Source organism: Nonomuraea sp. NPDC048826 (assembly GCF_043198225.1).
GTDB lineage: Bacteria > Actinomycetota > Actinomycetes > Streptosporangiales > Streptosporangiaceae > Nonomuraea.
The window spans coordinates 804,349-917,021 of record NZ_JBICUQ010000002.1 but is presented as its reverse complement, the minus strand read 5'-3'; the positions used below and the strand labels follow the sequence as shown (position 1 = coordinate 917,021).

Sequence of the window (112,673 nt, the reverse complement as noted above, 5' to 3'; positions counted from 1 at the left end):
GGGCAGCGTCCCGCCGCCGACACCGAGTCGCGCTTCGCCGGGATGCTGGGCTACCTTGCGGCGCCGGGCGGCCCGCACGCCGCCCGTGACGTCCTGGCCGACCTGCGCGCGGCGATCGCCGCGGCGCTCACCGCCCGCTACGGCGAGGCCGGCGCCCCACCGGCCGTCTTCGCGATCCGCGACCGCGACGTCCGCGAACGCACCCCCGACACGGCCCTCTACGTCGACACCCGCGACGCCCCGGCGGAGCTGGTGACGGTCACCCGCCCTTACCTCTGAAGCACGCCCCCGAGCGCCCGCGCGGTGGGGCCGGGCTGATGACGATCACGAGACACCTGCCCAGCGCCGGCGGGGCCGCGGCGGGCGGTGGGTCAGGCGGCGAGGCCTATCAGGGCGTAGGGGGCCCACAGGTCGGGGCGTGATGCTCCGTACAGGTCGCGGGATTCCAGGATCGCCGCTCTGAGTGCCTTGCCGGGGCCGTCGCCCGTCACCCGGGCGTGGAAGGGCGGCAGGAGTGCCCGCGTCGCCTCCGGGTTCACCGGCCACTGCGGGAGCACCGCCGCGGCCGCGCCGGCGCGCAGCAGGGCGTGCCCGAGCGCCGCCATCCCCGCGCCCGAGGGTGACGGCTCGCAGCCGCTCACCGAGACGAGCCCGGCCTCGATCCGCAGGTCCATGATCGCGCGGGCGTTCAGCAGCCCGCCGGGGAGCCGGATGCCCGAGCCGTACGGGTCGGCGCCGTCGTAGCAGGCCGGGCAGGCCAGGTGCACGGTGTCCCAGGCGCCTTCCAGGTCGCGGGCGGCGGCGGTGACCGGCGCGACCCCCAGTGCCGCGGCGACCGCCTCGGCCTCTTCCCCCTGGCCGGCCACCAGCGACCGGCCGCCGTGCCGGGTGCGGCGCGCCGCCAGCCGGGCCAGCGTGGCGGCGGACGGCGCGTACGCCACCGTGTAGCGGTCGAGCAGCAGCCGCCCGCCGGGGGCGAGCGCGTGCAGCGGCAGCCCGTGCAGGTCGCCGTGCGGCAGCAGGTACAGCGTGTCGAGGTCGTCGCCGAGCGCCTCGGTCGCCGCGCCGAGCAGCAGGTCGGCGACCACCCGCCACAGCTCGGCCCGCCGCTGCCCGCCGTCGGCGGCCCCGGCCGTGGCCGCGAACTCGGCGAGCAGTTCCGGGCCGACGGAGGTGCCGAACGCCCTCGGCCGCGCCCAGCCGGAGCGGTGCGCCACCACGCTGACGAACTCGCCCACGTGGAAGGCCAGCACGCCCGTCCCTTCCGGGAGCAGGCTCACGAGCCGCTGGGCGTCACCGCCGACAGCCCGCGCGACCTCTTCCTCGGGGCCGAGAAGGGTCTCCTTGGCCCGTTCCGCGTGCGCCCAGGCGGTGTCGCCGCGGCCCAGCCGGACGGCCAGCCCCACCGCCCTGGCTCGAAGCCCTTCGACGGCCGCCGAACGCGGATCGTCCAGGTCACCGGCCCGCTCGGCGTCGGCCAGCGCCGTGTCCAGCTCCCCCAGCTCCTCCCGCGCCGCCGCCCTGATCGTGTACGCCCCGGCCAGCGCGTCCCGCGCCGCCCCGGCGACGCCGGTACCGGCTGACTCCGCGGGAATGCCTTCGCCGGCCCCTTCCTCAGGATCCGCCCCGATGACAGCCGCGTCGGCCGGTTCCTCGCGCACCGCCCCGAGGACGCCCGGCTCGCGCGGTTCCTCCGGGTCCGTGGGGCCGGGGGCCGAGCGTTCGAGGAGCTCGATGGCGGCCGAGGCGCGGTCGCGGGCCGCCGTGACCCGGCCGGCGCGCAGGTCGGAGGCGGCCAGTTCGGTCAGTGCCACGGCCTGGCCTTCGGCGAACGCGATCCGCCGCGCCAGCGACAGCGCCTCCGCCAGCCGGTCGGCGTCGCCCAGCCGTCCCAGCGCGATCAGGTCGCGCACCACGGCCCGCTGCCGCCCGCGCGCCCGGTCGAGGTCCAGGGCCCGTCCGGCGAACCGCGTCGCGCTGTCCCGCTCGCCCTTGGCCGCGTGCGCCAGCGCCAGTTCCCCGCACACGACGGCCACCGTCGCGTCGTCGCCGACGGCCTCCGCCAGCGCCAGCGCCTCCTGGTAGAGCGTCGCGGCCTCGTCCACGTCCCCCTGACGGAACCGGGTCCCCGCCCGCGCGGCCAGCAAAGAGGCGCGCATGCCGCGCCAGGCCGGACCGGCGGCGAGCGCCAGCGCCTCGGCCAGCACCGCACCGGCGTCGGCCCACCGCCGGTCCTCGGCCAGCGCCGCGCCGAGCGCGCCGAGCGCGGACACCAGCCGCACCGGCATCGCCTGCCCGGACTCGCGCGCCAGCCGGACGGACTCCGACAGGTGACCGATCGCCTCCGCCGTACGCCCGAGAGCGCCGGCCGCGACGCCGCGCGAGCGCAGGTGCTCGGCCAGCAGGTCGTCGCGCAGGTCGCACCCCTGGGACGCGTAGGCGTAGGCGGCCCGCGGGTCACCGGCCGCCAGCGCCAGCGCGCCCAGCTTGGCCAGCAGCCCTGACCTGCGGCGCGGGTCGTCGGCGTCGGCCGCCGCCTGCCGGGCCAGGGCGAGCGCGCCGGACAGGTCACCGGCCGCCTCGGCGTCCTCGACGCGCACCCGCTCGGCCAGCCGTTCCGCCAGCGCCGGGTCCTCGCCGCCGCGCCGCACGGCGGCCAGCGCCTGCGCCAGCGCGGTCCGGCCGCGCGCCACCTCCCCGGCCGCGAACTGCAGCTCGGCCAGCCGTACCAGCACCGCCGGGTCGGTCCCCCCGGCAGGGATCACCTCGTACGGAGCGTTCCCCGGCGGCAGGGTCACCGCGGTGCCGAGCCCTTCCTCCAGCGCCTTGCGCGCCCGGCGCAGGTCACCTTGGTCCTCCAGCGCGAAGCCGAGGCGCAGCGAGGTGAGCGCGACCAGCCCGGTGTGCCCGGTCGCGCGGAACCCGTCGGCGGCCAGGCCGAGGTGCTCCACCACGGCCGCGCGGTCGCCCTCGTGCGCGACCGCGAGGCGCTCGTGGACCACGGCTGCGCGCAGCGGATCCCCGGCGGCCAGGCCCAGCGCCGCGCGGAGCCGCCCGCGGGCCTGGTCGCGTGCGCCGGAGCGCAGGTCGGCGGTGGCGCGCACCAGGGCGATGGAGAACAGCGCGCCGAGGTCGCCATCGGCCACGGCGGGCTGGGTGGCCCGGTCCAGCTCGGCCACGGCCTCGTCGCACCGGCGCAGCTCCACCAGGCAGGCGGCGCGCATCGTGCGGGCGGCGGCCTCGCGCTCGCGGCTCCTCATGGCCGCGAACGCGTCGGCGGCCGTCGCGAAGTCCTGGGCGGCCTGTTCCATCCCGGCGCCGGTGAACCCGATCACGCCGAGGTGGTGGCGCACGGCGGCCGCGCCGTCCTGGTGGCCGAGCTGGTTGTAGGCGCGTTCGGCCCGCTCGAACGCCCGTCTCGCCCCGGGCACGTCGCCGCGGGCGAGACGGCGGCGGGCGATGTGGTACCACTCGTCGGCGGGGTCGCGCCGATGGCCGCGCCGCCGTACCACGTCCACGATGGCGGCCTCGCACGCGGCCGCGTGGTCGGCGTGCCCGAGCTCGTACAGCAGCAGCGCGTGCCCGTCCAGGGCCTGGCAGGCGTCGTCCCAGGTGCCCGCGGCCTCCAGCTCGGCGGCGCAGGTGCTGATCAGCTCGGCGGCGGCGGGCAGGTGCCCGAGCGTGGCGCCGGCCCGCGCGGCCGGGATGAGCGCCCGCGCGGCCCGCTCGGCGTCGCCGCGCGCCAGGTGCAGCTCGCGGGCGCGGCCGGCGCGCTCCAGCGCCGTCGCGGGCTCCCCGCCCTCCAGGTACGCGGCGGCGGCCTGTTCCAGATAGCCGGCCTCGTCCGCGTCGAGTCCCGCCTCCCGGCACAGGTCGGCGGCGCGCTGGTAGCAGGAGGCGGCCCGGCGTGGCTCTCCCGCCCTGGCGCAGGCGTTCCCCATGGCGGCCCGCTGGGCCGCCTCCTCCCTGGCCCGCCCGGCGGCGCGGTAACCGTCGGCGGCGCGCTCGAACGCCCGCAGCGCGGCTTCCCAGGCGCCGAGCTCCTCGTGCTCGTGTCCCGCCCGGGCGAGCGCGTCCGCCGCCAGGGTCGTCCCGTCCGCCGCGGTGAACGCCTGCCCGGCCCGTTCCAGCAGGTCGATCGCCGCCCTGCGGCGCCCGCGCCCGGCCATCTCCGTGGCGGCGGCCACCAGGTACTCCCCCGTGCCGCCCGCCGCCGCGGCGTGCCGTTCGGCGAACCGGAGCAGGTCCCGGGCCGTCTCCTCGTCGTCGTAGGCGCCGGCCAGCCGGGTCGCCGCGTCGGCCGCCGACATGTCCGGCACCCCGGGCACGTGGCCGATCGCCAGGCGGAGGAGCGAGGTGAGCTCGGGATCACCGGGCACGTTCCCGGCGAGTTCGATCGCCTCCAGGAGATCACTCTCGCCGCCACGGGCGACGAACCGCGCCAGCAACGCCTTGACCAGTGCCGGGGGCACGCTCGACGACCTCGGCGACGGCTCCGGTTCGACCGCCGTGGGCGCGGGGCGGGTCTTGGCGTCGAGGTGGGCCAGGTCGGCGGATTCGCGGCCCGCCCGCACCGCCTCGTCCAGGTCGGCGAGCCGATCCTGGTCGCCGGCGGCCATGGCGCGGCGGCGCAGCACGTCCGACAGGACCGCGTACGCCTCCGCGAGGAATCGCGGGTCCTCCTCCGCGACCGCCTCCCGCAGGGCCTCGGCGGCCTCGGCGGCGGCGGGCGGGGTGAGGTCGAGGCAGAGCGCCCGGCCGAGCAGGAGGAGTGCGCGGGAACGCTCGGGGTGCCCCGCGGGGCAGGCGGAGACGGCGGAGCGCGCGGCGGAGACGGCCGGTCGCGCGTCGCCCGACCGGGCGGCGCGGTGGACGAGCGCGGCGGCCAGGTCGGCGAGGAACGCGGCCCGTTCCGGGTGCCCCTCAGGCGCGCGCACCACCGCCTGCCGCAACGTCTGGACGGCGAGCTCCAGGTCGGCCGGGTCGCCGCTCCCCCGGTAGCGCCGCCAGTGACGCTGCCCGAGCAGGTCGAGCCGGACCGCCGGGTCGTCCGGCCGGACGACCCGGCCGGGCTCCGACGAGCCGGGGAACGCCGTCTCCGGTGCCGGGACATCGGCCGGGGCGGGCAGTGCGGCGAGCATGTCGCGCCCGGCTTCCAGGGAGCGGACGTCGCCCGTGACCACGTACCACTCGACCAGCGCCGCGCCGTAGCGGGACAGGACCTCGGGGTGGGCCCCGGCCTCGTGCCAGTGGTCGAGGCAGGCCTGGCCCACCCGCAGCAGCGCCAGCAGGTCACCGTCGGCGCAGGAGGCCGACGCGCGGGCGGCGGCCAGGCCGAGCAGGTCCAGGAGCGCCGCCGAGCGGTCCGGCCCCGCTGGGCTTCCCGCCGCCAGGAGGTACGCCCGGATCAGGTCGGTGTCGCCGGGGAGCGCGTGGCCGAGCGCCGCGGCCAGGTCCGGCACGTGCCCGGGGCCGGCGAGCGCGGCCCGGAACAGGACGTGCACCGCGTCGTCGAGCGCCCCGCCGTCGCCGGCCGTCCGGTACAGCCGCACCAGGCCGTCGCCCAGGACGGCCAGCGCCTCGGCCGCCCAGGCGGGTTCCGGCGCGGCCAGGGCCTCCTCCAGCAGCACCTGCCCCAGCCGGTCGCACACCTCCGCGCTGGGCTCGGCCAGCGCGCGCCGCAGGAGGGCGTGCACGAGCAGCCCCACGTGCTGGTAGGCGTCGGCGTCCGCGTGGCGGAAGACCTGTTCGACCAGCCCCGCCCAGGTCTCCGCGGTGGAGGCGGCGGGGACGTGCGGCCCGCGCAGCCGCTCCGGCAGCGCGGCGGGGTCGAGCACGGCCACGGCGGCGAAGAACACGCCCGCGACGGCCGCCTCGGCGTCGTCCTCCAGGGCGAGCCGGTAGCGGGCCAGGTGGAGCGCTCCGACCGCCTGCCAGACGACGGCGTCGCGCGGCCCGCCGGTGCAGGCCAGCATGGCCTCCCAGGCGTCGGCCAGTGCCGCGTCGTCCAGCACCAGCCGGGGGTCCGCCGCCCGCTCGAACTCCTCGATTCGGGCAGCGAGCGCCCCGGCCGGATCTTTCATGGGGCCTAGGCTCTCATCGGCGCGTCCTTCCCGTACAGACCGTCCGGTACGAACCATCGCCGGACCGGCTCACGGCGCGAACTCCACGAACGACACCCCCGGCATGGGCAGCTCGAACTCCAGGCGGACGGTCCCTTCCACGGCCGTCACCCGGGTCGCCGGGGCGTACTCGTCGACCCGGTCGGCGGCGCGCAGCTTGTCCCACTGGCCGGGGTCCGGCCAGTCGCCGCCGCCCATGGCCTGCCAGGCCCCCTCGATGTCGGTGTGGCGGTGGTCGATGCGGTGGTGGGTGACGGTGCAGCCGCCGCGCAGGCCGGTGACGGTGAGCGCGACGCGGCGGTCCAGCTCGGCGGCGCCGCCCGCCTGGGTGTGGTTGAGCGTGACGTTCCAGGCGAGCACGCCGACCCGGCCGTCGGGGTGGGCCGCCGCCCACGCCTCCACCCCGCCGGCGTCGCCGGTGACGGTGGCGGCCAGCTCGGCGTCGCCCAGGCGGGAGGCCAGGGCCAGGGCGTGGAAGCGGGGCTTGCGCAGGTTGCCGACGGTGAGCAGGCCGAACCCGCCGTGGAACAGCCGCGGCGGCCTGCCCAGCTCCTCGAAGTGGTCGGACGCCACCCAGTGCGCGAGCGCGTCCACCCGTCCGGCCGCCGAACGCATCCCGTGCAGCACGAACGCCGCCCCGAACGGCCCGTCGCCGATGCCGTGGAAGTGGGTGGGGGTCGGCCCCCACTCGGTCCACCAGATCGGGGTGCCGGCCCGCCCGTGCCTGGCCAGCGCGGGCCGCCAGTCGAGCGGCGCGTTCCCGTACGTGTGCGTGGAGACGAAGTCGAGCGCCGCGCCGGACGCGTCGACGTGCGCGAGCAGTTCCTCCACCCACCCGTCGGCGGCCGACGCCGGGCCGCCTACCCGCAGGTCCGGGTGGACGCTCTTCACCGCGGCGGCGGTCACGTCGTAGAGGCGGAAGTACTCCTCGGGCGTGCCGGACCAGAAGACGGCCAGGTTGGGCTCGTTCCACACCTCGAAGGCCCAGTGCTCGACCAGCTCCCGGATCCCGTACCGGCCGGCCAGGTGCGCCACCAGCGCCCGGACCAGCTCGCCCCAGGCCCGGTAGTCCGACGGCGGCGAGATGATCGCCTCGTACGAGAACACGGTCGCGGACGGGTCGGCGGCCAGGGCGCGCGGCATGAACCCGAGCTCGACCACGGGCCGCAGGCCGAGCCCGGTGACGAGGTCGTAGACCCGGTCGACGCGGCTGAAGTCGTGCCCGGGGTAGACGCCGAGGTCGTCGCAGAGCACGGCGTGCGCCCGCACCGCGCGCACGCCCAGCTCGTCGTGGACGATCCGCAGCGCCTCGGCCAGCTCGGCGCCGATCGGCCGGCCGCCGCTCTCGTCCTCGCTGAGCAGGTGCGACAGGTGCTCGGACCCGATCATCGGCTGCCACGGCCGGGCCGTCGGACCTGTCGCGGTCCCGGCGTCGACCGCGACCTCCACCCGCGGCGGGGCGCCGCCCCCTGGCGCGGGGGCGGCGGTCACCGGAGGGCAGGCGGGCCCCCGGTTCTCCATGGTGGCCAGGGCGGCGACGGTGTACGCGGCCTCGCCCGTCCCGGTGTCGACGTAGCGGCAGGACGGCACGGCGGGCACGTCCACGTCGGGCGGCGGGACCGGCACGCCGTCCCTGGTGACCAGGTAGCCGATCGCGCCCGGCACCGGGTCCCAGGTGAGCGTCACGTGCCCGGCGCCCGGCGTGGCCACGACCCGCTCCGGGGCGGGCAGGTCCACCGGGGCGGCGGGCGCGGCCTCACCGGAGCGCTCGTGCAGGCGGGCCCGCCAGTCGTCGCGTGCCGTCATCTGTTCTCCCCCCGGGTCATGGGACCACCTTCCATTCCTCGATCTCCATCACCGGGCGGAGTCGGGCCTCCACCTGGCGGCTGCCGAAGTAGCGGTGCAGGTTGCCGTCCGTCAGCACGTTGCCGAGCGCGGCCATCACCATGCCCTGGTCGAGCGCCAGGTACCAGCGGGAGACCACGCCGGACCGCACGGCCACGGAGTCGTAGAAGCCGCCGGGGCCGTAGACGTCGAAGTCGCGGCGGAGCTTGGCGAGGTTACGCAGCGCGGCGTCGCGGGCGTACGGCAGGGCCAGGAAGGACGCGTGCGGCGTGACCACGCCGTCGCCGTAGCTCTCGGGCGCCGGCTGGGCGGGGCGGCAGCCCTCGTAGCCGGGGTCGACGCTGGTGCGCTCCCGGTCGGTGGTGTAGCCGGGCTCGTCCATGCCGAGCTGGTCCACGCCGTACTCGCGGTAGCCGCCGTGCGGGTCGTTGGCCGGGGAGAAGCCCCAGTAGCCGTACCGCGCCTCCCGCAGCCCGTGCTCGATCTGCGCCTTGACGAACACCGGGTGGTTACGGCCCCAGCTGCGCGGCGCCCAGTCCGCCTCGGGGACGACGAGGTCGGGCATGAGCGCCTCGAACATCGAACCGCCCCAGTTCGGGACGTACCGCATGCCGCGGTAGGCGTAGGTGCCCTCCCAGACGTTCACGCCGAGGTGCCGCTGCCAGGATCCGACGGGTTTCTGCTCCTGCCAGCCGAAGTCGCAGCCGTTGTCGGGGAAGGTGCGGTACGGGCCGAAGTAGTGTTCGCGCGGGAGCTGGCCGAGTGCGATGCCCACGTAGGTGCCGATGCGGGTCTCCGCGGGCGCGCCGTAGTGGTGGCAAGTGGAGTACACGGTCGTGCCGGTGCCCGCGTAGTCGCTCTCGACGGAGCAGCCGTCGGGCGGCTCGGGCCAGAAGCCGCCGCGCAGCAGCCCGGTGCCGGCGTCGGGGCGGGCGGCCGGGTCGTAGTAGGCGGCGAAGTTCATCGAGGTGACCAGCCGGTTCGCGCGGCCCGCGTGGCGCGGCTCGGCGGTGCGGACCATCATGAGCGCGGTGGCGAGCCAGCCGTTGTCCACGCTGGACGCGAACGGCCGCACCGGGTCGCCGGTCTCCGGCCAGGTGGTGACGAGGGCCAGCGTGGCGGGGTCGTACCAGTTGTAGAACTGCCCGGTCGGGGTGTGCCGGTCCAGCCGCTCCAGCGCGTCCAGCACCCGCCCGACGCGCCGCGTGGCGTCGGCGCGGCTGATCAGGCGCAGGTCGCGGGCGGTGAGGGTGCTCCACAGGTACGTGCCGACGTTGGTCGGCGAGGTCACCTTCGCGCGGGTGCGGAGGTCGCCGGTGACCTTGTCGGCGGGCAGCCCGGTGGCGGGCTCGACCATGGCGGCCATGGACCGCCAGGTGTCCTTCGCGTAGCGGTGTAAGACCGATTCGCCGTCGGCGTGGGCGGTGCCCGGCACCATGACCGCGAGCGCCGTCAGCGCAGGCAGCAGGATCTTGCGCATGGGATGGCTCCTCTACTTGTTTCCCGTGGTGGCGATGCCCTGGACGAAGAAGCGCTGCAGGAACACGAAGAGCACGAGGATCGGCGCGACCACGATCATCGCTCCGGCGACCAGCAGGTTGTAGTGGGCGCCTTCGCGCCCGTTGAGGATGTTCAGCGCCACGGGCAGCGTGTAGACGTCCTCCGACTGCGCGACCACGGCGGGCCAGAGGAAGTTGTTCCACGCGGCCAGAAAGGTGATCAGCCCGAGCGTGGCGAGCGCGGGCTTGCACAGCGGCAGCACGACGCGGGCGAAGATCCGGAACTCGCCCGCGCCGTCGACCCGGGCGGCGTGGATGAGCTCGTCGGGCAGTTCGGCGATGAACTGGCGCATCAGGAAGACGCCCAGCGGGGTGACCAGCCCCGGCAGGATGATGCCGAGGAAGGTGTTGACCAGGCCGAGCCGGGCGATCAGCACGAACTGCGGGATCATCAGCACGATCGCGGGCACGGCCAGCTGGACCAGCACCAGCCCGAACACGATCCGGCTGCCGCGGAAGGGCAGCTTGGCGAAGCCGTAGCCGACCATCGAGCAGAAGACGAGGTTGCCCGCGACGATCGCCACCGCCACGATCACGCTGTTGACGAAGGCCTGGCCGAGGTGCACCCGTTCGATCAGCTCGGTGTAGTTGTCCAGGGTGAAGGTCTCGGGCCAGAACGTGGGCGGGTCGCGCCGGATCTCGTGCTCCGGTTTGACCGAGCTGAGCCCCGCCCACAGGAACGGCCCGATCACCAGCAGCAGCCCGGCGCTCAGCCCGGCATAGGTGACGGCGTTCTGCCGCCCGGTCCGTCTCATCGCGCCCTCCCCACCCGCAGTTGCAGGACGGCCAGCGCGACGATCACGGTGAAGAGCACGGTCGCGGCCGCGCTGGCGTAGCCGTAGTTGCCGACGCCGAACTGGCGGAAGATGGCCAGCGAGGCGGAGACCGTGGAGTTCAGCGGCCCGCCGCCGGTCATGATCAGCGGCTCTTCCAGGAACTGCAGGAACCCGGAGGTGCTGTAGACCGAGCAGAACAGGATCACCGGGCGCAGCTGCGGCACGGTGACCGAGGTGAAGCGCTGCCAGCGGCCCGCGCCGTCCATGTGCGCGGCCTCGTACAGCTCGCGCGGGATGCCCTGCAGGGCGGCGAGGAACACGACCATGTCGAAGCCGAAGCTGCGCCAGGCGGTCATCACCACGATCGACGGCAGGGCGGTGGCCGGGTTCTGCAGCCAGGCCGGGCCCTGGACCCCGATCAGCTCCAGCAGCCGGTTGACCAGGCCGGCCTCGGGCTCCAGCAGGAACTTCCAGGCCACCGCGACGCCGATGATGCTGGTGACGTGCGGCAGGTAGTAGCCCAGCCGGAAGAACGCGGCGGGCAGCCGGGCGATCCCGGAGTTGAGCGCCACGGCGGCGGCCAGGCCGAGGGCGAGCGTGAGCGGCAGCGCGGTGACCACGAACACGGCGGTGTTCAGCGCGGCCCTGCGCATCACCTCGTCGTCTGCCAGGCGCAGGTAGTTCTGCACCCCGACGGGGTCAACGGCGAGCGGGCTGGCCACGTCGGTGTTGCGCATGTCGGTGACGCTCATGCCCAGCCCGGCCAGCAGCGGCCCGAGGTGGAACACGGCGAACACGAGCAGGAACGGCAGCACGAACACCCAGCCGAGCCCGCTTCTGCGGAGCGCGGCCACGGCTCAGAGACCGGTGCCGATCGCGCCGGCCTCCGCCTGGATGGCCTTGGCCGCCTGCTCGGGCGTGGTCCTGCCGAGCGCCAGCTTCTCCAGCTCGCCCTCGATGACCCGGGCCACCTGCTCCCAGGTGGGGAACGGCGGCGGCGTCTTGGCGTCCTTCAGCTGCTCGCCGAAGACGGCGACCCTCGGGTCGGAGGTGAGCGCGGGCTCCTGCCAGGCCGCCTGGACGCTGGGCAGCGCCTTGACCGTGGTGTACCACTTCGCCTGCACCTTGGGGTCGGTGAGCCACCGGATGAACTGCCAGGCGGCGTCGCGGTTCTTCGCGCTCTTGAACACGACCAGGTCGGAGCCGCCGACGAAGCTGGTGGCCGACACCGGCCCCTTCGGGTACGGGGCCACGGCGAACTTGTCGGCGAAGCCGGCGCCCCCGTCGTTCTCCAGCACCCCGATCATCCACGGGCCGAGGAAGAACCCGCCGACCTCGCCCTTGACGAAGTTCTGCGGGAAGGCGCCGCGCGGGGTGTCGTTCGGGGCCAGCTTCTCCTCGAACAGGGACGCGTACTGCTTGAGCCCGGTCACCGCCTCGGGGGTGTCGAAGTCGTACGCGCCGTCCTTGACGATCTCGCCGCCGGCCGACCAGATGAACGGCAGCAGCTCCTGCCAGGATCCTTCGGTGTAGCCCTGGTGGAAGCCCTTCCTGGCGCCGCCCTTCTCCTTCAGCGCGCGGGCGAAGGAGTTCAGCTCCCGCCAGGTCTCCGGCGGTGCGACGCCGGCCTGCTCGGCCTGGTCGGTGCGGTAGAAGAGCACCCGGGTCTCGACGTACCACGGCACTCCGTACGCGGTGCCGTTGACGTCGACGGTCTGCCAGGCGCCGGGGAAGAACGCGGACTCGTCGAAGAGGTTGCCGGGCGTGGGGTCGAGGGCGCCGGTCTTGGCCAGCTCGCCCGACCAGGTGGAGCCGATCATGCTGACGTCGGGGGTGGCGTCGCCCGCGACGGCGGAGGTGATCTTGTCGTGGGCGACTTCCCAGCTGATCGCGGTGACGTTGACCTGGACGCCGGGGTTGGCCGTCTCGAACTCCTCGGCGAAGGCGTCGAGCGCCTTGCCCTCCTCGCCGATCGCCCAGACGGTGACCTCGCCGGAGATCGCGCCGGTGGTGACGTCCTGGGCCTGCTCGGGGGCCTGGCCGCCGCCGCGCCCGCAGCCCGTCACCAGGGCGAGCGCGAACAGGCCGGCGGCCGCGCGCCGGGTGGTGGGTTTCATGGGGGGACCTCCTGGGGGTGGTGACCGCAGCTGGCGCGGATGACCGGCTCGGTGTCCAGCACGAGGTGACGCGGGGTGTCGCGGGATCCGGTGATGAGCTCGTCCAGCGCGCGGGCGGCGCGGGCGCCCAGCTCGCGCATCGGCTGGCGGACGGTGGTGAGCGCGGGCCTGGCGTGGCGGGCGGCCATGATGTCGTCCCAGCCGGTCACGGCGACGTCGGACGGGACGTCCAGGCCGAGCTCCTCGGCGGCGAGCAGGGCGCCCAGCGCGACCTCGTCGTCGGAGCAGACGACGGCGCGCGGCCGACGCGGCCCGCGCAGCAGCGCGCGGGCGGCGTCGTAGCCGCACTCGACGGTGTAGCTGGCGGTGGGCACGGCCTCGATCGCGCCGCCGAGCACGGCCCGCACGCCCTGCCAGCGCTCGTCCACGTCGTCGCCGGTGGTGAGCGGGGCGCCGAGGAAGGCGAACGTCTCGTGGCCGTGCGCCAGCAGGTGGCGGGCGAGCGCACCGGCCGAGGCGGTGTTCTCGCTGCGCAGCGTGTCGGCCCCGGGAAGCGGCCCGCGTGACACGAAGACCAGCGGCATGCCCGCCCTGACCAGCTCGGAGACCTGCTCGTCGGGCACCGTGTGGCCGAACACGAGCATGCCGTCGACCCGCCCGGCCAGGTCCTTGACCAGCTCCTGCACGCGGGTGCGGCCCTTGGTGGAAAGGATCAGCACCGACCGGCCCAGCTCGGAGGCGACCTCTTCGTAGCCGAGCAGGACCTGGGTGTAGTACGGGCCGGCGAGGTCGGGGAAGACGATGCCGTTGGCGGCGTGGCGGCCCTCGGCCAGGCTGACGCCCAGCCGGCTGGGGGTGAAGCCGAGCTCCTCGACCGCCCGCAGCACCCTCTCGCGGGTCCTGGCGGCCACCGGGCCGGTGCCGCGCAGTGTCCTGGACACCGTCGCGATCGACACTCCGGCCCGCTGGGCCACCTCGTAAATGGTCACTTCCATGCGCGTCCTTTCATGTAAGCGCTTTCAGACTTGCATGTGTAAGCGCTTACACTCCCGCAGTCTGCCACGGGGTCAACATCTCGTACAGGCCCGTGAGTGCCGGGCGAGCCGGGGTAGGGCCAGGAGCATGCTCTATGGCAAGGAACACGTCCGGCGCTACCGCGAGACCGACGGCGCCGAAGGACACGACTGGAACGGCACCACGGTCCTCCTGCTCACCACGAAGGGACGCAACTCGGGTGAGCCCTACACCACACCGCTGATCTACCAGCCGCACGGCGGCGACTTCGTGATCGTCGCCTCCAAGGGCGGCGACCCGGAGCACCCCGACTGGTACAAGAACCTGGCCGCCGACCCCGAGGTCGAGGTGCAGGTCAAGGGCGACCGGTTCAAGGCCAGGGCCCGCACCGCCACCGACGAGGAACGGCCGGACCTGTGGCGGCTGATGACCGCCACCTGGCCCGACTACGACGATTACACCAAGAAGACCGACCGCACGATCCCGGTGGTCGTCCTGGAGCCCCGGCGCTGACAGTCAGAACGTCACCAGCGGCTCGCCGATGAAGTCCGCGATGAAGTTGACGAAGAAGAACCCGAAGAACAGGAAGTTGAGCACCAGGATGACGTGGTGCCACCAGCGCGCCCGCGCCGCCTTGGGCAGCTTGCTGTTCAGATACATGAGCAGGAACGGGTAGAGCAGCGCGCCCAGGTTCGACATGTTCGCCGACCACTCCACTAGCGCCACCGGTAACGACAGGTGGATGACGATCGAGATGACGACCAGCAGCACGATCATGAACGGGTAGTAGAAGCGGCGCGGGTCGCCCTCGACCAGTCTGCGCAGCCTCGGGCTGGTGGCGTGGACGGCGTCGGTGGTGACCCGCACCATCGCCTCGAAGATGCCCAGCTGCGTGCTGAACAGGATGAGCACGCCCGCGGCCAGCGCGATGAAGAACATCGTCCGCCCGTACTCGTCGCCGAGCGCGGCGGCGACGAACGTCGGCACGTTCGCCCGGGTCGGCTGCTGGCCCGACAGGTTCACCGCGTGCGCCATGAGGATCGTCGGCAGCAGCATGCCGAGCATGGCGCCGACGAAGAACACGCCCCACATGTCGACCATGATCAGCCGGTACCACCGGCGCCACACGCCGCGGTTGCGCTCGTCGTCGGGGAAGGTGACCCCGCTGGCCAGGATCTCGCGCCGGTCGCCGCGCAGGCCCGAGATGTAGCCGGCCCGGTAGCCCATGCCGTAGCCCTTGTCACGATAGTGGCCCAGCACGTACCAGTTCAGCCCCGAGGCCAGGGCGGTGAACCCGGCCAGGCCGCCGAGCTGGGTCGCGGTGATCCCGGCGGGCGGCGCGGCCGGGGTGAAGAAGCCCCTGATGCCCTCCCACCACAGCTCCCACGGCACCACGAACAGGTCGATGAGCAGCAGCGCGATCAGGATGCCGCCCACCATGACCCAGTTGGCCAGCTCCAGGGCGCGGCTGACCCGCCTGGCCGCCGCGGTGATCAGGAAGACCAGCACGAGCAGCGCGATGGCCCACAGCCGCGGCTCCTCGGCCCCGGCCGGCGCGATCTCGCCGTGCACGAGCGCGTACACGCCCTGCCCGGCGGAGGCGGCCCAGCCGCCGGCGATGAACGCGAAGATGACGATGAACACCGACACCGGGATCCACAGCTTCCAGCCCGGCGGCACCCGCCCCCAGCCGACCACCGGCACCTCGCCGGTCGCGGTCACGTAGCGGGCGCACTCGACGTTGTAGAACGTCTGGAGCACGGCCGAGACCAGGATGACCCAGCCGACTCCGACGAAGCCGAACTGGCCCACGCTGAGCGGGCCGAGCAACCACTCCCCGCTGCCGATGGAGATGCCGAGCGCGATCAGGCTCGGCCCCACGGCGAACTTGAACAGCTCCTTGGCGCCGATCCGGGGGACCTTGAAGACCTCCTCCGGCGTCGGCAGATCGGTGACTTCGAGGTCCGGGCGGCTTACTCCGAGCGGATGCGACATCTCTGCCTCCTGCCGTTCAGGGTGATCCTGTAGGGCAGGCAGGGCAAGACCCAAATGAGACTTACGTCACATCAGCAGCGACGCGTAGAGCTCCATCGTGCGGCGGGCGATCGCTGGCCAGGAGAAGTGCTCCACGGCGCGCGCCCGGCCCGCCACCCCCATCGCGCGGGCCCGCGCCGGGTCCTCCAGCAGCGCGTTGACCCGGGCGGCGAAGTCGGCGGCGAACCGCTCGGGGTCGTGCGGGGTGCCGTCGGGGCCCTGCTCGACGGGCACCAGCAGGCCGGTCTCGCCGTCGGCCACCACCTCGGGGATGCCTCCGGTGGCCGTGGCGACCACGGCCGTCTCGCAGGCCATGGCCTCGAGGTTCACGATGCCCATCGGCTCGTAGACCGACGGGCAGACGAACACCGAGGCGTGCGTGAGTAGCTGGATCACCTCGGTCTTGGGCAGCATCTCGGAGATCCAGACGACGCCCTTGCGGTCGAGGCCGCGGACCAGCCCGGCCACCTCCTCGGCGATCTCCGGCGTGTCGGGCGCGCCGGCGCAGAGCACGAGCTGCGCGTCGGGGGCGAAGGACCGCGCCGCGTGCAGGAGGTGGACCAGGCCCTTCTGGCGGGTGATCCGGCCGACGAAGATGACGTACGGCCGATCGCGGTCGATGCCGTACTTTTTCAGGATCTGATGGCTTTCGACCGGGGCGTACTCGGCGGTGTCGATGCCGTTGTGGATCACGCTCACCCGGGCCGGGTCGAGCCCGGGATAGGCGGCCAGCACGTCGCGGCGCATGCCCTCCGACACCGCCACCACCGCGTCGGCGGCCTCCAGCGCGGTGCGCTCGGCCCACGACGAGATCGCGTAGCCGCCGCCCAGCTGCTCGGCCTTCCACGGGCGCAGCGGCTCCAGGCTGTGGGTGGTGACCACGTGCGGGACGCCGTGCAGCAGCTTGGCGACGTGCCCGGCGAAGTTGGCGTACCACGTGTGGGAGTGGACCAGGTCGGCGCCCTCGCACGCGGCGGCCATCTCCAGGTCCACGCCGAGCACCTGGAGCGCCGCGTTCGCCCCGGCGAGCTCGCCGGGCGTCCGGTAGGCCGACACTCCCGGCTCGTCCCTGACGGCGCCGAAGCACCGCACCCGCACGTCGGCGAGCTCGCGCAGCTCGCGGGAGAGGTACTCCATGTGCACGCCGGCGCCGCCGTAGACCTCCGGCGGGTATTCGCGGCTGAGCAGATCCACACGCATGACACGACCTTACGAGGAACCCGGGCGAACGGACACGTCGACAGGCACGCGAACGGCAAGAACCGGTGCGCTGATGGTCACACATAAGGGGATCGAGACGGACACCACGGGAGGGAGCCGGACGGAGTTACGTCGATAGATGGCCCGATTGGGGGTAGCGTCCAGGGCATGAGGTCGCCGAGGGTGCTTGCGGTCGTGCTGGCGGGTGGAGAGGGCAAGAGGCTGATGCCTCTCACGGCGGATCGGGCGAAACCGGCCGTGCCGTTCGGCGGGATGTATCGGCTCATCGACTTCGTGCTGTCCAACCTCGCCAACGGCGGCTATCTGAAGATCGTCGTACTGACGCAGTACAAGAACCACAGCCTGGACCGCCACATCTCCCGCACCTGGCGGCTCTCCGCGATGCTGGGCAACTACGTCACGCCGGTGCCCGCCCAGCAGCGGCTCGGGCCGCGCTGGTTCTCGGGGTCGGCCGACGCCCTCTTCCAGAACCTCAACCTGATCTACGACGAGATGCCCGACCACGTGATCGTGTTCGGCGCCGACCACATCTACCGGATGGATCCCCGGCAGATGGTCGAGCAGCACGAGCAGTCGGGCGCCGACGTGACCGTGGCGGCGATCCGGCAGCCGCTGTCCCTGGCCGACCAGTTCGGCGTGATCGAGACCGACCCCCAGGTCAAGCGCATCGTGGCCTTCCGCGAGAAGCCCAAGGACGCGGTCGGGCTGGCCGACTCCCCCGACGAGGTGTTCGCCTCGATGGGCAACTACGTGTTCAAGACGCAGGCGATGATCGACGCGCTGCGCGAGGACGCGCTCGACCCGACCAGCAAACACGACCTGGGCGGCAACATCATCCCGATGATGGTCAAGTCGGGTGGGGCCGACGTCTACGACTTCGCGCACAACATGGTGCCCGGCTCCACCGAGCGCGACCGCGGCTACTGGCGCGACGTCGGCACGCTCGACGCCTACTACGAGGCCCACATGGACCTCATCTCCGCCCATCCGATCTTCAACCTCTACAACGACAAGTGGCCCATCCACACCGGCCACGACCCGCTGCCGCCGGCCAAGTTCGTGCACAACGACGGCGACCGGGTGGGGCGGGCCCTCGACTCGCTGGTCTCCCCCGGCGTGATCGTCTCGGGCGGCGCGGCCGTCCGGTCGATCCTGTCGCCCAAGGTCGTCCTCCACTCCCACTCGCTGGTGGAGGACTCGGTGCTGATGGAGAACGTCAAGATCGGCCGGGGCGCCATCGTCCGCAAGGCGATCATCGACAAGAACGTGGTGATCCCCGACGGCGCCCGCATCGGCTTCGACCTGGAGCACGACCGCACCCGCTTCGCGCTCACCCGCAGCGGCGTGGTGGTGATCGGCAAGAACGAGATCGTCGACCGCTGACCGGCGGGTTCGCCTAGAGTGGTCGGCGTGCGACCCGATCTCCGTCTGCCCCTGGTCAAAGAGCTGAGCGAGTCCGAGCAGCCGCGGCGCCACTGGCGCGGCGACGACGAGCGCGGCGGGGTGTGGCTGTTCGAGAGCGTCGAGGGCGACGGCGACCACTGGGCGATCCGGCAGATCGAGGTCGACCCGGCGCGCCGGCTGCACCGCTACTGGTGGCGCCACCTGCAGGACGAGCACGGGTTCCTGACCGACCAGCCGCTCGACATCTGGGATCTCACCGAGATCGACGAGGCCGCGTTCGAGACGGTCTGGAAGGCCGGCGAGTAACCGGCAGGCGCGCCCTCACTCACGCGCGTCCCAGGTCGGCGGGGTGAGCATGGTGTCGATACGGCGCAGCTCGTCGCGGTGCAGGGCGCTCAGACGGGCCAGCACCCGCTCTCCCTCGGCGGTCAGCGACACCCGGACCGCCCGGCGGTCGCCGGGATGGGCGCTCCGGCGGACGAGCCCCTGCGCCTGGGCGCGGCTGACCAGCTCGACCACGCTGTGGTGGCGCAGCAGCAGCCGCTCGGCCAGCTCCCGCACGGTCGCCCAGTCACGGCCGGGGAACCCCTTCAGCGCCAGCATGAGCTGATACTGCTGCGGGGCGAGACCGGCCGCGCGCACCGCCTCCTCGCTGAACCGCAGGTAGCTGCGGATCCCGAACCGGAACCGGGCGAGGGCCTCGAAATCCTGCTTCGACAGCGGCTCGCTCTCCGCGGCTCGCATCCCCCCGTGGGTGTCCATGGATCCCACTTTATATCGTGTTACGATGTAAATCGTTCAGGTGGATCACGATATGAGATCGCGCCTGCGCGAGCGCCCAGGAGGTGTGTCGTGCTCGATGACCGCGAACGCGAGGAGTTGCGCAGGATCCAGCGCCGGATGCGCGACGAGGATCCTGATTTCACCGAGTCCTTCCACAGCGACGCGCGGCAGCTGCCCCGCCGAGCCCCCGACCTGTCCAGACGGACCTACACGTTCCTGCTCGTCGTCAGCTCGGTGTCCTGCCTCATCATGCTGGCGGCCGGGTCCCCGTTCATCTCCCTGCTGTTCGCGGGGCTGGCCGCGTGGGTCTGGTACGCCCGCTCGCATCCCTACGAGGACGACCGCTGACCACCGTCCGTGCGCTCGGAGGGAGTCGAACCGTTCCTCATCAGTGTCCAGGAGTGACACCTGATGCCACGTCCCGGAACTGCGCGCATCCCGAACGGTGCTGGATGCGCTGGTCCCCCGCGTACCCTGGGTCCCCGCTCGGGCATGTGCATCATGTGCACACTCCGTGACGGGTGGGCGGGTTCCCTCACGCCCCCGCGCGCCCGATCCGGCCTGGACGGTCCGATGCCCGCCGCCATCGCTCTGGTGGTGGCGGGGCGGTGCCGTCCGTCGCCGGATCGAGTGCCCGAGGGCACGTCGCCCGATCGCGATACCGGCGGCATCGTGACGGGTCATCTCACGTCGCGGGGTGAGCAGCGGTTTTTGCCAATGCTCGCCTCCCCACCGGGAGGTGTAGGCCGGATCGACCGCGACGATCGCCATGTCCTGCTCAGCGGCCATCGCCACCAGACGGGCTTTGAGCTTGCCGGTGGGGATGCCGGAGATGAGTTGCCGGAACCGCTTGCGCCGTCCGTGCTTCTCCCGGGTCTTGTCCTGGCCGAAGTCGAGGTTCTCGATGCCGATCGCCTTCACGCCGCACCGCTGGGCCCAGCGCAGCAACCGGCTGATGGCATGCCGGACCTGCGCGTCACGGTGATCAGCCTGCCCGGACAGGTCGTAGGAGAAGCGGCGCGGGCCGCCGACCGGGTTGCCGTGCCGGTCGAGCCGGTAGGCGGCGAAGTGGCCGGCGTTGGTGTCCACGCCGATCATGCCCTGGGCGCGAGCCGCCGTCAGCGGGAGGGCCTCGGCCATCGCTCTGGCCCACGATGCGGTGAGGTACCAGCGCCCGCGCCGCACGTCGTAGTGGATGCGGTAGGCGACGGCCCGGTTCTGCTCGACGCGGTCACGCCACTGGGCGCCACGGTGCGCGAACGTGACCTTGGCGGCGAGAACGTACCGGCCGTGCCCGGCGTTGGCCAGGTGAGCCAGCGGTGCGGGCAGCTTGATGCTGACCTCGCCTGCGGGCGTGAGGCGGATCGTCTCGTTGCCGAAACGCTTGCCCGACTCCCCGTCAGCGGCGAGGAACCAGCGCTCGGCTTCCCATCGCTGCCGCCATTCGGTCTCGGTGAGCTGGGCCTTTTCGAGGTTGTGCCGGTTGTTGAGCAGCTTGCGGCCGCCGCGCACGACGTGCACGACACCGGCCTGATACTCGGCGCGGGCGACATCGAGGCGGTGCTGAAGGATGTGCAGGCGGCGGGACTTGTGAAACCACTCACTCTTGGAGCGGTATCCGCCCGCGGCCCGGTTGGTGCCTTTCTGCCCGATCGGCAGGGACAGCCGGTGCCGCAGCGTCCGCGCACCGGCTTGGAGGGTGTGGATGTGTGCGAGTTGGCAGCGGCGCGCCAGTGCCCATTGGTCGTGGCTGGCCTTGGTGATGCTGCCTGCCCAGCGTGACGACGACGCGGCGGTGAGACCCTGCTTGCGGGCCGCCCAGGAGTCCTTACCGTGGTTCAGCCCATCGGCGCACCGGGCCTTCAGGTCCAGCGAGGCCAGACGGCCGAGATGCTCGCCGGCCAGGCGCAGCACCCGCTCGTCTTCGGCGGTGAGGTGTTTGAGGCGATCGCGTATCGCCACACCAGAGGGGCCCGCCGCGACGAACGGCGCGTTGATGGCGCGCAGCCGCTTGTTGTCTGGCTCACTCACCGGCTGCCGCCTCAAGGGCCTTTCGGGCGCGGTTCTTCGCCGAGCGGCGGCCATACAGGCGGGCGCAGAACGATGTCAGGACCTCCATCATGTCGCGCACGAGGTCGTCATCGACTTCGCCCTCATCGAGGACGACCAGGCGGCGGCCGGTCGCGGACAGGGCCGCTTCGACGAGTTCGACGTTCACCCGGCCGAGGCGGTCCTTGCGCTCCACCACCACCGTGGTCACCTTCGCATCGGCCAGCAGCCGACACGCCTTCGTGCGGGCGCCGTTCATCCCGGAGGCGATCTCGGACTCTGTCCGCACGACTTGGTGACCGGCCTTCACGGCCCACGCCGACAAGCGTGCGGTCTGCCGCTCCAGATCGTCCTTCTGGTCGTGAGAGGAGACGCGGGCATACAGGCCCACACCTCCGATGGCCGAGGGCGAGGTGTTCGCGTCGATGTTCACCAGGATCGTGCGCGGTCCCACTCTCTGCGCAGGGACCGGCAGCGTGCCCTCGCGGAACCAGCGGTACGCGGTACGCGGGGCAATCCCTTGTGCGCGTGCCCATTCCGTCAGGTTCATAGACGAGATCTTACAGCACTCGTGTCATCTAAAGGACACTCATGGACACATATTCGAGAGCAGGCAAGTACCCCCACGCTCCTCGCGGAGCACCAGATCCTGAGTCTGGCGCGTCTGCCTGATTTCGCCACGAGCGCGTCGTCTCCCCACGTCTTCGTGGGGTGAGCCCCGGGCCGGGCTGGCGTGGGCCGTGCCCGGGGCGGAGGGCCGTTTCCGGCCGGGGGTCGCCACTCCCGCCGGTCCAGATCAGTGCCCGCGGCCCTCTTCTTTCAGGGCCGGTGTCCGAGTGGCAGGATTCGAACCTGCGATGCTCCTGCTCCCAATGCAGGCGGGCTGCCCAAACTGCCCCACACTCGGGTAAAAGAAAACCGCCTGGGAACCCCCGGGCGGTTGTCCGTGTGATCCGGTCAGGTCAACCGGACGCCGGACGAACGCCGAGGGCGGTGGGCAGCGGTTCGAGCCTCAGGTCGCTCACTGCTCGGCCCCTTTCTCCTCGGTCTTGACGTTGTCAACGGTAGACCGATGATCCGTTCGGGCGCCAGCGGTTTTTCCCGGCGACTCGACGCGGAAGCTGGGCATGGCCTCGGGGTGGTTCTCGCGCACGTACGTGATCAGGTGCTCGCGCACGTCGCACTTGAGGTCCCAGGCGGAGGCCGAGTCGGCGGCGCTCATCAGCCCGCGCAGCTCGACCAGGCCGTTCGGCTGCACGTCGGTGACCTGGAGGGTCCAGTCCTTCTGGTCCCACAGCGGGTTGGTGCGCAGGTACCTGTAGAGCTCCTCGCGGAGCTTGTCGATCGGCACCGACCAGTCGACGCGCAGGTAGACGACCGCGACGACCCGGCTGCCGTGCCTGGTCCAGTTCTCGAACGGGTTCTGGGTGAAGTAGGAGACGGGCAGGACCAGGCGCCGCTCGTCCCACAGCCGCAGCACGACATAGGTGAGTGTGAGCTCCTCGATCCGGCCCCATTCGTCCTGGACGACGACGACGTCGTCCAGGCGCAGCGCGTCGCTGAAGGCGAGCTGGAGCCCGGCGAGCATGTTGCCGAGCGTCGGCTGGGCGGCGATGCCGACGACCGCGCCGGCGATGCCCGCCGAGGCGAGCAGACCGGCGCCCAGCGCCCGGACCTGGGGGAAGGTGAAGAGCATGGCGCCGAACGCGATCACCACGACGGTCGCGGTGGCGACCCGGCGCACCAGCGTGATCTGCGTCTTGAAGCGCCGGGCCCGCCGGTTGCGCTCGCCTTCCACCAGGTCCAGGCGTTCCAGGGCGGCGTCGGTCAGCGCGTACATGACCTGGACGATGAGCCAGGTCACCGCGCCGATGATGAGCAGCGTGACCACCCGCTCGGTGGACTCGCCGAACGCCCGCTCCTCCGGCGACGGGCCCATCATGGCCGGGTAGAACATGATGTTGAAGGTCATCAGCACGGCGGTGGTCACCGCCGGCCAGTGGCAGCGTCTGACCAGGCGGCGGCCGATCGGCCACTTGCGCCCGACCCGGATCAGCACCTGCCGGGTCAGCTCCAGAGCGACCACCACGCCGATCACGGCGCCGACCAGGTTCAGCCAGGCGCTGGGGATCTGCACGTGAGCGACCTCCACGATCTAGAACGGCTCGTCAAACCTCACATTGCCCTCAACCGCCACTTGATAAGCGGACACGCGGCGTTCGAAGAAGTTTGCCAGTTCCTGCACGTCCTGGAGCTCCATGAACGCGAACGGGTTCGCGGTGCCGTGCCGCCGGGGCAGGCCGAGCCGGACCAGCCGCTGGTCGGCGACGTACTCCAGGTAGGCGCGCATCTGCTCGGCGGACATGCCGGGCATGCCGTCGTCGCCGCACAGGTCGCGGGCGAAGGCCAGCTCGGCGGCGACCGCCTCGTCCAGCATCCGGCCGACCTGCTCGCCCAGTTCGTCGTCGAACAACTCCGGCTCCTCGGCCCGGACGGTGTCGACGACGCTGAACGCGAACTCCATGTGCATCGACTCGTCGCGGAACACCCAGTTCGTCCCCGTGGCCAGCCCGTTGAGCAGGCCCCGGGAGCGGAACCAGTACACGTAGGCGAACGCCCCGTAGAAGAACAGCCCCTCGATGCAGGCGGCGAAGCAGATGAGGTTGAGCAGGAACCGCCGCCGGTCGCCGGCGCTCTCCAGGCTGCGCAGGTCGCCGATGGAGTCGATCCACCGGAAGCAGAAGTCGGCCTTGTCGCGGATCGACGGGATGTGCTCGATCGCGGCGAACGCCTTCACCCGCTCGTCCGGGTTGGGCAGGTAGGTGTCGAGCAGCGTCAGGTAGAACTGCACGTGCACGGCCTCCTCGAACAGCTGACGGCTCAGGTAGAGCCGCGCCTCGGGGGCGTTGACGTGCTGGTAGAGGTTGAGCACCAGGTTGTTGGCGACGATCGAGTCGCCGGTGGCGAAGAACGCGACCAGCCGGTTGATCAGGTGTCGCTCCTGGACGGTCATCCTGGCCAGGTCGGCGAGGTCGGCCTGCAGGTCGACCTCCTCGACCGTCCAGGTGTTGCGGATGGCGGCCCGGTAGCGCTCGTAGAAGTCCGGGTAGCGCATGGGGCGCAGGGTGAGGTCCATGCCGGGGTCGAGAAGCACGAGGGGGTCTCCTTACTGGCAGGCTTCGCACACGTCGGGGTTCTCCAGCGAGCAGGCCACCTGGTCGGCGGGGGCCGCGGGCTGGACGGTGGTCTGCGCGATGCGGGTGGCCGGGCGGGAGCGCAGGTAGTAGGTGGTCTTCAGGCCCCGCTTCCACGCGTAGGCGTACATCGAGGAGAGCTTGCCGATGGTGGGGGCCGCCATGAACAGGTTGAGCGACTGCCCCTGGTCGACGTAGGGCTGGCGGGCGGCGGCCAGGTCGATGAGCGCCTTCTGCGGCAGCTCCCAGGCGGTGCGGTAGAGCAGCTTGAGGTCGTCAGGGACGCCGGGCAGGCGCTGCACGGACCCCTCGGCGCGCTTCAGCTCCTCGCGGGCCGCCTCCGTCCACAGTCCGCGTTCCCGCAGGTCGGCGACGAGATAACGGTTGACCTGGAGGAACTCGCCGGAGAGGGTCTCGCGCTTGAACACGTTGGACACCTGCGGCTCGACGCACTCGTAACAGCCGGCGATGGAGGCGATGGTGGCGGTCGGCGCGATGGCGACCAGGAGCGAGTTGCGCAGCCCGGTGACGGCGATCTTCTCGCGGAGCGCCTGCCAGCGCGGCGAGCCCGCCGCGCCGTAGTGGTCGGGGTGGAGCACGCCCAGCGCGGCGCGGGTGTCGCCGTACGAGGGGTGCCTTCCGCGTTCGGCGGCCAGGTCCGCCGAGGTGTCGAAGGCGGCCAGCGCGATCTCCTCGGCGATCCGAGTGGACAGCTCCAGCGCCTCGGGCGAGTCGAACGGCAGGCGGAGCGCGAAGAACACGTCGGCCAGCCCCATGACGCCGAGCCCGATCGGCCGCCACCGCCGGTTGGCCGCCTCGGCCTCGGACGTCGGGTGGAAGCCGAGGTCGATGGTGCGGTCGAGGAAGCGCACCGCGGTCCGCACGGTGGCGCGCAGCCGCTCCCAGTCGACGCCGTCACGGCCGTCCAGATGGGCGGCGAGGTTGACGGAGCCCAGGTTGCACACCGCCGTCTCGGCGTCGCTGGTGACCTCCAGGATCTCGGTGCACAGGTTGGACAGGTGGATGACGTTCTCCGGCCTGGCGGTCTGGTTGGAGGTCCGGTTGGCCGCGTCCTTGAACGTCATCCAGCCGTTGCCGGTCTGGGCGAGCGTGCGCATCATCCGGCCGTACAGGGTCCTGGCCGGGATCCGGCGGACGTACCGGCCCTCGGCCTCGTAGGCCCGGTAGGCGCGGGTGAACGCCTCGCCGTGCAGGTCGGGCAGGTCGGGGACCTCCTTGGGGTCGAACAGCGACCAGACCTCGTCCGCCTCGACCCGGCGCATGAACTCGTCCGGCACCCAGTTGGCCAGGTTGAGGTTGTGGGTGCGGCGGGCGTCCTCGCCGGTGTTGTCGCGCAGCTCCAGGAACTCCTCGACGTCGGCGTGCCAGGTCTCCAGGTAGACGCAGGCGGCGCCCTTGCGCCGGCCGCCCTGGTTGACGGCGGCGACCGAGGCGTCAAGGGTGCGCAGCCACGGCACGATGCCGTTGGAATGGCCGTTGGTGCCGCGGATCAGCGAACCGCGCGAGCGGACCCGGGTCCACGAGATGCCGATGCCTCCCGCGTACTTGGACAGCCGGGCGACCTGACCGTACCGGTCGTAGATCGCCTCCAGCTCGTCCCGCGGCGAGTCGAGCAGGAAGCACGACGAGAGCTGCGGGCGGCGGGAGCCCGCGTTGAACAGCGTCGGCGAGCTGGGCAGGTAGGCCAGGGAGGACATCAGCCGGTAGAGCTCGGCGGCCTCCTCGACCGTCTCCGAGAGCCCGCAGGCGACCCGCAGGAAGAAGTGCTGGGGGCGTTCCAGCACGGCCCGGGTGACCGGGTGGCGCAGCAGGTAGCGGTCGTGGACGGTGCGCAGGCCGAAGTACTCGAAGCGGTCGTCGGCCTCGTCGCTGACGAGCGCGTCCAGTTCGGGGGCGTGCGCGGCGGCGAACTCCGCCACCCGGTCCTGGATGAGACCGGCCTCGTGGGCGGCGGCGATCGACTGGGAGAACGACCGCACCCCCTGCGTGGCGGCCTCCTCGGCGATCTCCTCGGCGAGCAGCCGGGCGGCCACCCGCGAGTTGGCCGGGTCGGCGATCACCCGGGCGGCGGCCTCCTCGATGGTCGTGCGCCGATCAGCCTCGACGATCTGTGTCACGTGCTCTCCTCGCGAGCTCGGCCCCGTGAGGGCACGCGAGAGCACGGCGGCGCGCGCCGCTACGCCCCCGGGCCCTCCCTCGAGGCCCTGGACATGGTCCATCGCCGGCAGGTCTTCGGGCTCGCGGGCGTCTTCGCGCTTTCCTACTGGCCGTCGCTTCCCGGAGGTTCCAGTGCTCGTTGACGGCGGTCGTTCCCGCTCACCGCTGCGGGGCAGCCCCGGAATCGCACCGGGTTCCCTCTTGCTCCGCCCCGGGCTGGGGCGAACCGGCGAACGATCGAGATCCTACATCTTGTGGCCGATCTCGCAAGCACCACATCATGTTGTGCCTTTGCCGCTTTCGAGGAGCCCCAGGTCGCGGAGCACGGCCTTGGTGCGGCGGATCTCGGAGTCGACCCAGGCGGCGAAGCGGTCACCGGTCAGCGGGATGGGCGTCCAGCCGCCGTCCCGGCAGGCGCGGCGCCAGCCGGGCGTGCCGGTCACCTCCTCGCACATGCCGATGGCCGCGTCGCGGGCCTCCGCCGGCATGCCGCCGGGGCCGACGGCGGCGCACCAGTTCGCGAAGTCCACCCGGACCCCGCACTCCAGCAGGCTGGGCGCCTCCAGGCCGGGGAAGCGCTCGGCGCAGGAGACGGCCAGCACCCGGACCCGCCCCCGGTCGATGTACGGGCGCCAGCCGGCCAGCGGGCCCGCCGCGGCGGCGGCACGGCCGGCGAGCAGCGCGCCGGCGGCCTCGGCGGCGCCCGGATAGCCCGCGTAGTCCACCTGCCGGGTGTCGGCGCCGAGTCCCCTCGCGATGAGCCCGAACAGCAGGTGGTCGGGGGCGCCCTGCGGCCCCCCGGCGAGCGGCGTGCCCGCGGGGTCGGCGCGCAGGTGGGCGCCGAAGGCGTCGAAGGTGGCGAAGCGCGAGTTCTGCGGCACCAGCACCACCTCGACCTCGCCGGCCAGCCGGGCGAGCGGGGTGGTGCCCTGAAGGGGCGACTCGGCCGCGTTCAGCTCGGCGGCGGCGAGCGCGGGCAGCCCGGTGATGGTGAGCGTGCTGACCGGCCCGGTCCCGCCGACCGGGTAGCCGGCCCCGCGGGCCGCCTGGGCGAACTCCTCGGCGACGCGCGCCCAGCCCTCGCCGCCGGCGTGGATCTCGTACGTGCCGGGAACGCTCCCCGCGGACCGGCCCCCGCAGCCGGCGACGCAGGCGGCCACCCCGAGGCCCGCCGCGAGAAATCGCCTGCGCCGCATGACCCGCCTCCCCCGAAGTCTCCACTTCAGGTTATTGACAGATCACACAGAGTTACACATGCCGGACATCGCCTATTAAGGTTTCCAGGCCATCCCGGCGAGCAGCGGCAGCCGGGTGCCGCCCACCAGGCGCGGCCTGTCCGGCCGCCACTCGTGGGCCTGCACCAGGCCGGGCTCGATCATGACGAAGTCGCCGAAGAACTCCTGGATCTCCTCGGGGCCGCGGCCGGTGCCGCCCGCCGGGGCGTCGCCCGGCGACGTGGAGTGGGCGATCGCCAGGTAGCTGCCCGGGGCCAGCGCCTCGCGCAGGCGCGCGACGACGCCGTGCGGGTCCATGCTGTCGGGCACGAGGTGGAGCACCGACACCAGCAGCACCCCGACCGGCTGTTCGGGGTCCAGGTAGCCGGCGGCCTCGTCGAGCATCCCCGCGGGGTCGAGCAGGTCGGCCTCCACGAAGACCGCCCTGGCCCGCTCCCCGAGCAAGGTCCTGCCGTGCGCCGCGACCACCGGGTCGTGGTCCACGTAGACGACCCTGGCGTCCGGGACCACCTCGTGCACGTTGCCCTGGGTGGGCAGGCCGCTGCCCACGTCCAGGAACTGGGAGACCCCCTGCGCGGCGGCATAACGGACCGCGCGCTGGAGGAACCCCCTGGCGGCGCGCGCCAGCGGCACCGCCTCCGGTATCAGATCCGCCAGCCGGTCCAGGGCCTCGCGGTCGACCGCGAAGTTGTCCTTGCCGCCGAGCAGGTAGTCGTACATCCGGGCAAGATTGGGAGTGTCGGGGTCGAACTGGGGCACATTTCGACCCTAGGCGCTCCCCTGCCGAGGCGACACCGGGCGGATTCCGACTATGACCCAGCCGAACGGTAAGGGTTTGCTAACCCCCTCTTGCTACTCGACCGTGACGCTCTTGGCCAGATTGCGGGGCTTGTCGACGTCCCTGCCGAGCGCCACCGCGGCGTGGTAGGCGAACAGCTGCAGCGGGATCGTGAGCAGGATCGGGTCCAGCTCGATCTCGTTCTTCGGCACCACGACGCAGTCCTCGGCCAGCTTGGCGTCCGGCTCCCGGTGGCCGATCATCAGGACGCTGCCGCCCCTGGCGCGGATCTCGCCGAGCGTGGTGAGGTTCTTGTCGAGCAGTTCGTCGTCGGGGACGATCGCCACCGTCGGCATCTCCGGGCCGATCAGCGCGAGCGGGCCGTGCTTGAGCTCGCTGGCCGGGTAGGCCTCGGCGTGCACGTACGAGATCTCCTTGAGCTTCTGGGCGCCCTCGCGGGCCACCGGGTAGCCGCGGACCCGGCCGACGAACATCATGCCCGTGTGCTTGGCGTACTTCTGCGCCAGCTCGGCGATCTTGTCGCCCTGGGCCAGGATCTCCTCGATCTGGTTGGGCAGCCTGCGCAGGCCCTCGCAGATGCGCCGCCCGTCGGCCGGCGACAGGTCGCGCACCCGGCCCAGGTGCAGCGCCAGCAGCGCGAACGCCACCGCGGTCGAGGTGAACGCCTTGGTCGAGGCCACCGACACCTCAGGGCCCGCGTGCAGGTAGACGCCGCCGTCGACCTCCCGGGCGATGGCGCTGCCGACGGCGTTGACGATGCCGATGACCCGGCCGCCCTTGCGCTTGAGCTCCTGCACGGCGGCGAGCGTGTCGTAGGTCTCGCCGGACTGGCTGATGGCGATGTAGAGCGTGTCCTGCTCGACGACGGGGTTGCGGTAGCGGAACTCGCTGGCGGGCTCGGCGTCCGCGGGGATGCGGGCCAGCTCCTCGATCAGCTGGGCGCCGATCTGACCGGAGTAGTACGCGGAACCGCAGCCGATGATCTTCACCCGGCGGAAGGAACGGGTCTCGCGGGCGTCCATGTTGAGCCCGCCCAGGTGGGCCACGTTGAACCGCTCGTCCAGACGGCCGCTCATCGTGCGTGCGGTGGTCTCGGGCTGCTCGGAGATCTCCTTGAGCAGGTAGTGCTCGTAGCCGCCGGTGTCGTAGTGTCCGGCGTCCCAGTCGACCGTCAACGGCTCCTTGGCGGTCTCACGGGCGTCGCTGGCGAAGGTGTGGAAGCCGTCGGCGCGCAGCACGGCCAGCTCGCCGTCCTCCAGGTGGACCACCTGGCGGGTGTAGCGGATGAGCGCCGCCACGTCGGAGGCGGCGAACATCTCCTTCTCGCCGATGCCGAGCACGATCGGGCTGCCGTTGCGTGCCACGACCACCTCTCCCGGCCGCTCGGCGTCGATCACCGCGATCCCGTACGTGCCGACGACGCTCTTCAGCGACTTGCGTACGGCCTCCTCCAGGGAGTCGTTCTCGTCGGCCGCGGCGGCGATCAGGTGGGCGAGCACCTCGGTGTCGGTGTCGGACCGGAACTCCACGCCGTCGGCGATCAGCTTGGCGCGCAGCTCACCGGCGTTCTCGATGATGCCGTTGTGCACCACGGCGATGCGCTCGTCGGCCGACAGGTGCGGATGCGCGTTCTCGTCGCTGGGGACGCCGTGCGTGGCCCACCGGGTGTGCCCGATGCCCAGGGCGCCCTTGAACCTGGCCGGCACCACCTTGGCCAGGTCGGCGACCCTGCCCTTGACCTTGCGGACCTTGAGCCCCTTGCTGGAGACCACGATCCCCGCCGAGTCGTAACCGCGGTACTCCAGCCGCTGGAGCCCTTCGAGCAGGATCGGGGCCGCGTCCTTCGGCCCCACGTACGCGACGATTCCGCACATCCGAGTCTCCTATCCGTAAACGATCCGGCGCAGCTGCCGCAGCGACAGCTCGGGGGCCGCCACCCGGCGGCCCCTCAGCTCGGCGGCGACCCTGGGAAAGATCTCGTCATTGGTCAGGCCGCGGGCCTTCAACTCCCCGTGGCGACGGCGCACGAACTCCTCCGCCGTCTCCGAGAAGTACGACAGCACGTCGGCCACCACGCGCGCCGCCTCACCCCGCCCGAGTGGGCTGGTCGTGGTGAGGTGGACGATGAGGTCCTCGTAGGGATGCCGCGCCGTGGACACAGACGAGGACATTACGCAGATGGAACGAGACACGCCAACATCCTGCCCGATATCGGGCAGAAATTAGCTCTTCCGGTCGCCCGGGTTCTCCCATCGGACACCCGGGCCCGGATGATCACCGGCGTCGAGCGTCTTGGACGATCAAGCCGATCGGCCGAAATTCGCCCTGTGAGCCGCTCCATGCGCACGGGCACTCCGGGAAGGCGATATGGTTTTCCTCGTGACCGGCGACGCCGGAAACACGCGGAAGTGGCTCAGGGGTAGAGCATCACCTTGCCAAGGTGAGGGTCGCGGGTTCGAATCCCGTCTTCCGCTCGGAGTTCGACTCCTGGTGGAGTGGCCGAGAGGCGAGGCAGCGGCCTGCAAAGCCGTCTACACGGGTTCAAATCCCGTCTCCACCTCGGCGCGTTCGGCGGATCCCCCCGGATCCGCTAAAGTAAGAGCAACGCCATGCGGAAGTGGCTCAGGGGTAGAGCATCACCTTGCCAAGGTGAGGGTCGCGGGTTCGAATCCCGTCTTCCGCTCTGAGTGACAACTCAATACGGACGATTAGCTCAGCGGGAGAGCGCTTCCCTGACACGGAAGAGGTCACTGGTTCAATCCCAGTATCGTCCACCCGTCACCAAACCCCGGATCCAGTCCATCAGGATCCGGGGTTTCTTGTCGTTCCCGGCGGCTTGAAGGTCTTCAGGCCTGTTGATTACTCTCTGTTTACTATTTTGGCCGATTCCGGGGAGATTTCGTCACGCTGTGTGCATATGACCACTCCGAGCGGGTAGCGCGCTGACATTAGCTCCTCGGAGGGGGAAACCGTGGACATCAACATAGGCCAAGGCATATCGGATGCCTGGCGAATGATCGCGACGTTCGTTCCCAAGCTGGTCGCGTTCCTGGTCGTGCTCATCATCGGCTGGATCGTGGCGAAGGTGCTGGAGAAGATCGTCGACAAGGTGCTGGAACGGGTCGGGTTCGACCGTGCGGTCGAGCGCAGCGGCGTGCAGCGGTGGCTGGAGCGCAGCCAGTACGACGCGAGCAGCCTGCTGGCCAGGATCGTCTTCTACGCCATCATCCTGGTCACCCTGCAGATCGCGTTCAGCGTGTTCGGGCCGAACCCGATCTCCGCGCTGCTGACGGCCGTGGTGGCCTGGCTGCCCATGGCGATCGTGGCCATCGTGATCATCGTGGTGACCGGGGCCATCGCGCGGGCCGTCGGCGACATCATCAGGGGCGCGCTCGGCGGGCTGTCGTACGGCCGGCTGCTGGCCGTGGCCGCCGAGGTGTTCATCTGGGCGCTGGGCATCATCGCGGCGCTCAACCAGATCGGCGTGGCCACCGCGGTCACCATCCCGGTCCTGGTCGCGGCGCTCGCCACGGTGGGCGCGATCGCGGCCATCGGGATCGGCGGCGGCCTGGTGCGGCCCATGCAGCAGCGGTGGGAGCGCTGGCTCGGCCGCATCGAGGAGGAGGCGCCGCAGGCCAGGGCGCACGCGGAGGCGTACCAGCGGGGCCGCGAGCACGCCCGCGGCATGACGCCGGAGGAGATGGCCGAGCGCGGCACGTCGGAGCAGCGGATCACGCCGTCGACCGGCACCGGGACGGTGGGCTCCACCCGCCCGGACATCCGGGAGCCGTGACCGCCCGCCCTCCGGGAAACGGGGCGGCCGTGCCGACGCGCACGGCCGCTCCGCGGAGCCTCGCCGGCACCCGTACCGCGGCCGGGGACCCGCGGGAAGCGGGCCGCAGCCCGGGGGCCCGTGGGGCGCGGCCTGGAGGAGGGCCGGTCAGGCGGGGAGGTCGCCGGTGAGGAAGCCGTGTTCGCGGGCCAGCCAGCACGCGGCCGTCAGCCGGAGCGCCGGAGGGTCGAGCGGGCCGTCGAAGACCCACGCCCGGTCCCGCAGTTCGTCCAGGAAGCCCAGCACGTAGTCGCCCAGGGCCTCCGGGTCGAGCGGGATCGTGTCCCGCAGCACCGCGGCATGCTGGTCCACCGCCGCGACCAGGCCGGGGTCGATGGCCATCCTGGCGAACTGGTCCTCGCCCAGCGCGCCCATCACCCATTGCAGGGGCGCAGTCGCCCACCCATCCTCAAAAAGCACCTCTAAACCCTAAACCACCCCAAAAGCCCTTTACCCTTCGGCGTCGATGTCGGCCAGCGTGCGCTGCGCCACCGCGAAGGCCGAGTTCGCCGCCGGAACCCCGCAGTAGACGGCGGTCTGCAGCAGCACCTCCTTGATCTCCTCGCGGCTCAGACCGTTGCGCAACGCCGCCCGCACGTGCATCCCGAGCTCTTCCATGTGGCCGCGCGCCACCAGCGCGGTGAGCGTGATGAGGCTGCGGGCGCGCCGGTCGAGGCCGGGCCGGTTCCAGATCTCGTCCCAGGCGTAGCGGGTGATGAAGTCCTGGAAGTCGCGGGTGAAGTCGGTGATGCCGGCGTTGGCCCGGTCGACGTGCGCGCCGCCGAGCACCTCGCGCCGGGTCCGCATCCCGTCGGCCCGGCTCTCCCCCGGCGGCTTCCCCGCCCCCGCGTGCCCGTACTCCCCTGCCGGCTCATACGGCGGCCAGGTGGTCGAGAGGTGGCGGAGCATCGCGGCGGTCGTCGGCTCGGGACGCTGGACGGTGGCCAGGTGGGAGGCGCCGGGGACGGCGGCGAGCAGGGCGCCCGGGATGCCGGTGGCGAGGGTGAGCGCGTGCTCCAGGGGCGTGGCCGGGTCCTCCGCCCCGGCGACGACCAGCGTGGGCGCGGCGATCTCCGGCAGCCTGGCCCGCACGTCGTACCGGGCGAGCGCCTCGCAGCAGGCGGCATAGGAGTCGTCGTCCACCCGGTCGAGCAGGTCGAGGACCCAGCTCCCGTCGTACCCCTCGGTGAACCAGCGCCCGGCCAGCGCCGGCGCGAGCGACCGCACGCCCCGCTCCCGTACCTGCGCCGCCCGCTCCAGCCACGGCCCCGGCTCGCCGAACCGCGCCGACGAGCAGCACATGACGAGGCTTCGCACCCGCTCGGGCGCCTTGAGCGCGACCATGGCGCCGATCGCGCCGCCGACCGAGATGCCGCCGATGGCGAACTGCCGTTCGTCGACCAGGTCGAGCACGGCCCCGGCGAGGTCGTCGAGCGTGAACCCCCCGGCCGCGGGCGAGCCGCCGTGCCCCGGCAGGTCGTACCGGAGCACCCGCCACCGCCCGGCGAGCGCGGGCAGCTGGGGGTTCCAGACGTCCAGCGTGGTGCCCAGGGACGGGCCGAGCACGAGCAGCGGTCCGCCGGCGGGGCCGTCGACGCGATGATGGAGCTTCACGAGGTTCCTTCTCTGTCTCGGTACGCGACGTCTCGGTACGCGACGTCTCGGTACGCGACGTCTCGGTACGCAACGTCTCGGTACGCGACATCCGGGTGCGCGGCCTCCCGGGGCGTGGAGTCCCGGTACGCGGTCAGGAGGCGGTCGATGAGGTCCGGGGCCGCGCCCAGGTACGCGGCCGGGTCCAGCAGGTCGCCGGGGGCGTCCAGGGGGCCGTCCTGCCGGAGCAGCTCCGCGACCGCGTCCTTGCCGAGGTGGGCGGCCAGGCGTTCGGAGACGATGCGGCCGCCGGTGAGGAGGGCGTTGGCCCGCATCCGGTCGGGGAAGACCTGGAGCCCGGCCGTCAGCTCCCCGGCGGTCTCGGCGGCGCCGCCGGTCAGCCGCAGGCACTCCCGCAGCGGGCTCCACTCGGCCTGCCAGGCGCCCGCCGCGCGCTCGTGCTCCCCCACCTGGGCCAGCGCCAGGGCGTAGGCGGGGACCTGGAGGGAGGCGGCGCGGACGAGCACGGACAGGGCGGGGTTGCGCTTGTGCGGCATGGCGGACGAACCGCCGGGGGACGCCTCGGCCACCTCGCCGACCTCGGTCTGGGACATCAGGATGACGTCGGCGGCCGGTTTCCCGAGCGCGGTCGCGACCCCGGCCAGCGCGTCTCCCAGCTCGGCCACGATCGACCGCTCGGCGTGCCACGGGATCGCGGGCGCGGCCAGCCCGGTCTCCTCGGCGAACAGCTCGACCACGGCCAGCGCCCGGCCTGGTGCGGCGGCCGCTTCCGCGAGGGCGCTGAGCGTGCCCGCGGCGCCGCCGAGCTGGGCGGGCAGGGACAGGCCCGCCAGGCGGTCGCGGGCGCGCAGGACGCCCGCCAGCCAGGTGGCCGCCTTCAGCCCGAACGTCGTGGGCACCGCCTGCTGGCCGAGGGTGCGGGCGGCCATCACCGTGGCGCGGTGCCGGTCGGCCAGCGCCGCCAGGGCGGCCATGACGCCGTCGAGGTCGGCGAGGATCGCGGCCACCGCGCGCCCGGCGACCAGCATGGCGGCCGTGTCGAGGATGTCCTGGCTGGTCGCGCCCAGGTGGACGTGCGCGGCTGCCGGGTCGCCCACGGCCGCGCGCAGGTCCGACACGAGGGGCACGACGGGGTTGGCCGACCGGCGGGCGCGCCGGGCCAGCGCGGGCACGTCCACGTCCAGGGCCGCCGCCGTGCGGGTGATCCGCTCGGCGTACTCCCCCGGCACCAGCCCGGCCCTGGCCTGCGCGCGGGCCAGGGCCGACTCCGCGTCCAGCATCGCCCGTACCCACGCCTGGTCCGACGTCAGCTCCTCGACGCGGACACCCGCACGCACCGGAGCCAGCAGCCCGGTGTCGAGCGGGCCGGAAGGCGCCGGCGCGGCGGGCGCGTCGTCAGAAGCCGAGGAACCGTCGTCAGAAGTCAAGGAACACCGTCTCCCCATCTCCCTGCAGGCGTACGTCGAACTCGTAGGTGTCCTCCTTCCCCGTCGCGACGAGGGTCGCACGCCTGGCCGGGTCGAGACCGTCCAGCAGCGGGTCCGGACGGTCCTCCAGGTACACCCGGGTCAGCAGCGAGCGCAGCAGGCCGCGGGCGAAGATCTGCAACGAGAGGTACGGCCCGTCGGGGCGGACGGTTCGGAAGCGGTAGCGGCCGTCGGGGTCGGTGGCGCACCGGCCGAACCCCGACACGCCCTCGCCGTCGCGGGTCAGCACGCCCCGGTCGCCGGTGCGGCCGAGCCAGAGCTCCAGCAGCGCGTCGGGGATCGGCTCGCCGGCGCCGTCCCAGACCCGGCCGGTCAGCGTGATGGCCTGCGGGTGACCTTCCGGGACGAGCTCCCAGTCACGCGGGTACGGCAGCGCGCGGGCGAAGAACGGGCCGACGGTCTGGGACGGGGTCGCGGGCAGGGACATTCAGGACTCCACGGGGGTACGGCCGAGCACGATGTCGAAGGTGTAGCCGAGCGCCCATTCGGGCTGGGTGACGTCGTGCGCGTACGAGGAGACGAGCAGCCGGCGGGCGGCCTCGTCGGGGACGGACTGGAGGATCGGGTCGAACGGCATGAGCGGGTCGCCGGGGAAGTACATCTGGGTGACCAGCCGCTGGGTGAAGGCCGTGCCGAACACCGAGAAGTGGATGTGGGCGGGCCGCCAGGCGTTGGGGTGGTTGCGCCACGGGTACGCGCCGGGCTTGATCGTGACGAACCGGTAGCGCCCCTCGTCGTCGGTGAGGCAGCGGCCCGCGCCGGTGAAGTTCGGGTCGAGCGGGGCCGGGTGCTGGTCGAGCGCGTGCGCGTACCGTCCGGCCGCGTTGGCCTGCCAGACCTCGACGAGCGTGCCGCGGACCGGGCGGCCGTCGGAGTCCAGGACGCGGCCGGTGACGATGATCCGCTCGCCGATCGGCTCGCCCGTGTGCTGCACGGTCAGGTCGGCGTCGGTGGAGCCGACCTCCTCGTGCCCGAAGACCGGGCTGCTCAGCTCGATGGTGTCGGGGTCGGCCTTGAACGCCACCGGCGGCTGCGACGGCGCGCGCAGCACCGTGCTCTGGTAGCCGGGAGAGAGATAAGGGGGATGGGTCATGTCCGTCCTTCTGGTCACCATTCGTAGCCGACGTAGTTCTCCGCCAAGGTGGTCGCCGCCGCCTCGGACGAGGTCACGTAGTCCAGGTAGGAGAGCTGCAGCCGCCGCCCGTAGGCGTCGTCGGAGTCGAACGTGTGCAGCAGCGTCGTCATCCACCAGGAGAAGTGCTGGGCCCGCCAGACCCGCTTGAGACAGGCGGCGGAGTAGCCGTCGAGCAGTTCGGCGGAGCCGTCGCCGAAGTACGCCGCCAGCGCCTCGGTGAGCACCCGCACGTCGGCGACGGCCAGGTTGAGGCCCTTGGCGCCGGTGGGCGGCACGATGTGGGCGGCGTCGCCGGCCAGGTAGAGCTTGCCGTACTGCATGGGCTCGACCACGAAGGAGCGCATCGGCGTGACGCTCTTCTCCACGATCTCACCGGTGGTCAGGGTGAACCCGGGCACGGTCTCCAGCCTGGCCTTCAGCTCGTCCCAGACGCGCCCGTCGGGCCAGTCGTCGGCGGCGGCGTCGGGCGGCACCTGCAGGTAGAAGCGGCTGACCGTGGGCGAGCGCATGCTGTGCAGGGCGAAGCCGCGCTCGTTGCGCGCGTAGATGAGCTCCTCGGAGGAGGGCGCGACCGTGGCGAGGATGCCGAGCCAGGCGAACGGGTACTCGCGCTCGTACGCGGTGAGCACGCCCTCGGGCACCGAAGGCCTGGACACGCCGTGGAAACCGTCGCAGCCGGCGATCACGTCGCAGTCGAGCCGCTCCCCGCCGAACGTCAGGTAGGGCCGGTCCTCCAGCGAGTGCAGCGCCACGTCCTCGACCTCGAAGCGGATGTCGCCGCCCGCTTCCAGCCTGGCGGCGATGAGGTCCTTGACCACCTCCTGCTGCCCGTACACGGTGATGGCCCGGCCGGGCACCAGCTTCTCGAACGCGATGCGGTGGCCCGCGCCGCCGTACCTGAGCTCGATGCCGTGGTGGGGCAGCCCTTCACGCAGCATGCGGTCGCCGACGCCGGCCGCGATGAGCGTGTCCACCGTGCCCTGCTCCAGCACCCCGGCGCGGACGCGCCGTTCGACGTAGTCGCGGCTGCGTCTCTCCAGCACCACCGAGGAGATGCCGCGCAGGTGGAGCAGGTGAGACAGCAGCAGGCCGGCGGGCCCGGCGCCGACGATCCCTACCTGAGTCCGCATGCCGAAAGCATCGTGCCTCCGCCCCCCGGGGATCGAGGGGACGCTTCCACTCAGCGGAAGAACTTTGCAAGGATGGGTGCATGGCTGGTGGATCCCGGGAGCCGGGCAGGAGCGTGACGTCCAAGGTCCTGGCGATTCTCGGCGCCTTCGACGCCGCTCACCCCCGGCTGACGCTCACGGAGGTGGCGGCGCGCAGCGGGGTGCCGCTGACGACGGCTCACCGGCTGGTGGGCGAGCTGGAGCGGTGGCAGGCGCTGGGCCGCGGCCCCGACGGGCGGCTGAGCGTGGGCCTGCGGCTGTGGGAGCTGGGGCAGCTCGCGCCCGGCCGGCTGCAGGACGTGGCGCACCCGTGGCTGCAGGAGGTGTTCGCCGGCACCGGCGAGAACGTCCACCTGGCCGTCCGCGACGGCCTGGAGGTGCTGTACGTGGACAAGGTGTACGGGCGGCGGGCGGTGCCGATCGTGTCCAGGGCGGGCGGGCGGCTGCCGATGCACCCGACCGGGGTGGGCAAGGCGTTGCTGGCGTACGAGCCCGACTGGTTCGTCCGCGCCTACCTGGAGCGGGAGCTGGAGCGGCCGACGCCGCACACCATCACCGAGCCCGGCCGGCTGGCCCGCGAGCTGTCCGCGGTCCGCGCCCAGGGGTACGCGCTCACGTACGAGGAGATGACCCTGGGCTCCTGCTCGGCCGCCGCGCCGGTGCTGGTGGAGGGCCGGGCCGTCGCCGCGCTGGGCATCGTGCTGGCCTCCCGGCGGGCCAGGGAGCTGCCGCGCCTGGTCGACATCCTGCGCACGGCCGCGGCGGGCATCGCCGCGTCCTACTCCGCCGCAGCCTGAATCCGCAGGTGAGGGGTAGTAACCCCGGCATGCGCATTCTGGTCATGGGAGCCGACGGGACGCTGGGCAGAGCCGCCGTGCCCGCCCTCGTCACGGCGGGCCACGAGGTCCGCGCGCTGGGGCGGCGGCCGCGGGGCGGCGCGGACGCCCGGTGGTTCCCCGCTGAGTCCGTGAAGGAGGCCGTGCGCGGCTGCGACGCCGTCCTGATGCTGGCGGAGCGTGAGCCCGCGGCGGGCCGGGCCCTGGTGGCGGCCTCGTGCGGGGCGGGCGTGCCGCACCTGGTGCGGGTGGCCGGGCCGGCGGCCGGGCGGGCGCGCAAGCGGCTGGATGACGCCGAGCGCGTCGTCAGGAGCAGCGGGCTCGGCTGGACCCTGGTCCGCCACAGCCACCTGCACCAGTCGCTGGACCGGGCGCTGCGGGAGCTGGCCGTCTCCCCGGTGCTGCCGGTGGACCCGTCGGTGCCCTGGCAGCCGGTGGACGCCCGCGAGGTGGCCGCCTACCTGACCGGGCTGCTGAGGGGCGAGCCGCGGCAGGCCGCTCTGGCGTTCGGTGGCCCGCAGGTGCTGCGCACCTCCGAGCTGGTGCCCACCTGGCTGGAGGCCCGGGGGCTGCGCCGCCTGACCCCGCGGGTGCGCTACCCCGGCCGGGTGATGGCCGAGCAGCGGGCCGGCCGGCTGCTGGTCAGGAACGCGCCGCTGGGCACGCTCTCCTGGCGGGAGTGGCTCATGCCGGCGCCCGTGCTGTCGGACGACTTCGCCGAGGAGCACACCGCCTCGCCGACGAGCCCGGCCAACCAGCCGGAGGGCGATCCTGATCTGCGGGTGTACGGGGGCGACGAGGGGTACCAGCGCCAGACTCGGGCGTGAAGTCGGTTTGTGCCCCTCTTGCTGGGCTTTCTCCCGGCATGTACCGTCCCTTCCGTTACACTGAACACCTTGTTCAGTCCCGCCGACCGAGGGTTCGATGACGGAGCCAGAAACCGCCCGCCTGGGAGCGCGCATCCGGGCGTACCGGAACATGCGCCGCATGACCGTGCGCGGGCTGGCCGTCGAGGCGAAGGCGAGCCCCAGCTTCATCAGCCAGCTGGAGCGCGGTCACAGCAGCGCCAGCATCGGCATGCTCAGGCGGATCGCCACCGCCCTGGGCCTCACCGTGGCCGACCTGTTCAACGAGGACGACGCGCTCGGGCCCCGGGTGGTGCGCCGCTCCGCCCGTCCCGAGTTACCCACCGCCCCCGGCACCCGCAAGTACCTCATCTCCCAGCGTCCCCTCCAGAACCTCGAGGTGTACGCGGGAGAGCTCGACCCCGGGACCTCGACCGGCGACGAGCCGTACTCCCACGGCGAGTCCCAGGAGATCCTCCTCGTGCTGCGCGGCCGGATCACCATCTGGCTCGGCCCGGCCGGTTCGGCCTCCCCGCAGGTGCTCGGGCCGGGTGACAGCGTGGAGTACCGGACCTCGGTGCCGCACCGGGTGGCCAACGAGGGAGACGAGCCGGCCGAGGTCATCTGGATGATCAGCCCGCCCACCCCCGCCTGAGCACCACGCCACCATCACCGACGGGTCGCCGACTCCGTTTCTTCTTCCCGACTAGCCTGATATGGAGGCGGTTCGACGTGAAAGGGATCCCGCTGACGGGGGACTTCGCCAACGGCGGGGTCTCGTTCTGGTACCGGCAGGCCGGCCTGCCGGCGCGCCGGGCGCCGCTGCCCGGTCCGCGCGCGTACGACGTGGCGATCGTCGGCGGCGGCTACACCGGCCTGTGGACGGCCTACTACCTGAAGAAGGCCCAGCCTGATCTGCGGATCGCCGTCCTGGAGAAGGAGTTCGCCGGGTTCGGCGCGTCCGGACGCAACGGCGGCTGGCTGTCGGCGGAGTTCGCCGGGTCGCGCAAGCGGCACGCCCGGGCGCGCGGCCGTCAGGCGATGATCGACCTGCAGCACGCCATGTTCCGCGCCGTGGACGAGGTCATCGACGTGGCCCGCGAGGAGGGCATCGACGCCGACGTCCACAAGGGCGGGCTGGTGCACGTCGCCACCAACCCGGCGCAGCGCCGCCGGCTCCGCGCCGAGGTGGACGACCTGCGCACCTGGGGGTACGGCGAGGACGACATGCGGCTGATGGACCGCGACGAGATGCGCGAGCGGCTGAACGTGGCCGGCGCCATCGAGGCCGCCTACTCGCCGCACTGCGCCCGCATCCAGCCGGCCAAGCTGGCGGTCGGGCTGGCCCGGGCGGCCGAGGCGCTGGGCGTGGAGATCTTCGAGAGCACCACGGTGACCGAGATCCGCCCGCGCGAGGGCGGCCGGGCCTCGGCCGTCACCGACCGGGGCACGGTCACGGCCGAGTACGTCATCCGCGCCACCGAGGGCTTCACCTCCAGCCTGGCCGGGCAGCACCGGCAGTGGCTGCCGATGAACAGCTCGATGATCGTCACCGAGCCGCTGCCCGCCGAGGTGTGGAAGCACGTCGGCTGGTCGGGCAACGAACTGCTCGGCGACCAGGCGCACGGCTACATCTACGCGCAGCGCACCGCCGACGACCGGATCGCCATCGGCGGCCGGGGCGTGCCCTACCGGTACGGGTCGCGTACGGACGTGTGGGGGGCGACGCAGGCGCAGACGGTCGCGGCGCTCTGGCGGATGCTGGTCAAGTTGTTCCCCGCCACCGCGGACGTGCGGGTGCAGCACGCGTGGTGCGGCGTGCTCGGGGTGCCGCGCGACTGGTGCTCGACCGTGCACCTGGACCACGAGACCGGGCTCGGCTGGGCCGGCGGCTACGTCGGCAGCGGCGTGACCACCACCAACCTTGCCGGGCGCACGCTGCGCGACCTGGTGCTGCGGCGCGACACCGAGCTGACCGCGCTGCCGTGGGTGGGCCGCCAGGTGCGGCAGTGGGAGCCCGAGCCGCTGCGGTGGATCGGCGTGCAGCTCATCTACGCGTTGTATCGGGCCGCCGACCGGCGCGAGAACGACCACGGCACCACCACCTCGCCGTTCGCGCACCTCGCCAACCTGATCTCCGGTCGCTGAGGCTCTGGTCGCTGAGGCTCCGGCCGCTAGCTCCAGGGGTCGTAGTCGACCTCCAGCGGCTCCTGCGGCGGGCGTTCCGCCTCAGGCACGTGCTGGAGGTTGACGCGGATCCGGTACCACACGCTGCTGCGCCCGCGCATGCCGTCGACCAGCACGTCGGCGGGCTCCAGCCGGGCGGCGACGGCGGGGTGGCGGGCCTTCCAGCGGTCGAGCCCGGCCAGCGCCTCGTCCTTGTGCTGGGCCTTGGCGATCTCGATGACCGGCTTGGTCTGCTGCCTGCGGCCGGTGCCCTTGGGCGGCTTGGGCGCCGGGCCGAGCTCCTCGGCCAGCGCGAGCAGGCCGTCGAGGGAGCCGGCGTGCAGGTCCATGTCCTCCCAGGGGTCGCCCGACTCGGCCAGCCGGGCGGGGACGGTGTCGAGGGTGAACTCCTCCGGGCGGCAGCCCGGCACCTCGTCCCAGGTGAGCGCCGTGGAGACGCGGGCGTCGGCGACGGCGCGGACGGAGTAGGCCGAGGCGACGGTGCGGTCGTAGGCGTTCTGGTTGAAGTCGACGAACACGCCGTGGCGCTCCTCCTTCCACCACCGGCTGGTGGCCAGGCCGGGGGCGCGCCGCTCGACCTCGCGGGCCACGGTCTCGGCCGCCTTGCGCACCTGGGCGAACGTCCAGCGCCGCTCGATGCGGGCGTAGACGTGGAAGCCCCGCGAGCCGGACGTCTTGGGCCAGGCGGTCAGCCCGTGGTCGGTCAGCACCTCGCGGGCCACCTGGGCGGTGCTCAGCACGTCGTCCCACCCGACGCCGGGCACCGGGTCGAGGTCGATGCGCAGCTCGTCGGGGTGGGCGAGGTCGTCGGCCCGCACCGGGTGCGGGTTGAGGTCGACGCAGCCCAGGTTGACCACCCAGGCGAGCTGGGCCAGGTCGGTGCAGACGACCTCGGAGGCGCTCAGCCCCGACCGGTAGCGCAGCTCGGCCACCTCGATCCAGTCGGGCCGCTTGGCCGGGGCGCGCTTCTGGAAGAACGGCTCCTCCTCCACGCCGTGCACGAACCGTTTGAGCACCATCGGCCGCCCGTGGACCCCGCGCAGCGCGGCCTCACCCACCGCCTGGTAGTAGCACACCAGGTCGAGCTTGGTGTGACCGGTCTGCGGGAAGATCACCTTGTCCGGGCTGGTGATGCGGACTTCGCGGCCTGCGACCTCGATGTCAGACATGTGGTCACGATACGCGTACGTCCCGACAATCCCCCGGCACCGCTACGGCGCGGTGGCGGGCCGCCGGGCGGCGGACTCCCATTCCGCGCGGCTGCGCTCCGCCCAGTAGGTCAGGCCCAGCCGTTCGTGCGCGGCGATCGCGGCCCTGGCGTGCCCCGCCGCCTCGTCCGTACGGCCGAGCCGGAGCGCGAGCTGGGCCAGCACGTCACGGACCGAACCGCGGACGGCGCTGCCCGAGCCCAGCACCACGAGCTGGTCGGCGATCGGCAGCAGCCGGGCGTAGAGATCGTCCGGCGAGGGCGTGCCGAGCCGGGCCGCGATCAGCCCCCACACCGGCCACAGGAAGTCGGCCGCCCAGTCTTCGCGCAGCGCGCCGCCCCACCGGGCGACCAGTTCGCGGGCCTCGCCCTCGCGGCCGTTCTCCAGCGCGGCCAGGATCGCGACCGGGCGCACCGGCGCCATCAGCGGGGGTTCGGCGGCCGAGATCAGCTCGTCCACCAGCCCGGCGGTGTCGCCCCTGGCCTGCGCGCACAGGTAGCGGGCGATCAGGCGGCGCGCGTCCAGGCCCCACAGGCTCGCCCCGTAGCGGGGCGCGGGGAAGCGCTCCAGCAGCGACTCGGCCTCCGCCCAGCGGGCGCGCAGCATGAGCCCGCCCGTCTGCGCGACCCGGACCATCGCCTCCAGCTCGGGCCTGCGCAGCTCGCGCAGGAGCTGCTCGCAGCGCGACAGCTCGGCCTCCCACTCGGCCAGCTCGCCGGCCCGCAGCAGGCAGGACAGGCGGATCGCGCGGGCCACCAGCCGGTCCTCGCGGCGCAGGAACGGGACGGCGAGCAGCTCGTCGACGGCGCGCAGCCGCTCGTCGTTGCGTCCCGGCACGAACGCGGCCAGCAGATAGTTGTTGAGCGTCCTGGCGAGCAGGGCCGGGTCGCAGATGGCGCGGGCCAGCTCGACCGCCTCGGCGGCCAGCCGCTCGCCCTCGGCGCGGCGCGCCCCGTAGTGCAGCTCGACGCCGAGCGTGCCGAGCAGCGCCGCCCTGTCGTGGTCGTCGAGCGGCCCGGCGAGCAGGTTCTCCAGCACGTCGGCCAGGTCGTCGTCGACGAACCCGTACGGCCGCCAGTTCCACACGGCGGGGGCGCCGAACACCGACACCGCCCGCACCAGCGCCGCCCGGTCGCCGATCCGCTGCGCCTGGGCGATCGCCTCGGTCAGGTCGCGGAAGGCGCCCTCGGCGTCGCCGACGGCGCGTCTGGCCTGGCCCAGACCGGTGAGCGTGCGGCAGCGGGCGAGCGAGTCGCCGGGCGGCAGGTGGGCCAGCGCCAGCTCCCACAGCGCGACGGCCTCCTGGTAGCCGTGCCGGTCCGCGGCCTGGTGGGCGGCCTCGGTGGCGTACCCGACGGCCTTCCCCGCGGGGGCGAGCGGCGCGGCCGCGGCGAAGTGCGCGGCCAGCAGCGCGGCGTCGGCCCCGGCGCGTTCGAGGTGACCGGCGGCGCGCAGGTGCAGGCGGGCGCGTTCCAGCCGGGTGAGACCGGTGTCGAGCGCTTCCCGCACCAGGGCGTGGGAGAACCGGTATCCGGCGGCCGCCTCGGCGACCAGCCCGGCGGCCAGGGCCGGCTCCAGCGCGGTCATCACGTCCTCGACCGGCCGGTCGGCGAGCGCGGACAGCAGGTCCACGTCCGCCTCGCGGCCCGCCACGGCGGCGGCCTTCAGCAGGTCCTGGGTGGGGCCGGGCAGCCTGGCCAGGCGGCGGGCGATCACGTCGCGGGCGCCGGGCGGCACCTGGTCGCGCTCGCTCTCCGGCAGCCGCAGCAGCTCCTCCAGGTAGAACGGGTTCCCGCCGGACCGGTCGAGCAGCGCCACCGGGTCGGCGCGCACCTCGCGCAGCCTCAGGAAGTCGCGCACCTCGCCGGCGCCGAACGGGGCCAGCGGCAGCCGCAGCCCTTCCCGCGACAGCGCGCCCAGCGTCTCGCGGAGCCGCTCCTGGTGCTCGCCCGGCCGCAGCGTGACGATCGCCAGCGTGGTCGTACGGGGCAGCTCGGCGGCGACGTGCTCCAGGAGCTTCAGCGACGAGGCGTCGGCCCAGTGGAGATCCTCCAGCACCAGCAGCCCCGGCTCCTCGCGCAGCCTGGCCAGGACGTCGTCGTACAGGTCGAACAGCTCGGCGGGCGGGCTCGCCGGGAGCGCGCCGGCCTGCCGCCACGGCCAGAACGCGGGCGCGCCGCCGCCGTCGGGGCACCGCCCCCAGGAGACCCGGAACCCGCGGGCGGCGGCGAGGTCGGCGGCGGCGTTGACCAGGCTGGTCTTCCCGATGCCCGCCTCGCCGCTCACCACGACCAGCCCGCCGCGTCCGCCGCGCGCCTCCGTGAGCCGCTCCTCCAGGGCCCGGACCTCGCGCTCCCGCCCGACCAGCCGCTGCCGATGCCGCACCGCCCCGGCTGCCGTGGCGGCCCCGGGGGGTTCTTTCGCGACGGGACTCGCCGGGAGCGCCTCCAGGTCGGGCGACTGGGTGTGGACGGCCTGTTCCAGGCGCCTCAGCCCCGGCCCCGGCTCGATGCCCAGCTCGTCCGAGAGCAGGGCGCGCACCCGGCGCAGCGCGGACAGCGCCTCGGCCTGCCGCCCCGCCCGGTAGAGGGCCAGCACCAGCAGCGACCACGCCCGCTCCCGGTACGGGTCGCCCGCCACCAGCTCCTCCAGCTCGGGCACGCTCGCCTCGCCCAGCTCCAGCCGGGCCGCCAGCCGGTCCTCCCGCACGCCCGAGCGCAGCTCTGTCAGCCGCGCCGCCTCCGCGCGGGCGAACCCGGACGCGGTGAACTCCGCCAGCGGCTCCCCCCGCCACAGCCCCAGCGCGCGGTCGAGCACGGCCGCCGCGTCGGCGGGCCGCCCCGCCGCCAGCAGCCGCCGCCCGTCGGCCGCCCACGCGGCGAACCGGCCCACGTCGGTCTGGGCCGGGGTGATGTCGAGCAGGTAGCCGGGCTCGCGGGTGAGCAGCACCGCCGGCGGCGTGCGCGGCCGGCGCTCGGGCTCCAGCACCCGCCGCAGGTGGGAGACGTACGCCTGCAAGGTCGCCGTCGCCTTGGCCGGGGCCTCGCCCGCCCACAGCTCCTCCACCAGCCGGTCCAGCGAGACCGGACGGCCGGGGCTGAGCGCGAGCATGGCGAGCACCGCCCGCTGCTTGCGGGTGCCGGGGTCAAGCCGCGCCCCGGTGGGATCGACCACCTCAAGGGGGCCGAGCATGCGCACGTCCACGCCCCTAGTCAACCCCAACTCAACCCCAAGTCCGGCGCAAACCCCGGGCCGCAGGATGGTTCCATGAACACATTGCGAAACATGATCAAGGGCAACCTGTGGCTTCCCGGCGACGCCGGGTTCGACGAGGCGCGCACGCCGTGGAATCTGTCCGACCAGCGCGTCGCGGCGGTGGTGGAGGCGGCCGGCCCCGACGACGTGGCGGCGACCGTCGGCCACGCCGCGCTGCACGGCCTCAGCGTGACCACCCAGGGCACCGGCCACGGCGCGGCGACGGCCGACGGCGTGGTCCTGCTGCGCACCCACCGTCTGGACTCCGTCGAGATCACCGACGGCGTGGCCAGGGTCGGCGGCGGCGCGAAGTGGGGCGCGGTGCTGTCCGCCGCCGGACCGCTCGGGCTGACCGGCATCGCGGGCAGTTCCCCTGTGGTCGGCGTGACCGGATACACGCTGGGCGGCGGACTGGGCTGGTTCTCCAGGAAGTACGGGCTCGCGACCGCCGACGTGCTGGCCGCCGACGTGGTCGACGCCTCCGGCGCCCAGGTGCGGGTGACGGCCGAGTCGGACCCCGAGCTGTTCTGGGCGCTGCGCGGCGGCGGCGGCGACTTCGGCGTGGTGACCGCGCTGGAGTTCGCGCTGCGCCCGGCGCCCGTCCTGTACGGAGGGCGGATGATGTGGCCGGCGGAGCGTGCGCCCGAGGTGCTGGCGGCCTTCCGCGAGGTCACCGCCGACGCCCCCGAGGAGCTGACCGTCTGGTTCGACCTGCTGAAGTTCCCCGACGGGCCCGGGTTCGTCACGATCGACTCCACCTACCTCGGCGAGCACCCCGGCGACCTGCTGCGCCCGTTCGACGCGATCGGCGGCGCGATCAGCGACACCAGGGCCGTCATGCCGGTCGCCGACCTGGGCACGATCTGCGACGAGCCGACCGACCCCACCCCGTCGAAGGGCCGGGCCGAGCTCCTGACCGGCCTGGACGACGCGGTCGCCGCCATCCTGCTGGACGACCCCATCGAGCCGATGCTCAGCGTGCAGGTGCGGCACCTCGGCGGCGCCCTGGCCCGCCCCTCGGGCGGCGCGGCCGGGCCGTACACCGAGCCGTACCTGGTGTACATGGTGGGCCTGCCCATCCCCGGCACCCCCGAGCGGATGGACGCGCTGTCGAAGGCGCTGGTGCCCCACACCAGCGGGCGCAAGCCGTACACGATGCTGCACGGCGGCGAGCAGGCGGCGTCCGCCTTCGACGCCGAGACCCTCGCCCGGCTCCACGACCTCAAGCGCGCCCGCGACCCGCACGGCGTGATCAGGGCCAACCACCCGATCCTCTAGGTCAGGGCCCGACGTGGCCGCGCCGGCCCGTCGTCCAGAACCCGTGATCAGGGTTCGACGCGGCCGTGCCGGCCTGCGCCGCCGGCGAAACGCGCGGCTCCGGCGGCGGCCTCCGGCAGGGACGCCAGGCCGCGCCGGAGCTCGTTGCGCAGCGCCTCGTCCTCGCTCAGCCCTTCCTGCTCCAGCGCCGACAGCCGGTCACCCCGCAGGCACGCCTGCGGGAACCGGGCGATCTCCCCCGCCAGCGCCTCCGCCTCCCGCCGGGCCGTCCCGTCGGCCACCACCCGGTTGGCCAGCCCCATCTCGTACGCCTCGCGCGCCCCGACCGGGCGGCCGGTGAGGATCAAGTCCATCGCCCGGCTCCGCCCGATGAGACGCGGCAGCCGGACCGTGCCGCCGTCGATCAGCGGCACGCCCCAGCGGCGGCAGAACACCCCGAACACCGCGCTCTCCTCGGCCACCCGCAGGTCGCACCAGAGCGCCAGCTCCAGCCCGCCCGCCACGGCATGCCCGGAGACGGCCGCCACGACCGGCTTGGACAGCCGCAGCCTGGTCGGCCCCATCGGCCCGTCGCCCTCCTCGCCGACCCGGTTGTCCAGCACCTTCAGGTCGGCTCCGGCACAGAACGTGCCCCCCTCCCCCCACAGCACGGCCACGTCGGCGTCGGACGCGTCGAACGCCCGGAAGGCGTCGGCGAGCGCCTCGGCGGTCGCCCGGTCGACGGCGTTGCGCGCCTCCGGCCTGCTGATCACGACGGTGGTCACGGGGCCCTGGCGCTCCACCCGTACGGTCATCCAACCCTCCTCGGGAAACCCGCCGAGCGTACGCCGACGCCGGGACACGGGCCAGCGTCGTCCGTGGCTGGAAGCCGAACACCCGCCCGAGGCCGCGTCGCCTCGCGTGACACCGGCCGGCCGCCGAGCCGTCGGGCCGCCGAGCCGTCGGGCCGCGTTCACCGCGGACGCGACGAACGGCGCGGCCTCGGGCGGGTGTTTGACCGCGGGGCGGAGCCCGTCTGGCGCCGTCAGGCGCTGACCTTCAACTGGTGAACGCGCTGTTTGGACAGCCCCATGACACGTGCGGTGTCAGGCTCCGACCAGTGGCTCGTGAGAACCTTCGCCGCCTTGACGGCCAGCTCCGCGGCACGCTTGGCATGAGCCTCGGCCAGCTCTTTCTCATGTCGGTATTCGGTCACCACCTCGGCCACGTGCTCGGGAAGGTCGAAGACGAACGCCACGCCGGGGGTCTCCTCCGGCCAGGCCCAGGCGTGGATCTCCGCCAGGTCGCGCTCCATCTGGGACAAGGAGCTCGCCACGCCGACACCCTCGACCTCTCCAGTGGGGCAACGCGACACCCATCGCCCGTTCTCATAGGTGATGACATAGGTGATCGCCTTGCTCATCGGCCCATCCTTTCCGTGACCGCCTCAAGGCGCTTCAGAGCTTCGCGATACTACCCGCACGCCCGGTAGGGAGGCCCGGTGAGGATCACGTCCATCGCCCGGCTCCGCCCGATGAGACGCGGCAGCCGGACCGTGCCGCCGCCGATCAGCGGCACACCCCAGCGACGGCAGAACACCCCGAACACCGCGCTCTCGTGCGATCTCCCACCATGTCAGGTTGGCCGCCGCCTGGGACTCCGGCTCGGTGAGCTCCCAGGCCTCGGTGATGAGGCCCTCGTCGAGCCGCCAGATGTCGACGACCGTGATCCGCGGCCCGCCGGGCAGGCGGGTCACGTCAGCCTGGTGGAGACCGGCAAGTGCCGGCCGAGCGCCGAGATGATCATTCGGCTGGCGGAGCAGCTCGACGTGCCGTTACGGGAGCGCAACCGGCTGCTACCGGCCGCCGGCTTCGCGCCCCGCTGTGCCGAGCGGCCGCTCGGCCAGGAGGCGCTGTCGGCGGCCTGGGACGCGATCGAACGGGTGCTGCGCGCGCACGAGCCGTATCCGGCGCTGGCGCTGCTCCGGATGCGCATCGCGCGCCAGTTCGCCACCGCTCCCGACCCCCAGCTCACCGCGCTCTGCGAGGAGCTTCTGGACCCATGCGCAGGACGCGGGTGAACCGGTCGAGTCCGAGGTCGCCATCCCGATGATCTTCCGCTTCGGCGGGCGCGAACGGCGGCTGTTCTCGACGACGACCATGTTCGGCACCCCGATGGACATCACCCTGGACGAGATCGCGGTCGAGTCGTACTACCCGGCGGACGCCGCCAGTGCCGCCTACTGCACCGGCGGGTAGTCGTCGGCCCGGGAGCCCGTCGTCAGATTTCGATCGTGCCGATCTCCTCGTACTGCTCGATGGCGGAGGAGGTGTCCATGCCGGGCGCTTCCCTGTCGGAGTGGGCGGCCTTGAACGAGTCGGAGCGCAGCCAGGCGACGAAGTCCGCACGGGAGGCGAACTCCATCGTGGACACGTAGGGCTGCCCCTCCTGGGTGGGGCGCAGGAGCGCGCTGCGCCGCAGACCGGGCACGCCGGCGAGCGTCGCGCGCATGCTCTCCAGGAAGGTGACCTCGAAGGCCTTGGCGTCCTCGGCGGGCACGTCGATGCGGTTCATGATCATGTGCATGGGGGATCCTTCCCTTCGCAGCGCCGTGGTCCATTTTACCGACGCCCTGTCGGGATGATACCAACGCGGCGTCGATTCCCGTATCGGCCGTTGAAGGCCACTCGTCTGCCGACAGAACCCGATGTTCCCCTGCGAGCGCGCCCAGCGGCGGTCGAACGCGGGGTCAGTGGTAGGCCAGTTGCACGCCCAGGGCGGCCACCGCCAGGGTGAAGAACGCGGCCCAGGCGCGGAAGTCGTAGTCGCGGGCGCGCAGGTGGGCGCCGAACGCGCCGACGAAGTACAGCACGAGGCCGCCGGCGGCGAGCGCGCCCAGCACCGGCACCGCGAACCCGGCCAGCAGGCCCAGCGAGCCCACGGCCAGCAGGGTGCCCAGCGGGAGGGTCCAGGACCGGGGCACCCCCAGCTTGTCGGCCTGTTTCTTGGGATAGTCGTGCCCGATGAGGTTGGCGACGGCGACCATGCCGTTGAGCACGGCGGCGAGCAGGGTGACCACGAGATAGGCGGTGAACATCGACGTTCCCCTCGTCCGTGAGTGGCGGGCATCCCCTTACGGACGGGACAGCCGCTCGGGATGTGACACCCCTCACGGAGCCAGGCCCAAGCCCCGTAAGCCCGGCGAGTTCCGTCAGTCGGTGTCGGTGGCGGCCAGGACGTGGACCAGCAGGCGGTCGGTGTCCAGCGCGGCCACGCCGAGATCCCAGGCGACCTGGTGGAACCAGGCGGTCGAGGCGTCGAACAGCGCCCAGGTGCGGTCGGCGGCGTCCTCGATGCGGCTGCCACCGGCCAGCGCGGTCATCGACTGCCAGGCCAGCAGCCTCCCGTAGGCCCCGCCCCGGCCGCCTCCGTAGGCGGAGCCGGTCGCGGCCGCCGCGAACAGCACCCGCATCACCTCCGACGGCGTCGCCTCCCGCATGGTCAGCTCGCCCTCACCGGCGAGGCAGGCCAGCCCCAGCCCCTCCAGCAGCTCCGCGTCCAGAGCGGCCGGGATCGCCAGCCGGAACGCCCGCGCCTCGATCCGGCCGTTGGAGTCCTCGGCCCAGTTCTCCACGGCCGCCGTGAGGAGGCCGGGGGCGAGCAGTTCGGCGGCGGGCACCCGGTGACCGGGCCGCCGGGGGAAACCGGACCGCTCGACCGGACCGAACGGGATGGCGTAGGACGCTCCGCGCAGGCCGTACGAGGGCAGGTCCAGCGCGTCCTCGAAGGGCAGCAGCGCGGGCGGGAGGACGGCCAGTGGGTGGTGCGCGTCGGCGAGATGGGCGGCCACCCGGCGGACGGCGCCTTCCTGCCCGATGTCGGGGTGCCGCAGCACCAGCTCCTGCGTCAGGCACGCGAACAGCTCGGGCGCCTGCTCGTACTCCTCGAACAGGGGAAGCAGGTGGCCCAGCGGCTGGGCGGAGGCGAGCTGGGCGGCGGCCAGCCGGACGAGCCCCTCGTTCTGCTCGGTCGCGGCCAGGCGCACGGCGTGGGCCGCGAGGTCGGCGCCGGGGGTCAGCGCCAGGGCCTGCTGGACGTGGCGTAACACCTCGTCGCGCTGCCAGCCCGGATCGGCGGCGCGTAAGGCGAGGGCGAGGGCGTGGAGCTCGTCGGCCCGGCCCTCGGCGGCGGCGCGCTCGACCAGGGCGCAGTGGCGGGTGACGTCCTCGGCCTCGTGGAGTCCGGCCGGCAGCTCATCCAGCGACATGGCGCGTGCCTCCAGGTGATCGGGTCACGCAGCATACAAGCCGCCCCGATCGCGGGCGAGCCCCACGCGGCTCAGCGCTGCTTGAGACGCTGCGTCTCCTTGCGGACCTCGGCCTGGACGGACCGCTCGTGTTCGAGCCAGGCGGGGTTCTCCGCCTTCAGCGTCTCGATCTCGGCGGTGGTGAGCGGGTCGGTGATGCCGTTTCTGAGCAGGCCGGAGATGGACACCCCGAGCTTGGCGGCCACGACCTGCTTGGGGTGCGGGCCGTTGCGGCGCAGGTCGGCGAGCCAGGCGGGCGGCTCGGCCTGCAGCGCGTTGAGCTCGCTCCTGGAGACGACGCCCTCCTGGAACTCGGCGGGAGCGGCCGAGAGGAGGATGCCCAGCTTCTTGGCCGCGGTCGCGGGCTTCATCGTCTGGGGCGTCTTGGGCTTGAGCGAGGTCATGGAGTCCAGGGTAGTCAGTCCGATCGATTCCTCTCGCCTCGGTAGCCTGACGGGATGACTGAGGAGATCGGCGGCGAGTTCCGGCTGGCGTACGCGCCGGGGGTGACGCCCGGCAAGTGGGCCGGCATCTGGGCCGAGAGGGTGCCCGACGTGCCGCTCTCCCTGGTCGCGGTGCCCGCGGCCGACGTGGTGGGGCTGCTGCGCGCCGGTGACGCCGACGCCGGGTTCGTCCGGCTGCCGGTCGACCGCGAGGGGTTGAGCGTGATCCCCCTGTACGTGGAGACCACGGTGGTCGTGGTGCCGAAGGATCACCTGGTGACGGCGGCCGACGAGGTGACGCTCGCCGAACTGGCCGGCGAGGAGGTGTTCCACCCGCTGGACGACGCGATCGAGTGGGCCGGCCGTCCAGGGCTGCCGGCGTTCGAGCGTCCGGCCACGACGGCGGAGGCGATCCAGCTGGTGGCGGCGGGGGCCGGGCTCCTCCTGGTGCCGCAGTCGCTGGCGCGGCTGCACCACCGCCGCGACCTGACCTACCGGCCGGTGCCTGACGCGCCGCGGTCGCAGGTGGCGCTGGCGTGGCCGGCCGACCGGACGACCGACCTGGTGGAGGACTTCATCGGCATCGTCCGGGGCCGTACCGCTAACAGCTCGCGCGGCCGCGCCCCGACGCCTCCCGCCGACAAGCAGGACCGCAAGCCCGCCAAGAAGCCGGTGCGGGGCGGCTCGGCGCGCCGGGCGGCGCCGGCGCCCCGCGGGAAGAAGGGCCGCCGGTCGCGGTGACCCGGGTCAGAGGGTGAGCGCGCCGGAGACGAGCTCGTCGAACCGGTCCAGGTCCTCGGCCGGACGGTCGAGGCCGCGCAGCGGGCCGTGGTCGGCGAGGTGGGCGCCGGCGTAGAGGCGGGCCACGAGGGCCTTGCGGTCGCCGTGGCCGGCGCGCTGCTCCCAGCCCGCCTGCTCCACCAGCACCGCCGCGGCGTACACGTCGGCCATGAGCTGGGCCAGCGGGAACAACCGGGCCTCGGCCACCACGGGGTCCAGCGACGACCAGACGGTGATGGCCTTGCGGAGGTCGGCGATCCGGTCGCGGACGAGGTCGGCGGTGGCGGGGTCGCTCTCGGGGGCCTGGGCGACGGCCGACTCCAGGCGCTCCAGGAAGGGCTCGTGGGCGCTCTCGCGCAGCATCGCCCGGCGGACGTCGAGGCAGAGGATGTGGTCGCCGCCCTCCCAGATGGGGTTGACCTGGGCGTCGCGCAGCAGCCTGGCGACCGGCCACTGCTCGATGTAGCCGTTGCCGCCGTGCACCTCGATCGCGTCGCTGGCGGCGGTGACGCCCAGGCGGGCGGCGCGCAGCTTGACGAGCGCGGGGGCGAGGCGGAGGCGGGGGCTGACGTGGCCGTCGAAGACGAGGGCCTGCACGGCCTCGACCTCGACGACGAGCTCGGCCAGCTTGCGGCGCATGAGGGGCTGGTCGGCGAGCGGGCGGCCGAACGCCTCGCGGGCGCGGGCGTAGCAGATCGACTCGACCAGGGCCCGCCGGGCGACGCCCGCGCCCATCATGGCGACGCCGAGCCTGGAGGCGTTGGTGAGCTTCATCATCGTGCCGAGGCCGGAGCCGGAGCCGGGCCCGGCCAGCAGGAACGCCTCCGCGCCGGTGAACTCGACCTCGGCGGAGGCGACCGAGCGGGTGCCGAGTTTGTCCTTCAGCCGCCTGATCCGCACGCCGTTGCGGGTGCCGTCGCGGCGATCCCAGAGCACGAGGAACGGCGCCACGGAGTCGTCGTGCCGGGCCAGGACCACGAACGCGGAGCCGTTGGCGTTGGAGGCGAACCACTTCAGCCCGGTCAGCGACCAGGCGTCGCCCGCGGGCTCGGCGGTGGCCTGCAGGGCCGCCAGGTCGGAGCCCCCGGACCGCTCGGTGAACATCTGGGCGGCCTCGCCGGAGTAGTAGCCGTTGGCGAAGATCTCCCGTACCCGTCGCTTGACGTCGTCGGGGGCGTGGCGCTCGGCGAGCGAGACCACCATGTCGCCGCCGGTGCCGAGGGCGCAGCCCATGCCGATGTCGGCCTGGTCGAGCAGGTAGGTCCAGGCGGCGGCGAGCGCGTCGGGGTCGGCGCCGTGCGCGCGGGCCTGCCCGGCGAAGGCCGGGGAGGTGAAGTTGTCGGCCATGAGCGCGTCGCGGGCGGCGTGGAACGAGGGCGGCATGACGACCTCGCTGATGTCGCGCCCCCACTTGTCGTACTTCTCCAGCCGCGGCGGGTTGCGGTCGGTCTCCTCCGCGCAGGCGGCGATCAGGCCGCCCATGAGCGCGCCGAGGCGGTCGAGGTGCGGCTCGGCCCAGGCGTAGCCGTCGCCGAGGCGGCGGCGCATGAGCAGCTGGAGCGACGGGTCGCAGCGCCACCAGTTGCGCCCGGCGGCGCCCTGGTAGCGCTCGGTGGCGTAACGGTCTCCGGCGTCGAACGGTTCTACGAGATAGCGGCCCATACTCTCGAACGTTCTCAGAGATTGACGCCGAACACCACCCGCTTGTTCCGGAACTCGGTGACGCTCCACACCTTGCTGGAGCGGGCGGTGAGGTCCTCGGGGCCGATCGGGAACGGCCGCCGTTCGAGCTTGCCGTTGACGTAGACGAGCAGCCTGCCGTTGGCGCCGGAGCCGGCGGCCTGGCTCAGGTACCACCTGCCGTTGTGGGAGATCGCGCCCTGGATCTTGTCGTGCCCCATCACGAAGGCGTCTCTCGGTTCGCCGTCGAGCTCCAGGTTCCAGCGCACGACCCGGCCCCGGGGGTGGTCCTCGGCGTACTCGCCGGAGATCAGCGTGTGCGGGGTGGTGGTGCGGTCGAGGCCGACGAACGAGAACCTGGCGCCCTGGACGGCGACCTTCCAGAAGTCGGTCTGCGGGATGATGTAGCGGTAGCCGAAGGCGTGCAGCCCGCCGCCGTGCCGGCCCACCCGCGTCCCGTCGCCCACGCCGGCCTGCACGCTGGTCAGGTCGAGCACGTTCTTCAGGTCGAAGACCCGCAGGCCCCTGGTGGTGTCGGCGACGTAGAGCAGGTCGCCGTAGCAGACGGCGCCTCCCGCGTGGATGTCGATCGGCTTGAAGGACCCGTCGGGGGCCGCCTCGACCAGCAGGGCGTGCCGGTACTTGAGCGTCGAGGGGCTGAGGAACGTGAGCCTGATCCCCCGTTCGCCCTGCTCCGGCCGGAAGTACCAGGTGGCCAGGAACACCGACACCGGGATCGTCCCCGAGTCGGCCCCGCAGGTGAGGCCCTGGGGGTACCAGTCGGCGGTGTCCTGGTCGCCCTGGTCGAAGGCGTACCACACCGACGGTTTGCGCATCGTTCCGAACGCGCCGGGGGCGCCCCCGCGCACCGCCTTCCGGTTGGCGTCGGCCAGCACCCGCTTGATCGAGGCGGCGCGGAACTCGCTCGCCAGCTTCGCCGCCCCCTCCGCCAGGCTTCCCGTGGCCCTCGTCAACCGGAAGGGGGTTCCGTCGGTGGGCGTCATCCCGGTGTCAGCCATGCGTCCTCTCTCCTCCGTCTTGTACGAAGAGTCTGACGGAGGGGGTCGCGAGATGGTTGCGTCACTAAGGCCACAGATGTACCGGCAGCCCCGACAGTGCCAGCTCCCGGTAGCGGCGCACCAGCCGGGCCTGGTCGCCGCCGTACTCGGCCAGCTTCTCCCGCTGCCAGGCGGCCCCGGTCCGGCGCAGCCGGGTGCGCTGCTCGATGATGTCGAGCGCGGCGTCGGCGTCCTTCACCGACACGCCGTTGGCCAGCAGGGCGGCGCGCGCCTCCGGCAGCAGGCTCAGCACCAGGTCGGCGGCCTCGATCTCGCCGTCGCGGTCCGGCCACGACAGCTTGGCGTCCAGCCCGTGCATGGCCGCCCGGTAGAAGTTCTGGTACGCCTCCGCGAACCGGTAGCCGGTCAGGTCCCGGTCGGCCTGGGCCAGGGTCAGCCCGAGCAGGAACGCGGTGTTGGCGGTCATGTCGGCGCACGACGGGCCGGCGGGCAGGGCGCGCATCTCGATCCGCAGGTGGCCGCCGTCGGCGGGGTCGTAGACGGGCCGGTTCCACTGCCAGACGGTGCCCTGGTGCAGCCGCAGCTCGGGCACGTCCACCGGGCCGGCGTCGTCGATGAGGTTGGGCACGACGGGGTCGTAGTCGTTGACGTACCTTTCGAAGATCTCGTACGCGCCCTCATGCACCCAGTCGGACCCGAACGTCACCCGGCCGTCCTTGCGGTAGAGCCGCTCCACGTCGCGGTCGTCGGCCGCCTCCTCGAAGAGCGCGATCCTGGTCTCCTCCCACAGCGTGCGGCCGAGGAACAGCGGCGAGTTGCCGCACGCGGCCAGCACCGGCCCGATCGCCAGCTGGGCGGCGTTGAACAGCCGGGCGAACCGGCCGGGCGGCACCCGCAGGTGCACCTGCCAGGAGGTGTTGGCGGCTTCCAGGATGACGTGTTCCACCCGCAGCTCCAGGTCCTCCACCTTGACCAGGAACGGCTCCAGCCGCAGCCGCCGAAGCCCTCTGCGCAACGCCTCGTAGCGGTTCTCGTCACTCATGGCGTCGGCGGTGAAGTCACCGGTGTCCAGGGTGGGCAGGATGCCGATGGGCAGCGCGCCGCCGCCCTCGACCGCCTCGTCCACCTTGCACAGCGTCTCCTGGATCTCCGCCCCCATCCGCTCGAACGGCTGCCCGGCCAGCGGGATGGGGGTGAGGTTCACCTCGATGTTGAAGCGGCCCAGCTCCAGCACCACGCGCGGGTCGCCGAGCCGCTCGCGCACCTCGCTGTTCTGCGGCAGCGGCCGGCCCTCCCCGTCGACGAGGAAGAGTTCGAGCTCGGCGCCGATGGTGACCGGCCCCTCGCCGAAGCCGGGCTGGTCCAGCAGGTCGCGCAACGTGCCGAGTTGCTCGTGCAGCCGCTCGCCGAACTGCTGGAACTCACTTTCCGAAAACCGTGCCTTATCCAGATCTTGTCCCATGCACCCCCATCTGTCCTGGGAGACGGTCTTGACACCTCTCACCAGGGCACAGAGCCGTCATCTTGCAGGAAGGCCCCCGAGGGGCCGTCGGGGCCGATGGTGGCCAGCCGCACCGCGATGGCGGCGCCCTGTTCGGCGGTGCGGTGCCCGGTGCGGGCGTTGAGGTCGGTGGCGCAGTAGCCGGGGTTGGCCGCGTTCACCTTGATCGGGGTGTCCCACAGCTCCTTGGCGTACGCCACGGTGACCATGTTGAGCGCCGACTTGGCGGAGTTGTACGCCACGTAGTTGTGCGGCCAGAACGGGCCGTCCGGGTCGACGGCCAGGGCCAGGGAGCCGAGCTCGCTGGACATGTTCACGATCCGCCCGGCCGGCGACCGGCGCAGCAGCGGGAGCATCGCGTTGGTGACGGCGACCACGCCGAACACGTTCGTCCCGTACACCTGGCGGAACACCTCCAGCGGGGTCGCGCTGGGCCGCTCGTCGTCCTGCCAGACGGTGATCCCGGCGTTGTTGACCAGGATGTCGAGGACCCCGTACTCCTCCTCGACCTGCTTGGCGGCGGCCCGCACGCTCGCCTCGTCGGTGACGTCGAGCCGGACGTGCGGCAGGCCGAGCCGCCCGGCGGCGGCGCGGCCGCGTTCCTCGTCGCGCGCGGCCACGATCGCGGTGATCCCGCGCTCGCCGAGGAGGCGGGCGATCTCGAAGCCGATTCCCTTGTTGGCGCCGGTGATGAGTGCTGTCGTCATGTCTCCCACGCTGGCCGGGCTCGCCCGCGGCCGGGAGAGACCGGGTGAGACTGGGATCGGCGGTACCACCCTCACGACTCGCTCGTACCGGATGATGGGGGGCATGAACCGTGAGGCGCTCGCCGCGTTCCTGCGCAACAGACGGGCCCGGATCAGCCCGGCCGACGTCGGTCTGCCCGGCGGCGGCCGGCGGCGCATCCCGGGCCTGCGCCGGCAGGAGGTGGCCGAGCTGGCGGGCATGTCGATCGACTACTACATCCGGCTGGAGCAGGCCCGCGGCCCGCACCCTTCCAAGCAGGTGGTCAACGCGCTGGCCCGGGCGCTGGTGCTGGACCAGGACGAGCGGGCGCACCTGTTCCGGCTGGCCGGGCAGGCGGAACAGGTGCCGTCCGGGATCAGGAGCGACGTCCCCGACGGCATCCGCCATCTGATCGCGTTCCTGGACGAGGTGCCGGCCTTCGTGCTCGACGCCAAGTACGAGATCCTCGCCTGGAACCGGCTGGCCTCCGTCCTCATGGGCGACCTCGACGCGCAGCCCCGCGACGACCTGAACGTGGTCCGGTGGGCGTTCCTCGCGCCGGATCTCATCGCGACGCTCGGCGACGAGGAGAAGGGCCGCTTCGCCCGGGCGGCGGTGGCCGACCTGCGGGTCGCGGCGAGCCGCTACCCGGACGACGAGAAGCTGCGGGCGCTGGTGGCGGAGATGCTCGGGCGCAGCCCGGAGTTCGCCCGGCTGTGGGCCGAGCACGAGGTGCGGCCCCGGCGGGCCATGCGCAAGACCGTCAGGCATCCGCTGGCGGGCCCGATCGAGATGATCTGCCAGGTCATGCCGGTGCCCGACCGCGACGACCTCCGGCTGGTGCTCTACACCGCCGAACCGGGCTCGCCCGCCCACCGGGCCTTGCGCGAGCTGCGGCAGGTCACTCTAAGCTCATGAGATGCGTGCTGTTGCCTTCGACGACTTCGGCGGCGAGCTCGACCTGCGCGAGCTGCCCGATCCGGCCCCCGCTCCGCACGGGGCGGTGATCCGGGTCGAGGCCACCGGCCTGTGCCGCAGCGACTGGCACGGCTGGCAGGGGCACGACCCTGACATCCGGGTGCTGCCGCACGTCCCCGGCCACGAGCTGGCGGGCGTCGTGGAGTCGGTCGGCGCCGAGGTGCGCGGGTGGCGGCCCGGCGCGCGGGTGACGGCGCCGTTCGTGTGCGCGTGCGGGTCCTGCGCGGCCTGCCAGGCGGGCGAGCAGCAGGTGTGCGAGCGGCAGACGCAGCCGGGGTTCACCCACTGGGGTTCCTACGCCGAGCTGGTGGCGATCGACCACGCCGACGTCAACCTGGTCGCGCTCCCCGAGGAGATGACGTTCGCGACCGCGGCCTCGCTCGGCTGCCGGTTCGCCACCGCCTTCCGCGCGGTCGACCAGGTAGCCGGGGTGCGGCCGGGCGAGTGGGTGGCGGTTCACGGCTGCGGCGGGGTCGGGCTGTCCGCCATCATGATCGCCAGCGCGGTGGGGGCCAGGGTGGTGGCCGTCGACATCAGCGCCGACGCGCTGCAGCTGGCCGAGCGGGCGGGCGCCACCGCCTTCGTCGACGGCTCCGCGGGCGACTCCGCCGCCCAGGTGCGCGAGCTGACCAGAGGCGGCGCGCACGTGTCGCTCGACGCGCTGGGCAGCCCCCACACCTGCGCGGCGTCCGTGGAGAGCCTGCGCCGGCGCGGCCGGCACGTCCAGGTCGGGCTGCTGCCCGGCGGGGCGACGCCGGTGCCGATGGACCGGGTGATCGCCCTGGAGCTGCGGCTGCTGGGCAGTCACGGGATGGCCGCGCACACGTACCCTCGGATGCTGGAGCTGATCAGGGCCGGTGTGCTCCACCCCGACCAGCTCGTCACCCGCACCATCGGGCTCGCCGACGCCGGCAAGGCGCTCGCCTCGATCGGTTCCGTGCCGGGCGTCACCATGATCACGCCTGGCGGGCCGTTCTGATCCGCTGACCGGAACACCGCTACGCAGAGCGGAAAGCGGGTCCTAGGGTGATCCCATGGAATACACACGACTGGGCGACACCGGACTCCGGGTTTCGCGCGTCTGCCTCGGCATGATGAGCTACGGCGATCCGGCCAAGCAGGAATGGGCGCTCGCCGAGGACCAGGCCGAACCGATCGTCCGCCGGGCGGCCGACGCCGGGGTGACCTTCTTCGACACCGCCGACGTCTACTCCCAGGGCGCCAGTGAGGTGGTCACCGGCAGCGTGCTGCGCAAGATCTTCCGCAGTCGCGACGACTACGTGCTGGCGACCAAGGTGTTCTTCCCCATGGGCCGCGGTCAGAACGACCGGGGGTTGTCCCGTAAGCATGTGCACGCCGCGATCGACGCCTCGTTGCGGCGGCTCGGCACCGACCACGTGGACCTTTACCAGATCCACCGGTGGGACCCCGAGACGCCGATCGAGGAGACGATGGAGGCGCTGCACGAGGTGGTCAAGGCCGGCAAGGCCCGCTACATCGGCGCGTCCAGCATGTGGGCGTGGCAGTTCGCCAAGGCGCAGTTCGTCGCGGAGGCGAACGGCTGGACCCGGTTCGTGTCGATGCAGAACCACTACAACCTGCTCTACCGGGAGGAGGAGCGCGAGATGCTGCCGCTCTGCCTCGACCTGGGCGTGGGCGTGATCCCGTGGAGCCCGCTGGCCCGGGGCGTGCTGGCCCGCGCGGACGCGCCCGCCGACACGACCAGGACCGGCTCCGACCCGCGCATCGAGGCCCTGTACGACCCGGAGAACGACCGGCAGGTGCTGGACCGGGTGGCGGAGCTGGCGCGTGAGCGCGGGGTGCCCGCCGCGCAGATCGCGCTGGCCTGGCTGCTGCACCAGCCGGGCGTCGACGCGCCGATCGTGGGCGCCACCAAGGACCGCCACGTGGACGACGCGGTGGCGGCCGTGGGCGTGGCGCTGTCGGAGAAGGAGCTGGCCTACCTGGCGGAGCCGTACCGGCCGCGCGAGGTTCGTTTCTGACACGTCCGATCGGTACAAGCCTCGCGGGGGGCGGCCGTCGGAGTATGGGCATATGAGTCACGACCGTTCGACGGCCGCCTCCTTCATGGCGGGCCATGCCAGGGTGCTCGACCGGCGCCGCTTCGAGCTGATGGAGGGCGGCGGCGACGTGGCCGGCGTGCTGGCCGCGCTCGACGCCTACCGCAATCCCGACGGCGGCTACGGGTGGGGGCTGGAGCCCGACCTGCGCTCGCCGGAGAGCCAGCCGGGCGCGGCGCTGCACGCGTTCGAGGTGCTGGCGGAGATCGCGCCCGCCACCTCGCCGCACGCTGCGGCGCTGTGCGGGTGGCTGGAGTCGGTGACCCTCGACGACGGCGGGCTGCCCTTCGCGCTGCCGCTCGGCGTGCCCGCCGCGACCGCGCCGTGGTGGGCGGGCGCCGACCCGTCGGTCTCGTCGCTCCAGATCACCAGCGTCTCGGCCGCGATGGCGCACCGCGTGGCGGCGCACGACCCGGCCGTGGCCGCCCACCCGTGGCTGCGCCGGGCCACTGATTACTGCTTGGGGGCGATCGGCGCGCTGCGGGAGCCGCCGGGCGCGTACGTGCTGGCGTTCGCGGTGCGTTTCCTGGACGCCGTGCACGCCTCGCGCCCGGAGGCCGCGGAGCTGCTGACGCGGCTGGGCGCGTTCGTGCCCGCCGACGGGCGGGTGCCGGTGCAGGGCGGCACCGCGGACGAGGCGCTGCGGCCGCTCGACTTCGCCCCGTACCCGGACAGCCCGGCTCGCGAGCTGTTCGCGCCCGGCGTGATCGAGGCGGACCTGGACCGGCTGGCGGCCGAGCAGCGTGAGGACGGCGGCTGGACGGTGGACTACGCACGCATCTCCCCCGCCGGTGCGCTCGACTGGCGTGGTGCGATCACTGTCTGGGCGCTCGGCGTCCTGCGCCGCAACGGCCGGGCTGTTTGTCGGGGATGACCTCTAAGCTGAGCCCATGGCACGGGCAAACGACGAGGCGGCGGCCGCCCTCCAGGAATACGCGGAGCTGTTCGCGCTGACCGGCGGCGACGCCTTCCGGGTGCGCAGCTACCAGAAGGCCGCGAAGGCGATCGCCGGCTTCCCCGACGACATCGCGACGGTCGACGTGCGCGGCGTGCCCGGGGTGGGCGAGGCGATCGCGAAGAAGATGGAGGAGTTCCTCCAGCGGGGCAGCTTCCGCCAGCTCGACGACCTGCGCGGCCGGGTGCCCGAGGGCGTCAGGCGGCTGACGCGCGTGCCGACCCTGGGCCCGAAGACGGCGATCATGCTGTACGAGGACTTCGGCATCGATTCGCCGGCCGCGCTGGGCGAGGCGATCGCGGGCGGCCGGCTCGACGGGGTCAAGGGCCTGGGCCCGAAGACGCTGGCCAACCTGGTCAAGGGCATCGAGCAGCTGGAGCAGTCCGGCCGGCGGGTCCACATCGGCGTCGCCATGGCCCTGGCCGAGCAGGTGATGGCCTCGCTGTCCGCGTCCGCCGAGCGCGTGGCTTACGCCGGGTCGCTGCGCCGGATGCGCGACACGATCGGCGACATCGACATCCTGGCCGTCGCGCCCGAGTCGATCATGGAGGAGTTCCGCGCCCAGCCGTACGTCGCCGAGGTGATCGCCGCGGGCGACAAGAAGACGTCCGTCCGCACCACCTCCGGCATGCAGGTCGACCTGCGGGTGGTGCCCGCCGGGTCATGGGGCGCGGCGATGCAGTACTTCACCGGGTCCAAGGAGCACAACGTCGCCATCCGGGAGATGGCGGTCAAGAAGGGCTGGAAGCTCTCGGAGTACGGCCTGTTCGACGGTGAGCGGGTGATCGCCTCGGAGTCGGAGGAGGAGATCTACGCGGCGCTCGGCATGCAGTTCGTGCCGCCGCCGATGCGCGAGGACGGCGGCGAGGTGAAGGCCGCGCTGGCCGGCGAGCTGCCCGTCCTGGTGGAGCTGTCCGACCTGCGCGGCGACCTCCACACCCACACCGACCTGACCGACGGCATCGCGTCGCTGGACGACATGGTGGCGGCCGGCCACGCCCGGGGTTACTCCTACTACGCGGTGACCGACCACGCGCCCGACCTGGCGATGCAGCGGATGACCCTCGACAAGGCGCTGGAGCAGCGCGAGCGGGTGGCCGAGCTGCAGCAGCGCTATCCCGGCATGCGGCTGCTGCACGGCACCGAGCTCAACATCGCGCCCGACGGCTCGGTCGACTGGCCCGGCGAGGTCCTGCGCGGCTTCGACGTGTGCGTGGCCTCGGTCCACTCCCACTTCACGATGAGCCGCGACGAGATGACCCGCCGCTTCATCGCCGCCTGCGAGAACCCGTACGTCGACGTCATCGGCCACCCGACCACCCGCAAGATCGGCAAGCGCGGCATGGTGGACGCCGACTGGGACGCCGTCTTCCGCGCGGCCGCCCGCACGGGCACCGCCATGGAGATCGACTCCTATCCCGACCGCTCCGACCTGCCGTCCGACCTGGTGCGGCTGGCCAAGCACCACGGGGTCAAGTTCTCGATCGACAGCGACTCCCACGCGATCCCGCACCTGGCTCACCAGCGGTTCGGCATCGGCATCGCGCAGCGGGCGTGGCTGACGACCGACGACGTCATCAACACCTGGCCGCTCGACCGGCTGCTGGCGTTCCTGGGGCGCTGATCGGGTTCAGCCCTGGGGCTGAGGTGCGGGGCGTGACCGGTGCGCGAGAATCCGTGACGTGCTCTCGCCGCGTGGCGCCGACCCGGTCATCGCCTCCCACGAGCTGTCCCACGTCGAGCTGCACACCCGGCTGGCCGGGGCGGAGGTGCCGCAGTGGTTCGACGAGGGCCTGGCCGTGGTGGTCTGCGGCGACCCGCGCTATCTCGCGCCCGCCTCCGTGCGGGTGAGCCCTTCACCTCCGTCGTCCCGCCCCGGTGATCCTGCTGTCCTGTAGGCCGTTCACCTGCCGGTCTACGGGGTATGTCCCGGTGGTATCCGGCTGGAACGATCCGCCTCGCCGGCTCCCCTCATGCACCGCTGCGACACATCCTGGAGGTGAAGGCGTTGAGGGGGACCTTGGGCGCGATCGTCAAACCGCTGCCCGACCGCCTGTTCATCCGGCATGCCGCCGACGCCGAGCACGGCTGGGACACCGGCGACCCGCCGATCGGCGCGCCCGCCGGCAGCGGGCTCGACCCGGGCCTCGGGCCTGACGCCGGCGGCGGTCCGCGCGGGAGCGGGAATGCCGAGATGCGGTGGGAGAGCATGGCCGGGCAGGGCTACCACACGCCCACCGACCGGTTCTTCGTGCGCCACCACACCTTCACGCCGCTGATCGACGCGGCGACGTGGCGGCTCCTGGTGCGGGGCGACGGGGCGCGGCGGGCGGTCGAGCTCGGCTACGACGAACTGCTCGGCATGCCGGCCCGCACCGTGGACGCGGCCGTCGAGTGCGCGGGCAACGGCCGCCGCTTCTACGCGACCCAGCAGGGCACGGCCGCCCCCGGCACGCAGTGGGGGCTCGGCGCCATCGGCGTGGCCCGCTGGCGCGGCGTGCCGCTGCGCGAGGTGCTGCGCGCGGCCGGGGTGCGCGACCAGGCGGTGGACGTGGTCGCGTCGGGGCTGGACGCGCCGTTCGAGAGATACGGCCGGGTGCGCCGGCCGCTGCCCGTGTGGAAAGCCATGGACGACGTGCTCGTGGCCTATGAGATGAATGGCGAGCCGCTTCCCCCTGACCATGGATTTCCGGCCCGGCTGGTGGTTCCAGGCTGGGCCGGAATCGCGTCGATCAAATGGCTCGGTGAAATTGAAATCTGTACGACCACCGCATTCACGCCATGGAACACCGTTTTTTACCGGGGTGTCGTCCGGCAACCGGTGAAGAGCGCTTTCGAGCTCGCCTGGGACGCCCGGCTGCCCGTCGGCGAGCCGGTGGTGCTGCGCGGCCGGTCGTGGTCGGGCCGGGGCCGCGTCGTCCGGGTGGAGGTCAGTTTCGACGGCGGCTGGAGCTGGCACGACGCCGACCACCGCGGACATCACCTGGTCGGGGCGTGGTTGCCGTGGCATGTGATGTGGGTGCCCGAGCATCGCGGGCCCCAGGTGCTCATGGCCAGGGCGACCGACGAGTCGGGCGTCACCCAGCCGTTGGTCACCCCCTGGCACCCCGCCGGTTATCACTTCGACGCCGTCGTGCACCATCCCATTCACGTGGTCCGTGGTTAGAGAAATGTCACGGATCTCGGCTGAGCTGGGTAATCGGTCACGGCCCGCGCGGGCGCCGGAAATTCATCTGAAAGACTCGCGCAGAAACGTTAGGGAAATCCCTTCATGCGAAGCTGACGACGCCCCACGGAAGGGAGAGAAGATGCGCCAGCTGACCGCGCTCGACGCACAGTTCCTCAACGTCGAGTCCGCGACCACCGCCGCGCACGTGGCGGGCCTGGCGATCCTCGACGCCACCGACGGACGCCTCACCCGTCGAGCGCTCGCCGAACTGCTGCTGGAGCGCCTCCACCTGGCGCCCGCGTTCAGCCTCCGGCTGGTCGAGGTGCCGCTCGGCCTCGACCGCCCCTACTGGGCCGACGACCCGGAGTTCGACATCGACAACCACCTGTTCGAGCTGACGCTCCCCGCGCCCGGCGGCGAGCTCCAGCTCGCGGAGGCGGTGGCCGAGATCCACGCCCGCCGGCTCGACCGGACGCGCCCGCTGTGGGAGATGCACCTGATCCACGGGCTGGCCGGCGGGAGGGCGGGCGTCTACACGAAGGTCCACCACGCGGCGATCGACGGCGTCTCCGGCGCCGAGACCCTCGCCGCCCTCCTCGACCTCACCCCTGCACCGGAGTGCGCGACCCGCGCGGCGCCCACGAGCAGCCCCCGCCCCAAGACGACCAGGGCCGCGGCAGCGTCCGCTGCCCGCTCGGTGATCCATGCGGTGGCCACCCCGCCGGTTTCCCCGGCGTCAGGCGGGCCGCTGGAGGCATCCGGGCCTGCGGCGTCGTCCGGATCTCCGGGGCCTGCCGGGGCATCCGACTCTCCGGGGCCTTCCGGGTTGTCCGGCGAATCCGGGACATCCGCGTCTTCCGAATCTTCCGGCGGTGCCGGGCTTACCGCCGGGCTTCACGACCGGTCCGACCACCACGGGCCCACCCACCTGGGGGAGGTTCCCCTCGGAGACGGCGGGGAGTCCGCCGCCTCGGAGGATACGACCGTGCGGGAGGTCGTGCTCAAGGGGGTCGCAGCCGGGACCACACTCGGCCCCGTCCCAGAGGTACTGCCCCACGTCGCCCCTGACCCCGCGAACAGGGCCGTGCGGGACGAGGTGACCCTGGACGGAGTGTCCCAGGACGGGGTGACCCCGTCCCGGATCACCCAGGACCCCGCCACGCAGAACGGCGCCACGCAGAACGGCGCCACGCAGAACGGCGCCACGCAGAACGGCGCCACGCAGAACGGCTCCACGCAGAACGGCGCCACGCAGAACGGCGCCACGCAGGACCTCGCCACCCAGGCCAGCGCCATCCGGGCCAGCGGCACCCAGGACGGGGTCGGGCGTCAGGAGGGCGCGGACGGGGTTGTGCGGGAGATGGCTGCCGGGGCCGGGGCGGCGAAAACGGGGGCGCGAGGGAAGGTCTCCGGCACGGCGGGTGTCGAGGCGCCTGGGTTGCTGGGGATGTTGAGCGGGGCAGCCGTCCATGGGGTGACGCATCCCGTACGGGCGTTGCAGTCGATCGTGCGAGCGGCCGGGGATCTGGACGCCATCCCGCTGGCCTCGAACGTGCCGGGCTCCCGGCTGATCGCCAAGGCCGCTCGGATGGTGGCAGGAGACTCGCGCGAGCGGCCACCGCTGCCCGGGCTGGCGGCCCCCCGGACGCCGTTCAACGGGCCGATCAGCGACCGCCGCCGCCTGGCGTTCGGGTCCGTGTCGTGGAAGGAAGTCAAGAACGTCGCCAGGTCGCACAGCATGAGCGGCAACGACGTGGTCATGGCGCTGTGCACCACCGCGTTGCGGTCCTGGCTGGTGGAGCGGGACGCGCTGCCGGACGAGCCGCTGATCGCCGCCGTCCCGGTGGCGGTGCGCTCGGCGCGTGCGCAGGAGCGGGTCGGCAACCAGATCTCCGCCATGATCGCTCCCCTGCCGACGAACACGACCGATCCGCAGGAGCGGCTGCGGGCCGTCGGAGAGACCATGAACGCGGCCAAGCGCCGCTTCGCGCTGGCTCCGGCGAGCTGGCTGGGCGAGCTGTGCGCGTTGCTGCCCCCCCCGGTCACCGGCCTGGTCACGCCGGCGATCTTCCGGTTCGTCTCGGTGGCCTGCCCGCCGATCAACCTGATCATCAGCAACGTGCCGGGCCCGCAGTTCCCGCTCTACCTGTGCGGGAGCCGGGTGCTCTCGTACTACCCGATGTCAGTCCTGAGTGACGCCACCGGCGGCGTGAACATCACCTGCTTCTCGTACGACGGCATGCTCGACTTCGGCATCGTCGCTTGCCCCGAGCGGATGGACGACGTGTGGGGGCTCCTCGGCCACCTGCAACAGGCTCTGGACGAACTGGTCGACAAACCGGACGAGTACCGGGAGGAGGCGGGCGTCCTTTCCGCTGAGTGACGTCTTCCCGCTGAGCGACGTCGCTGTCTCTCCCGTACGTACTGGCGACGGGTGCTGCCTCCATGACGGCGACGTCCTCACGTCATCGCGGATCTCCGGTAACACCAACGCCGGGCGGTGAGTGGAGGTCCGAGGGGTTCCGTGGGTGAGGCAGGTTTTCTCCCGTGGCGGGTTAGGTAGAGCCTCTGGGAAGCTGACCAGGTGGCGGGGAGTGCGGCTGGTCCTGGTGATGCGTCAAGTCAGGAGGATGCGTCGAGTCACGGCGATACCGCCGATCAGGGCGATACCGCCCATCAGGGCAATGCGGCCGTTCGGGGCAATGCGGCGGATCACCGCGATACGGTCGATCCGGGCCAGGTGGCGGATCACCGCGATGCCACCGGTCGAGGCAACGCTGCCGGTCGGGGCCATGCTGCCGGTCGCCGCGAGTCGGCCGGTCAGCGCGATACTTCCGGTCACAGCGATCCTTCCGGTCTCCGGGATGCCGCCGGTCGGGGCGATGCGGTGGGGGGTGGTGGCCGGTTCCGGGATCGGCGTGAGCGGAAGTACGGGTACGACTTCGTCGACGAGGTGCTGGTGCGCTGTCCTCGATGTGATGGGTGTGCCGTCGTCGTGGCGCAGCTGGGGATGGCCGAGGACGACGGCGACACGGCCTCGACCGGGGCCGTGAACCTGCGTCGGCGTCTGAGCTGTGGAGGGTGTGGCTATCTCAAGGACGAGACGGTCGGCTCGGTTGTCGTCGGCGCTCCTGTCGATCCCTTCTTCCGGCGGCCGTTGTGGTTGCGGGCGAGGTGCCGCGGACATGTGCTGTGGGCCTACGACGCCCAGCACCTCGACCTGCTGGAGGCCTACGTGGCGGCGAAGCTGCGCGAACGAGGGGGCGTCGCGCCCGGGGCTCCGGCGAGCTTGGTGGAACGCCTGCCCACGTGGCTCAAGTCCGCCAAGAACCGGGCCGAGATCTCGCGTACGATCCGGCGCTTACGTCTGACGTTGCCCGCTGGCCGGGGAGGCGGATAGCGAGGTCGTGGGCTGTCCCCCAGCTCTGGTGGCCTTGCTCCGAGGAGCTCACCCGAGAGGCGATCTGTGGAGGCCGTGCTCCAAGCAAAGTTGACACGTAAGAAAGACCGTGGAGCTCGCGGTCCGGAGGGAAGCTCGCGCGAAAGATGAATCTGTGGGAGTCCGCAGTCCGGGGGAAGCTCGCACGAGAGGTGGATCTGTGGGAGTGGCTGCGGTCGGCGGCTCGCGGGAGGGGTGGATCCGTGGGATGGCTGCGGTCGGGGCTCGCGCGAGGAGCGGCTCCGTGGGCGGGGCTGGGGCGGCGGGTAGTGGACCGTCGGAGGTGGTACCGGCTGGGACTCTCTGTGACGGGTGCGGATAATGGGGTGATGAGATCGATAGGCACCACAGATCTGTCCGTTCACCCCATCGCACTCGGCGCGAACGTGTTCGGCTGGACGGCCGACAAGGAAGCGTCCTGGGCAGTGCTCGACGCCTATGTCGAGGCGGGCGGAAACTTCATCGACACGGCCGACAGCTATCCGTACTGGGCCACGGGCGAGTCCACCTCCGAGATCCTGATCGGCGAGTGGATGGAGAGCCGCGGCAACCGGGACCAGATCGTGCTGGCCACCAAGGTCGGCATGCTGGAGGGCCTCAAGGGGCTGGCGCCGCGCACGATCAGGATGGCGGTGGAGGCGTCGCTGCACCGGCTGCGCACTGATCGCATCGATCTCTACTGGGCGCACGTGGACGATCGCGACACCCCGCTCGCGGAGTCGCTGGGGACGTTCGGTGAGCTGATCCGCGAGGGGAAGGTGCGCTACGTCGGCGCGTCGAACTACGGGCCCGTACGGCTGGCCGAGGCGTTGCAGGTGGCCGACGAGAACGGGTTGCCCCGGTACGTCGCGCTGCAGCAGCCGTACAACCTGGTCGAGCGCGCGTACGAGGGAGAGCTGCGGGACGTGGTGGCCCGGGAGGGGCTGTCGAGCACGCCCTATTGGGGGCTGGCCCGTGGGTTCCTGACCGGGAAGTACACGAGCGGTGCGACGGTCGACAGCCCTCGGGCGTCGGCGGCTGCTCACTATATGCACACCGAGCACGGGCGAAAGGCTGTGGAGGCGCTGGGCAAGGTGGCGGCCGGGCGGCAGGTGGAGCAGGCGACGGTGGCGTTGGCATGGCTGGCGGCGCAGCCCACGGTGGCCGCGCCGATCACCAGCGCCCGCGACGTGGACCAGCTCGCGCCGCTGCTGGCCGCGGCCGATCTGGAGCTGACGGCGGAGGAGCTGCGACTTCTCGACGAGGCCTCCCGCCCTTGACCTGTGGGGACGGCCCTTCGGGACCGCCGTGACCTGTGGGGACGGCCCTGACCCGTGGGGACGGCCCTGACCTGCGAGAGCGGCCCCCGACCTCCAAGGGTGGCCGCCCCAAGGGCCGCCCCTGACGCCCGAGGGCTGCACCCGGCCCAAGGGCCGTCCCGGGCCTGAGATCCGCCTCGCTCCCGGGGCGGCACTTGGCCTCCCACTGGCGCGCCTGACTGGGGGGCCGCGCCTGGCCGGAAGGTGACGCCTGACTCGAAGGTTCTGCCGGTACGAAAGTTTCGTCTGGTGAGGGTGCTCAGATTCCCGAGGGTGGCTCGGCACGCGAGGGTCCCCGGCTCGTGAGCTGGCACGGCTCGCGCGGGCACCCCGGCTCTTGAGGAGGCCCAGGGTTTTCGAGGGCGTCCCGGGTTCGGGTGGGGTGGGTCAGTGGATGCGGTCTATGAGGGAGCCGCAGAGGGTGCGGAGGTCGGTGGCGTGGGGGAGGCAGGCGTTCATGGTGTCCAGGGCGGAGGACAGGTAGCGGTCGGCCAGGGTTTCGGCTTCGGCGCGGCCGCCGGCTTCCTCGACGAGGCGGGCGGCGCGTCGTACCGACCGGTCGTCGGTGGCGCCCGTGCTGAGGAGGGTGGCGAGTTCGCGGGCGGCAACGGAGTCGGTGGCGAGGGCGGCGAGCACCGGGTAGGTCTTCTTGCCGCGGCGCAGGTCGCTGTCGGCGGGTTTGCCGGTGACGGTGGGGTCGCCCCAGATGCCGAGGATGTCGTCGGCGAGCTGGAAGGCGACCCCCAGTTCGCGGCCCATCTGCCACATGCGGGCGGCCAGGTCGGCCCGGCCGCCCAGGATGACGCCGGTGGCCGCGGCGGCGCCGAGCAGGCCGCCCGTCTTGCCGAGGGTCATCTCGGTGTACTCGTCGGCGGTCACGGCGCCGGGGCCGCGCCACGGGCGGCCTTCGAAGGCCATGTCGGCGGTCTGGCCCTGGACCAGTTCGACGAGGGCCGACGAGAGGTAGGTCATGGCCTCGCCGGAGCGGGCGAGCTGGGCGACGGCGAGGGCCAGAAGTGCGTCGCCGGCCAGCAGGGCGGGGCCGGTGCCGTACACCTTCCACAGGGCCGGGCGGTGCCTGCGCTGTTCGTCGTGGTCGATGATGTCGTCGTGGACGAGCGAGAAGGCGTGCACCAGCTCGACCGCGACCGCAGCGGGCACCGCTGAGCCGGGGTCGGCGCCGGCGGCCTCGGCGCACAGCAGGGCGATGGCGGGGCGCACGCTCTTGCCGGCGTTGCCCTCGTACGGCCTGCCGTCGGCGTCGGCCCAGCCGAGCGTGAACCCGGCCATCCTGGCGCTCCACGGGTGGAGCACCGACACCGCCTCGCGCAGAGCGGGCTCGAAGAGACGCCGGCAGCGGGCGATCACTTCGTCTCCCGGCGACGGGCCTCGCGCTCCGGCCACTGGCCACCTCCCACTCGATCTTGAATGTACAGCCAAGATCATGTGATACTCCATCCTAGATTTGGCTTTTGTGGGCAAATGTCCCGTCTGTTGGGACGGACGCTCCGTGGGCTTGGAGGCACCATTGTGGCGACCAACGCCGCCCAGACCCGAACCGTCCCCTTTCTGACCAGGCTCACCAAGCATCACCGGACTCCCGTCCACGCCCTCGAAGAGGCCTCGCGGCAGGCGGGCGGCGAGCTCGTCCGGCTCGACATGGGACCGTTCCATCCCTACCTGGTGACCCACCCCGACCACGTCCAGCACGTACTGATCCAGAACCAGCCCAACTTCGTCCGCGGCGGCATGTTCTGGGACCCTCTGGCGCCGCTGCTCGGCGAGGGCATCCTGTCGGACGGCGAGACCTGGGCCGAGAGCCGGCGGATCCTGCAGCCGCTCTTCACGGCCAGGTACGTCAACTCGCTGGCCGAGAAGATGGCCGTGATCATCGACCGGCTGATCGAGGAGACGATCACGCCGGACCGGCCGTTCGACATCTCCCGGCTCATCTCGGGCCTCGTGCACCCGACGATCGTCCGGCTGTTCTTCGGCTCGAAGATCTCCGTGGCGGACATCGACCGGCTGGTTCCGGCCTACGACGTCGCCGTCACCGCCAAGGCGCTCCGGCTGGTGATGCCGTTCGTGCCCGAGGGCCTGCCGATGCCCGGCGACCGGGCCTTCCGGCGGGCGATCAGGACCATCGACGCGGTCGTGTACCCCCGGATCCGGGAGGCCAGGGCCCGCGCGAGCCAGGGCCTGGACCAGGACAGCGTGGACGTCGTCGCGCGCCTGGTCAAGGCACGCGAGGACGTCGCCGGCGAGGAGGGCGAGCGCCGGATCAGGGACGACCTGGTGGCCATGCACGGCGCCTCCACCGAGACCTCGGCCACGGCGCTGACCTGGGCCTGGCCGATCCTCGACGCCTACCCGGGAGTCGCCGCGAAGGTGTACGAGGAGATCGACCGGGTCGTCGGCGCGGACCCGGTCAGCACCGCGCACCTGCCGCGTCTGCCGTACCTGAGGATGTTCGTCCACGAGCTGATGCGGCTCTTCCCGCCGGGCTGGATCCTGCCGCGCAAGGCGGTGGCGGCGGACGTGGTCGGCGGGGTCGAGATCGAGGCCGGGTCGACCGTGCTGCTCAGTCCCTATCTGACGCACCGGATGCCGGAGTTCTGGGACGCGCCGTCGGTGTTCGACCCGGAGCGGTTCGCGCCGGGGCGGGAGTCGGGGCGGCACCGGTACGCCTACTGGCCGTTCGGCGCGGGCCCGCACGTCTGCCTGGGCCAGCACCTGTTCCTGATGGAGGCGCCGCTGGTGCTCGCCGGCATCCTCCGCAAGTACCGGCCGGTGGTGCACCTCGACCGGCAGGTGACGCCGCGGCTGGCCTCCTCGCTGCGGCCGCCGGCCGGTCTGACGATGACGCTCGTCCCGGTGGGCCGGTCGTGAACGACCCCGGCGAGCTGTTCGCCACCGGGAGGACCTGCGCGCTCGCGGTGGCCGGCGGGCGCGACCTGGAGCGATGGGCGGCGCGGTACGACGGGCTGTTCCCGCCCGAGTCGTTCGACTCCGGACTGTTCGGGTCGCTGGCGATGGCGGGCGCGTTCGGCTCGCCGTGGGCGAGTGTGACCGAGTTGCGGGTGGTCAACCGGGCGTCGCTGCTGGTGTTCGCGGTGGACCGGCTGTTCGACGAGGAGGCGGCCACGCGGGACGAGGTGGCGGCGCTGACGGGGGCCTGCCTGGAGGCCGCCGCCACGGACGGGTCTCCGAGAGCGCCGAAGGCCGCACGGCACCTGGCCGCCTTCGTCGCCGACCTGCGCGACGAACTGGCCGCCGGGCCCGCGTTCGCCGCTCTGGAGGGTGACTGGCGCGAGCGGCTGGGCCGCATGCTCACCGCGATGGCCCGCGAGTGGGAGTGGAGCCGGGGCCTCACCAGTCCCCCCGGCCCGGAGGAGTATCTGGCCAACGCCGACAGCAGCGGCGCTCTGTTCATCGCCGTGTCCCACTGGATCTACAGCGGCGAGGTCACGACTCCCGCCGGCCTGGCACGGCTGCGGGCCGCGGGCGAGACGGTCCAGCGTTACCTGCGGCTGCTCAACGACCTGGCCACGCACCGCAGGGAGTCGGCGTCCGGCGACGTCAACGCCCTCGCGCTCGGCATGACGGCGGACGAGGTGACCGCCCGGATGACGGAGCTGTCGCGCGAGGCCGCCGGCCTGATCGGGCCGCTGCGCGGCGACCATCCAAGGGCCGCCGAGTACCTCTGGTGGCAGATCCACTACAGCGCGGGCTTCTACGGGCTGTCCGATTTCTGGGCTTCGAGGAACACATGAGCACTGACATCGCACGGCGCGCCGCCGACCTGGTCACCGGACTCATGGCCACGCCGTGGGGCCAGGTGTCCCCTTCGGTGTACGAGACGGGACGGCTGGTCACGCTGGCCCCCTGGCTCGTCGGCCATCGGGAGCGGATCGCGTTCCTGCTGGCCGAGCAGGGGGCGGACGGTTCGTGGGGTCAGCCGGGCGGGTACCGGCTCGTACCGACGCTGAGCGCCACGGAGGCGTTGATGAGCGCGGCCCGGGACGGCTCCCCGGAGGTGCTGCCGGCCGCCGAGGCGGGGCTGGCGGCGCTGCGGGACATGCTGGCCCGGCCGGCCGAGTTGCCGGACACCCCGGCCATCGACCTGATCGTCCCGGCGCTGGTGGCGCTCATCGACGCGCACGGGCCGGGCGAGCCGCTGCCGTGTCCGCCCGGGCTGGACGGCGCGCGGCTGAGGCGGGTCCGGCGGCTGCTGGAATCAGGTCAGCGGCCGCCGCAGAAGATCCTGCACGTGCTGGAGGTGGTGGCGGCCCAGCGGCCGGACGGCGTGCTGCCGACCCCGGCCGGCACGGTGGGCGCGTCGCCGGCGGCGACGGCCGCGTGGCTCGGCGGCTCCGTCCCGCCGGACCCGCCGGACCCGCCCGACGCGGCGGACTCGGCCGTCTGGGCCAGGCGTTATCTGGAGGCGGTGGCCAAGCGGTTCGGCGGGCCGGTGCCGGTCGGGCTGCCGATCACCGTGTTCGAGCGCGGCTGGGTGCTGAGCTGGCTGGCCAGGGCGGGCATCCGGGTGGAGGCGCCGCCCGAGATGATCGCCGACCTGCGGGCGACGATCGGTCCGGAAGGGACGCCCGCCGGGGCCGGGCTGCCGGCCGACGCGGACACCACGAGCGTCGCCCTCCACGCGCTGGCCCTGCTGGGGGCGCCGTGCGACCCCGCCCCGCTGCTGGCCTTCGACACGGGCACGCACTACTGCACCTGGCAGGGCGAGGACGGCTTCTCACCCACCACCAACGCCCACGTGCTGGACGCGTTCGGCGCGTACGTCCGGGTCAGGCCGGCAGCCGTCGAGCGGTACGGGCCGGTCATGGCGCGGGTGGCCCGGTGGCTGGCGGAGCGGCAGCGGCCCGACGGGAGCTGGGACGACCGGTGGCACGCCTCCCCCTACTACGCGACGCTGGGCTGCGCGCTGGCGCTGGGCGAGTTCGGCGGGCCGGAGCACGCCGGCGCGGTGCTGCGGGCCCGGGAGTGGGTGCTGGCCGCGCAGCGGGAGGACGGGTCGTGGGGGCGGTGGACGGGCACGCCGGAGGAGACCGCGTACGCGGTGCAGACCTTGCTGTTGTCAGGACCGGAGCCGGACGAGCGGTGCAAGCGGGCAGCGGGGCGTGGACACGACTATCTTCTCCAGTCGGCCGATTTACCGCATTTCCCACCATTGTGGCATGACAAGGACCTTTACTCGCCGACAGCCATCGTGCGAGCGGCGATCCTGGCTGCCTTACATGTCGCAGAGTGTCACAAGCAACAGAAATTTAACCGGATAAACGGGACATAGCATCTGATTCGTGTCGATTATTGTTGATCAAGCAATAGCGCATTGCTAGGGTGACCCGAGTGTCAGATTCCTGGTTTGCCCATTTTGCTGCCTTGACAAGGCATGCTTACTACGTGTTTCCGCCGGGTGGGCTCGATGCGCTTCCGTAACGCGAGCGTCCGTTCCAAGGTCACGGCGCTGATCGTGTCGCTCACCCTGCTGTGGGCGTTCGCCGCGTGGGTGACCCTGCGCGAAGGGGTCAACCTGCTCGGGGCGGCCACCGTCGACGCCCAGCTGGTCGAGCCGAGCGAGCCTCTCCTGGTCGAGCTGCAGCGCGAGCGCCGCCAGACCCTCACCCGCCTGGGCAGCGGAGCCAGGGGCGCCGACAAGGCCCTGCGGGACCAGCGGGCACGGACCGACGCGGCGCGCGCCGAGTTCGCCGCCTCCCTCGACAGCACCGCGCTGGCCGTGGCCGCGGACGACGCGCTGATGGCCCGGGTCGCGGACGTGCGGAGCGAGCTGACCAAGCTGGACACGGCCAGGAAGTCGATCGACACGGGCCGGGCCGGCTCCTCCCAGGCCGCCGCCGCCCCCTACGACAACGTGATCGACCTGCTTTACCGCATGTACGAATCGGTGGCGGCGTTCGACGACAAGGAGATCGCCAGGGACGGCCGGACCCTGTCGGAGATCAGCCGCTCACGCGAGTGGCTGGCGCGTGAGGACGCGCTCCTGGCCGGCGTCTTCGCCCGGGGCGGCTTCGCCGAGGACGAGCACGCCGAGTTCGTCTCCGTCGCGGGCGTCTTCCGCTTCACGCTCGCCGAGGCCATGTCGAAGCTCCCGCAGGAGGACTGGGCGGCCTACGACGCGTGGACCAAGAGCGAGCCCGCCACCCGGGTGCGGACCATGGAGCAGCGGCTCATCGCGTACCGGTCGGGCCCGCTGCCGGTGGAGGCCGAGGAGTGGCGCAAGGCGGCCGAGGCGACGCTGGCCGACATGCAGCAGGAGACGCTCGCGGCCGGTGACCGGCTGGCGGAGCGGATCGTCCCCGTCGCCGTGGGCGTCCTGGTCCGGCTCCTCCTGGCCGGCGGCCTGGGCCTGGTGGCGGTCATCGCCTCGATCGTGCTGTCGGTCACCACGACCCGGCAGCTCCTCGCCCAGCTCAGGAAGCTGCGCGACGCCGCGCACCAGCTGTCCGACGAGCGCCTGCCGAACGTGGTGGAGCGGATCGGCCACGGCGAGGTGGTGGACGTCTCGAAGGAGGTGCCCGACCTGGACTTCGGCGACGACGAGATCGGTCAGGTGGGCCAGGCGTTCAACACCGTCCAGCACACCGCGATCAGCGTCGCCGCCGAGCAGGCCGAGCTGCGCCGCAGCATCCGCGACATCCTGCTGAGCCTGGCCCGCAGGACGCAGGGCCTGGTGCACCGGCAGCTCACCGTGCTGGACGTGATGGAGCGGCGCGAGACCGACCCGGAGGAGCTGAAGGAGCTGTTCCGGCTGGACCACCTCGCCATCCGCATGCGCCGCAACGCGGAGAACCTCATCGTGCTGTCCGGTTCCTCCCCCGCCCGTACGTGGCGGCGCTCGGTGCCGATGCTGGACGTGGTGCGCGGCGCGCTGGCCGAGGTGGAGGACTACACCCGGGTGACGATCATGCCGATGGGCGACGTGGTGCTGGTCGGCCGCGCGGTCGGCGACGTCATCCACCTGCTGGCCGAGCTGATCGAGAACGCCGCCTCGTTCTCCCCGCCGTACACCTCGGTCCAGGTGAGCGGCCAGCTGGTGGCCAACGGGTACGTGGTCGAGATCGAGGACCGCGGCCTCGGCATGAAGCCGGAGGACCTGTCCGCCGCCAACGAGCGCATCGCCGACCCGCCGGAGTTCCGCATCTCCGGCACCGCCAGGCTGGGCCTGTACGTGGTGAGCCAGCTCGCCAAGCGGCACGACATCCAGGTCAGGCTGAAGGCTTCCCCGTACGGCGGCACGACGGTCGTGGTGCTGCTGCCGCAGGAGCTCGTCGAGGTCGACACCGATCCGCTGCCGCAGGGCGAGGACGCGACACCGGCCCTGCCGCGCCGGGCGGTGGCGGTGGCGGAACGCGCGCCGGCCCCGCACAACGTGCGTCAGCTCAAGGTCGCGTCCGAACCCGTACGGCCGCTCCCCGTACCGGAACCTGTCCCCCGGCCCGTCCAGACCGAACCTCAGCAGACCCCGCGCGCCGTCCCGGCGCCGACCGGCGAGTCCGAGGAGACCGTGGAGCCGAAGCAGCCCGAGTTCACTCCCGGCGGCCTGCCGCTGCGCGTGCCGCAGGCAAGCCTGGCCCCCGCCCTGCGCGAGGACAACCCGAACACACCAGTCGACACCGAGGAGGACGATGACGTCCGTTCGCCGGAGGAGATCCGCGCGATGATGGGATCCCTGCAGTCAGGCACCCGTCTGGGCAGGTCGGATGCCGCCAAGATGATGGGCGAGCAGCCGGGGGGTGAAACATGACCTCCAGTGCGGGCACCGACCTCAACTGGCTGCTCGACGACCTGGTCGGGCGGATCGGCGACGTGGAGCACGCGATCGTCCTCTCGTCCGACGGGCTGCTCATGGCCTCCTCCGCCGGGCTGGTGCGCACCGACGGCGAACACCTGTCGGCCGTGGCCTCCGGGCTGCAGAGCCTGGCCAAGGGCGTCTCCGACTATGTGAGCGGCGGCGCGGTCAAGCAGACGGTGGTGGAGTGGAAGTCGCAGTTCCTCATCGTCACCACGGCCGGGGAGCGCGCCTGCCTGGCCGTGCTCTGCGGGCAGCGGGCCGACATCGGGCTCGTCGCCTACGAGATGGCCATGATGGTCGCCAGGGTCGGCCAGTACCTGACCTCGGGCGCGCGCGTCGAGGCGGGGAGCGAGCGGTGAACATGACCGACGGTCCCACCGACGAGCACTGGGTCGACCCGGAGATCATCCGCCCGTACGTGGTGACGCGCGGGCGGACGGCGCCCACCCGGGGCAAGTTCGACCTCATCTCGATGGCGCTCGCGATCGGCCCGCCGCCCGGCCCCGAGGCCGGGCTGGACCCCGAGCACCTGTCGATCATGCGGCTCTGCCGCGAGCCCAAGTCCGTGGCGGAGATCGCCGCCCATCTGAACCTGCCCGCGGGGACCATCCGCGTGCTGCTCGGCGACCTGTTCGACAGGGAGCTCGTCTCGGCCCAGGAACCGCAATCCGAGGTGGACATGCATGACGTGAAGATGTACAGGGCGGTGCTCGATGGTCTTCGATCGCTCTGAGCGGCCTCGCCTCCCGCGAGCCATCAAGATCCTCGTTGCCGGCGGCTTCGGCGCGGGCAAGACGACCATGGTCGGCGCGGTGTCGGAGACCCGGCCGCTGCGCACCGAGGAGATCCTCACCGATCGCAGCGTGGGCGTGGACGACCTGAGCCGCGTCCAGGCCAAGCGGACCACCACCGTGGCGATGGACTTCGGGCGGATCACGCTCAACGACGAGTACGTGCTCTACCTGTTCGGCACCCCCGGGCAGGAGCGGTTCTGGTTCGTCTGGGACGAGCTGGCGGAGGGGGCGCTGGGGGCGGTCATCCTGGCCGACACCCGGCGGCTGGCCGACTGCTTCCCCTCGGTCGACTACTTCGAGCGGCGCGGCACGCCGTTCGTGGTCGCGGTCAACTGTTTCGAGGGGGCTCCCTCGTACGAGCTGGCGGAGGTGCGGCTGGCGCTGCAGCTCAACCCGTCGATCCCGATCATCATGTGCGACGCGCGCAAGCGCGACTCCAGCCGCGAGGTGCTGATCGCGCTGGTGAAGCACTCGGCCCGGCTGCGTGCGGAGCCGGTGGGCTGAGAAGACGTACGGCGGGCCCGGCCGGGAGGCCGGGCCCGCCTGCGGTTCTTCGTTCAGTGCTTGACGGCCTTCTCCGCGCCGACGCCGGTCAGGGACCGGACCTCGATCTCGGCGTACTTGGAGGCGTTGTACTCCTTGCTCATGATCGTTCCGAGGTAGCCGCACAGGAAGCCGAACGGGATCGAGACGATGCCCGGGTTGCTGAGCGGGAACCAGGAGAAGTCGACGTCCTTGAAGAGGGACGCCGCGCCGCCGGAGACCACCGGCGAGAAGATGACCAGCACCAGGGCGGACAGCAGACCGCCGTAGATGGCGCTGACCGCGCCCGTCGTGTTGAACCTCTTCCAGAACAGGCTGTAGAGGATCGCCGGCAGGTTGCCCGAGGCGGCCACGGCGAAGGCCAGGGCCACCAGGAAGGCGACGTTCTGGTTCTGCGCCAGGATGCTCAGGCCGATCGCGATGGCGCCGATGACCAGGGCGGAGATCCGGGCCACCACGACCTCCTGCCGCTCGCTGGCCTGGCCGCGCCGGAAGACGTGCGCGTACAGGTCGTGCGCGAAGCTGGAGGAGGAGGCGAGCGTGAGGCCGGCCACCACCGCGAGGATCGTGGCGAAGGCGACCGCCCCGATGAAGGCCAGCAGGATCGTGCCGCCCACCGAGCCGAAGATCTCCTCACCGATCCGCAGGGCGAGCAGCGGTGCTGCCGTGTTCCCTCCTGGGTCCTGGGCGATGATCTCTTCCCTGCCGACGATGGCCGCCGCGCCGAAGCCCAGCACGAGGGTCAGCAGGTAGAAGGTGCCGATGATGCCGATGCCCCACATCACGGACTTGCGCGCGTCCTTGGCGGTCGGGACCGTGTAGAAGCGGATGAGGATGTGCGGCAGGCCGGCGGTGCCGAGCACGAGCGCGAGGCCGAGGCTGATCAGGTCGATCTTGCCGGCCAGGCCCTGGGCCTCGGTGCCGTACTTCAGCCCGGGGATGAGGAACTGGTCGGGGTTGGCCTTGGGACCGCTGGTCGCGGCGGCCTGGCCGAGCAGGCCCGACAGGTTGAAGCCGAACTTGGCGAGCACCAGCACGGTCACCAGGGCGGCGCCGGTCATGAGGAGCACGGCCTTGACGATCTGCACCCAGGTGGTGCCCTTCATGCCGCCGAAGACGACGTACACGATCATGAGGGCGCCGACGGCGACGATCGTCCAGATCTTGCCCGCCTCGGAGGTGACGCCGAGCAGCAGGCCGACCAGGGCGCCGGCGCCGACCATCTGGGCCAGCAGGTAGAAGATGCTGACGACGATGGTCGAGGTGCCGGCGGCGGTGCGGACCGGGCGCGGGCTCATCCGGAAGGCGAGCACGTCGGCCATGGTGAACTTGCCGGAGTTCCGCATCAGCTCGGCCACCAGCAGCAGCGCCACCAGCCAGGCCACCAGGAAGCCGATCGAGTAGAGGAACCCGTCGTAGCCGGACAACGCGATGATCCCGGCGATGCCCAGGAACGAGGCCGCCGACATGTAGTCGCCGCCGATGGCCAGGCCGTTCTGCACGCCGCTGAAGGACCGGCCGCCCGCGTAGTAGTCGGCCGCCGTCTTCGTCTGGCGGCTGGCCCAGACGGTGATGGCCAGGGTGGCCGCGACGAAGGCCAGGAAGAGGATCGTGGAAAGGGTGGTGGAGCTCACTGGGTCTTCTCCTCCACCTCGTGCCGCAGCTTGTCGGCGATCGGGTCGAGCTTCTTCTCGGCGTGGCGGGAGTAGGCCCACGCGATCCAGAAGGTGGACACGAACTGCAGCAGACCCAGGATCAGCCCGACGTTGATGTCACCGAGCAGTTTGATCCCCATGAAATCGCGGGCCCAGCCCGACAGCACCACATACAGCAGGTACCACGCCAGGAACGCCACCGTCATCGGGAACGTCCAGCGCCGGAAACGGCGCTTCAGCTCTTGGAACTCACTACTCTCCTGTACTTGTTCATAGACGGACGCGTCATGTTCTCTAGTCGTCACGAGACCTCCACTGTGATGCGGATCACGCACACGGTAAAAGCGTGAGGTACCCGCCGTGGAGTGCTCGTGCGACGCCTATCGCCGAGCCGCCGACGAGCGGCGTTCAGCTGGAGAGCCGTTGCGGTGAATGGTCAATCCAGCGCGACGAACGGTAGGCCGGTTCCCGCTCCCCCGCGTGCGCGAGCAGCGCGGACACCCCTCACGGGGTGATCCGCTGCAGCGCGCCGTCCAGGTCCTTGATCAGGGTCTCGGCGGGCTCCAGGCCGACCGACAGGCGCACCAGCCCCACCGGGACGCCCATGGTCACCCGCACGCTCTCCTCGACGGTCAGCGCGGGCGCGTTGACCAGGCTCTCGAAGCCGCCCCAGGACACGCCGACGCGGAAGTGGCGCAGCTCGTCCACGACGGCCGCGACCTGCGCGCGCGACTCGGTGGCCAGCTCGACGCTGAACAGGCTGGAGAAGCCCGCCATCTGGCGCGCGGCCAGCCGGTGGCCGGGGTGCGAGGGCAGCCCGGGGTGGTTGACCCGCCGGACCGCCGGGTGACCCTCCAGGAACGCCGCCACCGCCAGCCCGCGCTCCTGGTGCGCGGACATCCGCACCGGCAGCGTGCGCAGGCCCTTGACGACCTTGGCCGCGTCGTGCGGCGACATGGCGGCCCCGTAGAGCTGGTACTCGGTCAGGGCCAGCGGCCTGATCAGCCGGGACGGGCCCGCGACGACCCCGCCGACCAGGTCGCTGTGGCCGCCCGCGTACTTCGACAGCGAGTGCAGGACCAGGTCGACGCCCATGGTGAGCGGCTTCTGGAAGATCGGGGTGGACCAGGTGTTGTCCATCACGGTGACCAGGCCGTGATCGGCGGCCCACCGGGTGACGGCCGGGATGTCGAAGATCTCGTACCGCATGTACGAGGGCGATTCGAAGTAGAGCAGCCGGGTGGCCGGGGTGACGGCGCGTTCGCACGCGTCGAGGTCGCCGGCGTGGGTGTGGGCGACGCCGAACTTCTCCAGGTAGCGCAGGAACTGGGTGGTCGGCCCGTACACCGCGCCGAGCACCAGCACGTGGTCGCCCGCCGACACCAGCGAGGAGATCGTCGCGGAGATCGCGCCCATGCCGGAGGCGAAGCACTTGGCCCGCTCGGCCCGCTCCAGCGCGGCCAGCTTGCGCTGCGCCAGGTCGACAGTGGGGTTGGTGCCGCGCCAGTAGACGTACCGCTCGTCCTCGTCCTTGATCGCCTCGCCCAGCTCGGTCGCGCTCGCGAAGGTGAACAGGGAGTTCTCGAAGACCGGCGGGTTGACCGCGCCGAGGATCCAGGGCTCGTCCTCGCCGAGGCGGGCGCAGATCCAGTCGTCGTCCATCGGTCCGGTCTCATCCGGCGGCTGAGCAGTCACGGGCCGCAGACTACTCCCTGGCGGGGGCCGTTCCCGTCGAAGGCGGTGGCGTACGCGGTGCCGGGGTCGACGAGCACCCCGTAGCCCTCGGGGACGAGGGCGAGCAGGTCGCGGCCGGTGGCCGAGAAGTAGCGCGGCTCGCTCTGGCCCTTGGCCTCCGCGTACGCGGCCAGCCCCTCGGGGAGGGTGAACGCCGGGACGAGCCCCTCCCCCGGCGGGCCGACGGCGATGAACCCGGGAGTCTCGCCGGCCTCGCAGTAGAGGCGGGTGCGCGAGAAGGTCCGGAAGGCGTCCTCGCCCAGCGCGCCCACCGAGTGACCGCGGCGCAGCAGGTAGGCGAGCCAGCCGCTGCCCGCGCCGCCCCGGGAGACGGGGTTCACGCCGTCCGTGAGATCGTCGATCTCCTCCAGGGTGAAGCCGGTGACGTGCAGGAACGCGGCGAGGATCTCCTCGGGGGGCCGCTCGGCGTCCGTACGCGCGAGCACGGCGACGTGGTCGCCGCCGGGCCGGTGGGGCGTGGCCAGCGCCACCTCGTCGCCCGAGTTCAGCAGCAGGGGCAGCCAGCGGCCGCCGTCGCCGACCCGGGCGAGGTTGGCGTGGATCCGCCTGCTGAGCTCGTTCTCGTCCAGGCGCAGCCGCGCGATCGCCCGATAGCGGTCACGGTCGGGGTCGGCGGTGATCGGGGGGACCGTGAACGGCAGCTCCGGCCAGGGCCGCCTGAGATCCATCTGTTCGAGCACCCGGCGCAGGAAGTCGCGGACGTCCTGCTCGTCGTGCGGCACGGGCCAGGGCGTGGGCAGCAGTTCGACCAGCTCCTCGTCGGAGGCCAGGGCCTCTTGGAGCCCCTCGTACTCCTCCTCGCGGGTGAAACCCCTGAACGGCTCCAGGACGAGCCCTCCGGCCCTGAGGCGGGCGAGGTCGTCGTCGAGGGCCGGCTGGAACTGCAGGGTGTAGAGCAGGAAGCAGGCCACGCGGCGCCAGCCCCAGGGCGGCGGGAAATCATCCACGGTCGTATCCCTCCTTGATCACGCCGTCGAAGTCCACTCCGGAGCTTCTCAGGCGGTCGACGACCCTTTGGAGGTCTTCGGGGGCCGGATGGTAGTGGCCGCTGTGACGGGAAATCACCTTCAGCACCCCATTCTTCACTTCGAAGTCCCCGGCGCCGGCCACTTCCGCACCGCCCAGGAAGCTGGAGTGGTGGAACACGCCGACCTCGTGCTCCTTGTGCGCGTAGAGGTTCCCGTACTGGTCCATGACGAAGATGGCCCGTCCCTCCCCCGAGAAGTGGCTGCGCGCCTCGGTGGTGTCGAACAGCCTTCCGTGCACGTCGTAGAGCTTGCCGTCGTGGACCACGAGGCGCTTGCTCTCCCGTTCCGCGGCGTCCAGGTAGAGCACCCCGTCGCGGTGGTCCTCCCCCACGAACTTCCGCCCCATCGGGATCGTGGCCAGGGGCGGGCCGTCGGCGGCTGTCCGGGGCGGGGGTACGGGGGTGCCGTCGGGGAACGTGGCGCGGGCGGGCGTGAGCGCGTCCACGGCCCGGCCCGCGCGGGTGGCCGCGGCGCCGCCGCCGAGGAGGAGGTCGGGGACGAGGCGGCCGAACCAGCGGGCCGGGTCCTCCGTCAGGGTCTCCCAGTCGAGGACGGACTTGGCGAACTCCACCGGGTGACCGGCCGCGAACTCGCCCGAATCGTACGCCGCGCGGGCCCGTTCCACCGGGCCCGTCGGGTTGGTGATGAGGCCGCCGAGCGAGTGGTCCCAGCCGAAGCGGGCGGCGCCGATGGCCGCTTCCGCGACCCCCTGGGCGAAGGGCACGGCGACCCGGCCGGCGTACCCGTGGGCCAAGCCGCCCGCGCCGGGCACCAGGCCGGCCACCTGATCGGCCCAGACCTCGCCGACGCGGGACAGGGTGTCGGTGACCGCGTCCGTGGCGGTGTCGAAGACCGACCGCGGGGGCGGTTCGGGGGTGGGCGCGGGCGTGGTCTTGAGCAGTTCCTCGCGGCGGCGGCGCAGGTCGGGGCGCTGCTCCACCAGCCAGCCGCCGGCCCGGCCGATGTCCTGGCCGGGCGAGCCGTCGAGGCCCAGCCGGACCAGGGTGGCGGCCATGACCTGGCCGGCCCGCTGCCAGGACTCGCCGACCTCGGTCAGCTCGGTGTCGATGACCTGCATGAGGTCCGGGTCGCCGCCCACGAAGCCGCCGGGCGGCGCGCGCAGCGGGCCGGGCGGGCGGCGCAGGTGCGGGGCGGGCACCCCGGCCGGGTCGCCGCGCGCCGTGGCCAGCCGCTCGACCTGGTGGAACGACCGGGTGAAGGCCTGGCCGACCTCGCCGCACCGGTTCACCAGGCCGGCGTGTAACCGGGCCGCCCTGGGGCCGAGCAACGCGCCGTCGCCGAAGAGCCGGAACGCCCGGTCGAGCGCGTCGCCGTGCTCCTCGGCCAGGCGGGCGATGAGGCGCAGCGCCTGTACGGCTTCGTCCCTGCTGGGCATCGCGTATCCCCCGCGGGTCGGTGGACACGCCGAGCGTAGGAAGGGGACGCGATCGTCACCCAGCGCTATGCCCGTTTTCTATGGGGCCGGGTGCGGGGTGGGCCGGTAGACGAGCTCCTGGGTGCGGCCGTCGAGGGTCCGGCTCTCCAGCAGTTCGAGGTCGAAGTCGGCCGCGCCCCGCAGGACCGGCTGCGTCCCGGTCCTGCCGCTGATCACCGGGAAGATCGTCACCTGGACCCGGTCGACCAGGCCGGCGGCCAGCAGCGCCCGGTTCAGCGACAGGCTGCCGTGCGAGCGCAACGGCACGTCGGACTCCTCCTTGAGCCGGGCGACGACCTCGACGGCGTCACCGTTGACGACGGTCGCGTCCGGCCAGTCGAGGGGCTCCGTGAGCGTGGACGACACCACCGTCGTCGGCATGTTGCGCATCCGGGTGACCCACGGGTCGCCGACCCCGTACTCCTCGTCGTCCGACGCGAGCATCTCCACGAACTGCCGGAAGGTGGTGGCCCCGAAGACCATCCGCTGCTCCTGGCCGAACAGGGCGAGCCGGTGGGCGAGCAGCTCGGTGCCCTGCTTGCCCCAGTAGCCTCCCCAGTCGCCGTCGCCGTCGCCGTCGTAGGAACCGTAGCCGTCGAGGGTGGTGAAGATGTCGTAGGTGTAGCTCGCGGTCATGTCGTTCTCCTCGGGTGGGATTCGTCGGTGGCCTCCTGTGCCAGACGCGTCCGTCGCGTCTCCAGGAAGGCCCGTTCGGTGTCGTTGGCGGTCAGGGTGATCGCCTCGTCGTAGGCGGCGACGGCCTCGGCGGTGCGGCCCAGGCGGGCCAGGAGGTCGGCGCGGGTGGCGGGCAGCAGGTGGTAGCCCGGCAGGTCCAGCTCGTCGACGGCGGCCAGCGCCGCCGCCGGTCCGTGCACCTCGGCGACGGCGACCGCGCGGTTCAGCGCCACGACGGGGGTCGGGGTGTGCCGCAGGAGCTGGTCGTACAGCGCCAGGACCTGCTTCCAGTCGGTCGCGGGCCCGTCGGTGTGCACGGCGTTGATGGCGGCCTGCAGCTGGTACGGCCCGGGCTGGTCGCGGCGCAGGCACCGGCGTACCAGCTCGTGGCCCTCGGCGATCAGCTCCCGGTTCCACGACGACCGGTCCTGCTCCGCGAGCGGGACCAGCTCGCCGGAAGGCCCCACCCGCGCGGGGCGCCGGGCCTCGATGAGCAGGAGCAGCGCCAGCAGCCCCAGCACCTCGGGCTCGCCGGGCATCAGCTCGGCCAGCTCCCTGGCCAGGCGGACCGCCTCCAGGCACAGGTCCGTGCGCAGCAGCTCTCCCGACGTGGACGTGTACCCCTCGTTGAAGATCAGGTACAGCACGGCGAGCACCGAGGTCAGCCGATCGGGCAGCTCGGCGGGGCCGGGCACCCGGAAGGGGATGCCGGCGTCGCGGATCTTCTTCTTCGCGCGCACGATCCGCTGGGCGACGGTCGTATCCGGCACCAGGTAGGCGCGGGCGATCTCCGTCACCTCCAGCCCGCCGAGCAGGCGCAGCGTGAGCGCGGTCCGCGCGAGCGGCGACAGCGCCGGATGGCAGCAGGTGAAGATCATGCGCAGCTGGTCGTCGCGCACCGGCCCCACCTCCGCCGGCTCGGCGGGCTGGTGCAGCAGGAGCGCCTGGGCGTGGCGGGCCTCACGGGTGGACTCCCGGCGCAGGCGGTCGATCGCCCGGTTGCGCGCGGTGGTCACGATCCACCCGCCGGGATTGGGCGGCAGCGCCTCGCGCCACTTGTCGGCGGCCACCGCGAACGCGTCCTGCACGGCCTCCTCGGCGAGCCCGATGTCACCGAGCACCCGCGTCAGCGTGGCCACGCACCGGCCGTACTCCGTCCGGTAGACGCCGTCCAGATCCATCCGCGCTCATCCCCACAGGGCGTCCGTGAACGGACGCACCTCGACCGGGGACCCGCAGGCCAGCACGCACTTCCGCGCCCAGGCCAGCGCCTGGTCGAGGTCGTCGCACCGGATCACCCAGAACCCGCCGAGCTGCTCCTTCGTCTCGGCGAAAGGGCCGTCGGTCATCGTCGTCGTGCCGGCCTCAGGACGTACGACCGTGGTCGCGTGCGAGGGCTGCAGGCCGCCCACGAACACCCAGCACCCGGCGGCCCGCATCTCGTCGGTGACCGCGTCCGTCCGGGCCATCTGCGCCCGCATCTCCTCGTCGGGCAGCGGCGGCGCGGTCTCGTCGTACTGGACGGCGAGCAGATATTTCGTCATGTCGAACTCCTCGGCGGGTCTTCAGGTGAGCGGCCTCTCACTCTGGCCTCTCACTCTGGCCTCTCACCTTGGCTACGAACGGGTCCGACGCCATTCGACACCGCCGCGGAGAAATTCTTCGGAGCTTGGCGCTACGGGCTCACGTAGTGGTGAAGCAGCGCGGGCTCACCGGCGGCATCGATCCAGCCGGCGCGGCTGCTGCTCACCCTGCGCCAGCCCGAATGCTCGTAGAACGCGATGGCCGCCTCGTCTTCGGCGGAGACCTCCAGCTTGAGCGGCCCGCGCACGGCGGCGCGGACGGAGCCGAGCAGTCCGGCGGCCAGGCCGCGCCCACGCGCCGCCGGGGTCACGAACAGACGCGTGACCTCACCGTCCCTGGTGAGACCGACGTGGCCCAGCACCGCGCCGGCCCGGGTGGCGATCCAGGCTGACATCAGATCGGCGGGGCTCAGCCAGCCCCGGGGGGTCGTCCGGCCAGTTCGCCGGATAGCGGTCGGCGTCATGGACCTGCGCGAGCGCCTCGACGCAGGCATCCAGGTCCGCGGGGTCTCTGGGACGGATCAGCATGCGGGCAAGCCTAGAACCCACTCGTCAGGAGGAGCGGGGGCGCCAGTCGCCGCGGTCGAGGTCGAGGTTCTCCGGGGTGTGCAGGCGGACCATGATCGTGGCCACGCCGCGGGGCACGCGGTGCTGGGTGACGAACGAGACCACCGCCATCACCAGGAACGCGATGGGCACCGTCCACGCCGCGGGCTGGGCCAGCAGCGCTCCCAGCATGCCGTCGTACGGGCCGCCGGTGATGGTGACGAGCACGGACAGGCAGGCCAGCCCGCCGCCCGCGTAGAGTCCCGCCAGCGCGCCGGTCGTGGAGAGCTTGCGCCACCAGATGCCCAGCACCAGCAGCGGGCAGAAGGACGAGGCGGCCACCGCGAACGCCAGCCCGACCACGTCGGCCACCGGCAGCGCCCGCGCCCACAGGGCCAGCGCCAGCGGCACCGCGACCGCCATCAGGGTGGCGATCCGGAACGAGCGCACGCCGCCCTTGAGCAGGTCCTGCGCGATCACCCCGGCCACGGAGACGGTCAGCCCGGAGGAGGTGGACAGGAACGCGGCGAACGCCCCGGCGGTCACCAGCGCCGTCAGCAGGTCGCCGAGCGTGCCTCCGATCATCCGGGCGGGCAGCGTCAGCACCACGGTGTCCGTGCGGATCAGGTCGGGGGCGTACAGCCTGCCGAGCCACCCGTACAGGGCGGGCAGCAGGTAGAACGCGCCGAGCAGCGACAGCACGACGAGCGTGGTGCGGCGGGCGGCCCGCCCGTCGGGGTTGGTGTAGAAGCGGACGAGCACGTGCGGCAGCCCCATCGTGCCCAGGAACGTGGCCAGGATGAGCGAGTACGTCGAGTAGACCTCGTACTCCCGCGACCCGCCCAGCGGGGTGAGCCACACCTGGGCGTCCTCGGCGCTCAGCGCGGGCGCCCCGTCGGACTTCCAGGCGAGCAGCAGGAACACCACCGGCACGGCCAGCGCGGTCAGCTTCAGCCAGTACTGGAACGCCTGCACGAACGTGATGGAGCGCATGCCGCCCGACAGCACGTTGAGCACCACCACGCCCGCGACGAGCAGCCCGCCCGCCCACACCGGCGCGCCGGTGATGGTCCGCAGCACCAGGCCCGCGCTCTGGAACTGCGGCATGAGGTAGAGCCAGCCGATGAGCACGACGAGCACGCTGGCGGTGCGCCGCACCGCCATGGACTCCAGCCGGGCCTCGGCGAAGTCGGGCAGCGTGTACGCGCCGGACCGGCGCAGCGGCGCCGACACCAGCACGAGCAGCACCAGGTAGCCGCCGGTCCAGCCGACCGGCAGCCAGAGCATGTCGATGCCGTACGCCAGGATGAGCCCCGCGACGCCCAGGAACGAGGCCGCCGACAGGTACTCGCCGCCGATCGCGGAGGCGTTCCACAGCGGGCTGACCGTGCGGGAGGCGACGTAGAAGTCGGAGGTCGTGCGGGAGACGCGGATGCCGAACGCGCCGATGAGCACGGTCGCCACCACGACGATGACGACGGCGGCCAGGCTCATGAACGGTCGACCAGGTCGGCGAAGTGGCGTTCGTTCCGTTCGGCCTGGCGCACGTACAGCCAGGCACCGATGACGAAGGCGGGGTAGATCAGCCCCGCCAGCACGGCCCACGGCAGGGGCACGCCGAGCACGTGCACCTCGGTCAGGTCGGGGATGAGCAGGAACAGCAGCGGCAGCCCGAACACCAGGCAGGCCAGCACGGTGCAGACGAACATGGCCAGCCGGAACTGGGTGCGCAGCAGCGAGCGCATGTAGACCTCGCCGAGATGCGTCTGCTCGTCGATCTCCCGGGTCGCCGGATAGCGGGGCCGGCGCGCGGCGGCGGTGCGCGGGCTGGTGACCGCGACCCGGCGGCCGTGACGGGGTTCAGGGCTCACTGAGTTCTCCTGGGGCAGTGGCTCACTAGGATCTCCCCATCCGGTGGGCGGCTCATTCCGGCCTGTTGCGCCTGGCGCGGCGGACGAGCAGGTCGCGCAGCTCCCGGGTGTGGCGGCGGCTGACGGGGATCTCGGTGTCGCCGACCCGGACCGTGCACCTGCCGGAGTCGATGTGCAGCTCCACGATGTGCTTGACCGCCACCAGGTGGCTGCGGTGCACCCGGATGAACCCGGCCGCCGCCCACCGCTCCTCCAGCGTGGCCAGCGGGATGCGCACGAGGTGGCTGCCGGTGGCGGTGTGCAGGCGGGCGTAGTCGCCGTGCGCCTCCACGTAGATGACGTCGGCGCTGGACACGAACCGGGTCACGCCGCCCAGCTCGACCGGGATCGTGTCGGTCTCGCCGCTGTCGACGGGCACGTCGGCCGAGACCGCCACCCGCCTGATCGCCTCGGCCAGCCGTTCCGGCCGCACGGGTTTGAGCAGGTAGTCCTCGGCCTTGATCTCGAACGCGTCGACGGCGTGCTCCTCGTACGCGGTCACGAACACCACCCTGGGCGGATTGGCGAACTGGGACAGCAGCCGGCCCAGCACCACCCCGTCGAGGCCGCGCATCCTGATGTCGAGGAAGACGGCGTCGATCGGCCGGCCTTCGGCGATGGCCCGGTCCAGCAGGCGCAGCGCCGCCGCCCCGTCGCGCGCGGTGGCCACCTCGCCGATGCGCGGGTCGGCGCGGAGGAGGTAGGAGAGGTCCTCCAGGGCCGGAAGTTCGTCGTCCACCGCGAGGACCCGAAGTTGCGCCATGTACAGTGATAAAACCGACAACAAAGATCCAGGTCAACGGGCTGAGACGCCTGGGTGATATTTCGGCAACCTGACGTTGACCTTCGTGCCCGCTCCGCGTCCCGTCTCGACCACGAGCCCGTACTCGTCGCCGTACACCTGACGCAGCCGTTCGTCCACGTTGGCCAGCCCGACGCCGCCCGCTGGAGCGATCTCACCTGCGAGAATGCGCCGCAGCCTGTCGGGGTCCATGCCGAGCCCGTCGTCCTCGACGCTGATGCGGCACTCGGCGCCGGCGTCCTCGGCCATGATCGCGATGCGGCCGACGCCGTCCTTGCTCTCCAGGCCGTGCCTGACGGCGTTCTCGACGAGCGGCTGCAGGCACAGGAACGGCACCGCGACCGGCAGCACCTCCGGCGCGATGCGCAACGTCACCTGGAGCTGGTCGCCGAAGCGGGCGCGCTCCAGGATCAGGTAGCGGTCGATGGAGCGCAGCTCCTCGGCGAGCGTGGTGAACTCGCCGTGCCTGCGGAAGGAGTAGCGGGTGAAGTCGGCGAACTCCAGCAGCAGCTCCCTGGCCCGCTCCGGGTCGGTGCGGACGAACGAGGCGATCGTGGTGAGCGAGTTGTAGATGAAGTGCGGGGAGATCTGCGCGCGCAGCGCCCGCACCTCGGCCTCCATCAGCAGCGTGCGCGAGCGGTCCAGCTCGGCCAGCTCCAGCTGGGAGTCCACCCAGCCCGCCACCTCCTGGGCGGCGCGGACCAGGCCGGCGGAGGCATGCTGGCCGTAGGCGGCGAGCGCGCCGACCACCCGGTCGTCGGTGGTCAGCGGCACCACCACGGCCTGCCTGACGGGGCATTCGAGCAGGTCGCAGGAGACGCTGAGCACCTGGGTGCGGCCGTCCTGGAGCGTCGCCCTGGCGTGCTCGAACGCCTCCTCCGCGTGATGCTCGCCCTCGCCGTCGTACACCAGCAGCCGCTCGCCGTCGGTGATCGCCAGCGCGGGCGAGCCGAGCAGCCGGCGCAGGTGGCGCGAGGCCCGCTCGGCGCCGTCGGCGGTCAGCCCGGCGCGCAGCGGCGGCCCCGCGAGCGAGGCGGTGTGCAGAGTCTCGAACGTGGCGCGCTCGGCCGGGCTGGTGCCCAGATCGCGCCGGCCGCGCATGACCCGCCAGAGCACGAACGCGGGCACGGCGACGATCGCCGCCACGACCGCGATGCCGACCAGGAGCTCCACGGCTCACCCCGCGGCGAGCGCGCCGGCGACGCGGCCGGCGTAGTCCTGCGCCTCCTCGGGGGAGGCGTACTTGGTGCGCGGCCAGAAGAAGCCGCGCAGGCCGTCCTTCGGGTTGCGCGGGACGACGTGCACGTGCAGGTGAGGGACGCTCTGGCTGACGCGGTTGTTCATCGCCACGAACGTGCCGCCCGCGCCGAGGCCGTCCTCGACCGCGCGGGCCATGGCGCGCACCCGGTCGAAGAACGGGCCGACGTCGGCGAGGTCGGTCAGCGTCTCGACGTGCGTCCGCGGCACCACGAGCACGTGGCCCTTGAAGACCGGGCGGGTGTCGAGGAACGAGACGGCCACCTCGTCCTCGTGGACCAGGGTGGCGGACCGCTCCCCGGCGATGATCTCGCAGAACAGGTCGGTGCTCACCGGCGAACCCTACTCCACGGTCACCGCCGGGGTCGCCTCCTCCGGCCCGGTCCTCACCCCGGCAGCGAATCGGGCTTCGGCGGATCCCTGGGGATCGCGTACGGTTCCTGCTCGGCGGGTTTGCCCTCGGCCACCCGGCGCTCCCGCATCAGCTCGGCGTCGAGCTCCGCGCCGAACAGCAGCGCCATGTTCGACAGCCACAGCCAGATCAGGAAGACCACGACCGTCGCCAGCGTCCCGTACGTCTTGTTGTAGGACCCGAAGTTGGCCACGTACACGGCGAAACCGGTCGAGACGATCAGCCACAGGACGACCGCCAGCAGCCCGCCGGGTGTCAGCCAGCGCACCCCGGGCTGACGCACGTTCGGCGACGCCCAGTACAGCACCATGATCAGACCCACCGCGATCAGCCCCAGCACCGGCCACTTGGCGATGTTCCAGACGGTCACCGCGGTGTCGCCGAGGCCCAGCATGTCGCCCACGACGCGGGAGAGCGAGCCGGTCAGGGTGACCGCGACCGCGGCGGCGGCCATCAGGACCATCAGCATGACGGTGAGCCCGAGGCGGAGCGGGGTGAGCTTGTAGAACGGGCGGCCCTCCTCGATGTCGTAGATCTGGTTGCACGCCCTGATGAAGGCCGCGATGTAGCCGGACGACGACCACAGCGCGACCGCCAGGCCGATGATGGCGGCCAGGCCGGGCCGGTTGGCCTCCTGGACGCCCTGCAGGCCCTCGGTCAGCAGGTCACGGACCTCCGCGGGGGCCAGCGTGACCACGTTCCCGAAGAGCGCGCTCGCGTTCTGCTGGCCGAAGAAGCCGAGCAGCGATACGAGCACGATCAGCGCCGGGAAGATCGACAGCACCGCGTAGTAGGTGAGCGATGCGGCCAGGTCCGGGACGCGGTCACGCTGGAACTCCACGGCGGTGCGCTTGACGACGCGCCACCAGGACTTGCCTGTCAGGTCGGTGGGATTCTCGGGGGTCGCGTTCACATCAGGCCCGACGGCTCCACTTCGCCCGCCAGGAGGTGGCCGCCCGGCGACGTCTCCTGGCCCGGCGCACGAGCACCGCGACGACCGCGCCGGCCACCGCGACCAGCATCACCGGCCGCTTGGCGCCCTGCCCGGGCGCGGCCTCGTAGGCCTTGGCCCGCAGCTCACCGGCCGTGCCGGTCATCTCGCTCGCCTTGGCCTTGGCCGTGCCGGTCATCTCGCTCGCCTTGGCCTTGGCCGTGCCGGTCATCTCGCTCGCCTTGGCCTTGGCCGTGCCGGTCATCTCGCTCGCCGCGGCCCTGGCCTTGGCGGTGGCGCTCGCGGCCATGGTGCCGGCCCGCTCCTTGGCGGCCACGGCCGCGTCGGCCGCGCGGCTCTTCACGTCCGCCTTGTGGGCCAGCGCGCTCACCGTCTCGCCGAGCTCACGCCGGGTCTCCCTGATGCTGGCCCGGACCTGTTCCTCCTCGTCCTCGCCCCCGTCCGGCTCGCGCCGGTGGCCCGGGTGGCCGGTGACGGGCATCCCGGTGGTGGCCGCCCCGGTCTGGTAGGGAGTGGTGTTCTCGGGGGAACGCCCCGTGCCGGCCGACGTGCCGCCTGTGCCGCTTGTGCCGCCGCCGCTTGTGCCGCTCAGCGACTCCTCCTCGACGGACCGTGAACGCACCGCGTCCGTGCGGTCGTCGGGCTCCGGGGCCTCGGGGACGAACGTCTCGTGCGCCTCGCGGCGGGCCTCCGCCTCGTGCGCGTTCTCGGCCGCGCCCGGGCGGGTGGGCGGCACGTTGATGGATTCGGGGTCGGTGGGGGTGCCGACCGTGGCCCTGCGGGATCCCACCTCTCCCGCTGGCAGGTCGTCGGAGTAACCCGGGTTCGTCTCGCTCATCGGTGTGCTCCCTCCTTCACCGCGTCGATGTCGGCCTTGACGCTCGCGATCGTCTCCTCGGGGACGGGCGGCGTGGCCTTCTGGACCTGCTTCTTGCCGGCCATGCCCAGCACCGCCGCCGCGGCGAGCAGCACCACGGCCACGATCGCGGCCGCCAGCCACGCCGGCATGACCAGCGCGAGGAGCAGCACGATGGCGGTCACGAGCACAGCGCCGCCGAAGAGCCCGACGATGCCCGCCGCGCCGACGACTCCGGCGCCGAGACCGGCACGCTTGCCCTTCCGCGTGAGTTCGAGCTTGGCAAGCCTGAGCTCGTCCCTGACGAGCCGGGAGACCTGCTCGGACAGGTCGCTCACTAGTTTCTGAGTGTCGTTCACGACGTCGCCTCCTCCGTCGAGGAGTGCGCCTACCCACCCATTCCGCCTTCTATCACGCCCTATCAGGCAGGTGATCAGCGGCGATTCCGGGCAGCGCGAGGCCGCGCGACCCCTCGGGGGCCGCGCGGGGGCAGGGGTATCAGCGCTTGGCGGCGCGCAGCAGGAAGTCGACGACCTTCACGACGGGCGACTGAGGAGCCTCGCACCAGTTGTCGGGCCGCTTCGGCTTGCTCCACGGAGAGGGAAGCTCGCACGAGGGAGCCTGCGGCTTCGGTCGCTCGCACCACGATCCGGGAGGATTCATGCTTTCAGTCTACAACCGGGCATCACGCTTTCACTTTCAACGGCTCGATGGAGGTGGACGCGCGTACGACCGCCGCGAGGGCGTCCGGGTCGGCGGTGCGCTCGTACACGTCCAGCGCCGTGTCGGCGAGCTTGATCACGTGCTCGTCGCCGTGGGCGACGGCCCGCTCGAACACCTCACGCGCCTCCTCCGGCGCCGCAGGCAGTTCCCGCCGGTCCGCGGCCCCCGCCGGTCCGTACGCGGCCGTCACCGCGGCGGCGGCGGCCCACGCCGCGTCGAGGCTCGGCGCCCAGAGGGCGGAGGGCAGGGCGGGCAGGGTACGGAGCACCGCCGTCGGGGCGGTCGCCGCATGGATCAGCATGACGGGTGAGCCGTGCGCGTGCGTGAGGTAGCGCAGCGTGGCGGCGTCGGCCAGCGCGGCCAGCCGGTCCCGGGCCTCGTCGGCGGTCGCCGCCGGAGCGAGCGCGGTGACCGACGACTCCCAGCCATCCGTGCCCGCGAGCTGGTCGAGCCGGTGGTTGATGCCCAGGCTCTGGTCGGGCACCCGCGGCACCCCGGCCAGCGCACCCGACGGGCCCGCCGTGCCGGACGGCCGGACCGCCCCGGCCATCGGCTGCCAGCGCGCCGCCCAGTACCCGAGCGCCTGCCCCAACTCGGCGAGCCGCGGCCCGTCCACCGACTCCAGCAGGGCGTGCACCGCGTGACCGGTGCGGATCACCCCATGGGTCGCGCCTGCGGCGATGCCGGGCAGCAACCGGGGCCACCACTCCCCCAGCACCTCCCGCCACGGCCGCTCCGCCGTCTCCCGCTCGAAGTGCCGCAGCCAGTCGCCGAGCCGCCGCGCGTCGCCCAGCGCCTCACGCCAGTCATCCCCGATCGCGCGGCTGCCGGCGGGCGCCTCCTCCAGCCGGGCGGTGTACGCGTCGAGCCAGCGGTGCACCACGCGGGCCTGCCCCCGCCTGACCATCGACTCCACCGCCATCGGGCCATGATTGCTCAGCCAGCCGTCGAACTCGGGGCCGGTGCGGTGCAGCCGCTCGAACGCTTCTTCCAGGGTGCCGGTGTCATCCATGCCCCGGACGCTAACCCAGCCCCACCCGCCCGCGCCTCCGTCCCCGGACCCACCCACCCCTCCTCCCTTCGGCCTACGGCAATCAGCCACCGGGGTCGGGCGGCCCGCCGGGGCTGTGAGGCTGCACGGCCCGGCCGCGCCCCTGCCCGCCGGAGGCCCGCCGGGATCCGTACGCCCTGCGTGTCCGCCACTCGCGGGTGCGGCCGGCCCTCTGGGGTGTGAGACCCGCCGCTCGACAAGGCCGGTAAGGGGCGGGTGGGCCGGGGGTGGGCCCGGTGGCCGTGGGGGGCGGTAGCCTGCCGAGGTGCTGGTCGTACACGGGGTCTGGGCGGGTGATGGGGTCGCCTTCTGGGCTGAGCAGCCTGTGCGGGCGGCGGGCGGGCGTGACGCGCATCCGTTCGCCGCACCGGTGCCCGCGCTGGTGGAGGAGCTGGGGCTCGATGAGGCGGATGCGCGGGAGCTGACGTTGCTGCTGCCGGGGACGGCCAAGGAGCCGGTGCCCTCGCCCGAGACCGGGCGGCAGTCGGCGGTGTCACGGCCTCGGCTGCGCGGGTGGCGGGTGCCTGCCGTGGTGCCGTCCGTCGCCGAGACGCTGCGGGTGGCAGGCGGTTACGACGGCAGCGCCACCGTACGCCACTGGGCCGCCGTCGCCGGGTTCGCCCGCGATCTCGTACGGCGCGGCCGGGTGATTCCTCAGCTGGCGCCCTCCCCGGGTCCGGCAGGGACGCCCGCCGACCCGCAGCGGGCCTGCCGCGCGGTGTGGGAGCCGGTCATCACCCGGGGCGACGCGACGTACTTCGAGGAACTGGCCCTGGCCATGCCGCCCGCCTGCCGCACCGGCGCGGCGGAACAGTCCTCCGGCGAGGTGTTGCTGGAGGCGCTCGAAGCCTTCACCGACGCGCTCGTCCGCGCAGCCTTGACGGAGCCGACCGGCGGGCGGGCCGTGACGGCGCGGGAGCGGTGGGCGGGGGCGCTGTCCGGTCCCGACGGTGCGTGCCCGGATGATCCTGGTCTGCGGGAGGAGCTGACCCGCTGGCGTGACGCGGTGCTGAGCGCCGAGGGCTCCGTACGGGTGTGCTTCCGCCTGATCGAACCGGACGTCACGGACGCGCTGGAGCCGACCGGCCCGGACGCGGACGGCCACCGCCCCGCGGACCGCGAGCTCCGCGACGAACCGGATGAGGTCCGGGAGTGGCGGGTGGAGGTGGCGTTGCAGGGGGTGGAGGATCCGAGTCTGTACGTGCCGGCCGCCAAGGTGTGGGGCGGGGAGTCGGTGGCCGGGGCGGCGGAGCGGGAGCTGCTGGCCGGGCTGGGTCGGGCCGTGCGGTTGTATCCCGAGCTGGAGCGGGCGTTGCGGGTGGCCGAGCCGGACGAGCTGGTGCTCGACACCGCGGGCGCGTTCGGCTTCCTGAAGGAGGCGGCGCCGCTGTTGCAGGCTGCCGGGTTCGGGGTGCTGCTCCCCCGCTGGGCGGGGCGGAACCGGCTGGGGTTGAAGGTGACGAGCCGGAGCCGGGGGCCGGGCGCGGTCGCCGGACAGGGGCTCGGGCTGCGTGATCTGGTGGACTTCCGGGTCGACCTGGCCGTGGCCGGGGAGACGATCGGCGAGGAGGAGCTGGCGGAGCTGGCCCGGCTGAAGGTGCCGCTGGTGCGGGTGCGCGGCCGGTGGGTGGAGCTGGACGAGCGGCAGCTGGCGGCCGCGCTGCGGGTGGTCGGCGGCGAGCGGACCGGCGCGGTCCCGGCGGCCGAGCTGCTGCGCCAAGTGATCCGCGGCGACGGTGAGCTGCCGCTGCTGGAGGTGGACGCCGACGGGGTGCTGGGCGATCTGCTGTCGGGCGACACGGAGCGCCGGCTGCGGCCGATGGCGACGCCGGCGGGCATCGACGCCGTGCTCCGCCCCTACCAGGAGCGCGGGCTGGCCTGGCTGAGCTTCCTGTCGGAGCTGGGGCTGGGCGGGGTCCTCGCCGACGACATGGGGCTGGGCAAGACGATCACCACGCTGGCGCTGCTGGTGCACGAGGGGCGGGGGCCGACGCTGCTGGTGTGCCCGATGTCGCTGCTGGGCAACTGGCAGCGGGAGGCGGCCAGGTTCGCGCCCGGCCTGCAGGTCTGCACCTATCACGGGCCGGGCCGCGACCCCGCGCTGATCGCCGGCGCCGATCTCGTCCTGACCACGTACGGCACGGCGCAGCGGGATCTGGCGGCGCTGCGCGAGGTGAGCTGGCGGCGGGTGGTGTGCGACGAGGCGCAGGCGATCAAGAACAGCGGCACCCTCCAGGCCAGGGCGGTCCGGGCGATCCCGGCCGCGCACCGGCTGGCGCTGACCGGCACCCCGGTGGAGAACCACCTGGCCGAACTCTGGTCGATCATGGAGTTCGCCAACCCGGGGCTGCTGGGGACGCGGGCCGGGTTCAGGGAGCGGTTCCAGGAGCCGATCGAGGCGCGGCAGGACGAGCAGGCGGCGGAGGCGCTCAGACGGGCGACGGGGCCGTTCGTGCTGCGGCGCGTCAAGACCGACAAGTCGGTGATCACGGACCTGCCGGAGAAGCTGGAGATCAAGGAGTGGTGCCCGCTCACCACCGAGCAGGCGTCGCTCTACCAGGCGGTCGTGGACGACATGCTGAGCAAGATCGACGGCAGTGAGGGCATCGAGCGGCGCGGGCTGGTGCTGGCCACCATGGCCAAGCTCAAGCAGGTCTGCAACCACCCGGCCCACCTGCTCAAGGACGGTTCCCGGCTGGCGGGCCGGTCGGGCAAGCTGCAGCGGCTGGAGCAGCTCACCGAGGAGATCCTGGCCGAGGGCGAGAAGGCGCTGCTGTTCACCCAGTACGCCGAGTTCGGCGCGATGCTGCAGCCCCATCTGGAGCGGCGGCTGGGCCGGCCGGTGCTCTGGCTGCACGGCGGGCTGCCGAAGAAGGCCCGCGACCGGCTGGTGGACCGCTTCCAGGGCGACGACGAGCCGATGCTGTTCCTGCTGTCGCTCAAGGCCGCGGGCGTGGGGCTCAACCTGACCGCCGCGAGCCACGTGGTGCACGTCGACCGCTGGTGGAACCCGGCGGTCGAGGACCAGGCGACCGACCGCGCCTTCCGCATCGGCCAGCGCAAGAACGTCCAGGTGCGCAAGCTGATCTGCGCGGGCACGCTGGAGGAGCGCGTGGACGAGCTGATCGAGCGCAAGAAGGCGCTGGCCGAGCGGGTGGTGGGCGCCGGCGAGGACTGGCTGGCCGACCTGTCGACGCGGGAGCTGCGCGAGGTGTTCCGGCTGACGTCCGAGGCGGTGGTGTGAGATGGAGTACGGCAGCCCGATCCGGGTGGAGGGCGGCATCCGCGCCCGGTCCAGGCGTGGCGCGATCGGCTCGGCGTGGTGGTCCAGGCGGTTCATCGACATCCTGGAGCGGATCTGCGACCGGGGCCGCCTGTCGCGCGGGCGCGGCTACGCCAGGGCCGGGCAGGTGCTGTCGATCGACCTGTCGCCGGGCCTGGTGTCGGCGTCCGTGCAGGGTTCGCGGCGCGTCCCGTACGAGGTGACGATCGCGATCGAGGCGTTCGGCGAGGAGCGCTGGGCCCGCCTGGAGCGGGCGATCGCGGAGCAGGCGGTCTACCGCGCCAAGCTGCTGGCCGGGGAGATGCCGGAGGAGATCGAGGAGTTGTTCGCCGCGCTCGGCGTCGACCTGTTCCCGCGCGACCTGGACATGGACTGCTCCTGCCCCGACTGGGGGTTCCCGTGCAAGCACGTGTCGGCGGTGCTCTACCTGCTGGCGGAGTCGTTCGACGAGGACCCGTTCCTGGTGCTGGCGTGGCGCGGGCGGGGGCGGGCGGAGCTGCTGGGCTCGCTCGCCGCCCGGCCCGCCGCCGGGGTCCCGGAGGTGGCCGACGTGCCGTTCGCCGAGCGGCTGTCGGACTTCTACGCGCCGGGCGGCGGCGCGCACCCGCCGGAGCGCCGTCCGGCGGCCCCGGACCTGCTGCCGCGCCTCTTCCCGCCGCCCGCCGACCTCGCCGCCCCGATCATGGCCGCCTACCGCCGGCTCGGCGAAGACGGCTGACGAAGGCGGCGGAAGGTCAGCGGTCCTCGAAGTCGGCGGGGACCATGACGCGGACGCCGTTGGGCACCACGCGGAGCCTGATCGGGGTGCGCAGCCGGACCTCGCCGTCGACGTCGGCGGCCATCGGCGGATCGGTCTCCAGCAGCATCTCCCGCCCGGTCACGAACGGCCCGCCCGCGAGGCTGCGCCACCGGCCGGTGGTGGCGCGGGCCAGGGTCTCGACGAGCAGGCGCAGCTTCTTGCCGGAGCCGAGCTGGTAGGCGACGAGCATGCCGTTGTCGATGCTGATGTCGCGGGCCACCTGCCAGCCGCCGTGGAAGCGGCCGTTGGCGATGTTGAGCTGGTGGGTGAGGAGCTCGTGGCGCTGGCCGTCGACCGTGATGTAGGCGCGGAACGGGCGGTGGCCCGGCAGGATCGTGAGCGCGGTCAGCGGGTAGGCGGGCCGGCCCACCCACCGCTTCAGCCACGGCTTGACCTTGCCGGCCACCTCCACCGACACCCCGAAGCTGGCCAGGTTGGCGAACGGCCGGTCGTCGGCCATGCCGAGGTCGATGTCGGCCACCTTGCCGGTGGCGAACACCCGGATCGCGCCCGCGAGGTCGAGCGGCAGCCCGAGGCTGCGGGCGAAGTTGTTGGTCGTGCCCAGCGGCAGCACGCCGAGCGCCACGTCGCGGTGGGCGACGTGACGTACGGCGGAGGAGAGCGTGCCGTCGCCGCCGCCGACGATCAGCAGGTCGGGCCCCGTCGCCAGGGCCGTGTCGAGCAGCTCGCGCAGCCGCTTCGGGTTGTAGACGCCGATCTCGGCGAGGGGCTCGAAGCCTGTCTTGTGGAGCTGCTCGATCACTTCGAAGAAGTGGCGGCGGCCACGGCGCGAGCGAGTGTTGATCACCACTGCCACGCGGCGATCCTTGAGGATCGCGGCGGTGTGCTCGGCCTTGGTGCGCAGTTCGCTCATGGTCATCAATCGTAGGCGCACCCGGCGCCGCCCACGCCCGCATCCGCCGCCGCCGGGAAGGGCCGCCGGGGGTCCCGGCGGCCCTTGGTGATCACTTCTTCGGCGGGGTCACCTGGATGATGGCGGCCAGGTCGCCGGGGAGCGGCGTGACCAGCTTGATCTTCACGCCGAGCGCCTTGCCCTCGTCACCGGGGTTGCCGGAGCCGAGCACGTGCCCGCCGCCGATGTCGGTGCCGTAGAGCTCGGTGGCGGGGGTGCCGTCCACGTTCACCACGCGGGTGCTGTACGGCTGGTCGCCCTTGGAGGGGACCACCGTGGAGGCGTCGAAGTCCCGGTAGAACAGGCCGCCGTCCTGGAGTTCCAGGCCGGGGTACCAGGTCTTGGCGTCGGTGAACTCCTTGACGCCCTTGAGCGCGCCGATCTGCGTGCAGTACTCGCTGAACGGCTCGTCCGGCGCCTCCAGGCACTCCTTGAGCGGGTAGGTGTTCTTGAACGAGAACGCCGCGTTGGAGGTCTGGGTGCGGCCTTCCATGTTCTTGTGCCTGGTCGGGTCCTTCTCGGCCGCGGTGCCGGTGCGGCGCAGCGGGTCGAAGTGGGAGTCGACGAGCAGCAGGGTGCCCTTGGAGCCGATGCTCGGCAGCGCCTCCAGGTTGTTCACCAGCACGTTGTTGGTGTAGGTCGAGTCGCGGTACCAGACCAGCAGGCCGGGCGCGTTGTACTTGACCTTCTCCACCTTCCACGCGCCGTCACGCGAGTAGTTGGTGTCGTAGGCGTACTGCAGGCCCTTGTCGAACCCGTCGAAGTTGCGCCACTCGGCGAGGTAGAACCGCTGGATCTCACGCTCGCCGTTGTTGATCGTCCAGCCCTGGCCGCTGGTGTTGGTGAACGTGCCGCCGACGGCCCGCCAGCCGTTCTCGCCGCTCTCGACGTCGTCGCTCCACACGGCGGTGCCGTCGCTGGTGAGCTGGAAGTCGTCGGCGTGCCAGCCGCGCGGCGTGAAGGCCGCGTCGGTGTTGTACACCAGCCGCAGCTTGATCGTCTGGCCGGCGAACGGGGTCAGGTTGACGTAGTCGTGCCGCCAGCCGTTGGTGTCGCCGGTGATGCCGTACTTCTTGTTGCCGAAGGTGGCGAGGTTCTTGTTCGGGTCCGGGTAGTCGTCCGGCGTGGTGATCTCGTTGCCGGCCTCGTCGAAGACCTTCTGCTGGGCCCAGGTCTGGCCGCCGTCGGTGGACACCTCGACGAAGCCGAAGTCCCAGTCGGACTCGATCTCGTAGTTGTTCCACATCCAGAACCGCACGTCGGAGCCCGCGGGCACCGGGACGTCGCGGCTCACCGAGATGTTGGCCCACTCCTGGTCCATGCCGGACCACCAGGCGTTGCTCCCGCTGTGCGGGTCGACCATCTTGAGCGGCTCGGAGGCGAGGTTCACCCGGACGCCGTCCTGGGTGAGCTTGGGCGTGCGGGACGCCTGGCCGACGGTGACGAGGCTCTGCCGGTCACCCGGGTCGAACACCTTCGGGTTGGCCCAGCCGAGCACCCACTTGTCCCACAGTCCCATGTGGGTGGGCATCGACTGGAAGATCGGGCCGGAGTGTGAGCCGCTGGACATCAGGTCCCAGAAGTCCACCGCGGAGCTGCCCGCGCCGGAGGTGTCGTACAGGTCGGGCAGGCCGAGGTCGTGGCCGTACTCGTGGGCGAAGACGCCGACGCCGGAGTCCTCGGGCTGCACGATGTAGTTGGAGATCTTCATGTCGGTGCCGGGCACCTGGTAGCCGCCGGCGACCGCGCTGGAGTGCGCCCAGATGGCGTAGGTACCCTCGGCGCCGCCGTCGGAGGACTTGTCCTTGCCGGCGTGGACCAGCACGAGGTGGTCGATCACGCCGTCGGGCTCGGCGAAGTTGCCGTCGCCGTCGGCGTCGGAGACGTCCTCGAGGTCGTAGTCGGCCCACGGGAAGTCGGGCTGGGTCTGGGCCAGCACGTCGACGGCGTCGATGGCGAGCTGGCCGGCGCCGAGCGGGTTGTCCGGGTGGCCGGACATGTCCTGGACGGGGCCGCCGCAGGCCGCCGCGCCGTACCACGCCTCGGAGTGCGGGGCCTTGATCCAGCCGACGGCGGAGCCGGTGACGGAGTAGGCGCCCTTGGACATCTCCTCGTACATCTTCTTCAGCGTGAAGCCGGAGATGTCGATGCCGGGCTTGCCGTCGCGCGGGTCCTTGAGGTCCTTGCGGACGCGCTCGGTGATGCCCTTGTCGGTGTAGAGCATCTTGTTGAAGTGCTCGGGGCTGAAGTCCTTGACCCAGAAGGAGTTGTTGTCCTTCTGCGGCAGCGTGGCCGGGTCCGGGATCTTGTTGTGCAGCGGGCCGTTCTTGAGGGTGCCGGGCGGCTCGACGAGGCAGTCGTCGGGCGCGCTGTCGACGGTCCGCAGCCGGTTGAACCCGGAGAAGTCGTCGTTGGCGTTCTCGTTGAACTCGACCAGCAGCGTCAGCAGCTTGGCGGTCCTGGTCTGCTTGGACTTCTTGAAGATGAAGTCGGCGGGGTTGCGACCGGTCCGCAGGGCCTCCTGCTCGCGGGCGGCGAGCACCCGGGCCGCCGCCGGGTTGCCCATGCTGAACTTCTGGTCGATCTCGCGCGCCCGGGACCGTGAGCGCTTGTTGCTGCCCGGCACGCCCGGATCCTCGGGCGTGGCCTCGTCGCGGGGCGGGGCGTAGTTGATGTAGTAGTCGGACGGACCCGGCTCGTAGCGCGCCACGGAGGACGCTTGCGCGCTGGGCACCACCAGAGCGGCGCCGAGCATGGCTACTGCCGGGATCGCGACTAACAGGCGCGTCTTTCTAGGCACCAAGTACCCCTTCTGCCCGGGGTCACCGGGCCGATGGCCGGAGGGTTGCACAGCCGGACGGTAGACCCCGGATAAACAGGGCGTAAAGACGCGCGTTGAAATGTCACGAAACAAGGACATTCACCACAGCAATAACGCCGCCGTCAAGCCACCTCCCAAGGCGCCGCCGTAGCAGAGGAGGGCGATCGGTATATCGAATCGCGCCAGACCCAGCAGTTCCTCGCTGGTGTGGCGGATCCGGTGCGCGGCGTGGAAGAGGCAGAGCGTCAGCACCGCCACCAGCACCACCCGCACGAGCACCGGGTCGAGCAGCGCGGACAGGCGCGCGGCCGACGGCCAGTCGAGCACGCCGAGCGGCATGAGCACGCCGAACAGCAGCACGAGCACCGGCAGCAGCAGCGCCGCGGCCACGCCGCCGCCGCTGAACAGCAGCCACAGGTAGGCCTCCGCCCGCCGTCTCACGGCGACCTCAGCACGACGTACGCGACGACGGCGGAGACCAGCAGCCAGGCCGAGTGATTGCCGCCCTGGATCATCCAGGCCGGCACCCGCCAGCCGTCGAGCCGCACCACGGTGGCCTTCGGCGCGAGGTTGAGGAACGTGAGCGCGTGGAAGCCGGTCGCGGCCAGCGCCACCACGTTGATCGCGATCATCCACGGCTGCCCGGCGAGCGCGACGAAGTCGTCGTACCCGCCGCCGGCCAGCGCGGCGATCATCATGAGCAGGAAGGCGACCGTCCAGGCGACGAACACGCTGGTCAGCTCGCGGAGCACGAAGAGCGTGTAGCGCCGGGAGCGGGCGAACCAGAGCCGGTCCCGGCCGCGGACGTAGGTCTCGGTCATCGCCGGCTCCACGGCAGCACCGAGCGGAGCGCGGCGGTCAGCTTGTAGCGCTGGATGGCCTCCGCGGGATCCACGTGCTTGGGGCAGGCGTTCGTGCACTCGCCGACGAACGTGCACCCCCAGACGGCCTCCTCCTGGCCGAGCACGTCGAACCGGTCGCCCATGTCGCGCGAGTCCAGGTTGTAGCGCTGCGCCAGCGCGATCGCCGCGGGCCCGAGGAAGTCGGGGTCGAGCACGTACACCGGGCAGGCCGAGTAGCAGAGCATGCAGTTGATGCACATGCTGTACTGCTTGTAGGCGTCGAGCTGGGCCGGGGTCTGCGCGTACTCGGTGGTCAGCGGCAGCTCCTCGCCCTCCCTGACCAGCCACGGCCGCACCGACGACAGCTTGGCCAGGAAGTCGTCGATGTCGACCACCAGGTCCCTGATGACCGGGAACCCCTTCAGCGGCTCGATCCTGACCGGCCCTTCCCCGTACTCGGTGAGGAAGGTCCCGCACGTCAGCCGGGGCTCGCCGTTGACGGTCATGCCGCACGAGCCGCAGATGCCCATCCGGCACGACCAGCGGAACGACAGCGTGCCGTCCAGCCGGTCCTTGACGTAGGTGAGCCCGTCGAGCACGGCCCAGTCGGACATGAGCGGCACCTCGTACGACTCGAACACCGGCTCGGTGTCCTGCCCCGGCCGGTACCGGGCCACCTCCAACCGGATCGACTCCTCAGTCACGGCCGTAGACCCTTTCCCCTGGCGGCCAGCGGGTGATGGTGACGGGCAGCAGCCCCACCGAGGGGGTGCCGTCGGGGGCGCGGTGGACCAGCGAGTGCGCCAGGTAGGCGCCGTCGTCCCTGGCCGGGAAGTCGGTGCGCTGGTGGGCCCCGCGCGACTCCTGCCGGTTGAGCGCGCAGGCCACGATGGTCCGCGCCACGTCGATCATGGCCCGCAGCTCCAGCAGGTTGATCAGCTCGGTGTTGAAGGTGGTGCTGGTGTCGTCGACGCGCGCCTCCAGCGCGCGCTCGCACAGCTCGGCGAGGGTGTCGGCGGCCTTGGCCAGCACGTCGCCGCCGCGGTAGATGCCTGCGGCGCCTTCCAGCGTGTGCTGCATCTCCTCGCGCAGGCCGGCGATGCGCTCGCCGTTCGCGCGGCCCTCGCGGGCGCGGGTCAGCCGCCGCCGCTCGTCGTCGCCCTGGCTGCGCACCGCGGGCGGCTCGCCCTCGCGGTGGGCGCGGGCGAACCCGGCGGCGGCGATCCCGGCCCGCCGGCCGAAGACGAGAATCTCCGGCAGCGAGTTGGAGCCGAGCCGGTTGGCGCCGTTGATGCTCACGCAGGCGGTCTCCCCCGCCGCGTACAGACCCGCGATCGGGGTGGCCCCGTCGAGGTCGGTGTGCACGCCGCCCATCATGTAGTGCACCACCGGGCGGACCGGGATGAGGTCGGTGGCCGGGTCGAGGTTCTGGTAGCTGCGGCACAGCTCGCGCACGAACGGGATGCGGTGGTCGATCTTGTCCTCGCCGAGGTGGCGCAGGTCCAGATAGACGACGGGCCCGTACGGGGTGTCGACGGTGCGTCCTTTGCGCTGCTCGTGCACGAACGCCTGGGAGAGCCGGTCGCGCGGGCCCAGCTCCATGCTGCGCAGCTTCGGGGCGGGGGTGGGCTTGCCCAGGTCGTAGTCCTGGAGGTAGCGGTAGCCGTCCTTGTTGATCAGCCAGCCGCCCTCGGCCCTGGCCGCTTCGGTGATGAGGATGCCGGTGAACGGCAGCCCGGTCGGGTGGTACTGGATGAACTCCATGTCCTTCAGCGGCGCCCCCGCCCGGTAGGCCAGGGCCATGCCGTCGCCGGTCTTGATGGCCGCGTTCGTGGTGAAGGGGAAGGCCCGGCCGCAGCCGCCGGTGGCCAGGATGACGGTCCTGGCGGCGATCGCCTCGACCCGGCCGGTCCTGATGTCGACGGCGACCACGCCGTGCACCCGGCCGTCGTCAACGATGAGCTGGGTGACGTACCACTCGTCGTATCGCACTATGTCGGGATATTTCAGGGTGGTCTGGAAGAGCGTGTGCAGCAGGTGGAACCCGGTCTTGTCGGCCGCGTACCAGGTGCGCATCCGCTTCATGCCGCCGAACGGGCGCACGGCGACCCGCCCGTCCGGCTCCCTGCTCCACGGGCAGCCCCAGTGCTCCAGCTGGATGAGCTCCCGGGGCGCCTCGGCCACGAACGCCTCGACCGCGTCCTGGTCGCACAGCCAGTCGCCGCCGGAGATCGTGTCGTAGCAGTGCTCGTCGAGGGTGTCGCCGGCCCCGATCACCGCGGCGGCCCCGCCTTCGGCGGAGACCGTGTGGCTGCGCATCGGGTACACCTTCGACACCACGGCCACGGTCAGGGCCGGGTCGGTCTCGGCGACCGCGAGAGCGGCGCGCAGGCCGGCCCCGCCGCCTCCGACGATGAGCACGTCGATCATGCGATCAGCTCCCGCGGTCGGGCTGGGTCGGGTCCTTCACCCGCTTGCCGTCATGGCGGACGGCGGACAGGTGGATGCTGCCGTCGTGGTACTCGTGCCGGATCCTGCGGCAGCCGCAGTCGAAGAGCTGGTCGCGGATGACCAGGCCGTAACCGTCGTCGTCGACGAGTCGTTCGCCCGCCGACTTCTTCCCACAGGGGGCAGTCTCGGGGGAAAAGGGGATCTTCGTGCCTGTCATCGCCGATCTCCTTAGATAGGCGACTGAATGGGCGGATCGTCACATCAACCCAAGCACCGGGACCTCGTACGGGAAAGGTCAGTCGGGTGTTTCACCGAGTTCGGCGCGCTTGCGTGCGACGGTCTGGGCCTCCAGCAGCTCCGGCTTGCCCTCGGGGGGATAGTGCAGGTCGAAGGCGGGACGCTCGGAGCGGATGGGCGGCATGAAGGAGAAGTTGTGCCGGGGCGGCGGGCAGCTCGTGGCCCACTCCAGCGAGTTGCCGAAGCCCCAGGGGTCGTCGACGGTGACCTTCGGCCCCCGCCTGGCCGTCTTCCAGACGTTGTAGAGGAACGGCAGCGTCGAGGCGCCGAGCAGGAATGCCCCGACCGAGGAGATCTCGTTGAGCAGGGTGAACCCGTCACCGGCGGCGTAGTCGGCGTAGCGGCGCGGCATGCCGAGCGCGCCCAGCCAGTGCTGTACCAGGAACGTGGTGTGGAAGCCGATGAACAGGGTCCAGAAGTGCAGCTTGCCGAGCCGGTCGTCGAGCATCCGGCCGGTCATCTTCGGCCACCAGAAGTAGAACCCGGCGAACATGGCGAAGACCACGGTGCCGAACACCACGTAGTGGAAGTGGGCCACGACGAAGTAGGTGTCGGTGACGTGGAAGTCGAGCGGCGGCGAGCCCAGGATCACCCCCGTCAGCCCGCCGAGCAGGAAGGTGATGAGGAACCCGATCGCGAACAGCATCGGCGACTCGAACGTGAGATGGCCGCGCCACATGGTGCCGATCCAGTTGAAGAACTTCACCCCGGTCGGCACCGCGATCAGGAAGGTCATGAACGAGAAGAACGGCAGCAGCACCTGGCCGGTGGGGAACATGTGGTGCGCCCACACGGTCATCGACAGGCCCGAGATGGCGATGGTCGCGCCGACCAGCCCGATGTAGCCGAAGATCGGCTTGCGGCTGAACACCGGGATGACCTCGGTGATGATCCCGAAGAACGGCAGCGCGATGATGTAGACCTCGGGATGGCCGAAGAACCAGAACAGGTGCTGCCACAGCATCGGCCCCCCGGCGGAGGAGTCGAAGATGTGCGTGCCGAAGCGCCGGTCCGACTCCAGCGCCAGCAGCGCGGCGGCCAGCACGGGGAAGGCCATCAGCACGAGCATGCTGGTCAGCAGCACGTTCCAGGTGAAGATCGGCATCCGGAACATCACCATGCCGGGCGCCCGCATGCCGATGATGGTGGTGATGAAGTTGACCGCGCCCAGGATCGTGCCCAGACCCGCCAGGGCCAGACCCATGATCCACAGGTCGCCGCCGGGGCCCGGCGAGTAGGTGGCCGAGGAGAGCGGCGTGTAGCCGAACCAGCCGAAGCTGGCCGCCCCGCCGGGGGTGAAGAACCCGCTCACCGCGATCAGCCCGCCGAACAGGAACAGCCAGTAGCTCACCATGTTGAGCCGGGGGAAGGCCACGTCGGGCGCGCCGATCTGCAGCGGCATGACCGCGTTGGCGAAGCCCGCGAACAACGGGGTGGCGAAGAGCAGCAGCATGATCGTGCCGTGCATGGTGAACATCTGGTTGTAGGTCTCGGCGTCGACGACCTGCAACCCCGGCGCCACCAGCTCGGCCCGGATGACCATGGCCATGACCCCGCCGATCAGGAAGAACACGAACGACGTGATCAGATAGAGATAACCGATCACCTTGTGGTCCGTGGTCGTCAACCAGGACACCACGACCTTCCCGGTGCGCCGGCGCCTGATCTGTTCGATCGAGGTCTCGCGGACGGTGGTCACGGCTGCTCCCTCCGTTAGAGGTGGCCTATCTACCCATTCCACGCCACAGATCGCGTCCCGTGAAGCCGTTTGCCGAAGATTGCCGCCCCGCCCGCTTCCCGGATGGCGGACTCGGCACCGTGACCGGCGTCCTGATCTCCTATCCTTCGTAGGCAACCCGATCGGAGGAGAGATTTCGTGACCGCTTCGCGTGACTACGCCGCCCTCGCCCAGCGCGGGCTCTCGCTCGACCTCACCAGGGGGAAGCCGTCGCCGCGTCAGCTCGACCTCTCCGACGCCATGCTCAAGCTGCCGTCGTCCTACCGCACGGCCGGCGGCGCCGACGCCCGCAACTACGGCGACCTGCAGGGCCTGCCCGAGCTGCGTGAGCTGTTCGGCCCGCTGCTGCAGGTGCCGCCGGCCCAGGTCGTCGTGGGCGGCAACGCCAGCCTGACGCTGATGCACGACACCGTCGTGCACGCGCTGCTCAGCAAGCTGCCGGGCGCGGAGCGGCGGTGGGTGGAGGAGCCGGAGATCACCTTCCTGTGCCCGGTCCCCGGCTACGACCGCCACTTCACGATCTGCGAGCAGCTCGGCATCACGATGGTGGCCGTGCCGATGGGTCCCGACGGCCCCGACATGGACGTCGTCGAGCGGCTCGTCGCGAGCGACCCGAAGGTCAAGGGCATGTGGTGCGTGCCCAAGTACAGCAACCCGTCCGGCATCGTCTACAGCGACGAGACCGTGCGCAGGCTCGCCGCCATGCCGGCCGCGGCCCCCGACTTCCGGATCTTCTGGGACAACGCCTACGCCGTCCACCACCTGACGGACACCCCGGCGGAGCTGGCCGACCTGCTGGCGCTCTGCGCGGAGCACGGCAACCCCGACCGGACGTTCGTCTACGGCTCCACCTCCAAGGTGACGCTGGCCGGCGCGGGCGTGTCGTTCTTCGGCTCGTCCCCGGCGAACGTGGAGTGGTTCCTGGCCAACACCCGCAAGCAGTCGATCGGCCCCGACAAGATCAACCAGCTGCGCCACGTCGAGTTCCTGGGCGACGCCGACGGGGTGGCCGCCCACATGCGCCGGCACGCCGAGCTGATCGCGCCCAAGTTCGAGCTGGTCGACCGGGTGCTGGCCAAGGAGCTCGGCGGCCTGGCGAGCTGGACCAGCCCGCGGGGCGGCTACTTCATCAGCCTGGAGGTGCCGCACGCCGCCGAGGTGGTGGCCCGGGCGAAGGCGGCCGGCATCGCGCTCACGCCCGCCGGGGCCACGCACCCGTACGGCAAGGACCCCGACGACCGCGTGATCCGGATCGCGCCGACCTACCCCGAGCTCGACGAGCTGGAGCAGGCCATCCTCGGGCTGACCGTGTGCGTCCGGCTGGTGGCCGAGGAGCGCGCCTGATCAGCGGGTCCCGCCGGAGCGCCGGAAGCCGAAGATGTACTCGCGCGTCTCGTGCGGGTGGAAGGTGACGTCCACGCCGGGCTCGAAGGCGACGTTGTCGCGGGAGCAGTAGTAGAGGCTCTCCCAGACGGCGTACGCCTTCTCCCGGGCGGGGCCCTCGGCCACGTCGCGTTTGCGCGCCCCGTACGCGCCGAGCACGAGCAGCAGCCCCACACCCCAGAAGACACCGGTCAGGCAGAACGGCGCGAGCAGCACCTCCGCCCAGCCGGAGAACTTGCCCATCGCGATCACCAGCGACACGACCAGATGCAGCAACGCCGCCACGCCGAGCAGGACGTAGCCCTGGTTTCTGGTCCAGGGCGTGTAGTGGCGGCTGGGGAACGACAGCCAGACGGCGAGCTGGGTGCGGCTCATCTGGTGCTTGGAGGCCCCCAGCGCGGCCCGTGAGGGCAGGTCGGCGACCTCCCGCTCGCCCGGGAGCCGGACCCGTCCGATCCGGTAGGTCGTCCCCGCCGCCACGACTCCCGGCACCGCGACGACCTGATCTACCAGCCCGCATGCCGGACACTTCACTTCCACCCGCCGCAGTCTCTCCGTAAATCGACACTCCATGCAAACCGTAGGGTGCTTCATGTGAGACCCATCGATGTCCTGGTGAGCTCCCTGCCCGAGGGCAGGGTCGTGACCGACCCCGACGTGATCGACTCCTACGCGCGCGACCGCACGTTCGTGGAGCCCGGCAGACCGCTCGCCGCGGTGCTGGCCGGCTCCCGCGACGACGTGGTGACGACGCTGCGCTGGGCGAGCGAGCACCGCGTGCCGGTGGTGCCGCGCGGCGCGGGCAGCGGGCTCGCCGGCGGGGCCACGGCGGGTGACGGCGCGGTCGTCCTCTCCCTGGCCAGGATGGACGCGATCAGGGAGCTCTCCCCCGCCGACGAGATCGCCGTGGTCGAGCCCGGCGTGATCACCGCCGACCTCGACCGGGCGGCCAGGACATACGGGCTCATGTACGCGCCGGACCCTTCCTCGTACGAGATCTCCACGATCGGCGGCAACCTGGCGACGAACGCCGGCGGGCTGCGCTGCGTCAAGTACGGCGTCACCCGTGACTCGGCGCTCGGCCTGGAGGTGGTGCTGGCCGACGGGCGGATCCTCGACACCGGGCGGCGCACCGTGAAGGGCGTCACCGGCTACGACCTGACCGGGCTGTTCGTCGGCTCGGAGGGCACGCTGGGCGTGATCACCGCCGCGACCGTGCGGCTGCGCCCGGTTCCCGCGGCGGAGCCTGCCACGTTCGCGGCCGAGTTCGGGTCGCTGCGCGACGCGGGCGCCGCGGTGTCGGCGATCATGGCGGCGGGCTGCCAGCCGTCGCTGATGGAGCTGCTGGACCGGGCCACGCTGGAGGCCATCGACGACTGGCGCAACATCGGCCTGGAGCCCGGCACGATGGCCATGCTGATCGGCCAGTCCGACGCCTCCGACGGCCAGGCCGTCGCCGCCCGGATGGAGCGGCTCTGCCTCGACAACGGCGCCTCGTTCGTCGCCGTCTCCTCCAGCCCGCAGGAGACCGAGGAGCTGATCGGGCTGCGCCGGATGGCCTACCAGGCCAAGGAGCGGCTCGGCGCGTGCCTGGTGGAGGACGTGTGCGTGCCCCGCTCGGTGCTGCCCGACATGATCGGCGCGATCGAGGCCGCCGCCGTCCGGCACGGCGTGCGCATCTGCACGGTCGCGCACGCCGGCGACGGCAACCTGCACCCGGTCTTCATCTTCGAGCACGGTACGAGCGAGCCGCCGGCCGAGGTGTGGGCCGCGGCCGACGAGGTGTTCGCGCGGGCGCTGGAGCTGGGCGGCACGCTCACCGGCGAGCATGGAGTGGGCGTGCTCAAGCGGCGCTGGCTCGACCTGGAGGCCGGGCCGGTGACGCGTGAGGTGCAGCACGGCATCAAGGCCGTGTTCGACCCGCTCGGCATCCTGAACCCCGGCAAGGCCATCTGACAGGCGTGTTCACCAAGACGTGACCTCGGTCGCGATCACGGTGACGACCTGCACCGAAACGCTGACACACGGGCGTCAGATCCGAAAGACTTTCCAGGTAGCGACCCATCCCAATAGTCACACTGGTAGCGTTTTGCCCCTGCGATTGATCTGTATGGGGGTCCGGGGTGAGTCAGTTCCAGCCGTTGATGGCGGACGACCCGCAACGGCTGGGCGCGTTCGAGATCGTCGCCCGGCTCGGCGAGGGCGGCCAGGGTGTTGTCTACCTCGGCAGGACCGCGTCCGGCGAACAGGTCGCCGTCAAGCTGCTGCACAACGCGCTGACGGCCGACCAGGACGCCAGGGCCCGGTTCCTGCGCGAGGTCGCGGTGGCCCAGCGGGTCGCCCGGTTCTGCACCGCGCCGGTGCTCCACGCCGACCTGGAGGGCAGCCGGCCGTTCATCGTCAGCGAGTACGTGCCGGGGCCGTCGCTGCGTGAGCTGGTGATCAACGAGGGGCCGCGCCGTGGGGCCGCGCTGGAGCGGCTGGCGATCAGCACCGCGACCGCGCTGGCGGCCATCCACCGGGCCGGGATCCTGCACCGCGACTTCAAGCCCGCCAACGTGCTCATGGGCCCCGAGGGTCCCGTGGTGATCGACTTCGGCATCGCCCGCGCGCTCGACGCGCCCGGCGCGACCGCCACCGGCATGGCCATGGGCACCCCGTCCTACCTGGCGCCCGAGCAGCTCACCGGGGCCGCGCCGGTGTCGGAGGCGGCGGACGTGTTCGCCTGGGGCGTCACCATGGTGTACGCCGCCACCGGGAAGCCGGCCTTCGGCGCCGACTCGATCCCGGTCGTGATGAACCGCA

The 112,673-nt window shown here is 72.3% G+C and carries 104 protein-coding genes, 5 tRNA genes, 1 pseudogene and 1 riboswitch (2 of these 111 only partly in view); of the genes and pseudogenes, 42 read left to right on the top strand and 68 right to left on the bottom strand.

Features of this window, described 5'->3' with window-relative positions:
• Positions 1-279, top strand: the 3' portion of a protein-coding gene (locus tag ACGFI7_RS09835) for a hypothetical protein (protein WP_393401516.1). Its footprint begins 177 nt before the window's first position; only the last 279 of its 456 coding nucleotides appear in the window; its start codon lies off the left edge, out of view; its stop codon occupies positions 277-279.
• Between the two features lie 92 nt (positions 280-371).
• Here ACGFI7_RS09835 and ACGFI7_RS09830 read toward each other — a convergent pair whose 3' ends face one another.
• The 7 genes from ACGFI7_RS09830 to ACGFI7_RS09800 all read right to left on the bottom strand — a co-directional run bounded on the left by ACGFI7_RS09830 (position 372) and on the right by ACGFI7_RS09800 (position 13,414).
• Complete coding sequence (locus ACGFI7_RS09830) at positions 372-6,083, bottom strand: CHAT domain-containing protein (RefSeq protein WP_393401514.1); 5,712 nt, start codon at positions 6,081-6,083, stop codon at positions 372-374.
• Between the two features lie 69 nt (positions 6,084-6,152).
• Positions 6,153-7,928: a glycosyl hydrolase gene (locus ACGFI7_RS09825; RefSeq protein WP_393401512.1), complete on the bottom strand. Its 1,776-nt coding sequence runs from the start codon at positions 7,926-7,928 to the stop codon at positions 6,153-6,155.
• 16 nt (positions 7,929-7,944) lie between these two features.
• Positions 7,945-9,447: a glucoamylase family protein gene (locus ACGFI7_RS09820; protein ID WP_393401510.1), complete on the bottom strand. Its 1,503-nt coding sequence runs from the start codon at positions 9,445-9,447 to the stop codon at positions 7,945-7,947.
• Positions 9,448-9,459: 12 nt separating this feature from the next.
• Positions 9,460-10,281, bottom strand: coding sequence for a carbohydrate ABC transporter permease (locus tag ACGFI7_RS09815; RefSeq protein WP_393401507.1), 822 nt, complete (start codon positions 10,279-10,281; stop codon positions 9,460-9,462).
• Positions 10,278-11,156 carry a carbohydrate ABC transporter permease gene (locus ACGFI7_RS09810; RefSeq protein WP_393401504.1) on the bottom strand — a complete coding sequence of 293 codons (879 nt, stop codon included), beginning with the start codon at positions 11,154-11,156 and terminating at the stop codon, positions 10,278-10,280. Before ACGFI7_RS09810 ends, ACGFI7_RS09815 begins: the two co-directional genes overlap by 4 nt.
• A gap of 3 nt (positions 11,157-11,159) precedes the next feature.
• Positions 11,160-12,419, bottom strand: a complete 1,260-nt coding sequence (locus tag ACGFI7_RS09805; protein ID WP_393401501.1) for a sugar ABC transporter substrate-binding protein — start codon at positions 12,417-12,419, stop codon at positions 11,160-11,162.
• On the bottom strand, positions 12,416-13,414 hold the full coding sequence (locus tag ACGFI7_RS09800) for a LacI family DNA-binding transcriptional regulator (protein WP_393401498.1): 999 nt from the start codon (positions 13,412-13,414) through the stop codon (positions 12,416-12,418). The genes ACGFI7_RS09805 and ACGFI7_RS09800 overlap by 4 nt, the downstream gene beginning before the upstream one ends.
• 127 nt (positions 13,415-13,541) lie before the next feature.
• Between ACGFI7_RS09800 and ACGFI7_RS09795 the strand changes: the two genes are divergently transcribed.
• On the top strand, positions 13,542-13,946 hold the full coding sequence (locus tag ACGFI7_RS09795) for a nitroreductase family deazaflavin-dependent oxidoreductase (RefSeq protein ID WP_393401496.1): 405 nt from the start codon (positions 13,542-13,544) through the stop codon (positions 13,944-13,946).
• Between the two features lie 3 nt (positions 13,947-13,949).
• Here the strand turns inward: ACGFI7_RS09795 and ACGFI7_RS09790 are convergent, their stop codons facing one another.
• Together ACGFI7_RS09790 and glgA are read right to left on the bottom strand one after the other, a co-directional pair.
• Positions 13,950-15,428: an Nramp family divalent metal transporter gene (locus ACGFI7_RS09790; protein ID WP_393401494.1), complete on the bottom strand. Its 1,479-nt coding sequence runs from the start codon at positions 15,426-15,428 to the stop codon at positions 13,950-13,952.
• 66 nt (positions 15,429-15,494) lie between these two features.
• Entirely contained in the window at positions 15,495-16,667 is a 1,173-nt protein-coding gene (glgA, locus tag ACGFI7_RS09785; RefSeq protein WP_393401491.1) for a glycogen synthase, read from the bottom strand.
• Positions 16,668-16,835: 168 nt separating this feature from the next.
• On the opposite strand from glgA, the gene glgC reads away from it, so the two are divergent.
• Both glgC and ACGFI7_RS09775 read left to right on the top strand, forming a co-directional pair.
• On the top strand, positions 16,836-18,071 hold the full coding sequence (gene glgC, locus ACGFI7_RS09780) for a glucose-1-phosphate adenylyltransferase (protein WP_393401489.1): 1,236 nt from the start codon (positions 16,836-16,838) through the stop codon (positions 18,069-18,071).
• Positions 18,072-18,098: 27 nt separating this feature from the next.
• Positions 18,099-18,398, top strand: a complete 300-nt coding sequence (locus tag ACGFI7_RS09775) for a hypothetical protein (RefSeq protein ID WP_393401486.1) — start codon at positions 18,099-18,101, stop codon at positions 18,396-18,398.
• Positions 18,399-18,413: 15 nt separating this feature from the next.
• On the opposite strand, the gene ACGFI7_RS09770 is transcribed toward ACGFI7_RS09775, so the two are convergent.
• On the bottom strand, positions 18,414-18,854 hold the full coding sequence (locus ACGFI7_RS09770) for a MarR family winged helix-turn-helix transcriptional regulator (protein ID WP_393401483.1): 441 nt from the start codon (positions 18,852-18,854) through the stop codon (positions 18,414-18,416).
• Between the two features lie 138 nt (positions 18,855-18,992).
• Here ACGFI7_RS09770 and ACGFI7_RS09765 point away from each other — a divergent pair, with 138 nt between their 5' ends.
• Both ACGFI7_RS09765 and ACGFI7_RS09760 read left to right on the top strand, forming a co-directional pair.
• Complete coding sequence (locus ACGFI7_RS09765) at positions 18,993-19,223, top strand: hypothetical protein (protein ID WP_393401923.1); 231 nt, start codon at positions 18,993-18,995, stop codon at positions 19,221-19,223.
• Between the two features lie 225 nt (positions 19,224-19,448).
• Complete coding sequence (locus tag ACGFI7_RS09760) at positions 19,449-20,657, top strand: hypothetical protein (protein WP_393401480.1); 1,209 nt, start codon at positions 19,449-19,451, stop codon at positions 20,655-20,657.
• A 241-nt stretch (positions 20,658-20,898) separates the two neighbouring features.
• Here ACGFI7_RS09760 and ACGFI7_RS09755 read toward each other — a convergent pair whose 3' ends face one another.
• From ACGFI7_RS09755 to ACGFI7_RS09715, 9 genes are all read right to left on the bottom strand, one after another.
• Positions 20,899-21,474, bottom strand: a complete 576-nt coding sequence (locus ACGFI7_RS09755; RefSeq protein WP_393401477.1) for an IS607 family transposase — start codon at positions 21,472-21,474, stop codon at positions 20,899-20,901.
• 281 nt (positions 21,475-21,755) lie between these two features.
• Positions 21,756-21,831, bottom strand: a tRNA-Pro gene (locus ACGFI7_RS09750).
• Between the two features lie 114 nt (positions 21,832-21,945).
• Positions 21,946-23,061, bottom strand: coding sequence for a mechanosensitive ion channel family protein (locus ACGFI7_RS09745; protein WP_393401474.1), 1,116 nt, complete (start codon positions 23,059-23,061; stop codon positions 21,946-21,948).
• A gap of 18 nt (positions 23,062-23,079) precedes the next feature.
• Positions 23,080-24,078, bottom strand: a complete 999-nt coding sequence (locus ACGFI7_RS09740) for a ribonucleotide-diphosphate reductase subunit beta (RefSeq protein ID WP_393401472.1) — start codon at positions 24,076-24,078, stop codon at positions 23,080-23,082.
• Between the two features lie 12 nt (positions 24,079-24,090).
• Positions 24,091-26,256, bottom strand: a complete 2,166-nt coding sequence (locus ACGFI7_RS09735) for a ribonucleoside-diphosphate reductase subunit alpha (protein WP_393401469.1) — start codon at positions 26,254-26,256, stop codon at positions 24,091-24,093.
• Between the two features lie 88 nt (positions 26,257-26,344).
• A riboswitch (cobalamin riboswitch) is annotated at positions 26,345-26,542 on the bottom strand.
• Between the two features lie 32 nt (positions 26,543-26,574).
• Complete coding sequence (locus ACGFI7_RS09730; protein ID WP_393401466.1) at positions 26,575-27,492, bottom strand: Bug family tripartite tricarboxylate transporter substrate binding protein; 918 nt, start codon at positions 27,490-27,492, stop codon at positions 26,575-26,577.
• 75 nt (positions 27,493-27,567) lie between these two features.
• The gene (locus ACGFI7_RS09725; RefSeq protein ID WP_393401464.1) at positions 27,568-28,290 is read right to left on the bottom strand and encodes an SAM-dependent methyltransferase; all 723 of its coding nucleotides are present in this window, start codon (positions 28,288-28,290) and stop codon (positions 27,568-27,570) included.
• A 93-nt stretch (positions 28,291-28,383) separates the two neighbouring features.
• On the bottom strand, positions 28,384-30,204 hold the full coding sequence (glmS, locus tag ACGFI7_RS09720; RefSeq protein ID WP_393401462.1) for a glutamine--fructose-6-phosphate transaminase (isomerizing): 1,821 nt from the start codon (positions 30,202-30,204) through the stop codon (positions 28,384-28,386).
• A 9-nt stretch (positions 30,205-30,213) separates the two neighbouring features.
• Positions 30,214-30,501: a hypothetical protein gene (locus ACGFI7_RS09715; protein ID WP_393401459.1), complete on the bottom strand. Its 288-nt coding sequence runs from the start codon at positions 30,499-30,501 to the stop codon at positions 30,214-30,216.
• A 231-nt stretch (positions 30,502-30,732) separates the two neighbouring features.
• On the opposite strand from ACGFI7_RS09715, the gene ACGFI7_RS09710 reads away from it, so the two are divergent.
• The 5 genes from ACGFI7_RS09710 to ACGFI7_RS09690 all read left to right on the top strand — a co-directional run bounded on the left by ACGFI7_RS09710 (position 30,733) and on the right by ACGFI7_RS09690 (position 32,123).
• Positions 30,733-30,804 (top strand) — tRNA-Gly (locus ACGFI7_RS09710).
• 15 nt (positions 30,805-30,819) lie between these two features.
• Positions 30,820-30,890: transfer RNA gene (locus ACGFI7_RS09705), tRNA-Cys, on the top strand.
• Between the two features lie 51 nt (positions 30,891-30,941).
• A tRNA-Gly gene (locus ACGFI7_RS09700) sits at positions 30,942-31,013 on the top strand.
• A gap of 19 nt (positions 31,014-31,032) precedes the next feature.
• Positions 31,033-31,104: transfer RNA gene (locus ACGFI7_RS09695), tRNA-Val, on the top strand.
• A gap of 239 nt (positions 31,105-31,343) precedes the next feature.
• Positions 31,344-32,123: a hypothetical protein gene (locus tag ACGFI7_RS09690; RefSeq protein WP_393401457.1), complete on the top strand. Its 780-nt coding sequence runs from the start codon at positions 31,344-31,346 to the stop codon at positions 32,121-32,123.
• 147 nt (positions 32,124-32,270) lie between these two features.
• On the opposite strand, the gene ACGFI7_RS09685 is transcribed toward ACGFI7_RS09690, so the two are convergent.
• Genes ACGFI7_RS09685 through ACGFI7_RS09660 form a run of 6 tightly spaced genes read right to left on the bottom strand, consistent with a single transcriptional unit; the run spans position 32,271 to position 37,528 of the window.
• Entirely contained in the window at positions 32,271-32,582 is a 312-nt protein-coding gene (locus tag ACGFI7_RS09685; protein WP_393401455.1) for a DUF6401 family natural product biosynthesis protein, read from the bottom strand.
• A 30-nt stretch (positions 32,583-32,612) separates the two neighbouring features.
• On the bottom strand, positions 32,613-33,776 hold the full coding sequence (gene pcaC, locus ACGFI7_RS09680) for a 4-carboxymuconolactone decarboxylase (RefSeq protein ID WP_393401452.1): 1,164 nt from the start codon (positions 33,774-33,776) through the stop codon (positions 32,613-32,615).
• The gene (gene pcaB / locus ACGFI7_RS09675; protein ID WP_393401449.1) at positions 33,773-35,203 is read right to left on the bottom strand and encodes a 3-carboxy-cis,cis-muconate cycloisomerase; all 1,431 of its coding nucleotides are present in this window, start codon (positions 35,201-35,203) and stop codon (positions 33,773-33,775) included. The genes pcaC and pcaB overlap by 4 nt, the downstream gene beginning before the upstream one ends.
• Positions 35,193-35,690 (bottom strand): protocatechuate 3,4-dioxygenase subunit alpha, encoded by a 498-nt coding sequence (gene pcaG, locus ACGFI7_RS09670; RefSeq protein WP_393401447.1) that lies wholly within the window; start codon positions 35,688-35,690, stop codon positions 35,193-35,195. Before pcaG ends, pcaB begins: the two co-directional genes overlap by 11 nt.
• Positions 35,691-36,356: a protocatechuate 3,4-dioxygenase subunit beta gene (gene pcaH, locus ACGFI7_RS09665; RefSeq protein WP_393401444.1), complete on the bottom strand. Its 666-nt coding sequence runs from the start codon at positions 36,354-36,356 to the stop codon at positions 35,691-35,693.
• 14 nt (positions 36,357-36,370) lie between these two features.
• On the bottom strand, positions 36,371-37,528 hold the full coding sequence (locus ACGFI7_RS09660) for a 4-hydroxybenzoate 3-monooxygenase (RefSeq protein WP_393401442.1): 1,158 nt from the start codon (positions 37,526-37,528) through the stop codon (positions 36,371-36,373).
• 80 nt (positions 37,529-37,608) lie between these two features.
• On the opposite strand from ACGFI7_RS09660, the gene ACGFI7_RS09655 reads away from it, so the two are divergent.
• From ACGFI7_RS09655 to ACGFI7_RS09640, 4 genes are all read left to right on the top strand, one after another.
• A complete protein-coding gene (locus ACGFI7_RS09655) occupies positions 37,609-38,364 on the top strand; it encodes an IclR family transcriptional regulator (RefSeq protein WP_393401439.1) in 756 nt (251 codons plus the stop codon).
• Between the two features lie 29 nt (positions 38,365-38,393).
• Positions 38,394-39,230 carry an SDR family oxidoreductase gene (locus tag ACGFI7_RS09650; RefSeq protein WP_393401436.1) on the top strand — a complete coding sequence of 279 codons (837 nt, stop codon included), beginning with the start codon at positions 38,394-38,396 and terminating at the stop codon, positions 39,228-39,230.
• A gap of 97 nt (positions 39,231-39,327) precedes the next feature.
• Positions 39,328-39,903 carry a helix-turn-helix domain-containing protein gene (locus tag ACGFI7_RS09645; RefSeq protein ID WP_393401433.1) on the top strand — a complete coding sequence of 192 codons (576 nt, stop codon included), beginning with the start codon at positions 39,328-39,330 and terminating at the stop codon, positions 39,901-39,903.
• A 77-nt stretch (positions 39,904-39,980) separates the two neighbouring features.
• Positions 39,981-41,396: an NAD(P)/FAD-dependent oxidoreductase gene (locus tag ACGFI7_RS09640; protein WP_393401430.1), complete on the top strand. Its 1,416-nt coding sequence runs from the start codon at positions 39,981-39,983 to the stop codon at positions 41,394-41,396.
• Positions 41,397-41,422: 26 nt separating this feature from the next.
• Here the strand turns inward: ACGFI7_RS09640 and ligD are convergent, their stop codons facing one another.
• Together ligD and ACGFI7_RS09630 are read right to left on the bottom strand one after the other, a co-directional pair.
• Positions 41,423-42,604, bottom strand: coding sequence for a non-homologous end-joining DNA ligase (ligD, locus tag ACGFI7_RS09635; RefSeq protein WP_393401428.1), 1,182 nt, complete (start codon positions 42,602-42,604; stop codon positions 41,423-41,425).
• A gap of 42 nt (positions 42,605-42,646) precedes the next feature.
• Complete coding sequence (locus ACGFI7_RS09630) at positions 42,647-45,847, bottom strand: BTAD domain-containing putative transcriptional regulator (protein ID WP_393401426.1); 3,201 nt, start codon at positions 45,845-45,847, stop codon at positions 42,647-42,649.
• A 63-nt stretch (positions 45,848-45,910) separates the two neighbouring features.
• Here ACGFI7_RS09630 and ACGFI7_RS09625 point away from each other — a divergent pair, with 63 nt between their 5' ends.
• Positions 45,911-47,176: an FAD-binding oxidoreductase gene (locus ACGFI7_RS09625; RefSeq protein WP_393401423.1), complete on the top strand. Its 1,266-nt coding sequence runs from the start codon at positions 45,911-45,913 to the stop codon at positions 47,174-47,176.
• A gap of 47 nt (positions 47,177-47,223) precedes the next feature.
• Here the strand turns inward: ACGFI7_RS09625 and ACGFI7_RS09620 are convergent, their stop codons facing one another.
• Positions 47,224-47,970, bottom strand: a complete 747-nt coding sequence (locus ACGFI7_RS09620; protein WP_393401421.1) for a crotonase/enoyl-CoA hydratase family protein — start codon at positions 47,968-47,970, stop codon at positions 47,224-47,226.
• A gap of 230 nt (positions 47,971-48,200) precedes the next feature.
• The gene (locus tag ACGFI7_RS09615) at positions 48,201-48,578 is read right to left on the bottom strand and encodes a hypothetical protein (protein ID WP_393401419.1); all 378 of its coding nucleotides are present in this window, start codon (positions 48,576-48,578) and stop codon (positions 48,201-48,203) included.
• A 78-nt stretch (positions 48,579-48,656) separates the two neighbouring features.
• Between ACGFI7_RS09615 and ACGFI7_RS09610 the strand changes: the two genes are divergently transcribed.
• Together ACGFI7_RS09610 and ACGFI7_RS09605 are read left to right on the top strand one after the other, a co-directional pair.
• Complete coding sequence (locus ACGFI7_RS09610; RefSeq protein ID WP_393401417.1) at positions 48,657-49,235, top strand: hypothetical protein; 579 nt, start codon at positions 48,657-48,659, stop codon at positions 49,233-49,235.
• Positions 49,236-49,263: 28 nt separating this feature from the next.
• Positions 49,264-49,413, top strand: coding sequence for a hypothetical protein (locus ACGFI7_RS09605; protein ID WP_393401415.1), 150 nt, complete (start codon positions 49,264-49,266; stop codon positions 49,411-49,413).
• 22 nt (positions 49,414-49,435) lie between these two features.
• On the opposite strand, the gene ACGFI7_RS09600 is transcribed toward ACGFI7_RS09605, so the two are convergent.
• The 4 genes from ACGFI7_RS09600 to ACGFI7_RS09585 form a co-directional block, all read right to left on the bottom strand.
• Positions 49,436-49,741 (bottom strand): antibiotic biosynthesis monooxygenase family protein, encoded by a 306-nt coding sequence (locus ACGFI7_RS09600; protein WP_393401413.1) that lies wholly within the window; start codon positions 49,739-49,741, stop codon positions 49,436-49,438.
• Between the two features lie 163 nt (positions 49,742-49,904).
• A complete protein-coding gene (locus ACGFI7_RS09595; protein ID WP_393401410.1) occupies positions 49,905-50,252 on the bottom strand; it encodes a DoxX family protein in 348 nt (115 codons plus the stop codon).
• A gap of 114 nt (positions 50,253-50,366) precedes the next feature.
• A complete protein-coding gene (locus ACGFI7_RS09590) occupies positions 50,367-51,422 on the bottom strand; it encodes a DUF6183 family protein (RefSeq protein WP_393401408.1) in 1,056 nt (351 codons plus the stop codon).
• Positions 51,423-51,493: 71 nt separating this feature from the next.
• Positions 51,494-51,865: a DUF5997 family protein gene (locus ACGFI7_RS09585; RefSeq protein ID WP_393401405.1), complete on the bottom strand. Its 372-nt coding sequence runs from the start codon at positions 51,863-51,865 to the stop codon at positions 51,494-51,496.
• Between the two features lie 54 nt (positions 51,866-51,919).
• On the opposite strand from ACGFI7_RS09585, the gene ACGFI7_RS09580 reads away from it, so the two are divergent.
• Entirely contained in the window at positions 51,920-52,645 is a 726-nt protein-coding gene (locus ACGFI7_RS09580; RefSeq protein WP_393401403.1) for a LysR family substrate-binding domain-containing protein, read from the top strand.
• Between the two features lie 6 nt (positions 52,646-52,651).
• Here ACGFI7_RS09580 and ACGFI7_RS09575 read toward each other — a convergent pair whose 3' ends face one another.
• The 4 genes from ACGFI7_RS09575 to ACGFI7_RS09560 all read right to left on the bottom strand — a co-directional run bounded on the left by ACGFI7_RS09575 (position 52,652) and on the right by ACGFI7_RS09560 (position 57,591).
• Entirely contained in the window at positions 52,652-54,346 is a 1,695-nt protein-coding gene (locus tag ACGFI7_RS09575) for an acyl-CoA dehydrogenase family protein (RefSeq protein ID WP_393401401.1), read from the bottom strand.
• 14 nt (positions 54,347-54,360) lie between these two features.
• A complete protein-coding gene (locus tag ACGFI7_RS09570; protein WP_393401399.1) occupies positions 54,361-55,383 on the bottom strand; it encodes a hypothetical protein in 1,023 nt (340 codons plus the stop codon).
• Positions 55,384-55,447: 64 nt separating this feature from the next.
• Positions 55,448-56,845, bottom strand: coding sequence for a glutamate--cysteine ligase (locus ACGFI7_RS09565; protein ID WP_393401397.1), 1,398 nt, complete (start codon positions 56,843-56,845; stop codon positions 55,448-55,450).
• Positions 56,846-56,883: 38 nt separating this feature from the next.
• Entirely contained in the window at positions 56,884-57,591 is a 708-nt protein-coding gene (locus tag ACGFI7_RS09560; protein WP_393401394.1) for an SDR family oxidoreductase, read from the bottom strand.
• A 103-nt stretch (positions 57,592-57,694) separates the two neighbouring features.
• On the opposite strand from ACGFI7_RS09560, the gene ACGFI7_RS09555 reads away from it, so the two are divergent.
• From ACGFI7_RS09555 to ACGFI7_RS09520, 8 genes and pseudogenes are all read left to right on the top strand, one after another.
• A complete protein-coding gene (locus ACGFI7_RS09555) occupies positions 57,695-58,528 on the top strand; it encodes a helix-turn-helix transcriptional regulator (RefSeq protein WP_393401392.1) in 834 nt (277 codons plus the stop codon).
• Between the two features lies 1 nt (position 58,529).
• Entirely contained in the window at positions 58,530-59,567 is a 1,038-nt protein-coding gene (locus ACGFI7_RS09550) for a zinc-dependent alcohol dehydrogenase family protein (RefSeq protein WP_393401390.1), read from the top strand.
• A gap of 55 nt (positions 59,568-59,622) precedes the next feature.
• Positions 59,623-60,591 carry an aldo/keto reductase gene (locus ACGFI7_RS09545; RefSeq protein WP_393401387.1) on the top strand — a complete coding sequence of 323 codons (969 nt, stop codon included), beginning with the start codon at positions 59,623-59,625 and terminating at the stop codon, positions 60,589-60,591.
• Positions 60,592-60,643: 52 nt separating this feature from the next.
• Positions 60,644-61,543, top strand: coding sequence for a hypothetical protein (locus tag ACGFI7_RS09540; RefSeq protein ID WP_393401384.1), 900 nt, complete (start codon positions 60,644-60,646; stop codon positions 61,541-61,543).
• A 16-nt stretch (positions 61,544-61,559) separates the two neighbouring features.
• The gene (polX, locus tag ACGFI7_RS09535; RefSeq protein ID WP_393401381.1) at positions 61,560-63,248 is read left to right on the top strand and encodes a DNA polymerase/3'-5' exonuclease PolX; all 1,689 of its coding nucleotides are present in this window, start codon (positions 61,560-61,562) and stop codon (positions 63,246-63,248) included.
• A 58-nt stretch (positions 63,249-63,306) separates the two neighbouring features.
• Complete coding sequence (locus tag ACGFI7_RS09530; protein WP_393401378.1) at positions 63,307-63,522, top strand: hypothetical protein; 216 nt, start codon at positions 63,307-63,309, stop codon at positions 63,520-63,522.
• 110 nt (positions 63,523-63,632) lie between these two features.
• Entirely contained in the window at positions 63,633-64,790 is a 1,158-nt protein-coding gene (locus tag ACGFI7_RS09525; protein ID WP_393401375.1) for a sulfite oxidase, read from the top strand.
• 4 nt (positions 64,791-64,794) lie between these two features.
• A pseudogene (locus ACGFI7_RS09520) lies at positions 64,795-65,493 on the top strand (wax ester/triacylglycerol synthase domain-containing protein); the annotation flags it as partial.
• A gap of 36 nt (positions 65,494-65,529) precedes the next feature.
• Here ACGFI7_RS09520 and ACGFI7_RS09515 read toward each other — a convergent pair.
• Positions 65,530-66,264 carry a pentapeptide repeat-containing protein gene (locus ACGFI7_RS09515; protein ID WP_393401921.1) on the bottom strand — a complete coding sequence of 245 codons (735 nt, stop codon included), beginning with the start codon at positions 66,262-66,264 and terminating at the stop codon, positions 65,530-65,532.
• On the opposite strand from ACGFI7_RS09515, the gene ACGFI7_RS09510 reads away from it, so the two are divergent.
• Positions 66,154-67,176, top strand: coding sequence for a WS/DGAT domain-containing protein (locus ACGFI7_RS09510; protein WP_393401918.1), 1,023 nt, complete (start codon positions 66,154-66,156; stop codon positions 67,174-67,176). The two genes, ACGFI7_RS09515 and ACGFI7_RS09510, sit on opposite strands and share 111 nt — an antisense overlap.
• A gap of 234 nt (positions 67,177-67,410) precedes the next feature.
• Here the strand turns inward: ACGFI7_RS09510 and ACGFI7_RS09505 are convergent, their stop codons facing one another.
• Positions 67,411-67,635 (bottom strand): hypothetical protein, encoded by a 225-nt coding sequence (locus ACGFI7_RS09505; protein ID WP_393401372.1) that lies wholly within the window; start codon positions 67,633-67,635, stop codon positions 67,411-67,413.
• A gap of 168 nt (positions 67,636-67,803) precedes the next feature.
• On the opposite strand from ACGFI7_RS09505, the gene ACGFI7_RS09500 reads away from it, so the two are divergent.
• On the top strand, positions 67,804-68,193 hold the full coding sequence (locus ACGFI7_RS09500; protein WP_393401369.1) for a hypothetical protein: 390 nt from the start codon (positions 67,804-67,806) through the stop codon (positions 68,191-68,193).
• A 368-nt stretch (positions 68,194-68,561) separates the two neighbouring features.
• Positions 68,562-69,491: an aldo/keto reductase gene (locus ACGFI7_RS09495; protein ID WP_393401366.1), complete on the top strand. Its 930-nt coding sequence runs from the start codon at positions 68,562-68,564 to the stop codon at positions 69,489-69,491.
• A 426-nt stretch (positions 69,492-69,917) separates the two neighbouring features.
• On the opposite strand, the gene ACGFI7_RS09490 is transcribed toward ACGFI7_RS09495, so the two are convergent.
• The gene (locus ACGFI7_RS09490) at positions 69,918-70,898 is read right to left on the bottom strand and encodes a polyprenyl synthetase family protein (protein ID WP_393401363.1); all 981 of its coding nucleotides are present in this window, start codon (positions 70,896-70,898) and stop codon (positions 69,918-69,920) included.
• Positions 70,899-71,060: 162 nt separating this feature from the next.
• On the opposite strand from ACGFI7_RS09490, the gene ACGFI7_RS09485 reads away from it, so the two are divergent.
• The 7 genes from ACGFI7_RS09485 (at position 71,061) to ACGFI7_RS09455 (ending at position 78,662) form a co-directional block, all read left to right on the top strand.
• Positions 71,061-72,419, top strand: a complete 1,359-nt coding sequence (locus ACGFI7_RS09485) for a cytochrome P450 (protein WP_393401361.1) — start codon at positions 71,061-71,063, stop codon at positions 72,417-72,419.
• On the top strand, positions 72,416-73,303 hold the full coding sequence (locus ACGFI7_RS09480; RefSeq protein WP_393401358.1) for a terpene synthase family protein: 888 nt from the start codon (positions 72,416-72,418) through the stop codon (positions 73,301-73,303). The genes ACGFI7_RS09485 and ACGFI7_RS09480 overlap by 4 nt, the downstream gene beginning before the upstream one ends.
• Entirely contained in the window at positions 73,300-74,841 is a 1,542-nt protein-coding gene (locus ACGFI7_RS09475; RefSeq protein WP_393401356.1) for a prenyltransferase/squalene oxidase repeat-containing protein, read from the top strand. Before ACGFI7_RS09480 ends, ACGFI7_RS09475 begins: the two co-directional genes overlap by 4 nt.
• 135 nt (positions 74,842-74,976) lie before the next feature.
• The gene (locus ACGFI7_RS09470; RefSeq protein ID WP_393401354.1) at positions 74,977-77,316 is read left to right on the top strand and encodes a nitrate- and nitrite sensing domain-containing protein; all 2,340 of its coding nucleotides are present in this window, start codon (positions 74,977-74,979) and stop codon (positions 77,314-77,316) included.
• Positions 77,313-77,723, top strand: coding sequence for a roadblock/LC7 domain-containing protein (locus ACGFI7_RS09465; protein WP_393401352.1), 411 nt, complete (start codon positions 77,313-77,315; stop codon positions 77,721-77,723). The genes ACGFI7_RS09470 and ACGFI7_RS09465 overlap by 4 nt, the downstream gene beginning before the upstream one ends.
• Before the next feature lie 2 nt (positions 77,724-77,725).
• A complete protein-coding gene (locus ACGFI7_RS09460; protein WP_393401915.1) occupies positions 77,726-78,097 on the top strand; it encodes a DUF742 domain-containing protein in 372 nt (123 codons plus the stop codon).
• Entirely contained in the window at positions 78,078-78,662 is a 585-nt protein-coding gene (locus ACGFI7_RS09455) for an ATP/GTP-binding protein (protein ID WP_393401349.1), read from the top strand. The genes ACGFI7_RS09460 and ACGFI7_RS09455 overlap by 20 nt, the downstream gene beginning before the upstream one ends.
• A gap of 53 nt (positions 78,663-78,715) precedes the next feature.
• Here ACGFI7_RS09455 and ACGFI7_RS09450 read toward each other — a convergent pair whose 3' ends face one another.
• The 19 genes from ACGFI7_RS09450 to ACGFI7_RS09360 all read right to left on the bottom strand — a co-directional run bounded on the left by ACGFI7_RS09450 (position 78,716) and on the right by ACGFI7_RS09360 (position 95,302).
• Positions 78,716-80,335, bottom strand: coding sequence for a cation acetate symporter (locus ACGFI7_RS09450; protein WP_393401346.1), 1,620 nt, complete (start codon positions 80,333-80,335; stop codon positions 78,716-78,718).
• Positions 80,332-80,562, bottom strand: coding sequence for a DUF485 domain-containing protein (locus tag ACGFI7_RS09445; protein WP_393401344.1), 231 nt, complete (start codon positions 80,560-80,562; stop codon positions 80,332-80,334). Before ACGFI7_RS09445 ends, ACGFI7_RS09450 begins: the two co-directional genes overlap by 4 nt.
• Positions 80,563-80,860: 298 nt before the next feature.
• Entirely contained in the window at positions 80,861-82,051 is a 1,191-nt protein-coding gene (locus ACGFI7_RS09440; RefSeq protein ID WP_393401341.1) for a trans-sulfuration enzyme family protein, read from the bottom strand.
• Positions 82,048-83,058 carry an SseB family protein gene (locus ACGFI7_RS09435; RefSeq protein ID WP_393401339.1) on the bottom strand — a complete coding sequence of 337 codons (1,011 nt, stop codon included), beginning with the start codon at positions 83,056-83,058 and terminating at the stop codon, positions 82,048-82,050. Before ACGFI7_RS09435 ends, ACGFI7_RS09440 begins: the two co-directional genes overlap by 4 nt.
• Positions 83,051-84,535 carry a hypothetical protein gene (locus ACGFI7_RS09430; RefSeq protein ID WP_393401337.1) on the bottom strand — a complete coding sequence of 495 codons (1,485 nt, stop codon included), beginning with the start codon at positions 84,533-84,535 and terminating at the stop codon, positions 83,051-83,053. The genes ACGFI7_RS09435 and ACGFI7_RS09430 overlap by 8 nt, the downstream gene beginning before the upstream one ends.
• 78 nt (positions 84,536-84,613) lie before the next feature.
• On the bottom strand, positions 84,614-85,210 hold the full coding sequence (locus tag ACGFI7_RS09425) for a dihydrofolate reductase family protein (RefSeq protein ID WP_393401335.1): 597 nt from the start codon (positions 85,208-85,210) through the stop codon (positions 84,614-84,616).
• A complete protein-coding gene (locus ACGFI7_RS09420) occupies positions 85,207-86,430 on the bottom strand; it encodes an RNA polymerase sigma factor (protein WP_393401332.1) in 1,224 nt (407 codons plus the stop codon). The genes ACGFI7_RS09425 and ACGFI7_RS09420 overlap by 4 nt, the downstream gene beginning before the upstream one ends.
• Before the next feature lie 6 nt (positions 86,431-86,436).
• Positions 86,437-86,793, bottom strand: a complete 357-nt coding sequence (locus ACGFI7_RS09415) for a YciI family protein (protein ID WP_393401330.1) — start codon at positions 86,791-86,793, stop codon at positions 86,437-86,439.
• A gap of 131 nt (positions 86,794-86,924) precedes the next feature.
• Positions 86,925-87,227 (bottom strand): GNAT family N-acetyltransferase, encoded by a 303-nt coding sequence (locus tag ACGFI7_RS09410; RefSeq protein WP_393401328.1) that lies wholly within the window; start codon positions 87,225-87,227, stop codon positions 86,925-86,927.
• A gap of 157 nt (positions 87,228-87,384) precedes the next feature.
• On the bottom strand, positions 87,385-88,872 hold the full coding sequence (locus tag ACGFI7_RS09405; protein WP_393401325.1) for a cation acetate symporter: 1,488 nt from the start codon (positions 88,870-88,872) through the stop codon (positions 87,385-87,387).
• Positions 88,869-89,249, bottom strand: coding sequence for a hypothetical protein (locus tag ACGFI7_RS09400; protein ID WP_393401323.1), 381 nt, complete (start codon positions 89,247-89,249; stop codon positions 88,869-88,871). The genes ACGFI7_RS09405 and ACGFI7_RS09400 overlap by 4 nt, the downstream gene beginning before the upstream one ends.
• A gap of 52 nt (positions 89,250-89,301) precedes the next feature.
• On the bottom strand, positions 89,302-90,051 hold the full coding sequence (locus tag ACGFI7_RS09395; RefSeq protein WP_393401320.1) for a LytR/AlgR family response regulator transcription factor: 750 nt from the start codon (positions 90,049-90,051) through the stop codon (positions 89,302-89,304).
• A 33-nt stretch (positions 90,052-90,084) separates the two neighbouring features.
• Positions 90,085-91,263 carry a sensor histidine kinase gene (locus ACGFI7_RS09390; protein ID WP_393401318.1) on the bottom strand — a complete coding sequence of 393 codons (1,179 nt, stop codon included), beginning with the start codon at positions 91,261-91,263 and terminating at the stop codon, positions 90,085-90,087.
• 3 nt (positions 91,264-91,266) lie between these two features.
• A complete protein-coding gene (locus ACGFI7_RS09385) occupies positions 91,267-91,680 on the bottom strand; it encodes an HIT family protein (RefSeq protein WP_393401315.1) in 414 nt (137 codons plus the stop codon).
• Between the two features lie 53 nt (positions 91,681-91,733).
• Positions 91,734-92,672, bottom strand: coding sequence for a YihY/virulence factor BrkB family protein (locus ACGFI7_RS09380; protein ID WP_393401312.1), 939 nt, complete (start codon positions 92,670-92,672; stop codon positions 91,734-91,736).
• Position 92,673: 1 nt separating this feature from the next.
• Entirely contained in the window at positions 92,674-93,549 is an 876-nt protein-coding gene (locus tag ACGFI7_RS09375; RefSeq protein WP_393401310.1) for a DUF3618 domain-containing protein, read from the bottom strand.
• A complete protein-coding gene (locus ACGFI7_RS09370) occupies positions 93,546-93,926 on the bottom strand; it encodes a phage holin family protein (protein ID WP_393401307.1) in 381 nt (126 codons plus the stop codon). The genes ACGFI7_RS09375 and ACGFI7_RS09370 overlap by 4 nt, the downstream gene beginning before the upstream one ends.
• A gap of 139 nt (positions 93,927-94,065) precedes the next feature.
• Positions 94,066-94,230, bottom strand: a complete 165-nt coding sequence (locus tag ACGFI7_RS09365; protein ID WP_393401305.1) for a hypothetical protein — start codon at positions 94,228-94,230, stop codon at positions 94,066-94,068.
• A 22-nt stretch (positions 94,231-94,252) separates the two neighbouring features.
• Positions 94,253-95,302 carry a questin oxidase family protein gene (locus ACGFI7_RS09360; protein WP_393401302.1) on the bottom strand — a complete coding sequence of 350 codons (1,050 nt, stop codon included), beginning with the start codon at positions 95,300-95,302 and terminating at the stop codon, positions 94,253-94,255.
• 304 nt (positions 95,303-95,606) lie between these two features.
• On the opposite strand from ACGFI7_RS09360, the gene ACGFI7_RS09355 reads away from it, so the two are divergent.
• Entirely contained in the window at positions 95,607-98,585 is a 2,979-nt protein-coding gene (locus ACGFI7_RS09355) for a DEAD/DEAH box helicase (RefSeq protein WP_393401300.1), read from the top strand.
• A gap of 1 nt (position 98,586) precedes the next feature.
• Positions 98,587-99,342 (top strand): SWIM zinc finger family protein, encoded by a 756-nt coding sequence (locus ACGFI7_RS09350; RefSeq protein ID WP_393401297.1) that lies wholly within the window; start codon positions 98,587-98,589, stop codon positions 99,340-99,342.
• Positions 99,343-99,358: 16 nt separating this feature from the next.
• On the opposite strand, the gene ACGFI7_RS09345 is transcribed toward ACGFI7_RS09350, so the two are convergent.
• The 8 genes from ACGFI7_RS09345 to ctaD form a co-directional block, all read right to left on the bottom strand.
• Positions 99,359-100,297 (bottom strand): diacylglycerol/lipid kinase family protein, encoded by a 939-nt coding sequence (locus ACGFI7_RS09345; protein ID WP_393401294.1) that lies wholly within the window; start codon positions 100,295-100,297, stop codon positions 99,359-99,361.
• 91 nt (positions 100,298-100,388) lie between these two features.
• Entirely contained in the window at positions 100,389-103,136 is a 2,748-nt protein-coding gene (locus ACGFI7_RS09340) for an immune inhibitor A domain-containing protein (protein ID WP_393401292.1), read from the bottom strand.
• A 120-nt stretch (positions 103,137-103,256) separates the two neighbouring features.
• Positions 103,257-103,598, bottom strand: a complete 342-nt coding sequence (frdD, locus tag ACGFI7_RS09335) for a fumarate reductase subunit FrdD (RefSeq protein ID WP_393401289.1) — start codon at positions 103,596-103,598, stop codon at positions 103,257-103,259.
• Positions 103,595-103,978: a hypothetical protein gene (locus tag ACGFI7_RS09330; protein ID WP_393401286.1), complete on the bottom strand. Its 384-nt coding sequence runs from the start codon at positions 103,976-103,978 to the stop codon at positions 103,595-103,597. The genes frdD and ACGFI7_RS09330 overlap by 4 nt, the downstream gene beginning before the upstream one ends.
• Positions 103,975-104,703 carry a succinate dehydrogenase iron-sulfur subunit gene (gene sdhB / locus ACGFI7_RS09325; protein WP_393401284.1) on the bottom strand — a complete coding sequence of 243 codons (729 nt, stop codon included), beginning with the start codon at positions 104,701-104,703 and terminating at the stop codon, positions 103,975-103,977. The genes ACGFI7_RS09330 and sdhB overlap by 4 nt, the downstream gene beginning before the upstream one ends.
• Positions 104,696-106,429 carry a fumarate reductase (quinol) flavoprotein subunit gene (gene frdA, locus ACGFI7_RS09320; protein ID WP_393401282.1) on the bottom strand — a complete coding sequence of 578 codons (1,734 nt, stop codon included), beginning with the start codon at positions 106,427-106,429 and terminating at the stop codon, positions 104,696-104,698. The genes sdhB and frdA overlap by 8 nt, the downstream gene beginning before the upstream one ends.
• Before the next feature lie 4 nt (positions 106,430-106,433).
• Positions 106,434-106,667: a hypothetical protein gene (locus tag ACGFI7_RS09315; RefSeq protein ID WP_393401280.1), complete on the bottom strand. Its 234-nt coding sequence runs from the start codon at positions 106,665-106,667 to the stop codon at positions 106,434-106,436.
• A gap of 78 nt (positions 106,668-106,745) precedes the next feature.
• Positions 106,746-108,446 carry a cytochrome c oxidase subunit I gene (gene ctaD / locus ACGFI7_RS09310; RefSeq protein ID WP_393401278.1) on the bottom strand — a complete coding sequence of 567 codons (1,701 nt, stop codon included), beginning with the start codon at positions 108,444-108,446 and terminating at the stop codon, positions 106,746-106,748.
• Between the two features lie 177 nt (positions 108,447-108,623).
• On the opposite strand from ctaD, the gene ACGFI7_RS09305 reads away from it, so the two are divergent.
• Positions 108,624-109,829, top strand: coding sequence for an aminotransferase class I/II-fold pyridoxal phosphate-dependent enzyme (locus ACGFI7_RS09305; RefSeq protein WP_393401275.1), 1,206 nt, complete (start codon positions 108,624-108,626; stop codon positions 109,827-109,829).
• On the opposite strand, the gene ACGFI7_RS09300 is transcribed toward ACGFI7_RS09305, so the two are convergent.
• Complete coding sequence (locus tag ACGFI7_RS09300; protein ID WP_393401273.1) at positions 109,830-110,408, bottom strand: hypothetical protein; 579 nt, start codon at positions 110,406-110,408, stop codon at positions 109,830-109,832.
• A 54-nt stretch (positions 110,409-110,462) separates the two neighbouring features.
• On the opposite strand from ACGFI7_RS09300, the gene ACGFI7_RS09295 reads away from it, so the two are divergent.
• Together ACGFI7_RS09295 and ACGFI7_RS09290 are read left to right on the top strand one after the other, a co-directional pair.
• Positions 110,463-111,824: an FAD-binding oxidoreductase gene (locus ACGFI7_RS09295; protein WP_393401271.1), complete on the top strand. Its 1,362-nt coding sequence runs from the start codon at positions 110,463-110,465 to the stop codon at positions 111,822-111,824.
• Between the two features lie 167 nt (positions 111,825-111,991).
• Positions 111,992-112,673, top strand: partial view of a protein kinase gene (locus tag ACGFI7_RS09290; protein ID WP_393401269.1) — the beginning only. 1,592 nt of this gene lie beyond the right edge of the window; only the first 682 of its 2,274 coding nucleotides appear in the window; its start codon is at positions 111,992-111,994; the stop codon falls past the right edge of the window.

Bases quoted from the DNA above. Each gene is read 5' to 3' on its own strand.
- ACGFI7_RS09465 (WP_393401352.1), top strand. From the start codon at position 77,313: ATGACCTCCAGTGCGGGCACCGACCTCAACTGGCTGCTCGACGACCTG.
- ACGFI7_RS09415 (WP_393401330.1), bottom strand. From the start codon at position 86,793: ATGACGAAATATCTGCTCGCCGTCCAGTACGACGAGACCGCGCCGCCG.
- ACGFI7_RS09425 (WP_393401335.1), bottom strand. From the start codon at position 85,210: ATGACCGCGAGCTACACCTACGACATCTTCACCACCCTCGACGGCTAC.
- ACGFI7_RS09460 (WP_393401915.1), top strand. From the start codon at position 77,726: ATGACCGACGGTCCCACCGACGAGCACTGGGTCGACCCGGAGATCATC.
- ACGFI7_RS09655 (WP_393401439.1), top strand. From the start codon at position 37,609: ATGGCTGGTGGATCCCGGGAGCCGGGCAGGAGCGTGACGTCCAAGGTC.
- ACGFI7_RS09650 (WP_393401436.1), top strand. From the start codon at position 38,394: ATGCGCATTCTGGTCATGGGAGCCGACGGGACGCTGGGCAGAGCCGCC.
- ACGFI7_RS09645 (WP_393401433.1), top strand. From the start codon at position 39,328: ATGACGGAGCCAGAAACCGCCCGCCTGGGAGCGCGCATCCGGGCGTAC.
- ACGFI7_RS09495 (WP_393401366.1), top strand. From the start codon at position 68,562: ATGAGATCGATAGGCACCACAGATCTGTCCGTTCACCCCATCGCACTC.
- ACGFI7_RS09830 (WP_393401514.1), bottom strand. From the start codon at position 6,083: ATGAAAGATCCGGCCGGGGCGCTCGCTGCCCGAATCGAGGAGTTCGAG.
- ACGFI7_RS09595 (WP_393401410.1), bottom strand. From the start codon at position 50,252: ATGTTCACCGCCTATCTCGTGGTCACCCTGCTCGCCGCCGTGCTCAAC.
- ACGFI7_RS09395 (WP_393401320.1), bottom strand. From the start codon at position 90,051: ATGGCGCAACTTCGGGTCCTCGCGGTGGACGACGAACTTCCGGCCCTG.
- ACGFI7_RS09545 (WP_393401387.1), top strand. From the start codon at position 59,623: ATGGAATACACACGACTGGGCGACACCGGACTCCGGGTTTCGCGCGTC.
- ACGFI7_RS09510 (WP_393401918.1), top strand. From the start codon at position 66,154: ATGGCTGCCGGGGCCGGGGCGGCGAAAACGGGGGCGCGAGGGAAGGTC.
- ACGFI7_RS09690 (WP_393401457.1), top strand. From the start codon at position 31,344: ATGATCGCGACGTTCGTTCCCAAGCTGGTCGCGTTCCTGGTCGTGCTC.
- ACGFI7_RS09475 (WP_393401356.1), top strand. From the start codon at position 73,300: ATGAGCACTGACATCGCACGGCGCGCCGCCGACCTGGTCACCGGACTC.
- ACGFI7_RS09430 (WP_393401337.1), bottom strand. From the start codon at position 84,535: ATGCCCAGCAGGGACGAAGCCGTACAGGCGCTGCGCCTCATCGCCCGC.
- ACGFI7_RS09350 (WP_393401297.1), top strand. From the start codon at position 98,587: ATGGAGTACGGCAGCCCGATCCGGGTGGAGGGCGGCATCCGCGCCCGG.
- ACGFI7_RS09570 (WP_393401399.1), bottom strand. From the start codon at position 55,383: ATGGCTGACACCGGGATGACGCCCACCGACGGAACCCCCTTCCGGTTG.
- ACGFI7_RS09575 (WP_393401401.1), bottom strand. From the start codon at position 54,346: ATGGGCCGCTATCTCGTAGAACCGTTCGACGCCGGAGACCGTTACGCC.
- ACGFI7_RS09315 (WP_393401280.1), bottom strand. From the start codon at position 106,667: ATGACAGGCACGAAGATCCCCTTTTCCCCCGAGACTGCCCCCTGTGGG.
- ACGFI7_RS09540 (WP_393401384.1), top strand. From the start codon at position 60,644: ATGAGTCACGACCGTTCGACGGCCGCCTCCTTCATGGCGGGCCATGCC.
- ACGFI7_RS09820 (WP_393401510.1), bottom strand. From the start codon at position 9,447: ATGCGCAAGATCCTGCTGCCTGCGCTGACGGCGCTCGCGGTCATGGTG.
- ACGFI7_RS09800 (WP_393401498.1), bottom strand. From the start codon at position 13,414: ATGGAAGTGACCATTTACGAGGTGGCCCAGCGGGCCGGAGTGTCGATC.
- ligD (WP_393401428.1), bottom strand. From the start codon at position 42,604: ATGTCTGACATCGAGGTCGCAGGCCGCGAAGTCCGCATCACCAGCCCG.
- pcaH (WP_393401444.1), bottom strand. From the start codon at position 36,356: ATGACCCATCCCCCTTATCTCTCTCCCGGCTACCAGAGCACGGTGCTG.
- ACGFI7_RS09795 (WP_393401496.1), top strand. From the start codon at position 13,542: ATGCTCTATGGCAAGGAACACGTCCGGCGCTACCGCGAGACCGACGGC.
- ACGFI7_RS09590 (WP_393401408.1), bottom strand. From the start codon at position 51,422: ATGTCGCTGGATGAGCTGCCGGCCGGACTCCACGAGGCCGAGGACGTC.
- ACGFI7_RS09600 (WP_393401413.1), bottom strand. From the start codon at position 49,741: ATGCACATGATCATGAACCGCATCGACGTGCCCGCCGAGGACGCCAAG.
- ACGFI7_RS09345 (WP_393401294.1), bottom strand. From the start codon at position 100,297: ATGAGCGAACTGCGCACCAAGGCCGAGCACACCGCCGCGATCCTCAAG.
- glgA (WP_393401491.1), bottom strand. From the start codon at position 16,667: ATGCGTGTGGATCTGCTCAGCCGCGAATACCCGCCGGAGGTCTACGGC.
- ACGFI7_RS09455 (WP_393401349.1), top strand. From the start codon at position 78,078: ATGGTCTTCGATCGCTCTGAGCGGCCTCGCCTCCCGCGAGCCATCAAG.
- ACGFI7_RS09825 (WP_393401512.1), bottom strand. From the start codon at position 7,928: ATGACGGCACGCGACGACTGGCGGGCCCGCCTGCACGAGCGCTCCGGT.
- ACGFI7_RS09365 (WP_393401305.1), bottom strand. From the start codon at position 94,230: ATGAATCCTCCCGGATCGTGGTGCGAGCGACCGAAGCCGCAGGCTCCC.
- pcaG (WP_393401447.1), bottom strand. From the start codon at position 35,690: ATGTCCCTGCCCGCGACCCCGTCCCAGACCGTCGGCCCGTTCTTCGCC.
- ACGFI7_RS09445 (WP_393401344.1), bottom strand. From the start codon at position 80,562: ATGACGGTGGCGTTCCTGGCGTGGTACCTGCTGTATGTGGTGCTGTCG.
- glmS (WP_393401462.1), bottom strand. From the start codon at position 30,204: ATGTGCGGAATCGTCGCGTACGTGGGGCCGAAGGACGCGGCCCCGATC.
- frdA (WP_393401282.1), bottom strand. From the start codon at position 106,429: ATGATCGACGTGCTCATCGTCGGAGGCGGCGGGGCCGGCCTGCGCGCC.
- ACGFI7_RS09550 (WP_393401390.1), top strand. From the start codon at position 58,530: ATGCGTGCTGTTGCCTTCGACGACTTCGGCGGCGAGCTCGACCTGCGC.
- ACGFI7_RS09410 (WP_393401328.1), bottom strand. From the start codon at position 87,227: ATGTCAGCCTGGATCGCCACCCGGGCCGGCGCGGTGCTGGGCCACGTC.
- ACGFI7_RS09580 (WP_393401403.1), top strand. From the start codon at position 51,920: ATGACTGAGGAGATCGGCGGCGAGTTCCGGCTGGCGTACGCGCCGGGG.
- ACGFI7_RS09790 (WP_393401494.1), bottom strand. From the start codon at position 15,428: ATGTCGCATCCGCTCGGAGTAAGCCGCCCGGACCTCGAAGTCACCGAT.
- ACGFI7_RS09605 (WP_393401415.1), top strand. From the start codon at position 49,264: ATGATCTTCCGCTTCGGCGGGCGCGAACGGCGGCTGTTCTCGACGACG.
- polX (WP_393401381.1), top strand. From the start codon at position 61,560: ATGGCACGGGCAAACGACGAGGCGGCGGCCGCCCTCCAGGAATACGCG.
- ACGFI7_RS09375 (WP_393401310.1), bottom strand. From the start codon at position 93,549: ATGAGCGAGACGAACCCGGGTTACTCCGACGACCTGCCAGCGGGAGAG.
- ACGFI7_RS09715 (WP_393401459.1), bottom strand. From the start codon at position 30,501: ATGTCCTCGTCTGTGTCCACGGCGCGGCATCCCTACGAGGACCTCATC.
- ACGFI7_RS09765 (WP_393401923.1), top strand. From the start codon at position 18,993: ATGCGCGACGAGGATCCTGATTTCACCGAGTCCTTCCACAGCGACGCG.
- ACGFI7_RS09805 (WP_393401501.1), bottom strand. From the start codon at position 12,419: ATGAAACCCACCACCCGGCGCGCGGCCGCCGGCCTGTTCGCGCTCGCC.
- ACGFI7_RS09770 (WP_393401483.1), bottom strand. From the start codon at position 18,854: ATGGACACCCACGGGGGGATGCGAGCCGCGGAGAGCGAGCCGCTGTCG.
- ACGFI7_RS09420 (WP_393401332.1), bottom strand. From the start codon at position 86,430: ATGGATCTGGACGGCGTCTACCGGACGGAGTACGGCCGGTGCGTGGCC.
- ACGFI7_RS09500 (WP_393401369.1), top strand. From the start codon at position 67,804: ATGGCCGAGGACGACGGCGACACGGCCTCGACCGGGGCCGTGAACCTG.
- ACGFI7_RS09555 (WP_393401392.1), top strand. From the start codon at position 57,695: ATGAACCGTGAGGCGCTCGCCGCGTTCCTGCGCAACAGACGGGCCCGG.
- ACGFI7_RS09625 (WP_393401423.1), top strand. From the start codon at position 45,911: ATGAACACATTGCGAAACATGATCAAGGGCAACCTGTGGCTTCCCGGC.
- ACGFI7_RS09660 (WP_393401442.1), bottom strand. From the start codon at position 37,528: ATGCGGACTCAGGTAGGGATCGTCGGCGCCGGGCCCGCCGGCCTGCTG.
- ACGFI7_RS09515 (WP_393401921.1), bottom strand. From the start codon at position 66,264: ATGGACGGCTGCCCCGCTCAACATCCCCAGCAACCCAGGCGCCTCGAC.
- ACGFI7_RS09730 (WP_393401466.1), bottom strand. From the start codon at position 27,492: ATGCGGCGCAGGCGATTTCTCGCGGCGGGCCTCGGGGTGGCCGCCTGC.
- ACGFI7_RS09565 (WP_393401397.1), bottom strand. From the start codon at position 56,845: ATGGGACAAGATCTGGATAAGGCACGGTTTTCGGAAAGTGAGTTCCAG.
- ACGFI7_RS09615 (WP_393401419.1), bottom strand. From the start codon at position 48,578: ATGAGCAAGGCGATCACCTATGTCATCACCTATGAGAACGGGCGATGG.
- glgC (WP_393401489.1), top strand. From the start codon at position 16,836: ATGAGGTCGCCGAGGGTGCTTGCGGTCGTGCTGGCGGGTGGAGAGGGC.
- ACGFI7_RS09585 (WP_393401405.1), bottom strand. From the start codon at position 51,865: ATGACCTCGCTCAAGCCCAAGACGCCCCAGACGATGAAGCCCGCGACC.
- ACGFI7_RS09360 (WP_393401302.1), bottom strand. From the start codon at position 95,302: ATGGATGACACCGGCACCCTGGAAGAAGCGTTCGAGCGGCTGCACCGC.
- ACGFI7_RS09815 (WP_393401507.1), bottom strand. From the start codon at position 10,281: ATGAGACGGACCGGGCGGCAGAACGCCGTCACCTATGCCGGGCTGAGC.
- ACGFI7_RS09760 (WP_393401480.1), top strand. From the start codon at position 19,449: ATGCCCGCCGCCATCGCTCTGGTGGTGGCGGGGCGGTGCCGTCCGTCG.
- ACGFI7_RS09405 (WP_393401325.1), bottom strand. From the start codon at position 88,872: ATGAGCCTGGCCGCCGTCGTCATCGTCGTGGTGGCGACCGTGCTCATC.
- ACGFI7_RS09620 (WP_393401421.1), bottom strand. From the start codon at position 47,970: ATGACCGTACGGGTGGAGCGCCAGGGCCCCGTGACCACCGTCGTGATC.
- ACGFI7_RS09755 (WP_393401477.1), bottom strand. From the start codon at position 21,474: ATGAACCTGACGGAATGGGCACGCGCACAAGGGATTGCCCCGCGTACC.
- ACGFI7_RS09560 (WP_393401394.1), bottom strand. From the start codon at position 57,591: ATGACGACAGCACTCATCACCGGCGCCAACAAGGGAATCGGCTTCGAG.
- ACGFI7_RS09470 (WP_393401354.1), top strand. From the start codon at position 74,977: ATGCGCTTCCGTAACGCGAGCGTCCGTTCCAAGGTCACGGCGCTGATC.
- ACGFI7_RS09330 (WP_393401286.1), bottom strand. From the start codon at position 103,978: ATGACCGAGACCTACGTCCGCGGCCGGGACCGGCTCTGGTTCGCCCGC.